Below are 115343 nucleotides of genomic sequence, written 5' to 3' on the forward strand. Positions count from 1 at the left end.
CGCTCCCGATCGACAGCTCCGCCGACAGGTCGCTCCGGTCGGCCATCACCAAGAGCGACGAGTACATCGAGCTGCAGATCGCGCACGCCAAGGCGCTGAACAAGCCGATCGTCGTCGAGGAGTTCGGCCTCGCGCGGGACGACAAGTCCGAGCCGGTCGGGTCGCCCGTCGCCAAGAGGAACGAGTACTACTCGTCCGTCTTCGACGCCGTCGTCGACAACGCGGAGCTCGCCGGCGTCAACTTCTGGGCCTGGGCCGGGACCGGAAGGCCGTCGGACGACGACAACGAGTACTGGCTCCTCGGAAACGATTACATCGGAGATCCGCCCCACGAGCTCCAGGGGTGGTACTCGGTGTACGACAACGACACGGAAACGCTGAACATCATCATGGGCTACGCCGATAACATCAGTACGATCGAGTAGCTCCGGCCCCAACACAGCCCCACATTTCTCATCATCTGACTCGGAGGTCACCTTGATTCGTCGCTCCACCTTTCTCATGGCGCTGCTCTCTCTCTCGTTCTCGGCCGGCTGCTCGAAGCCGGCCTCCGAAGGCGAGGCGGGCGCGGCCAAGACCGAGGACAAGACCGCGAAGACCGCGGACGCCAAGGGTACGAAGAAGCTCACCATCGGCTTCTCGATGGATACCCTCAAGGAAGAGCGGTGGCAGCGCGACCGCGACCTGTTCAAGGCGAAGGCCGAGCAGCTCGGGGCGCAGGTGCTCGTGCAGTCCGCGAACAGCGACGACGCCCTGCAGAACTCGCAGGCAGAGAACCTGCTCACGCAGGGCGTCGACGTGCTCGTGGTCGTGCCCCACAACGCCAAGACGACGGCCACCATCGTCGCGTCGGCGCACAAGCAGGGCGTGCCCGTCATCGCCTACGACCGGCTCATCCTCGACTCGGACCTCGATCTCTACGTGTCCTTCGACAACGTCCGCGTCGGCGAGCTCCAGGCCGACTACCTCGTGAAGAAGCAGCCGAAGGGGAGCTACGTCCTCATCGGCGGCTCCCCCACCGACAACAACGCGAAGCTCTTCCGCGATGGGCAGATGAACATCCTGAAGCCGCTCATCGACAAGGGGGACATCAAGGTCGTGGCGGACCAGTGGGCCAAGGACTGGCAGCCGGTCGAGGGGCTCAAGATCACCGAGAACGCCCTCACAAAGAACAACAACAACGTCACGGCGGTCGTCGCCTCGAACGACGGGCTCGCGGGCGCGGCCGTCCAGGCCCTCGGCGAGCAGAAGCTCGCCGGCAAGGTCGTCGTCTCGGGGCAGGACGCCGAGCTCGCCGCCTGCCAGCGCATCGCGGCCGGCACCCAGAGCATGACCGTCTACAAGCCGCTCAAGGCGCTCGCCGAGAAGGCCGCCGAGCTCGCCGTCAAGCTGGCGAAGAAGGAGCCCCTCGGCGAGAAGTCGCAGACGATCAACAACGGGAAGAAGGACGTCCCGAGCGTGCTCATCACGCCGGTCGCCGTGGACAAGGACAACCTCGCCTCCACGGTGATCGCGGACGGGTTCCACAAGGTCGAGGACGTCTACAAGGACCTCCCCAAGGACCAGTGGCCCGCCGGCAAGTAGTCGCCCTCAGGCCGGGCCGCGCGGGCCCGGCGAGCACCCCGGCCGCCGCGAGGCGGCCTGTCGGGTCGGGTCCGCCCCTCCTGCCCCACCTGCACCTGTCTTGATCGCCGCCATCGTCCTGGGGCTCTCCGCCCGGGGGGCGGTCGGCACGCCACGCGCCATCTCGACCACGACCCGCGCGCGGCGCATCGTCCGAGGCAATCCCGATCCGCGCGGCTGAACGCCGCGCATCGCCAGGCACCTGACGATCGCGGGATCGTCCGTGATCCCAGAGCTCCCCGAATCCGGAGCTTCCTGGGTGGACCGGACCCGTGCGCTGATCATGATACTGCGCCATCGCAGCGCGCTGCGGAGGCAAGGAGATGCGATGTCCTCCATGAAGCGACGACAGCTCCGGAAGCACGGGCCGGCCGCGACGGGCTCGTGGCGCTCCGGCGCGGTGGCGTGGTGAGGGCGGCCGTGGACACATGTCCGACCGTCCCGGGCTCGGCCCGGACCCTTCCCGGCGCCGCGATCCCCAGGTACACGCGCCCGCTGCTCATCCCGCAAGTCATGCCCAAGGCGATGGGGCTCGACACGGGCAACGCAGGCCTCGATGACTACGAGATCGCCGTACGGCAGCACAAGCAGCAGCTCCTGCCGCCCGAGCTGGGTCTGCCCCCGACGACGGTGTGGAGCTACGGCTCCGTCCATCACCCGGAGACGTTCACCTATCCGGCGTTCACCATCGAGGCCAGGTGGCGGCGGCCGGTGCGCGTGAAGTGGATCAACGATCTCAAGGACCCCGCGACGGGCCGCTTCCTCCCTCATCTGCTCCCCGTCGATCCCACCCTCCACTGGGCCAACCCGCCCGGCGGGACGCAAGGTCGCGACCGGCGGCCCACGTTCACGGGCGACTGCCCGCCGGGGCCGTACCGTGGCCCGGTGCCGTTCGTCACGCACCTGCACGGGACCGCCAGGGTGCAGCAGGAGAGCGACGGCTATCCCGAAGCCTGGTATCTTCCGGCGGCGACCGACATTCCCGAGGGGTACGCGGAGACCGGGACCTTCTACGACTACTACAAGCGCACGTCGCCGCTCGGACAGCTGTGGGAGCCGGGGGCGGCCGTGTTCGAGTATCCGAACGACCAGCGGGCTGCGACGCTCTGGTACCACGATCACGCGCTCGGCATCACCCGCCTCAACGTCTACGCGGGGCCTGCCGGCTTCTACCTGCTGCGCGGCGGGCCGGACGACCTCCCGCACGACGTCCTCCCAGGACCAGCCCCGCGACCAGGAGACCGCCCGGGAGCGAGGGTGTACGAGATCCCGCTCGTGATCCAGGACCGCTCCTTCAACGACGACGGGTCGCTCTTCTATCCGGCCTCGCGCGGGCTCTCCCCGCCGCTCGACGCGCTGTACGTCCCGAAGGGCGATATTCCGCCGATCTGGGTCCCGGAGTTCTTCGGCGACTCCATGCTCGTCAACGGCCAGACATGGCCCTACCTCGAGGTCGAGCAGCGGCGGTATCGATTCCGCATCCTGAACGGCAGCGGCTCGCGGTTCCTGCTCCTGAAGATGGATAACGGTCTCCCGTTCTGGCAGATAGGCTCGGACGGCGGATTCCTCCCCTCCCCCGTGGAGCGCGGGACCCTCCTGCTCGCTCCGGCCGAGCGCGCGGACGTGATCGTGGATTTCAGCGGCGTCCGCGCCGGTACCGAGATCGTCCTCCTCAACCTCGGCCCGGACGCGCCCTTCACCGGCGGCCCGCAGACCCCGGCCGACCCGGCGACGACAGGGCAGGTGATGCAGCTCCGCGTCGTGCCGGCGACCAGCACGGACACGAGCACGCCCCCTCACCAGCTCGAGCTGCCGCGGCTCACACGGATCGGAGACGCGGCGGTCGTGCGGCAGGTGTCCCTGAACGATGTGAGCTCCGCGCTCCAGCCCGCCGCCGGCCTGACGGCGGCCGTGCTGGGCACGCTCGAGCCTCCTCCGGGCTCCGACACGCCCAGGCCGCTCTTCTGGCACGATCCGATCACGGAGAACCCGGCCGTGGGATCGACCGAGGTGTGGGAGATCTACAACTTCACCGTGGACGCGCACCCGATCCACGTCCACGAGCGCCACTTCGAGATCGTCGATCGCCAGCCGTTCGACGGCGCTCCGCGCCCGCCGGATGCCGGAGAGGGGGGCTTCAAGGACACCGTCATCGCGCTGCCGTCCGAGATCACGCGCATCAAGATGACGTTCGAGAGGCCCGGCCGGTTCGTGTGGCACTGCCACATCCTCGAGCACGAGGACAACGAGATGATGCGGCCATACCAGATCGGCCCGATGCCGGACGACATGCCGGGACGGTAGCCGCGCCTCGCGCGCGTCAGGCCGACCCCCCCCATCGAGGAACAAGCAAGGACGTGAGCCGCGCGCGGAGCCCGTCGTGCGCGCACGGCTCGTCGCCCGGGACGGCCCCGATCCGTGCATCTGCGTCCACGCGGCGCCGGAGGTCTGACGACTCCGGGTCATCCTTCATAATCATGCACATCGCCGAATGCGGCGCTTCCTGGATTGCCCGGCTCTCTTCGCTCGTCATGATACCTCGCGCTCACAGCGTGGGCTGTGGCCGAAGGATATTGGGTGTCCTCCATGAAACGACGACAGCTCCTGAAGCATGGTTTGGCCGCGACGGGCGGGCTCTTGGTGCTCCGGCGCGGCGGTCCGGCGAGCGCGATGTTCGACGAGTGTCCGGTCGTCCTGCCACAGGGACCGACCCTCCCCGGCGTCGACATCGCCCCATACCGGTATACCGTCCCGCTGCTCATCCCGCCCATCATGCCCAGGGCGAGCAGGCGCCATGATCACGGTTCGCACTACGATTACTACGAGATCGCCGTCCGGCAGTTCAAACAGCAGGTCCTGCCAGGCCGTATGCCCATGACGACGGTGTGGGGCTACGGGTCGATTCAGCACCCGGAGACGTTCAGCTACCCGGCGTTCACCATCGAGGCGACGTGGCGAAGGCCGGTGCGCGTGAAGTGGATCAACGATCTCAAGGACCCCGTGACCGGCCACTTCCTCCCTCACCTGCTCCCCGTCGACCCCACCCTCCACTGGGCCAACCCGCCCGGCGGAGAGGAAGGTCGCGACAGTCGGCCCATGTTCCCGGTCGGATGCCCGCCGGAGCCCTACGGGGGCCCGGTGCCGATCGTCACGCACCTCCACGGGATGGTCAGGGTGGCGCAGGAGAGCGACGGCTACCCGGAAGCCTGGTACCTCCCCGCGGCGACCGACATCCCCGAGGGATACGCGGAGACCGGGACCTTCTACGACTACTACAAGCGCACGTCGCCGCTCGGGCACCTGTGGGAGCCGGGGGCGGCCGTGTTCGAGTATCCGAACGACCAGCGGGCTGCGACGCTCTGGTATCACGATCACGCGCTCGGCATCACCCGGCTCAACGTCTACGCGGGACCTGCCGGCTTCTACCTGCTCCGCGGCGGCCCAGGCGATCTCCCGCCCGGCGTGCTCCCCGGCTCGGCCCGGACGCGGGACGACTGCCATGGATCCGGGACATACGAGATCCCGCTCGTGATCCAGGACCGCTCCTTCAACGACGACGGGTCGCTCTTCTACCCCGCGACACGCGATCCCGAGTTCGCGGACGTGTACATCCCGAACGGCGACGTCCCGCCGATCTGGGTCCCGGAGTTCTTCGGCGACGTCATGGTCGTCAACGGCCGGCCGTGGCCCTTCCTCAACGTCGAGCAGCGACGTTACCGCTTCCGCATCCTCAACGGCAGCAACTCGCGGTTCCTGCTCCTGAAGATGGATAACGGTCTCCCGTTCTGGCAGATCGGCTCGGACAGTGGATTCCTGCCCTGCCCGGTGGAGCGCGATACCCTGTTGCTCGCGCCGGCCGAGCGTGCGGACGTGATCGTGGATTTCAGCCGTGTCCGCGTCGGCACCCCGATAGTCCTCCGCAACCTCGGTCCGGACGGGCCGTTCAACGGCGGCCCGCAGCCCCCGGCCGACCCGGAGACGACAGGGCAGGTGATGCAGTTCCGCGTCGTGCCGGCGAGGAGCAGGGACACGAGCACGCCCCCTCACCGGCTCAGGCTGCCGCGGCTCAAGCCGCTCGGAGACGTGGACGCTGTGCGGCGGGTGTCCCTGAACGAGGTGACGTCCACGAGCGACCCCGCGGCCGGCCCGATTGCCGCCCTGCTGGGCACGTTCCGGCCGCCGGGCTCCGACACGGCCAAGCCACTCTTCTGGGACGATCCGGTCACGGAGAACCCGGCCACGGGATCCACCGAGATCTGGGAGATCTACAACTTCACCATGGACGCGCACCCGATCCACGTCCACGAGGTCCACTTCGAGATCGTCGATCGCCAGCCGTTCGACGGCGCTCCGCGCCCGCCCGAGGCGGGCGAGGAGGGCTTCAAGGACACGGTGATCGCGCTGCCCGACGAGATCACGCGCATCAAGATGACGTTCGAGAGGCCCGGCCGGTTCGTGTGGCACTGCCACATCCTCGAGCACGAAGACAACGAGATGATGCGGCCCTACCAGATCGGCCCCACGCCCCCCGATATTCCGGATCGCTGACCCAGCCTCGCGCGGCGCGGCGACGCGCACGCCTCGCGCGGGGGCGCAGGTCCTGCGAGCGCGCCCCGCCCGGCCCGGCGCCTTGCTCGCCCTCATCGCCCGCCGCCGACCCCGCTGAAGCCAGGATCCGGCTGCGGCCTGCGGTGCGGCAAGGACAGGCTCGGCAGGCACGCGGCCTGCTTCTTGCCGCAGGGTCACAGAGGGTCGCGTCGGCACGCCGCCACGCCCTCCCCGAGGAGACCATGAACGCCCCGCAGACCCTGCCTGAAGCCGATCCCTCACGCCAGGTCCGCCAGCTCGTGGAGGCGGTGTTGCCGGACGCGCGGGTCGAGGACGTCACCACCCTGGGACCGGACGGCGGCCCGGGCAACGACCTGACCGAGAAGGCCGCCGGCTACGGCGTTCCCCGGCGGATCACGGTGGTGAGGCCCGACGGCTCGACGCAGCGGCTGGTCCTGCACACGTCGACCGCCAACGCGTTCGGGCACGACAGGCGATCGGATCGCGCGGCGGAGATGCTGCTCTCGTTCGACACCTTCGGGTCGATCCCGGCGCACGTGGAGGTCGTGGACGTCGGCTCGCTGACCCGCGACGGGCGCTTCCTGTCCCTGCGGGACGCGGGCGAGTTCTACCTCCTGACCACGTACGCCGAGGGGGACGTCTACGCCGCGGATCTGCGGCGGATCGCGAAGGAGCGCCGCGCGCGCCCGGAGGATCTGGTGCGCTGCGAGACGCTCGCCAGGTACCTCATCGCGCTCCACGGCGCGAAGGGCGCGCAGCCGGGCAGCTACCGCCGCGCGGTGCGCGACCTCGTGGGCCACGGCGAGGGCATCTTCGGCATCATCGACGGCTATCCGGACGACGTGCCCGGCGCGCCGCCCGCCCGGCTCCAGGCCATCGAGCGGCGCTGCGTGAAATGGCGCTGGAAGCTCCGCGGCCGCGACCAGCGGCTCGCGCGCACGCACGGCGATTTCCACCCGTTCAACATCGTGTTCAACGAGGCGTCGCAGCTCACGCTGCTCGACACGAGCCGCGGATCCCAGGGCGACCCCGCGGACGACGTCACCTGCCTCGCCATCAACTACGTCTTCTTCGCGCTGGGCGCGCCCGGCGCATGGCAGGGCGGCCTCCGCGCGCTGTGGCAGCGGCTCTGGGACGTCTACCTCGGCTGGAGCGGCTCCGCGGGCGTGCTCGACGTGGCGGCGCCGTTCCTCGCGTGGCGCGCGCTCGTGCTGGCCAACCCCGGCTGGTATCCCGCGGTCACGGCGAGCGCGAGGGACGCCCTGCTCGGCCTCGTGGAGCGCGCCCTCGACACCCCGCGCTTCGATCCGGCCGACGCCGAGAGGCTCTTCGCGTGAGCGGCGGGGTCGTCTGGATCACGGGGCTCCCCGCGTCGGGCAAATCCACCCTGGCCGCGCGGGCGCACCGCGAGCTCCTCGACGAAGGCCGGGCGAGCTGCCTGCTCGACGGCGACGAGGTGCGCGACGCGCTCGTCCCGCGGCCCGGGTATGCGCCGCGAGAGCGCGACGATTTCTACGAGACCCTCGCGCGGCTCGCGGCGCTGATCGCGCACCAGGGGCCGATCGTGATCGTGGCGGCGACCGCGCACCGCCGCGCCTACCGGGAGCGCGCCCGCGCGCTCGCGCCGCGGCTCGTCGAGGTGCACATGGATGTCCCTCCCCGGGTCTGCCGCGAGCGCGATCCGAAAGGGCTCTACCGGGCCGCCGGCGCCGGCGAGATCGACGCGCTCCCCGGCGCAGGCCCCGACTACGAGGCGCCGCCCGCGCCGGAGATCGTCGCGCGCGGCGGCGAGGATGAAGCGGCGCTCGGGGCGATCCTGGAGCGCGCGAGATCGTGGGCCGCCGCCGCGGAAGCGCGCTCATGGTAGGCTCCCGCGCCGTGCCCGCGCACGAGACGCTCTTCGACGAGATCAAGCGCTACGTTCGCTTCGACGACGAGGACGCGGGCTGGCTGGCCGCCTTTCGCGCGCACGCGGAGCCGCACTTCCCCCGCATCGCGGACGAGTTCTACGATCGCATCCGCGAGCACGAGGGCGCGCACGAGGTCTTCACCGGCGAAGAGCAGGTGGAGCGCCTCAAGCGATCGCTCGTCCGCTGGATGACGCGGATCTGCACCGGGCCCTACGACGACGCGTACTTCGACGAGACCGCGAAGATCGGGCGGATCCACGTCCGGGTCGGCCTGCCCCAGCGGTACATGTTCACGGCGATGACGCTCATCCGGCTCGCGTTCTACGAGATCGCCGAGGGCACGCTCGGCGCGCAGGCGATCCCGGTCCGATCCGCGGTGAGCAAGGTGCTCGATCTCGAGCTCGCCATCATGCTGGAGACGTACCGGGACGACTTCCTCGCGCGCGCGCAGCGCGCCGAGCGCCTGGACCGGGAGGAGGTCGGCCGCACGCTCGCGCGCACGGAGCACCGGTACAAGAGCGCGGTCGAGCTCGCGCGCGTCCTCGTCGTGGGCCTCGACGCGCACGCGGTCGTGCGGCTCTTCAACCGGGAGGCCGAGCGGATCACCGGGCTCGGACGCGAGGACATCCTCGGGATGCCGTTCGTCGAGATGCTCCTCCCCGAGGAGATCCGCGCGGATCACGGCGCGCTCGTGGAGGACGTCGCCGCGGGCCGCCGCGCCGGCGCCGACCTCCTGGAGAGCAGCCTCCGCACGCGCGCCGGCAAGATCCGCGACGTGCGATGGCAGCTCGCGTACGCCCCCTCCGCGGCGGACGACGAGGTGGTGCTGTTCGCCATCGGCCAGGACACGACCGACGAGAACGCGCTCGCCGCGCGCGTGCGTCAGAGCGAGAAGCTCGCCGCGGTGGGGACGCTCGCGGCCGGCCTCGCGCACGAGATCAGGAACCCGCTCAACGGCGCGCAGCTGCACGTGACCTTCCTCGAGCGGGGGCTCGCGCGCGCCGGCATGAACGACCCGGACACCGTGGAGGCCATCCAGGTCGTCCGCGACGAGATCCGCCGCCTGTCGGAGCTGGTGAGCGAGTTCCTGGACTTCGCCCGGCCGAAGCCGCTGGTCCTGAAGCCGACGTCGGTCGTCTCGCTCTGCGAGCGGGTGGCGCGCGTCGCCGTGGCGTCGGACGGCGACGGCGCCGGCACACACGTCGAGGTGAAGGTCGATCTGCCCTCGACCGACATGGTGCTCGACCTCGATCCCGGGAGGATCGAGCAGGTCCTGCTGAACCTGCTCCGCAACGCGATGGAGGCGGCGGGGTCGGCCGGAGGCGGCACCGTCACCCTCCGCGCGCGCCGGAAGCCGCGCCACGCCCTCCTCGAGGTGGAGGACGACGGCCCCGGGGTCGCGAGCCCGGACGCGCCGATCTTCGACCCGTTCTACTCGACGAAGCCGGACGGCACCGGGCTCGGCCTGGCCATCGCACATCGCATCATCACCGATCACGAGGGGACCATCGATTTCCAGAGCCGCCCGGGGAAGACGCTGTTTCGCGTGACGCTGCCGATCCGCCTGTCCGGCTGAGCTCCCCGCCGTCCGCTGGCGCGCGGGCGCCCCCCGGCGCTGGCACGCAAGTTGGTAGATCGCCCAGCGTGGAACCACGCAGCATCATCGAACAGCCGCTGATCCTCCTCGTGGACGACGACATCCGCACCGCTCGCCTGCTCGCGCGCCTGCTCGAGGACGACGGCTTCCGGGTGGAGCTGGCCACCGACGGCGCCCTCGCGATCGCGCGGCTCGCCCGGACGCCGGTCCCCGACGTCCTGGTGACCGACTTCCGCATGCCCCACGCCGACGGCATCGCGGTGGCGCGCTTCGCGCGGTCGCTCCGGCCCGATCTCCCGCTCTTCGTGCTCACCGGCTACCCCGTGCTCGCGGCGCGGCTCGGGCGAGGGCTCGTCCCCGAGGCGGTGGTGCACACAAAGCCGGTGGACTACACCGCCCTGAGCGCCGAGCTGCGCTCCAGCGTGGAGGCGGTGTCCTCCCGCGCCGCGCACGCGCAGCCGAGCGCTGCGGCCCCCGGCCCGCTCCCGTCCCCCATCCCGGCCTGAGCCCCCGACGCGAGCCGGCGATCGCCCTCCCGGGCGAACGGCTTGCGCCCCCGTGCAACCGCTGCGATCCGTCACCCCGCCGCGGCCGGCTGGCAGGCCGCCGCGCGGCCTCCCTCCGCCATGGAGCCCGAGCCTGCGGCGCGCCGTGGACGCGGGCGCGCGACGCAGGGAGCTGGGAGCCGGGCGGGGGCGGCGTGGCGCGCATCGTGCTTTGGATCCGGGCATGTCCCTGTGCCGATTTGAACATGGCGCCGTGTGCGCAGAGCTCACCGAGACCGCGATCGACGTCGCGCGCAGGATGCGCGAGTTCCGCGTGGGCTGCGTCGTCGTCACGCAGGGCGCGCGCGCCATTGGCATCCTCACCGATCGCGATCTCGTGATGCGGGTGATGGCCGACGCGCGCGACCCCGGGAAGACGCTCGTGTCCGAGATCGTGACGTACGATCCCACGACGCTCCAGCAGACCGACAGCATCGAGACGGCGCTCCGCCTGATGCGTGAACGCGGCGTCCGGCGGCTGCCGATCGTCCGTCACGACGGCAACGTGACCGGCATCGTCACGGCCGACGATCTCATCGTGATGCTCGCCTCGGCGCTGGCAGACCTCGGCGCCGGCATCCGCGACAACGTCGACGCGACCGAGAGCCGCTGACGGCTCCTCGTCCTTTCCGGCAGACCGCACGACGCGCCGCTCGCCCCGCGGCCCTTGCGCCACCCTCCGGGCGGTGCTTGCCTGCCGCGCCGTCGCCGACGGAGGCCGCCGCAGCCGGAGGAGCGCCACGACGCGCCTCCTTCGACCACGGCGCGGTATCCTCTGGCGGTCTTCGGAAGGGACGACATGAACGCTGAGAAGAGACAGGGCTCGCGGGTGCTCGTCGTGGACGACGAGGCGAGCGCGCGCTCGGGGCTGGAGAAGCTCCTGCGACAGGAGGGCTACGCTGTCGACGCGGCGGCGGACGGCGTCGAGGCGCTCGAGGTCGCGGCGGAGCGGCCGCCGGACGTCGTGGTCACCGATCTGAAGATGCCGAACATGGATGGCGTGACGCTGCTCGGGAAGCTCCGCGAGCAGGACCCATCGCTGCCGGTGATCGTCGTCACCGCGTTCGGCGATGTGAGCTCGGCGGTGCAGGCGATGCGGGCCGGGGCCGAGGACTACCTGACGAAGCCGGTCGACTTCGACGCGCTCCTCCTCTCCCTCGAGCGCGCCCTCGAGCGGAGCGCGCTCCGGGTCGAGGCGGAGAACCTCCGCCGGCAGCTGCGCGAGCGCGAGGGAGAGGGCGTGGAGGGGCTCATCGGGACGAGCCCGGCGATGCAGAAAGTCTACCGGATGGCCCGGCAGGTGGCGGGCGCGCGGGCGACGGTGCTCATCACCGGCGAGAGCGGCACCGGCAAGGGGGAGCTCGCGCGCGCCATCCACGCGAAGGGCCCGCGCGTCAAGGGCCCGTTCGTGACGCTGCACTGCGCGGCGCTCGCGGAGTCGCTGCTCGAGAGCGAGCTGTTCGGCCACGAGCGCGGCGCGTTCACCGGCGCCGACAAGCGGCGCATCGGGCGGTTCGAGCAGGCGCACGGCGGGACGCTCTTCCTCGACGAGGTCGGCGAGATCGCGCCGTCGACGCAGGTGAAGCTGCTCCGCGTGCTCCAGGAGCGGAAATTCGAGCGCGTCGGCGGGAACGACACCGTGTCGGTCGACGTGCGGCTCATCGCGGCCACGAACCGCGATCTCGCGGCGGCCGTGCAGGAGGGCCACTTCCGGGAGGACCTCTACTACCGGCTCAACGTCGTCCACATCGACATGCCTCCGCTGCGCGTCCGCGACACCGACGTGCTGCTCCTCGCGAATCACTTCCTCCGCCGGTTCGCCGCGGAGAACCACCGCAAGATCGAGGGGTTCGCCGACGAGGCGCGGGCGAAGCTCGTCGCGCACCGGTGGCCGGGGAACGTGCGCGAGCTCGAGAACGCGATCGAGCGGGCCGTCGTGCTCTGCGACGAGACGCGCATCGACGCGGAGCACCTCCCCATCGACGCGGCGCCGGTCGCCAAGGGAGCCCTGCGGATCCCGGGCGCCACCATGGCGGAGATCGAGCGCTATGCGATCCTGTCGACGCTGGAGGCGACGAACGGCTCGACGACGCGCGCGGCCGAGCTCCTCGACATCAGCATACGCACCATCCAGTACCGCCTGCACGAGTACGGCCTGACGGCGAAATCCAAGCGATCGCCGGCCACGGAGTAGGCGCCGCGCGACGCCGGCGCAGGCGCCTCGTCAGACCACGTCGTGCATCCAGCCGTGCCGGTCGGGGGCGAGGCCGTGCTGGATGTTGAGCAGCGCCTCGCGGAAGCGCGCCGCCACCGGCCCCGTCTCGTTGTTGTGGATGGCGAAGCTCTCCTCTCGCGACTTCACGGCGCCGATCGGCGTGATGACCGCGGCCGTGCCGCACGCGAACGCCTCGGTCATGCGGCCCTCGCGCACCGCCGCGCCCCACTCGTCGAAGGTGACCTTGCGCTCCTCCGCGCCATAGCCGAAATCCCGGGCGAGCTGGATGATGCTGTCGCGGGTGATCCCCGGGAGGAGCGTGCCTGTCAGCTCGGGCGTCACGAGCACCGTGCGCCCGCCCTCCTCGTAGACGAAGAAGATGTTCATTCCCCCCATCTCCTCGACGACCTTGCGATGCACCGCATCGAGCCAGACCACCTGCGCGCAGCCCTCCGCCGCGGCGTTCATCTGCGCGAGCAGGCTCGCGGCGTAGTTGCCGGCGAACTTGGCCGCGCCCGTGCCGCCAGGCGCCGCCCTGACGAAATCCTCCGAGATCCAGACCGTCACCGGCTTCACGCCCTGGGGGAAATACGCGGCCGCGGGGGACGCGATCACCAGGAAATCGTACTCGCGTGACGACCTCACCCCGAGCGCCACCTCGGTCGCGAACATCAGCGGTCGGATATACAGGCTCTCGCCCACCGCCGCGGGCACCCACGCGCGATCCTGGCGGATCAGTGCGTCGACGGAGCCCACGAACAGCGGGACCGGCATCTCCGGCATCGCGAGCCGCCGGGCAGAGCTGTTGAAGCGGTGCGCGTTCGCCTCCGGCCGGAACGTCCTGATGCGCCCGTCCGGCTGGCGGTACGCCTTGAACCCCTCGAAGATCGCCTGACCGTAGTGCAGCACCATGGCCGCGGGATCCAGCGTGAGCGGCGCGTACGGCTTGAGCTGCCCCCGGAGCCAGCCCCTGTCCGCCGCGTACGGGATCACGACCATGTGCTCCGTGAACACGCGCCCGAAGCCGGGGTTCTGCATGCGCTGCGCGCGCTCCGCGTCGCCGAGAGGGTGCTGCGTGGGGAGGATCTCGAGTTCGACCTTCGTGGCGGACGCGCTTTCGGTGCTCATCGTGCTCGACTTCCGCGACGGACGGCGATCGATCCGGCTCAAGGGAGCCGGTGCGCGCTCTCGTCGTGCGGCATTTTTCGGAAGAATCCTGGCAAGATGCAAGCACTTTCTCGCAGGAAAGCGGCGCCGGCGCGCGGGCTGTTCAAGGCGGGAAGGCGCGAAGATGCCGGAGCTTTTCTTCCAGCGTTCTCGCTTTACACGTCTTCGCCCCCGGCGACAGCGCGATCGGCCGGCGGCGGATCACGCACGCAAATAAGGGTTTGTGTCGCGCTCCTCACCGATGGTCGTGGAGGGGCCGTGTCCGGTCACCACCCGGGTCGACGGGTCGAGCGTGAGCAGCTTGCTCCGGATGGATGTGAAGATCGCCTGCGCGTCGCCTCCCCAGAGGTCGGTCCTGCCGATGCCGCGCCGGAACAGGGTGTCCCCGGTGAACGCCACCGCGCCCGTCGGCGAGAGGGCCAGGAACGACACGCTGCCCGGCGTGTGCCCCGGCGTGTGGAGCACGTGCAGATCGAGCCCGCCGGCCTTCACGACCGCGCCGTCGTTCAGGTCGCCGTCGAGCTCGCAGCGCTCCGGCAGCGCGATGCCGAGGAGCGCCGCCTGGTCGGGGAGCAGATCATAGAGGAAGCGGTCGGCCTCGTGGATGCGCGCCGCGGCGCCCGACCAGCGCTGGAGAGGCGCGGTGGCGCCGACGTGATCGATATGGGTGTGCGTGTGCACGATGGCCGCGACCGTCGCCCCGGCCTGCTCGAGGCGCGCGCGGATCCTGTCGAAATCGCCCCCGGGGTCGATGACGACCGCGGCCTTGCTGGCCGGGTCGACGACGATCGAGCAGTTGCAACCCAGCGGACCGACGGCAAACGTCTCGAGCAGCACGGGGCGGGCTTGTAGCACGCCGCGCCCCGGCCTCCACGCGCGACCTCTATTTCGGGGCGCTCACGATGGTGCCGCCCATGCCGAGCCCGTTGGTCCAGTAGACGCGGTTCGCGTCGAGGGCGATGCCGAAGGGCGACAGCTCCCTGGCGGCGAAGGCCCCGATGATGCCGTTCGGCAGCATCCGCATGATGTGCGGCGACGTCGGGTCGGTCCAGTAGACGCCCGTCGCGTCGGCGACGATGCCCCTCGGGTTCTCCTGCTCCGCGACGATCGCCGAGGGCTCTCCTCCGGTCTTGGCCACGCGCATGACCGTGCCGGTCCTGCTGGTCGTCCAGTACACGTGCGTCGCGTCGATCGCGATCTCGCGCACCTCGCCTTGCTCGGTCGCCAGCTCGTTGAACGGACCATCGCCCGTGGAGTCCTTCGGCGCGGACATCACCCGGCCGATCTCGTCGCGGACCGTCCAGTAGACATGGGTCGCGTCGACCGCGAGCGCGTGGGTCGTCCCCCCGCGGTTCGAGATGGTGACGAACGGTCCATTGCCGTCCGAGTCCTTTCGCGCGCGGACCACGGAGCCGCCGCGCTCGCGGTTCGTCCAGTAGACGAACTCGTCGTCGAGCGCGACGCCGAACGGGGCGGCCTGCCCTGCGGCGATGGCGATCGGCGCCTCCTCGCCGCCGATGCGCGCCCTCATCACCTGGCCGTCGTTCATGCCGCTCCGACCCTGGTTGGCCCAGAAGACGTGGGTGTCGTCGGCCTTGATGTCGGCCGGCTCCGGCTGATCGGTGGCGAGGTTGATCGCGCTGGTCTCGCCGGGCGACCACTGCCTGACGACGCCCTGCTCCCCGTTGGTCCAGAACACAGTGCCGCGGGAGACCGCGATGTACAGCGGATCCTGCTGGCCGGAGACGTGGGTTGTGGTGCCGGCGCAGACGCCGGCCCGGCAGACGCCATCACACACGACGGGGCACGTGCCGCAGTGGAGGGCGTCGTTCGTCACGTTGATCTCACAGCTGTTCTCCTCGTCCGCGTCGCAGTCGACGTAGACGTCGCCGCACACCGGCGGCTCGTCGACGATGACCGGCCCCGCGCCCGCGCCCCCGGTACCCGCGCCTGCGCCCCCGCCCGCCTCGCCCCCGTCGCCGCCCACGCCCGCCGCGCCCCCGTCGCCCGGGGCGCCGCCCTCGCCTCCGCTCGCGGAGGTCGCGCTCCCCGGTCCAGAGCCGCCGGTAGCGAAGAGGCTCGACGCATCGGGAGCGGAGCAAGCTGCCACGGAAAGCCCGGAGAAGAGCGCGAGGAGAACGGTGCGACGCATTGTGCTCTGCATGGAAACCTCCACGAATACAGGCTACACGAGCCCGTCGAGAAAGCGCATCTGCGAACTTGGCGTGTTGCTCAAACGGCGTTCGTCCACGCACGACGGGCGCCGATGTGGGCTGCTCGTGGCAGAACAGCCGGCGCGCGCCCGCCAGAGCAGGCTCGGCCGTCCGGCCGCGCGCGGGGCCGGAGCTCCGGCGAGGTCGCGGGGTCTGCGGAGAGGTGGTCGCGCTCCGCCGGCGACGGGCAGGCGCCGCCCGGCGCGCAATGGGGTCTCTCTCGACGGGGGTGCGGGCGCGACTCCGCATCTCGTTTCCAGCGTCTCTCCTTGTTCGCGCCGCCGCGGGCCACAGGCCATGAGGGCTCCTGGCACGCTGTCCGGCCGGAGGCACGATGCGCCTGCGCCTTCATCAGAGCAGGAGACGGCGCAGCCGGCGATTCCCCGTCACGGCGGAGCGGTCGAATCCCGGGCGCGTGGCCACACGGGCACGACGATCTGCGGGCAGGCCCTCGCGGCAGCCCCTCGCCGAGGGGGGCGAGCGCTGCCGTTCCCGGGCTCGCTCGGGAGGCGCGGCTCACCCGTGCTCCGCGAGCTCCAGCCTCGGCGCCGCCCGCACCCGCGCGGGCGCGCTTCCCGCCCGCGCGCCGATCCGTGACGATGGCGCTGGGCACGGAGGGGCGCTACCCTCCGAACGCCCGGTGCGTGAGCGTATGATGTCAGCAAGGGTGGAACCGCCGTTCCACCGCGAGACGCCTTGCGGGCGCGGCGCGGCTGTACCCGCCCTGCGCGGCGGCGCGGCCTGCGCGCGAGGGGTTCGGCCTGGAGGCGCCGACGCATGAACGGGCCCATGGTCATCGCGGGTGGTCAGGCGAGCTCCGCGGCGCACGAGCGGGCCATGACGCTCATCGGGCGCACGCTCCTCCACCGGTACCGTATCGAGGAGCTCGTCGCGATGGGCGGCATCGCCGCCGTCTTCAGGGCCACGAAGCTCGCGACCGGCGAGGACGTGGCCGTCAAGGTGCTCCACCCGGACGCCGAGGAGCTGCCGGAGCTCATCGAGCGCTTCGAGCGCGAGGCCATCGCCGGCCGCCACATCTTCCACCCCAACGTCGCGGCGGTCTACGAGATCAACCAGCTCGACGATGGCGCGTGGTTCATGGTGATGGAGTTCATCCGCGGCATCACGCTGCGCAAGCTCCTCGACCAGGGCCCCATCCCCTCGCCGCGCGCGGCGAACATCGCGCGCCAGATCGCGACGGCGCTGAACGCAGCGCACGATTTCGGGATCGTGCACAGGGACGTGAAGCCGCTCAATATCATGGTCCTCGACGGGCCGGAGGAGCGCGTCCAGCTCATCGATTTCGGCCTCGCCAAGGTCCCGATCGAGCAGTTCTCGTTCACGGACGAGGGCTCGCGCCGCTCGCTCACGAACGCGGGGGTGCTGCTCGGCACGATGGCGTACATGGCGCCCGAGGCGGCGCTCGGCATGCGCTCGATCGACCGGCGGGCCGATCTCTACGCGCTCGGCATCATCCTCTACGAGATGCTCGCGGGCCAGCACCCCTTCACGGCGGTCGAGCCCTCGGCGCTGTTCGCGCAGCACCGATCGACCGAGCCGCCGCCGATCGCCGAGCGCTCCCCCGGCATCGTCGTCCCGCCCGCGCTCGAGGCGGTCGTGATGCGCCTGCTCGCCAAGGATCCGGATCACCGCTTCCCCCACGCGCGCGCCGTGCTCGTGGCGCTCGACGCCGCCATGCAGAAGATGGGCGCGCGGGACAGCAGCCTCGGCATCGCCGCCCCGGCCAGCCTCCGGGCGGCCGCCAGCTTCATCGAGCGGCGGACCTCGCGCGCCGTGCTCGCCGGCGCCGGCATCCTGTTCTTCACGCTGGGGGGCATGATCGCCTGGCTGCTCGTGTCGCGCTGAGCGCGCTCGATGGCTCCACGCGGGCCCCGCGGGGCTTCCCGGCCTACTCGCAGACGCCCACGGAGAGGCCCGCGATCGCCGCGAGGTCGACGCATCGCTTGCCGCCCGGGCACGGCTCGCCGCGCTCGCCGCGCGGATCGCAGAGATCGACGCACGCGCGCGCGGCCCCGTCGCACACGCTGCCGGGCGCGCAGGCGAAGGACGCCTCGCACGGCTGCCCGTCCGAGCCCGCGCCGGCGAACCAGCAGGACGTCGAGCCGTTGCCCCAGAACACGCAGGCGGCGCCGTTCTCGCAATCCTGCGCGAAGAGGTCGCAGCCGTCGCCCGGCGCGCAGGAGCCCCCGGTGGCGGAGGCGCCGTCGAAGAGGCACGCGCTCCCCGGCGCGCAGCCCGCGGCGTCGCTGCATGTCGCCGCGCAAACCTGGGCCGGGCTGCACGACTGCGCGGGCGCGCACTCCGAGGCGGCGAGGCACGTCTCGCCGGGGCCGGAGCCCGTCCTGGGCTCGCGCGCGAGGCTCGCCCTGCGGGGCAGCGCGAGCGCGTCGCGATCGAGGAGGACGCCCGATTTGTAGACGCGCGACACCCGCTCGAGCGCGCGGATGTCGGCGAGCGGATCGCCGTCGACCACGAGCACGTCCGCGAGCGCCCCCTCCTCGAGGCGACCGAGATCGGGCCGCCCGAGCACGTCCGCGGCCGCGCGCGTGGCGGCGGCGAGCGCCTCGATCGGCGGCATCCCGGCCTCGACGAGGAGCGCGACCTCGCGGCGCAGGGCGGGCCCGTGGAAGACGCCCGGGTTGCCGGCGTCGGAGCCGGCGGCGATGGCGACCCCGGCCTGATAGCAGGTGAGGAGGTTCGCGGCCGCGTGATCGCGCCACGCCCTCGAGAGCTCCTGGAAGCGCGCAGTCCTGAGCTCCGCGAGCAGGGACGGGTCGCGCAGGGCGGCGATCACGCCGGCCGGCACGTCGTCGGCGAGGGCGGGGTCGTCGAGCTCGGTGAGCGTGGCGTGGGCCGTGCGATACAGGCCGTCCGTCATCGAGAGGGTGGGGACGACGACCGCATGGGCAGCGGCCATCCTCCGCGCGAGCTCGGGCGAGATCCGCTCCTGGTCCGGGACGTGCGCGAAGAGCGTCACGCCGGCATCGAGCGCGGCCTCGATGTCGACGGCCTGTGTCGCGTGGGCGATGACCGGGACGCCGGCGGCCGCGGCGGCCTCGGCGATGGCCGCCACGGACAGGCGCGACAGGCGCGGGAGCGACCGGGATCCGCCCGACTCGAGCACGATCTTGATGACATCGGGGGCCCTCGGGACGAGCGCCTCGAAGGCCGCGGCGACGTCGGCGGGAGCGTCGATGAAGAGGCAGAAATCGCCGGGCGGGCTGCCGTGATAGCAGGGGTGTCCTCCGGTCGGAGTGAGCAGCGGCCCCGCGGCGAAGAGCTGCGGCGCGAGGAGCTCGCCGGCGTCGATGCGCGCTCGCTGCTCGAAGATGACGTGCTGGGACGAGCCGAGATCGAGGTAAGAGGTCACGCCCGCCCGGAGCATCGCCTTCGTGTGGTCCTCGAGGTGGAGCTCATCGTCGTAATAAGCATAGGGCCCGGCGACGCTCAGCGAGTGAACGTGGAGATCGATCAGCCCGGGGAGGACCGTCTTTCCGGCGACGTCCACGACCTCGCCGCCCCCGGCCTCGACGCCGGCGAGCGCGACGTCGCCGAAGACGACCTGCCGCACCCTGTCGCCCTCGATCACCACCGCTCCTCGGCCCGAGCGCGCGCCGTCGAACACCGTACCTCCCTTCAGCACGGTGCAGCCCGAACACGTTATCTCGGCCGCGGCGAGCGCCGAGGAGCCCTCCGCGGCGCCGCAGCCCGCGAGCGATGTTGACGCAACAAGGATACAAAAAGAGAGACGGCTCATCGCCGGCCCAAGCGAGGTACGATGCATGACACTCCTTTGCTGACGGGCGCCGAGCGCCCACGAGGGAGGCGGGCCGGGTACCGGAGGCGGCGCAGAAAGGCAATTGAATGAGGCGTCGCTCACGGCGCGATGAGTGCGCACGCGCAAACTGCCGGGTTATCCAGGATTGTTTGCGGCGAGCAGGACGACGCGAAGAAAGCGCTCCGTCCCGGTCGCCCCTCTCGGCTTTCCGGCCCGAGCGCGTGGCCGCTCCGGATCACAGGCGAGCTTGCCGACGTCTGGCACAGCGATCCGGACGAGAGATCCGCCAAGACGCCAAGGACGCCGGGAGGGCCGAGGAATTTCTCTTTATGGCGTCCTTGGCGCCTTGGCGGTTCAACTGCGTCTCGCCTTCTTCTCGCGTGAACGCCGCGACGGAGCGCAGCTTTATCGCGCTGTCCGCGGCCTCGGTCGCCCTGGATGACCGGGAGTCCGCTGGAGCCTCCGCTGCCCAACAAGGAGTCGTCGGATTGACGAAGACCCTTTGCGTGCCTCACCTACTCGTGGGAGGCTCTGCGATGAGTGATTCGAACAACGGAAATGATGCGCCGAAGGATCTGGATGTCTCGATAAAGGAGCTCCACAACGCCATCGACGATTTGTCGAGCAAGCTGGAGGCGATGGAAGTAGCGACTCCAGCCAGCTACAGATGCGGCTGTGGCGGCAGATGCGGCTGTGGCGGCAGATGCGGCTGTGGCGGCAGATGCGGCTGTGGCGGCGGATGCGGCTGTGGCGGCGGATGCGGCTGTGGCGGCGGATGCGGCTGTGGCGGCGGATGCGGCTGTGGCGGCAGGTGCGGTTGCGGTGGCAGGTGCCACTGTAGGTAGTCCTGAGACCAGCGTGGCCGAGGGATAGAGCTCCGGAGGAAGACGAGGAGCGCGAAGTACGCAGAATGGCATCGTCAATGGCATCGTCCCGTCTTCCCCGGCTCGCCACGACCGCGCGCGATCGCGCGCCGGCCGCCGGCGAGGCTCTCCTCCTCTTTGCTTGTCGGGGCACCGATCCCTGAGCGCCGGAATCGAACCTCTTTACCGAAGGTGCAGGGCGACGCCGGTCGAGGCGCCGCCGCGCTGCCCTTTCCTGGAGATCTCGCGTGGCCATTCAACTGCCCAGCTCCACGACCACCGCTCCCTCGCTCGACGGGACCGCCCCGCCCGAGCCGACGGAGGCGCACGAGAAGCTCGCGCGGGCGCGCGTCCTCGTGGTCGGGCTCGAGCCGTGGGGCGCCGTCGCGGCCATCGAGCTCGTGTCCGCGGGCGTCGGAGCGCTCCACGTCCTCGACGACATGGAGGTCACGGCGGACGATCTCGGCCCCTTCGCCGAGGCGGATCTCGGGAAGGATCGCGCGGTATCGCTCTCCCTCGCCCTGTCGCGGCTCGCTCCCGGCTGCGCGGTCACGGCCGGGACGCTGCTCGCCGAGGCGGATCGCCCGCTCGCCCTGGAGGACACCCGATGGGACCTGATCCTCGCGTGCGTCCCGGGCGATGATCTCCTCGTCTTTCAGAGCGTCGCCCGCTTCGCTCACGCGGCCTCCGTCCTCTCGCTCAGCGCGCACCTCGACGGGCTCGACGCGGTGATCGGCCCAGCCGTCGTGCCGGGCAAGACCGCGTGCTGGAACTGCTGCCGTCTCCGGCGGCTCGCGACCAGCGATCAGCCGGAGGCGGATCACGCGCTCCAGGCGCCGCTCCTCGCCGCGCGCCCCGCGCGCCGCGCGCGCACCTATCCCGCACCGATGTCGGCGTTCCTCGGCGACGCCGTCGCCCTCGCGGCCCTCGATCTGCTCGCGAACCGGGCCGCGTCCCGGCTCGCGGGCCAGCTCATGGTCCAGAACCTGATCGATCCGGAAACGTCGCTCCACGCCGTCCTGCGGATGCCCTGGTGCCCGGTCTGCGGCGGCGCCGCCGAATCCCGGCGCAACGGCAGCGCGCGCCGGCAATCGGGCGTGCGCCTCCGCGACGCGCGCGACCCCGCGGCGCTCCGGCGGATGCTCGCCGGCATCGTCGACGCGCGGACGGGCATCGTCCGGCGCCTCACGCTGGACGCGACGAGCCCGGTGCTCGCCCCCGAGGCGCCCGTCACGGCCACGGCGCTCCTCAGCGACACCAGAGGCGGCTCGGAGCGCGCTCACCGCTGCGATGAGCCGGAGGTCGGCACCGGAAAGGGCATCACGCCCGTCGAGGCCCTGATCCGGGCAACCGGCGAGGCGGTCGAGCGCTACTCCGCCGGGATCGTCGACCGCGACGCGCTGCTCCGCGCCTCGGTCGCCGAGATGAAGGGCGACTTCATCGCTCCGGAGCGGCTCTGTCTCTACGACGAGGAGCAGTACGCCCGGCCCGGGTTCCCCTTCGCGCCGCTCGATCCGGCCACGCCCATCGCGTGGGCCCTCGGGCGCTGGCTGGACACCCGCGCGCCCGTGTATGTGCCGGCGCTCCCGACCTACTACGGCTACTGCGCCGGGCCCGACGCTCACTTCTGCCAGGTGACGTCGAACGGGCTCGCCGCCGGCGCGACGCTCGAGGCCGCGTCGATGGGCGCCACGCTCGAGCTCATCGAGCGCGACGCGTTCATGATCTCGTGGCTCGCGCGCCGGCCGGGGCGGCGGATCTTGCCCGACGACACGGTCGACCGCGAGGTGCACGAGATTGCCCGGCAGCTCGAGGAGCGCGGCGCCCGGATCGAGCTGTACCTCCTCGACGCAGGCGTCGCGGTGCCCGTGGTCATGTGTGTGGGCTTCGGCGACGGCAAGCGCTGGCCCGGCGCGGTGGTCTCGATCTCCGCCCACCTGAGCCCCCTCACCGCGATCAGGAAAGCCATCCTGGAGCAGGGCCAGATAGGCAATTACATCTTCCGCCTGATGACGGGCGAGGAGATCGCCGTCCCCGAGCGGCCGGAGGACGTGCGCTCGCTCGAGGATCACGCGGTCTACTACCTTCCCCCGAGCCGCGCCGCGGCCTTCGCCTTCCTCCGCGACGGAGGCACGGTGACCGCCGCCGAGCTGGAAGAGCCCGAGGAGGTCACGCTCTCAGAGCTCGCCCGACGCGTGGAGGCCGCGGGGCTGCGCGTCGCGATCGTGGACGTGACTTCGCCCGATCTCGCGCCGACCCCCTTCCGCGTCGCCCGGGCCCTCGGGCCCGACTTCCAGCAGATCCACTTCGGCCACGAGCTCGCGCGGCTCGGCAATCCGCGCCTCCGCGCGATGGCCCCCCGCGGGATCAACCCTGACCCTCACCCGATGGCCTGAGAGAGGACACCATGGCAAGGAGCAAAGAGGCGGACGTCGCGCGGCTCTATCACCTCCAGTCCTCCCACGTGAGGTCGCGGGCGCTCGAGCCGCCGTTCGACGAGGATCTCCAGCCGCTCCGCTTCCGCACGTACGCCGGCTCCACGCGCACGCCGCTGCCCGGGCGCGATTTCTCGATCGACGCCCCGCTCGGCGCGGTGCTGGAGCGGCGGCGATCGGTCCGCGATTTCGCCCTCGGGCCGATGCCGGCGGCGACGCTCGGGCGGCTCCTCCACGCGAGCTACGGCGTCAGTGGCATGCGAAAAATCGAGGGTGAGTGGAACCATGATCGCCCGGCGCCCTCGGCCGGCGCCCGGTACCCGCTCGAGATCTACGTGGCGACGCAGGCCGTCGAGGGGGTCCCGGACGGCCTGCACCACTACGACGCGCGCGCGCACGAGCTCGAGCTCCGCCGGGAAGGCGTCGCCCACGCGGCGCTCGCGGAGCTGGCCGTGGACCAGGACATGGTCCTGAACGCCAACGTCGTGGTCGTCATCACGGCGATCCCGTTCCGCACGATGTGGAAGTACGGCCAGCGCGGCTATCGCTTCCTGTGGCTCGACGCGGGGCACCTCGGCCAGAACCTCTATCTCGTCGCGACGGCCCTGGGCCTCGGCCCGGTGGCGATCGGCGGCTTCTACGACGAGGAGCTCAAGCGCTTCCTGGCGCTCCCGCCCGAGGAGGACGCCATGTACCTCGTCTGCATCGGTCAGCCCGCGCCGGCAGAGGGCCGGACCGGGGCCCAGCAGGCCTGAACAGGGATCGTCGGAGAGCACCATGCCCAGCATTCGACTCAGCCGCTCGGCCAGCATCACGCCCACCGACGTGGGCGTCATCCTCCGCTCCGATCTCGGCACCTTCCAGCTCACCGGCGCGGACGTGGGCGCGTTCCTCGAGCGGATGGTGCCGCTGCTCGACGGGTCGCGCGGCCGCGAGGCGCTCGTCGAGGCGCTCGCCGACTACTCGCCGCAGAGCGTGACCGCGTTCCTCGACCTGCTCGAGGCGCGCGGGCTGGTCGAGCCGGCGCCCGACGCGCCGCCGTCCGTCGATCGCGAGCGCCTCCGCGGGCAAGGCGAGTTCCTGCGCAGGTGGTCGTCGGCCCCGGAGCAGGCGGCCGAGCGGATCGCGCGCGCGCGCGTGCTCGTCGTGGGCCCAGAGCCCTGGGGCGCCGCGGCCGCCCTCGCGCTCGCGGCGGCGGGGATCTCGGCGCTGCGCCTGATCGACGGGCGCGGCGGCGCGGTCGACCCGCGCGACGTCGCGGGCGTCCAGGCGCGGGGCCAGGCGGCGCTCGGCGCGCCCCGCCGCGGCGCCGTGGCGGCGCTGATCCGCGAACGCGCGCCGCTGTGCCGGGTGGACGAGAGCCCCGCCGCCGCGCTCCTTTCGGACGACCTCCTCGCGCCGGACGAGCGCCCCCACCTCCTCGTCGCGGCGGTGCGCGGCGACGACGCGGAGCTCCTTTCGCGCGTCGCGCGGTTCGGCCACCGCGCGCGGATCGCCTCCCTCTTCGCGCACCTCGCGGGGGCGACGGCCGTCCTCGGCCCCCTCGTGTTCCCGGGCGAGACGGCGTGCCGGGTCTGCGCGATGGCCGAGGCGCTGAGCCCCCTGCCCGCGGCCGCCCTCCGGGCCGAGCCCGCGCCCCACGCCGGCACGATGGGGCAGCTGCTCGGCCACCTCGTGGCCATGGAGGCCCTCAAGGTGCTCTCGGCGTACACGCCCTCGAGGCTCGGGGGCCGGCTCCTGATCCAGGACCTCTCGACCTTCGAGACGTCGCACCACACGCTCGTGAGGCTGCCGTGGTGCAGGTGCTGCGGCGAGGGATGACGCGGGGGCGGAGGTGCTCTAGCCTGCAGCCGTGAAGAGGGCTCGCCCCCAAGCCGCCGCCTCACGCCTCGCCGACGCGCTCGCCAAGGCGGCCGTCGCCGGCGTTCCGGGCCTCCCGTCATGATCGGTCGAGTCCTCGACGACCGCTACGCGATGCTCCGGCTGCTCGGCCAGGGCGGCATGGGCGCCGTCTACGAGGCGCGGCACACCGGCACCGGCCGCCGCGTCGCGGTGAAGGTCATCCTCGGCCAGGCCGCCGACGACGAGCTCCTCCGCCGCTTCCAGCGCGAGGCGCGCGCGGTCGGCGCGGTCGAGTCGGAGCACATCGCGCAGGTGTTCGACACCGGGCGCGACCGCGAGACGGGCTCGCCGTACATCGCGATGGAGTTCCTCGACGGCGAGGACGTGCAGGCGCTCATCGAGCGGCTCGGCCCGCTGCCGGTCGATCTCGCGCTGCGCATCGGCCTGCAGGCGTGCCTCGGGCTCGAGCGCGCGCACGAGGCCGGCGTCGTCCACCGCGACATCAAGCCGGCGAACCTGTTCCTCGCGCGGAAGCAGGGCGGCCAGCGCGTCGTCAAGCTGCTCGACTTCGGCGTCGCCAAGATGACCGACCAGAGCCTCGGCAACGGCGGGATGACGAAGAGCGGCGCGCTGCTCGGCTCGCCCCTCTACATGTCGCCCGAGCAGGCGCGCGGCAGCGGCGCCATCGACGCGCGCTCGGACATCTGGTCGCTCGGGATCAGCCTGTACCACGCCCTGGCGGGGCAGCGCCCCAACCAGCACCTGACCGGCCTCGGCGAGCTCGTCCTCGCCATCTGCACGACCCCGGTGCGCTGGATCCAGGAGATCGCGCCGTGGGTGCCGCCGGAGGTCGCCCACGTTGTGCACCGGACGCTGATCATCGATCCGGCCGGCCGCACGGCGAGCGCCGGCGAGCTGGCGGCGGCGCTGCGCGCGTTCTTGCCGCACGGCGAGGCGATCGTCGAGGCGATGCTCGTGCCGCTCGACGCCGCCGTGCGCGCGTCGCGGGCGCCGTTCGGGTCCGCCGCGCCGTTCGGGGCCGCCGCGCCGTTCGGGGCCTCCTCGGGGCCGCCGCGCCAGTCGGGCGCGCCGTTCGACGCCGCCTCGACCCCGCAGCGCCTGTCGGGCGCGCCGTTCGGGCCGCACGCGCTGTCGGGCACGGCGCCCGCCACGAGCGTGGGGCTGTCGAGCCGCAGCGAGCGCCCGGCGTCGCGCGCGCCCATCGCCCTTGTCGCCGGCGGCGTGCTGGCCGCCGCGATCGCGGGCGGGGCCGGCGTCTACCTCGCGGTGCGCGGCGGGTCGCCCCCGGCCGCCCCCTCGGCCGCCCCTGAGCCCCCACGCGCCGAGGCCGAGCCGCCGCCGCCGTCCGCGGGCGCCGAGACGAGGCCGGCGCCTCGCGCCGACACGCCGGCGCCGGGGGACGCACCGGCGCCGGGGGACGCGCCGCCGCCGGGGGACGCGCCGGCCGCGGCTTCATCGACGCCCGAGGCGCCGCCCTCGGCGACCGCGCGCGTCGCGGCGTCGGCGAGCGCTGGCGCCGTCGCGCGCCCGCCCGCGCCGCGCCCGCCCGCGGCCAGGCCGCCGTCGCCTCCCAGGCCCCCGAGGAATGATGATGACGAGACATCGAGGAAATAGCCGCGTCGCGTGGTGTGTCGCCGCGCTCCTGTCGCTCTCCGCGGGCGTCGCCCGCGCGGAGCCCTCGGCGGATCAGGCCGCCGCGGCCGAGGCGCTCTTCCGCCAGGGGCGCGATCTCGTCGCGCAGGGCAAGCTCGCCGAGGCGTGCCCCAAGTTCGCGGCGAGCCAGCGGCTCGACCCGGGGTACGGCACCCAGTGGAACCTGGCGGACTGCCTCGATCGGCTCGGCCGGACCGCGAGCGCCTGGGCCGCGTTCCGCGAGGCCGCGGACATGGCGAGCCGGGCTGGCCAGGCCGACCGCGAGGCGAAGGCGGCGCGCCGCGCGGCCGATCTGGAGAAGCGGCTCGAGCGCCTCGCCATCGCGGTGAGCGCGCCGGCCGACGGGCTCGTCGTGCGACGCAACGGCGCGGTCCTCGACGCCGGCGCGTGGAGCGCGCCGCTCCCGGTCGACCCGGGCACGCACCGCATCGAGGCGACCGCGCCCGGCAAGAAGCCGTTCTCGGTGGAGGCGCAGACCGCCGGCCCCGGCAAGGTCGTCACGGTGGCGGTCCCGCCGCTCGAGGACGACCCCGGAGCGACCGCGGCGGCCCCGCCGCAGCCCGGAGGGCCTTCCGCGCCGGCGCCCGGGGCGCCGCTCCGGCCGGGCGCGGACGACGACGGCGCGAGCACCCGCCGCACCCTCGCCTTCGTGGCCGGCGGCGTCGGCGTCGCGGGCGTCGTGACCGGCTCGATCTTCGGGCTCATCGCCAGCGCGCGGTGGGGCCGGGCCCAGGACGATCACTGCCGGACCGCGACGCTCTGCGACGATCGGGGCGTGGCGCTGGTCGACGACGCCAGGAGCGCGGCGACGCTGTCCAACGTCGGCTTCGTGGTCGGCGGGGTCGGGCTCGCGGCCGGCGTCGCGCTGTTCGTGACGTCGCTCGGCGACGCGGAGCCCGCGGCGGCGCGGATCGTGGTCACGCCCGCCGTCGGGACCACCGGAGGCGGCCTGGGGATCCAGGGCCGCTTCTGACGGGCGGCAGCGGTCACCTCTGACGCGCGGCGGCGCGGCGCGCTCGCGGAGGAGCGCGCCTCAGTTGGAGGAGCGCGCCTCAGTTGGAGGAGCGCGCCTCAGTTGTCGACCACGAACTCCACGCGGCGGTTCTTCGCCCGGCTCGCGTCGTCGTCGCCCTCTGCGAGCGGCTTGTCCGGGCCGAAGCCCTCCGCCGTGAGCCGGCCAGGGCTGACGCCCTTCTGGATAAGGTACTTCCGGACCGTGTCCGCGCGCTCCTGGCTCAGCCGGAGGTTCAGCTCGCGCGTGCCGGTCTCGTCGGTGTGCCCCTCGATCCGCAACCGCTCGACCTCCGGGTTCGCCTTCATGACGAGCGCCACCTGGTCGAGGGTCTTGTACGACTCCGGCTCGAGCTCGGCCGACCCGGACCGGAAGCGGACGGTGTCCCGCATCACGATCTGGCCCTGCTCGTACGAGACCCGCGGTTCGCCCTTGTCCGGGCAGCCGTCGTCGTCCTCGACGCCGTTGATCGTCTCCTTCTCGTCCGGGCACTCGTCATCCACGTTCGCCACGCCGTCCTGATCGTCGTCGGCGTCCTCCTCGGGGCAGCCGTCGCTGTCGTAGTCGGCGTCGCGATCCTCGGGCACGTCGGGGCACTGGTCGCGCTCGTCGTCGACCCCGTCGCTGTCGCGGTCGTGCGACGTCGGCGTGTACTTCACCCCCGCGAACACGCGGAAGATCGGCACGCCGTAGCCGGCCAGCGCGCCGATGCCCGGGCCCGCGACGATCTCCCACTCCTTGCTCGGGTTGATCTTCACGTAGCCGAGCGCCTCGAGCGGCGTCTCCTCCTCCTTCAGGTCGTCCGCGGTGAAGCCGATGCCGCCGTTCGCCTCGGCGCCGATCTCGACCTTGCCGTCGATGCCGCCGAAGCGGTAGCCGAGCGCCGCCGCGTAGGTCAGCTCGCTCCCCGCCTCGACGTTCGCGTACGTCGTCCCCTCGCGGATCGCGACGCCCGCGTTGACGCCGAACCGCAGGCCGGGCGCGAACCGGTGATCGAGGATGATGCGCGGCCAGAACACAACGTTGCGCGCGCCGCCCGAGAAATCGCCGGTGTGCGTGGGCACGCGCAGCTCGGCCACGAGGCCGAGGCCGATGGAGTCGCGGTCGTCGAGGATGCGCAGCTTCGGCACGAGCCGGATGTCGCCGATGCCCCCGAACGACGGCGAGCCCTCCCCCGACTGGAAGAGGAAGAACGGGATGTCGAGGCCGAGCGCGAACGGCTCGGCGATGGTGACCGAGGCCATGAGATCGCCGCCCAGGCGGCCGCTCACGATCTGGGTCCGCAGGTCCCCGTCGCCCGTCGCGACGATGAGCGGGTTGCGCGCGTAGTTCAGCAGCAGCCCGAACTCCCAGGGATCCTCGGGCTCCCGGACGCCGGAGCCCTCGGTGACCACGAAGGCGTCGTGCGTGACGGCGGGCTTGAAGCGCTCGATGTCGATGTCGGTCTCCTGCGCCGACGCGCTCGTCGCGGCGGCGAGGATCGTGAAGATCGTGCAGGCGGTGGCGGCGGTGATCCGTGCGCGCATGGGTCTCCTCTTCATCGGCCGGCCTCCGCTCCGCGGCGGGGGCGTCTGCGCCAGGCGAGCGCGAGCCCGCCGGCGGCGAGCAGCGAGAGGGCGCCGCCGCCGAGGGGCGCGGGCCCCGTCGCGCAGGCGCAGGCGCCGCCCTGGACCGCATCGCCCTCAAGCAAATCCGGCTCGCCGGGCCCGCCCGCGCCGCTCGACGCCTCGCCGTCGACGCAGCGCCCGGTCGGCGCGCAGCGCGCGCCCGGGCCGCAGCTGTCGCCGCCGAGCGAGCACGGGCTGCACTGCCCGCCCACGCACACGAGGTCGCCGCAGCCGGCGTCCGACGTGCAGCTGCCCGACGGCGCGGGGATGCACCGGTGATCCGGCGAGCAGTCCTCGTCCCCGGCGCAGTCGGTGTCGTCGACGCACGACACCGGCAGCACGCAGTCGCGCTCGACGCACACGCCCGCGCCGGCGCAGTCCGCGTCGCGGGTGCAGCCGGACGACGGGACGATCACGTCGGGCACGCGGTCGCCGTCCCCGTCGTCGGCCACGCACGAGGCGGAGAGGCCGATGTCGAGATCGCCCGGACCGATTTCCGCGGCGTCGTTCACCGACCGGAAGTACAGGTTCGCCGCGCACGCGACGCTGACGCCCACGATGTCGAGATCGATGGATCCCTGCACGTATCCCCGCGTCGCCTCGCCGATCAGCAGGGGATCGACGTCCGTCCTTGCCTCGGTGGCGACCTGCATGTCGGTGACCGTGACGCGCTCGTAGCTCCCCGGCGGCGCCACGAACCTCCAGACGTCCGAGAGCGTGCCGTCGCCCTTCACGCCGAGCACGTACTCGTAGCCGCCCATCGACGCGTCGGCCGTGAACCGCGGGTCGATCTCGGGCGCCCTCGCCGTGCCGCCGGTCGCCCGGTTCTTGTCGGCGTCGATGAACACGAAGAGCGTCGTCTGGGCGCCGATCGCGGTCGTCCCCGACACGTAGGCGCGCACCCAGAGCCGCCCGGCGTCGGCGACCGCGTAGGCGGTGCGGAAATCGATCGACCGCTCCGGCTCCGCGAAGGTCGCCGCGCCGTCCTTCGCGACGTCCTCGTCGCCGTAGGGCCAGCGCGGCTCCCCGGTCCTGTCGATCGCGACGATCTCGTCGAGCACCGGCGTCGTCCGTCCGCCGGTCCACGTCTGCGCGGACGAGCTCTTCGGAACGAGCGCGACGGCGAGCGCCGCGCCCACAGCCAGGGGCGCGGCCAGCCAACGCCCCCTCCTCCACCCCTCTCGATGATGTGCCATGGCGGGCAGCATCCTCGCATAGGTCGCTGTAACCCTTGCAAATGAACGGCGAAACGACAGACGAGCTGCGCCCGGGGTACGCAAGGGTGCGCGCGCCGCGTGCCCGTGGCGCACCCAACCGAGCGCCCTGCTTTTTCAACGCCGAGCCTCCCCGCCGCGATCTCCGGCGCGTCACCTCCGCTTGGCCACGGGCGCGGGTTCTGTAACTGTCCATAGGTCAGTTACGCGTCGCTGCGCCTGTCTGGGCTCGGGTTACCGGGCTGCAGCCTCCGGCCGGCGAGATGAATCGCCTCTTCCGATCGAAGGAGACCGGATGCACTGCACTGTCCAGAAACACCGCCCCGGAGCGTTCCGGGTGGCCTGCCTGCTGCTTGGATCGCTCGTCGCGGCGTGCTCGGGGGAAGGCCCGGCGCCGCTCGAGGGGAGCGCGTTCGACATCGAGCGATACGATCTCCGGGGCGAGTTCGACTGGGAGCGGGGCCGCCTCGTCGCGACGCTGGGCCTCACGCTGTCGGTCACCGGCGACGGCCCGCGCGTCGTCGTGCTCGACAGCGCCGTCGCCGAGGTGAAGGAGGTCCGGCAGAAGGATGGCGGCGCCCTCCCGCACCAGCTCGATCCGACGCGCGCGGCGCTCGCGGTCGATCTCTCGAGCGTGCCCGAGGCGACGCGCGGCGAGCCGATCGCGATCGAGATCGACTACGAGGCGCTCTCCGGCGACGCGCTCCGCGCGGTGCCGGCGCGCATGGGCGATCCCGTCCCCGTGCGCGCCGTCTACACGGTGTCGGAGCCGCTCGGGGCGTCGCGGTGGATGCCGTGCCACAACGCGCCCTCGGACCGGGCCTTGTTCTCGGTCGCGATGCGGGTCGACGGCGGCGAGTCGCTGATCGCGAACGGCGATCTCGTGGGCGACGAGGACCTCGGGGCCTCCGGCCGCCTCGTCCGTTACGAGACCGCCTATCCGCTGCCGCCTTACCTCATGGCGTTCGCGATCGGCGATTTCGAGGTCGAGCGCGGGGCGAAGGGGGATCTCCCCATCGCGATCTGGCGCCGCCGCGGGCTGCCCGGCGATCACGGCAAGATGCTGGACGAGATCGCGCGCGCCATCGGCCGCTTCGAGGAGCTGCTCGTGCCGTACCCGTTCGAGAAGTACGCGCTCGTGCTCCTGCCGGACTTCTCGGTGGGCGGGATCGAGCACGCGAGCATCAGCTTCCAGCGCGAGGAGCGGAGCACGGAGCCTGCGCTCGCCTCGGATCTCCTGCTCACGACGCACGAGCTCGCGCACCAGTGGTTCGGCGACCTGGTGACGGTGGAGACCTGGGACGATCTCTGGATCAAGGAGGGCATGGCGACGCTGCTCGAGCAGGAGGGCGTCCGCGCCTACACGGACGAGAGCGGCGCGGGGACGCTGAACGGCGACGAGCTCGGCCCCCACGCGGGCGATGCCGTCCGCGATCCATCGCTCGCGCCGGGCGAGAAGTACACGAGCGGCCCCTACGGCCGCGCCGCCTGGCTGCTCACCCAGATCCGCAGCCTCACCGGCGAGGACGCCTTCTGGTCGGCGCTCCGCGGCGTGCTCGAGGAGCACCGCTTCGGGACGATCGGCACGGACGAGTTCCTCGACGCCTTCGCGCCGGCGCTCGGCCCGAAGGCGTTGGCCCGCGCGCGGCGCGCGGTCGCGGCCAGGGCGCTCCCCTGGCTCACGGTCGAGCCCGCGGCCTCCGGCGGGGCGTTCGTGACGCTGCACGACCCGGACGGGGCGCTCGTCGCCCCGCTGGAGCTCGCCTGGGTGGCCGGAGACGGCCTCACCCGCGTGCAGACGCTCGCGCCCGCCGAGCGCGTCGAGGTCGCGCCCGGGGCGCCTTCCGAGCTCCTCGTCGTCGATCCGCTGGATCGCCACCCCGAGTGGGCCTTCCTGAGCACCGAGCGCGATCTCGACGCCTACGCCGCGACGCTCGCCCCGCGCCGCGTGCCGTCGGATCCCGACGCGGTCTCGCGCTTCCTCGACGTCGGCGGCGCGCACCAGCTCGCCGCGCTCCAGGGCGGCCTGCCCCCGGGGCTCGCGCCCGAGCAGCTCGAGGCGTTCGTGGCCGGCCTCGACGCCGAGGCGGCCCGGGCCGTCGCGCTCGCCGCGGCGTGCGACGCCGCGAGCGCGCCGGGCCTCGACGTCGAGATCCGCGGCGCGTGGTCGAGCGTGCTCACCGACATCTTCGCCGGGGCTCCCTACAGCTACGGGCTCGACTACGTCGACAGCTACGCGGCGTGCAGCAGCGTCGTCTCGCCCGAGGATCTGTTCGCCGAGGACTGGTCCGCGCTGCGGACCGGGCTCGCGACCGGCGGCGTCTCGGACGCGCGGCTCCAGTACCTGTCCAAGTTCAGGTTGCCGCCCGACGCGGCGCTCCGCACGTGGGGCCAGGTCGCGCTGGCGTCGAGCTCTGTGCGCGCGCGCGTGCTCGCGCTCCGGCACCTCGCGGCGTACCTGGAGGGGCTCGACCCTGCCGCCCTCCCCGCGTGGCGCGCCTTCTTCGCCGGCGTGCTCCGCGTGACCGACGTCTCCGATGTCCTCACCGCGGATCTCCGCGCCGTGGTGGCCTCTGCCGCGCCCACGGCGGCAGGCAACGAGGAGGCGCTGGAGGGCCTGACTCGGGTGCTCCGCGCGCCCGCGGCCCGCTCGGTCCATCCCCGCGCCGTCTGTGCGGCCCACGCGTTGACGGGCGGTGACGAGCAGGCGTTCCGCCGCTTCGCCGCGGGTCTCGACGGCGCCGACTTGACGGATCTCGCCGCGGCCTTGCTGCGTTCTCCCTCCGACTGCGGCTGAGGCGTCGCTCGCCGCGACATGGCGCCTCGCCCGGCCGGCCTCGTTTCAAGGCGAGGCTGGCCGCCTGCGCCGAAGCGGAACGCTGCTAGGCTCCTCTGCCCATGTCGGAGCTCATCCAACTTCTTCGCCAGAACGCCCCGGTAGCTCGCCTCGCCGAGCACCTTGATGGCCTGACGCACGACGAGCGCCTCCACGCCCTGTCGACCACGACCCGCGCGGATCAGCGGTCGCTCTACGCCGCCGCGCTCCACGCCCCCCCGCTCACGCTCGACTTCTTCGTCCCGGACGGCACCCCGCGTCGTGTTGCAGTTCATCACAAGGGCAGGAACAGTCTTCCTCTCCCGTCCCCGCTCCGCTCCTTCGAGAAGCGCTTTGCCTCGCCCGAGGACGGCAGCGCGCGGCTCTTCGGTTACAACGAGGGGCTCACGCGCTCCTGGATTGGCCCTGGCTTCTTCGTCGCGCTCCCGACGGCGGGCAATCTAGCGTGGCAGGAGCGCGGCGCGGTCGTGATCGATTACTTCCAGGTCCCGGACGGCCCCGTGCCCGACGGCTGGCCCTCGGTCGTCCCCAACGACAGAGGCCTCCAGTTCTTCGTCTACAACGGAACGCGCGACTTCATGCGCCGAGTGTCAAAGGACGTCTCCATCGGCGCCGCGTTCAAGGGTGAGAAGTCGCTCGATCATTATTTCACGCTCTGTCGGTCCCCGTCGTCCTAGCCCCCCCTCACTTCCCAGAGGCGTATCCGCCGCCCCTAGTTCGGCCCCGTCCCCCCCGTCCCCGACAGCCGCGCGATCATCCCCTTTCTCAGGAGCCCCACCTTGTTCCGCATCGCGGTCACCTGCTGCCGCATCCCGTCCGCCTGCTCCGCGAGATCCACGATCCCCGCCTCCGTCGCCGCCTGAGCCAGCTCGCGCGCCTCGTCCGCGAGGCGCCCCATGCGCCCTTCGACCTCGTCCATGGCGGCCACCACCTCCCCGATCTGCTCGGGGCTCGTCGCCTCGCGCTGGCGCGCCGCGGCCTCCTGGACCAGCTGGTTGATGTTCCGCCCCTCCTCGCCGAGCGCCGCGAAGCGCTGGAACAGCTCCCCGAGCTGCTCTGCCCGCCGCTTGATCTCCTCGCCGCGCCCCGCGAGCGCCGTCGCCGTCGCCTCGTGGCGATCCCGCGCCGCGGCGATCGCCGCGATGAGCGACCCGAGCGCCACGCTCACGCGCTGCTGCGCCTCCGCGGCCTCGGTCGTCGACCTCGCGGCGCGCTCGAGCCCCTTGCGCGTGTCGAGGGGCAGCCTCCGCGCCGACTCCGCGAGCTCCTCGAAGCGGATGAGCTCGCGCTCGAGCGCGCGCGCCGCCTCGGCGAGCTCGCCCCCGCCCTTGCCGTGATCGTCCTTCCCGCCCCCGCCGCGGCCCTTCTTCTCGCGCTTGTTCACGTTGTGCACTCTCGACCGCCCCTCGCGTCCGTCCGCGTGAGGCGCCCTCATCCTGCACGATCCTCGGCCCGCGCGGCAGCCCCTGCCCTCGCCCGCCGCGCGATCCGGCCCAGCAGCCGCCACAGGCGTGTCGCGGGCGCGCCGTCGCCTGCGGCCCCCTGCGCCGGCCCGGGCAGCGTGGTACCGGATGGTCCCCTACGCCCGCGTCCGGTATCCTCGCGACCCCGATCCCCTCGCGGTCTGTTGTTGTCCATGAGCACGAAGAACAGCACCCGCGCCAGGCGGCCATCCAGCAGGAAGAAGAAGCCAGCGACTGCGCAGGTCACACCCAGGCTGGATGTTCCTACGTCTGGCCCGGTCGCCGAGCGCGCCGAGGACACCGGAGCGCCGGCCCCACGCGCGCCGCTCGCCCACGCGAGCCCCACCTATGTCGTCGGGATCGGCTCCTCCGCGGGCGGCCTCGCCGCGCTCAGGGTCCTGATAGGCGGCCTGAAGACCGCCGACCGGATGAGCCTCGTCATCGTGCAGCACCTCGCGCCGCAGCATCGGAGTCGGCTCGTCGAGATCATCGGCCACTGCACCGCCCTGAGCGTCAAAGAGGTCTCCGATGGCGAGGTCCTCTGCGCGAACACGGTCTACGTGACCCCGCCCAACGCCGACGTGGTGGCCGACGGCCGCGTCCTCCTCCTGCGGCAGCCCGAGACCCGGGTCGGCCCGAAGCCCTCGGTCGACCTGTTCTTCAAGTCGATCGCCGAGCACCACGGCGAGAACGCCATCGGCGTCGTCCTCTCGGGGACGGGGTCGGACGGCGCGCAGGGCGTCCGCGCCATCAAGGCCGCGGGCGGGGTCACCCTCTGCCAGACCTCCGAGTCGGCCAAGTACGACGGGATGCCGCGCGCCGCGAAGCAGACCGGCGCCGTCGACCTCGAGCTCGGCCTGGAGGAGATGGCCCATCAGCTCAGCAAATTCAACGAGCTCGCCGGCCGCTCCGACCCGCCGGACGCCTCGCTCAGGCAGCTCGGCCTGAGCCAGCAGGATCCTTATCATAGCATCCTCTCCTTCCTGGAGAAGGCGAGCCGGGTCGACTTCGCCCAGTACAAGCAGACCACCGTCCGCCGGCGGATCGAGCGGCGCGTCGTCGCCACGCGCTGCGAGTCCATCGAGGCCTACGCCGACTACCTCCGCGTGCGCCCCGAGGAGGGCAGGCTCCTCTTCCAGGACGTCCTGATCTCGGTGACGTCGTTCTTCCGCGACGAGCCCTCGTTCAGGGCCCTCGCGGCCGCCATCGCGGAGCGGATCGACCGGAAGCGGCCCGGCGACAGCTTCCGCGCCTGGGTCGTCGGATGCGCCACGGGCGAGGAGGCGTACTCGATCGCCATCCTCGTGTTCGAGGCGCTCGCGAAGGCGAACAAGCAGCTCAACGTCCAGATCTTCGCGACGGACATCGACGAGCAGGCGATGTCCGTCGCGCGCAAGGGGCTCTATCAGAAGGCCTCCGTCGCCGACATCCCCTCCCGGCTGCGGTCCAGATACTTCGACGAGCAGGACCCGTCGTTCAGGATCAAGGACTACATCCGCGACGCCATCGTCTTCGCGCGCCACGACGTCGCCCGGGATCCGCCCTTTCTCAAGCTGGATCTCGTCTCGTGCCGCAACGTCCTCATCTATTTCAACCCCCACCTGCAGGAGCACACGCTCAAGACGTTCCACTTCGCGATGGACGACCAGGGCGCGCTGTTTCTCGGCAAATCCGAGTCGGCGACGACCGTGGGCGATCGGTTCGAGCTCACGGACAGGAACGCGAAGATCTTCGTCCGGTCCGCCAGGAAGGGCGACCTCCCGCGGTCGTACTCGAGGCAGGAGTTCAACCGCGAGAGCGCGCTCATCACGAAGGATCGCCAGTCCACCACGGCCATCGATCTCTTCAACGCCATGGTGAACGGCTTCGCCCCGGACTCGGTCCTTGTCGACGACGACCACCGGGTGCGGCACGTGTTCGGGAACGCCAACCGGTACCTGAACTTCCCCAAGGGCGAGCCCACCGTCTCGATCCAGAAGCTGCTCCCGCCCGACGTGGCGATCGAGCTCACCGCGCTGCTCCACCGGGCCGAGCGGTCGGGTCACGCTGCGAAGGGGGACCAGCGGCACGCGTTCGTCGTCGACCGCGAGGAGAGGCGGCTCCAGCTCACCGTCGTGCCGCTCCCGTCCGACGGCCGGACCGAGTTCATCATCCGCTTCAGCCACGCGCCGCACGCCCCGCCCCGCCCGGTCAAGGCGCCCGCGAGCGCCTCCCGCCTCGCGCCGGGGGAGCAGATCCGGCGGCTCGAGCAGGAGCTCGCGGCGACGCGGGAGCACCTCCAGACCCTCGTCGAGGAGCACGACACCGCGAGCGAGGAGCTCCAGGCCCTCAACGAGGAGCTCCAGTCGTCCAACGAGGAGCTCCAGTCCACCAACGAGGAGCTGGAGACCACGAACGAGGAGCTCCAGTCGGCGAACGAGGAGCTGACGACGCTGAACCAGGAGATCAACGTCAAGTCGTCCGAGCTCACGACGCTCAACCAGCGGCTCGTCGCGATCCAGAACGCGATCGCCTATCCCCTCCTCGTCATCGACAAGAACCTCCGCCTGACCGACTACAACCCCGCCTCCCGCCACCTGTTCCGCATCTCGGAGGTGGATCGCGGCCAGCACGTCCGCGCCGCCCTCGCGCACCTCAACGTCGATCCCGTCCTCGAGATGATCATCGAGAGCGCGCGCGAGCGGCGGCCGATGAAGCTCCAGCTGGAGGTCGTCGACCGGCACTTCGAGGCGCGCATCCAGCTCATCCCGGGGCCGGAGGGCGAGGTGGACGGGGCCGTCGTGGGCTTCGTCGACAACACCGAGCTCGTGCACGCGCTGACCCAGAGCAGGCTCGGCAGGGAGCGGCTCTCCGCCATCCTCGACAACACGCCGGCGCTCGTGACCATGAAGGACGCGATCGGCGCCTACGTCTACGTCAACCAGCGCTTCTGCGACGTCCTCGGGCGCGCCGAGAAGGACGTGCTGGGGAGGACGGACGAGGAGCTGTTCGGCCAGAGGGCCGGCAGCGCGCTGCGGGAGCGCGATTTCGAGGTGCTGAAGAGCCGGTCGCCCACGTGGCAGGAGGAGAGCCTGCATGTGGGCGGCAGGCTCCGTTACTGGCTGTCGTCGAAGTTCCCCCTGCTCGACGACAGGCGCAACGCCCAGTCCGTCTGCACGATCGCGCTCGACATCACGGAGCGGGTGCTCCACGAGCAGCACCTCGAGGTCTTCAAGAAGGTCGTCTCCGCGTCCAACGCGGGCCTCGCGATCCTCGAGTCGGACGAGGGGCTTTACCGGGTGACCTTCGCCTCGAACGAGTTCGCCGACAAGGTCGGCAGGGGCGAGGCCGAGCTCCACGGTCTCGCGCTCGACGAGCTGCTCGGCATCGTCCTGCGCGGCGCGGAGTCGCCGCGCATCGCCGATGTCTCGGAGGCGGCCCGCCAGAGGCCGCTCGCGTCGTTCACCATCAACCTGGCAGAGCGGACGGGCGGCGAGCTCTGGATCGAGCTCCGGACCGCCACCGTCAACTTCGGCGCCGAGGAGCCGAGCTACCTCATCCTCCTGATCTTCGACATCACGCAGCGGGTCCAGGCGCAGCGGATCATCCTCTCCCAGCAGGAGGAGCTCTCGAAGTTCAGCAAGCTCGCGTCGCTCGGCGAGGTCGCGGCCGGGATCTCCCACGAGATCAACACGCCGCTCAACGTGATCACCACGAAGACCGATCTCCTGAAGAGGCTCGCGGAGCGGGGGCAGCTGGAGAAGGAGCGCCTCGCCCGCGTCGCGACCGAGATCGACCGCATGGTCGAGAACATCACCAACGTGATCTCCGGCCTCAAGTCCATCACCCGGATGGAGTCCGAGACGCTCCGCCCTCACGACGTCCAGGAGCTGATCCGGGAAGCCGTCCGCGTCAGCGGCTTCCGGCTCCAGCCGGCGAGCGTCCAGCTGAGCTTCGATCTACCGCGGGAGGAGCTCGTCATCGACTGCTACCCCGTCCAGATCGTGCAGATCCTCATCAACCTGATCAACAACGCGGTCGACGCCATCTCGGCGCTCCGGGAGCGATGGATCCGGATCGAGGCGCGCGCCTCGGATGACAAGGTCTACGTGCGCTTGATCGACAGCGGCAAGGGGATCGATCCCGGGCTCGCGGAGAAGATCATGACCCCGTTCTTCACGACGAAGAAGGAAGAGCACGGCACCGGGCTCGGCCTCAGCCTCTCGCGGAACATCGCGCAGCACCACGGAGGCGATCTGAGGCTCGTCACGGAGCACGAGAATACCTGCTTCGAGCTGGAGCTACCCCGGAAGCAAGCATGAGGCCCCCCGCGCACTTTGTGCGCACCTGGGCTCGCCGCAGGCGTGGACGGGCTCGTCCGAGCGGCGCCCCCGGGCTTCGTTCCCCGGGCCGGCCCCCTTGAATCGGCGGTGAGTTTGCGTAGAGTACACGACTTCATGTAAGGTCGAACCTTACGCCTGCCTCACGCCTCCTTGGAGCGCTGGAGACGGCCCGCGCCTCGAGCAAGGCGCGCCCCTGGGACTGGAAACCTCGACGTCCGTCGCACGAGCTGCTAGTCCGTCGTGAATGCCCTGCGTGCGTGTTGGCACGCAGGCCCATGTGGTGGTGGGAGCATGCTCCTGAACATCATCATCGTCGAGGACAGCGAGGAGCTGTGCGAAGGGTGGCAGGACATCCTCACGCTCGACGGCCATCGCGTGCACTGCTTTCTCCACGGCAGGGATGCCCTCGAGAATCGGGCGCTCATCATGCAGGCCGACGTCCTGGTCACGGATTATTACTTACCCGATATCAATGGATTGACGCTGGTCTCCATGGTCCGGAAGGTCCGCGCGGACCTCCCGATCATCCTGCTCACCGGCACGCGCGACCCGGCCATCCGAGAGGGCCTCCGCCAGGTGGAGAACGCGATGTTCCTGAGCAAGCCGATCAGGATAGAGCAGCTGGAGCGCAGCATCCGCGAGCTCATCGCCGCCTCGTCGAAGGCCTCGTCCGCCGAGCCGGACAAGGTGGACAACGAGGGGGACCGCACGCGCTCCTCGCCGTACTGAGCCGCGCGCTCCGGGGCGGGCCTCGCGAGGTGAGGGGGTGTGGGGAGGGGGTGTGTGAGAGGGGGTGTGTGAGAGGGGCGCGCTGCCCCGCCTGTCGCACTTCCGGGAGGGCGCCGCCGTTTCGCGTGCAGCTTTCGCGTGCAGCGGTTGTTCGGACCGGTGTACTGTATCAAAACGGCGGACCGTACGTCGGACGCACCTCGGAGGAACCGATGCGAAGCGCGCTGCTCGTCCTCGTCGGAGTTCATGCCCTGCTGGGCTGCGGGGCGGCGTCGCGGAGAGAGCCGGCAGCCGACGCTGGTCCCGCGCACGTCCTGAGCGCCGCCCAGCACGGCTCGCTCGGAGAGACGCACGCCCCCCCGCCCTCGCCCGAGGAGGCCCCCCTGCCCTCGCCCGAGGAGGCCCCCCTGCGCGCGCCCGTGGAGAAGGAGCGCGCCGCCCTGCGCTTGCCTGGAAGCGAGCGCGCCCGCGACAGCGCGCCTGACGCCCCGAAGGAGCGTGCCCCGATCCCCCTGTCCGACAAGGGGCGAACGCCCGTCCACTCGGCCGGCAAGGAACGCGCCCCCGTCCGCCCGGCCGACAAGGGACGCGCCGCCCGCTCGCTCGAGGCCGACTGCAAGGCGCTCGGGCCGGAGGTGCAGAAGGCCTCACGGATGATCGAGGTGCTCCGGCAATCCGATCTGAGCACGCCGCCCGACGTGCTCCGGCGGATCGCGGACCGGCTCGAGCTCTGGGCCCGCACGGCCGCGGTTCCGGCCTCGGATCCGAAGCTCGCCCAGGCGGCCACCGAGCTCCGGGAGAGCTTCGCCCGGACCGGCGCCGCGGTCCGCAAATTCCGGGCGTCCCTCGTCGCGCCCGACCGCAAGAAGGCCGGCGCCAGCCGCGCCGGGCTGGAGCGGGACCTCGATCAGGACGCCAAGGTCGTCCGGAGCATCGTCGGCCATTGCAAGAGCAACCCCTATGATCCGATCAAGGGCAAAGCGCACATTCCACCCCAGGTCGTGCGGCGCGTCGTCCAGGAGAACTTCGGCGCAATGCGCGCTTGCTACGAAAAGGGCCTTCGCCAGAACCCGAAGCTCCAGGGGCGCATTCCCGTGCACCTCGCCGTCGATGGCGAGGGGAAGGTGACGTACGCGGGGGACGCCGATCACCCGCCCGCGGACGCGCCCCTCCTCATCGCGCTCCCCTCGCCCGGCGCATCGGCGCCGTCGTCGACCGCTCCGCCGCTCCGCGATCCAAAGGTCGTTGGCTGCGTGCTCGACGTCTTCCGCGGCCTCCGGTTCCCCTCCCCCACGGACCGCAAGAGCGTCGCCACGGTGGTCTATCCCGTCGTCTTCGGTGTGGACGACAACCGCTCTTCGGCCACGTCCGCCAGGTGACGCAGAGCGCAATCGCCGGGGCGAGGCGGTGAACATCTACCGTCCGAGCGGGGCCGGCGCCAAGCATGCTCGCGGCCTGATGTGCAAAGTTATTTCCTTCTCAGGGGCCAGAGGGTAAGCATTTCCCCGATGAAGCTCTCGCTCACCGAGCTCCAGGACATCCGCCGCACGCTCGCGGCCCGCATCGTCTTCGGCCTCTCCACGCCCGGCACCGAGATCGCCGCGCTCCCTGCGTACCTCGCGCCGCCGCCGGACGGGATGACGGGCCGCGCCGTGGTGGTCGACGCCGGCGGCACGAACCTGCGCGCCGCGGTCGTGGAGCTCCTGCCGGGCGGCGTGTCGCGCATCGTCGCGGGGCCCGAGCCGGCGAAGTTCCCGGGCGGGCCGGAGGTCGCGGGCGACGCCTTCTTCGATGTGCAGGCGGAGCTTGTCGAGCGCCTCGGCGCCGTGCACGGGCTGCCGGTGGGGTACTGCTTCTCGTATCCTTCGGAGACGCTGCCGTCGCTCGATGCGCGGCTGCTCCGCTGGACCAAGGGCGTCCAGGTCGCGGGGGTCGAGGGCACCTGCGTGGGCGAGCGGCTCGGCCGGGCGCTCGGCGCGCGGAGGCTCCGGCCGGGCCCGGTCCGGGTGCTGAACGACACGGTGGCGAGCCTGCTCGGGGGCGCCTTCGCGCACGGCGGGTCGCAGGCTGCGGCGTTCGTCGGGCTCATCGTGGGGACGGGGACCAACATGGCCACGTTCCTCCCCGCCGGCCGCATCCCGAAGCTCAAGACGGGGCACTTCGTCGCGCCGATGGCGGTCAACCTCGAGAACGGCAACTTCAACCCTCCGCACCTCCAGCCCTTCGACGCGGAGGTCGACGCGAGCTCGGAGAACCCGGGGGCCCAGCGCTTCGAGAAGGCGGTGTCCGGGGCCTACCTGCCGCGGCTCTTCGCGCGGCTGTGCCCGGACCACGCCCCCCTGACGAGCTCCGCCGATCTCGTGCGGCTCCGCGACGAGGGCGCGGGGGACGCGCGGCGGGTCGCCGGCGACCTGCTCGAGCGCTCGGCCGACCTCGTGGCGTCGGCGCTCGCGGCGGTCGCCGACGTGCTCGAGAGCCCCCCGGGGATCGGCATCCTCGCGGAGGGCAGCCTGTTCTGGGGCGACCCCCGCTACGCGCCGCGGGTGCAGGAGACGCTGCGCTCGCTCGTCGGCTCGCGCGTCGAGCCGCGGATCGCCCGGCTCGACCACGTCAACCTGATCGGGTCGGCCTGCGCCGCGCTGTTCGCCTGATCGGCCGCGCGCGTCGCCTTCGCTCGCCGCTCGGCGCGCGGCGAGGAGCGCGCCGGGACCGGAAGCGCGAAGCCTGAACAGGTTGCCAGGAGCGCGAAAGGACACAATTTTCCAGGATTTACGCTTATCTATCCAGAGCGACCGCGGCGTCCGGCCTGGCGGCGCGACCCTGCCGCGGGCATCCTGTGGCGGCAGGATCGCACATTTCTGGCCGTATCCGCCGTTTGGGACCACCATGGCGCAGCGTTGACCCCGTGGGAGGAGTTCGGTCGGTGATGTGTGGAACAGCAGCATGCTTCGGCGTTGCCGGACCGGATGGGCCGGCGGGGCGCCTCCGGTCGTCGCGGGCCGGCCCCGGCAGCCGGAATGGCTATCGTCGTTAGAGACATGCTCCCGTCGAACCGCAGACTCGCGTTCCGAAGGCAGCCGCACCTGCTCGACGACAGCGGGAGCGTCGGGGTGTGGATCACGCAGCCGTCGGGCATGGTCGTGCAGCTCCTGCGGGAGACGGCGGCGACAGGCGACCTGGCGCGGTTCATCTCGGTCGACGCGTACCAGAAGCTCGTGGGCGTCATGCGCCCGGGAGAGCGGGCGTACTTCATCTACGACATGGCGCTCATGGTGCGGTACGAGACCGAGGCGCGCGTGGTCTTGACGCAGTGGGGGCTCAGCGTGCGCGACAGGATCGAGCACATCGTGGTCCGTCCGCCGCCCGAGATGAACAAGCTCGGGCGCATGGGGATCCAGACGATCGCGGCCGCGATGAGCCTGGCGGGGGTGCAGCTCGACATCATGGACGACCTCGAGCCGTTCCTGCGCGAGCGGAACCTGCGGCCGCGGATCAGCCTCACCTGAGGGGGTGCTCCTGGGAGAGGGCCCTGAGGCCCTCCTGGAGACCCGGCCCCAGGAGGGAGGTCCGGCGGGCCTGGCTGGACCTGCTCAGCCCTGCGCTATCACGATGGGCGTGCGGAGCCGGCGAAGGTCAGTGCCCGCCGCCGGTCCCCTTGATCTCGAGCTGAGGACGGGAGGGATGCGGCCAGTCGAGGTGGAAGGACTTGCCGCGCGGCTGGTCGGTGCGCTCGTAGGTGTGGGCGCCGAAGTAGTCGCGCTGCGCCTGCAGGAGGTTCGCGGGCAGGTGGGCCGCGCGGTAACCGTCGTAGTACGACAGGGCCGACATGAACGCGGGCGCCCAGACGCCGTTCTGCGCGGCGATCGAGACCACCTTGCGCCAGTTGGACTGACCCAGCTTGATCTGATCGTTGAAGTACGGGTCGAGCAGGAGATTCGTCAGGCCAGGATTGCGCGTGTACGCCTCCGTGATCTTCTGGAGGAACCGGGCGCGGATGATGCAGCCGCCGCGCCAGATGCTCGCGATCGTGCCGAAATCAAGCTTCCACTTGTACTCCGCCTGGGCCGCCGCCATGAGCTGGAAACCCTGGGCGTAGGCGCAGATCTTCGAGCAATACAGCGCGTCGCGGATCGCCGTGATCGTCCCCTGCCGGTCCTTGACCGGGGTCGGGGTCGGTCCCGCGAGCTGCTTCGAGGCCTCGACGCGCTCGTCCTTCAGCGCCGAGAGGCAACGGGCAAACACCGCCTCGGCGATGGCGTTCGCGGGAATGCCCATATCGAGCGCATTGCTGCTCGTCCACTTGCCCGTGCCCTTCTGCCCCGCCGTGTCGAGGACGAAATCGACGAACGGCTTGTCCTGGTGGACAGGATCCTTCTGCTGGAGGATATCCGCGGTGATCTGGATGAGGTACGAGTCGAGATCGCCGCTGTTCCACTCGGCGAAGACCTGAGACATCTCGTCCTTCGACATCCCGAGCAGCCCGTCGAGGAGCGTGTACGCCTCGCAGATGAGCTGCATGTCGATGTACTCGATGCCGTTGTGGACCATCTTCACGTAATGGCCCGCGCCGTTCGGCCCGATGTACGCCGTGCAAGGCACGCCGCCCTCCACCGGCTTGCCAGGGGACGCGTCCTCGAGCGGCTTGCCGGTCGCAGGATCCACCTTGGCGGCGATCGCGCGCCAGATCGGCTCCAGGTGCTTCCAGGACTCGGGGTCGCCGCCGGGCATCAGCGAGGGGCCGAAGCGCGCCCCCACCTCGCCGCCGGAGACGCCCGAGCCGAAGAACTTGCACTGCTTCGCGTACTCCTGCTCGCGACGGATGGTGTCGGTCCAGAGCGAGTTGCCCAGGTCGACGACGATGTCGTCCGGCTCGACGCCCGCCTCGAGGAGCTGCTTGACCACCATGTCCACCGGCGGACCGGCCTTGACCAGGATCACCGCCTTGCGCGGCTTCTTCAGGGCGCGGACGAAGTCCTTCAGCGTCTCGCAGTAGACCAGGCCGCCGGGGGTGCTCGGGTTTCTCGCGACGAAGTCCTTCGCGACCTGCACCGTGCGGTTGTACACGGCCACCTTGAACCCGTGGTCGGCCATGTTGAGCGCGACGTTCTCGCCCATGACGGCCAGGCCGATCATGCCGATGTCGCAGCTGGATGTGGCATCATTCATCCCGGTTCTTCTCCTTCACACGTTGCTCATGCTCCGTCAGCGACCGGTTGTCTTGCGCGCATCGGAGGGCTCAGCAAGGCCCCGGCCCGCGCGCCGTCAATCTCGTTCGGTCGGCTGGCAGCCACGGCCGCGCATTCTGAGCAGGCCGGCGGCGCGGCGTCCAGTGCGCTCGCGACCGGCCGCCGTATGCGGTCGCTGGACGCCGCGCCGCCGGCGTGGAGCCGCGCTCGCGCGCCGTGGTAGGCTCGCGCCGGTGCGACCGGGCCCGGCGCTCGCAGGCCTCCTCCTTGCCGCTGCCGCAGCCTCGGCCTGCGGCCCCGCCACGTACAACGTCCGCGCGGCGCGCGCCTTCGCCAACGAGGACGCCCGCCGCGCGATCATCGACGACCGCGCGGCCGATCTGGAGCGCGCGGCCTGGCTGGCCGACGAGGTCCTCGCGAACACGCCCTACTCCCCGGGAGACCCGTGGGTCGCGGCGCTCCGCCTCGACGACGACGAGGGCGAACGGCTCCGCGAGCGCCTCGAGGAGGCGGCGCCGTACGACGGGGAGCACGAGGTCCCGCTCGCCAAGCTCTACCGCGTGAAGCTCGACGAGGCGCTCGCCCGCGCGGCGGCGCCCCGGCCGGCGCCGCCCGCGTTCGCGCGGCTCTTCGACGCGCTCGCGGCGCTCGCGGCGCCCGCGTCAGCGTCCGGGGAGAGCGCCGCGAGCCGCCTGCCGGCCGCGTGGCAGGCGCTCGTGGAGCACGCGCGGGCGCTCGCCGCCGAGGAGCGGAACGTCGAGCGGCTCTCGGCCGGAAGGCCCCTCGGCGCCCTCGACACGCCCGAGATCGGCGCCGCGAAGGGGAGGGTCGCCACGCAGCGGCGGGCGCTCGCCGGAGCGCAGCGGGACATCGCGGGCGCCGCCGCCACGCTCCGCGCGGCGGGCGCGGGGCAGGAGCCCGCCGCGACCCTCGCGCGCGACGCCCTCCGCGTCACGTCGTTCCTCCTGCGGATGCACACCGAGGCGCTCGCCGTGGCGCCCTACGTGGTGAAGCAGGCCCGGCGCGTCGCGCGGGGCGAGCCCGGCTACGGGGCCACCGTGGCGCGCGCGGAGGCGCTCTCCAGGGTCCTCGAGGAGCAGCGCGAGGCGCTCTCCGCCTGCGCCGAGGCGCTCTCCGTGCCGGCGCGGACGCCGCTCGAGGACACGGCGGGCTTCGAGATGCAGGAGAGCCTGCTCGATCAGGGCAGGGCGATCAGCCTCGACGCCGTCCACCTGCAGCTGAAGAGCGACGTCGAGCTCCTCTTCTTCCACCAGCTCGCGAGCCCGAGCTCCTCCGGGGGCATCAACGATTACCGGGGCCGGACGCGGCGGCTCGCCTACGACGTCGATCCCGTGTTCATGGTCGGCGGCCGGGCGCTGCTCACGTACGACTTCGAGCACGTGCGCAACGCCGCGCGCCTCAACGCCGGGTTCAAGACGGACCGGCTGTTCTCGTCGGGGGGCGACATCGCGTACGACAGCTCGCTCGGGAGGCTGATCGGCCTGAACGGGTTCGCGAGCGACGTCTTCGACATCGGCGCCGACCTCGCCGGCATCAGCACGAGCCTCAAGATCGCGCGGTTCACCGCCGGGACCGTGACCGAGCTCGCCGTCGATCCGGTGACCGGGCGGGACGCCGGCGCCCTGGCGAGCGCGCCGTTCCAGCTCCTGGTCCGCCAGGTGGACGTCGGCTTCGACGTGACGAAGCTCTTCCCGGAGGCCGCGGACGATCTCTATCTCGAGGAGCTGCTCGTCGGCTTCCGGTACATGGATTACAAGCTCCCGCGCATCTTCTATGCGCTCCGCGAGCGGGATCCGGGCACGGGCGACGTCTACGTCTTCGAGCGGCAGAGCCCTGCCCAGAGCGTGACGTCGCGCTTCTACCAGGGCGGCTTCAGCGTGCGGATGGGCAACGGCGAGTGGCCGCGGCTCGCGCCGTTCGGCGACCTCGGCCTCTACGGCGGCGCCGGACCGGTGCGCTACGCCTTCCCGGCGGATCCCGCGGTCCCGGGCGGCGCGCGCGAGGCCGACGAGGCGACGATGATCGCGCTCTCCGGCAACCTGTCCCTGGGGCTCCGGCTCCGGCTGACCTCGAACCTCAGCCGGCTCCGCCTGCTGACCGAGCTGTCCTACAACGTCGAGGCGATCGGCCAGGGCATCGTGTCCAGCATCCACGCGACGAGGCGCGGAGACGAGACGACCTACACGGTCGGCCGCAAGCTCGATATCGGCGGCTTCGACCTGTTCCACGGGCCCCGGCTGCTCGCGGTGCTCGTGCTCTGAGCCGGATCTGCCGCCGCCCCGAGCCTGTCTGTCGAGGCATGGCACGCTGTCACGGCCGGCGCCGACAACAGACCTCGACAACACATCGCGAAAGGCGCAAATTGCGTCAATCGCAGACAGCGCAGACAGCGTAGGTCGAGCGCGCAGCCCCCACACCTCGTCCTTGTTGTAGGGAGGCGTACGACGTCCAGTTCCTGAGTGCAGCCGTCCGGCCTCAGGTGTAAGCTCGTTCGACGCGGTGGACCCATGTCGCTGAACTTCAACGAGGGGAGGCTGTTCGCAGGCAGGTACCGCATCGTGCGCAGCATCGCGACCGGCGCGATGGGCGCGGTCTACGAGGTCGTGCACGTCGAGACGGAGCGGCGGCGGGCGCTCAAGGTGATGCACCCCCACCTCGCCGACAACCCCGAATTCCACGCCCGGTTCAAGCTCGAGGCGCGCATCGCCGCCCGCATCGCGACCGAGCACATCGTCGAGGTGTTCGACGCCGGGATCGACGAGGAGACCGGCATGCCGTTCCTCGTCATGGAGCTGCTCCGCGGCGAGGAGCTCAACAAGCGCCTCCGCCGCGCCGGGCGCCTGTCGCCGGCGGAGGTCATCGCCTACCTGCGCCAGACGGCGATCGCCCTCGACAAGACGCACGCCGCCGGGGTCGTCCACCGCGATCTCAAGCCGGCGAACCTCTTCCTGGCGGCGAGCGACGACGACGACGAGCTCCGCATCAAGGTGCTCGATTTCGGCATTGCCAAGCTCGTCGCCGAGACGTCGCTCGACTCGGCGACGACCGCGGCCCTCGGGACGCCGCTCTACATGGCGCCAGAGCAGTTCAGCGGCGCGTCGCTCTCGAAGGCCGCCGACCTCTTCGCCCTCGGCATGATCGCGTACACGCTCCTCGTCGGCAAGGCCTACTGGGTGAACGACATGCGGGAGTTCAGCAACACGCTCGCGTTCGCGGTCATCGCAATGTACGGCCCGCAGGAGCCCGCGTGTGCGCGCGCGGAGGCCGACGGGGTGACGCTGCCCCCGGCCTTTGACCCGTGGTTCGCGAAGGCGACGGCGCGCGACCCGGCGGCGCGCTTTTCGACCGCATCGGCCGCCGTGGAGGCGCTCGCCAAGATCTTCGACATCGTGCCCGTGTCGATGAGGTCGTCGCTCCTGTCCAGGGTGGACACGCCGGACCCGCGTGGGGGCCAGGGGCCCGCGTCGTCGGTGCCTGCGGCCGCCCAGTCCTCCAGCACGGGCCTGGAGACCCGGATCGTCGTCGCCGCGAGGCCGCGGAGCCGGTCCGCGATCGCTGCCGCAGCCCTCGTCCTGGCCGGCGGAGGCGCCATCGCGCTGGCCTCGCTGCGCGGGGGTGTGCCCCCTGCCCCCGGCGCTGCGGAGGACGTGCCGGCGGCCGTGGCTGCAGCCGCCTCGCCGACCCCCGCGCCGACGTGGACCGGGCCGGCTCCCGCCCTCCCCGAGGCCTCCGGGGCGCCTGGAGCGGCCGGCCTCCTGATGCCTGCGACGAAATCCTCCGCGTCGCGCGAGGACGGCGACCGAACGCCCGCCCCCGCAGCAGCGCCTGCGAGCGCGAGGGCCTCGATGCCGCCGCCCGCCGCGGCGCCCTCGCCCGCCGCAGCGCATTCGCCGGGCGCGGCGCCCTCGCCCGCCGCAGCGCATTCGCCTGGCGCGGCGCCTTCGCCCGGCGCGGCGCCTTCGCCCGACGCGGGGAACGGGCCCACGCCGGCCGCGGAGCCGTCCGCTTCCTCCTCGGCCAGGCCCCGGGAGGCGCTCTACTCGGCGGACTGACGTCGCGGCCTCTTCGGCGGCCGGATGCAGCGGCAGCGGAGCGGTGCTTTTCTCGCCTGGGGCGAACCCGGGGATGATATCTCCTGCTCCACCGATGCGATTCGTCTGGCCTGCGCCCGTGTTGAGCGGATTGCTGAGCATGGCCCTCATCGCTCCGGCCAGCGCGCAGCCCGACGCCGTCGCCGTGGCCGAGTCGCTCTTCAACCGCGGCCTCGCGGACATGCTGGCGGGCCGGTATCCGGCGGGCTGCCCTGCCCTCGCCGAGAGCCATCGGCTCGATCCTCGCGCAGGGCGGCTGTTCACGCTCGCCGAGTGCGAGGCCCTGTGGGGGCGCATCGCCACCGCCGTTGCGCGCTACAACGATTTTCTGGCGCTGTACTCCCGCATGTCGGAAGCCGAGAAGCTCCAGCAGCACGAGCGCTACAAGGTCGCGCTCGAGCAGCGCAACGCGCTCGCGCCGCTCGTGCCGCAACTCACGCTGGCGCTGCCGGGCGGCGCGCCCGCGGGCACGGTCGTGCAGCGCGACGGCATCACCCTGGAGCGGCCTTCCCTCGGCATCGCGCTCCCCGTCAACCCGGGAGAGCACGTCGTGACGACGAGGGCGCCAGGGGGGCCCGTGCACGAGGTGCGGTTCACGATCGACAAGTCCGCGTCGACGACGATCGAGCTCGAGGTGAAGCTCCCCGTCGAGGAGCCGTCGCGCGCGGGACCGATGGATTGGCCGCCCAGCCAGGTCGTCGGGCCGCCCGTGAAGCCCATCGAGGGTCTTGCCCCGTCCACGCAGGCGTCCGGGACCAGCGGCCGCCGCATCGTGACCTACGTGGCGGGCGGGCTCGCCGTGAGCGGGCTGGTCCTCGGGTCGGTGACCGGATGGATGGCGCTCGACGAGAGCAGCCGCGCGGCCGAGGCGTGCGAGGACGACAGCCCCGGCGCGGCGATATGCACCCCCGAAGGAAAGGCCGCCGGCGACCGCGCGAAGGCCCTCGGGAGGGTGAGCACGATCGGCTTCAGCGCCGGGGCGGTGCTGGCGGGCGCGGCGGTGCTGCTCTTCCTGACGGAGCCGTCCCCGCCCGGCCCGCGGGCGGCCGCAGCAGCCCGCTCGCTGGCCAGCGCCGCACCCCGCCCGAAGGCCGGCGCGGTGAGCTGGTCGCTGCTCGCCGGACCGAACGGCGGCGGCGTCGCGGTGCACAGCCGGTGGTGAGCCAGCCCGCACCCGGGCCGGCGCGCCCGGGTGGTAGTTGGCGATGAGGAAAGGACAACTCATGATCACGAAGACCACGATGACCATGTTCGGGCTCGCCGCCTCCGGGTTGCTCGCGGGCTGCACGGAGACACTCGACTCGAAGCAGATCCGCACCGGAGGGATCTCGGCGACCCTGGAGGCGACCGCCGAGAGCGCGTCGTCGACGAGCCTGAAGGCCATCCTCAAGGCAGGCGGCGACGAGAGCAACACGTACGTCATCCTGAGCGCGGGAGACCGGATCTTGGCGACCGCGGACGACGAGGAGGTCGAGATGCGCTCCGAGAGCGCCGGGGTCTATGTGGCTCACTTCGACGTCGGGGAGGGAGGCACCGAGCTCACGGTGCGGCTCGACCGCGAGGACGACGACGACGCGCCGAACAACGCCGGGACGCTCCCCGACCCGTTCGAGCTCGAGGCGCTGCCCAAGGAGCCGGTCTCGCGCGCCGAGGACATCACGATCGCGTGGTCGCCGAGCGGCTCGGGGGACGACATGGTGATCCGGGTGGACGGCGACTGCATCTTCTCCAAGACGTTCGATGTGGGGGGCGACACGGGGACGTACACCATCGCCGCGGGCGTGCTGGACCCGACGAGCTCACAGGAGCCCGAGAGCTGCGATGTGGACATCGTGATCAGCCGCACGCGCGGCGGCACGACGGACAAAACCCTGGACCCGGAGAGCTCGTTCGAGCTGAGCTAGGTCCGGGAAGGCCGCTTCACCTCGGCGCCCTGACGCGTCCCCGGCCCTCTCCCCCCTCGCGCGGCGCCTCCCCGGCGTCAGCGCGGGGCGGCGGGCTCAGCCGGACAGCGCGGCGCGGTCGTCCTCGCGAGGGCCCACCAGCATCCGGTCCCCTTCACCAGCACGGGTCAGCCTGCCGAGACCTGCGCCTACCGGTAGAAGGCGAGATCGTCGATCCAGATATCGAACTCCTGCCTCGGATCGAAGCTGAAATAGAAGCCCCAGAGCCGGTCCATGGCGGGCGCGTCGAACTGCTGACCGAACCCTCCCTGTTTGAGGCACTCCACTGGAATCTTGAATTGCTTCCAGTCGCCCGCCAGCACGACGTGCTTGTGGAAATGGTCGTTGCATCGGTCGTTCGCGTTGTCGCAGATGCCCCCCGTATGGCGGGTCTGCTGTTCGACGAACATCACCTTCAGCCTCCTGGAGGAGCCCTCCTCGGCGCGGGCCCAGAAGGTGATGCCACGGTACTCGGAGGCATCGCCGTAGTCATCGTAGTACACATAGACGGCGACACCGGCTCCCCAGACACGGAAGCCGTCATTCGCGCTCGTGCGCAGGGCCACGAGGCTATCGCCGCGCGGAGGGTCGAGGGGGGTCATCAGGTCAGGCTCGTTGACAGGCTCGTGGATCCCGTCCACGGACTCGTCGTGGTCCATGAACCAGTCCCCTCCTCGAGGGATTGCGCTGTCCCCCTCGGGGATCGCGAGGTCCTCGTCTTCCATATCGTCGATGATCGACAGGTCCAGGCTCTCCCCCGGCATCACCTCGAGGACCGCGCACGCCGGCTCCGCACCGCCGCCCCCAGCGCCCCCTCCCCCGGCGCCGCTGCTCGCGGTCGTGCCCCCGGCGCCGCTGCTCGCGGTCGCGCCCCCGGCGCCGCTGCTCGCGGTCGCGCCCCCGCCGTCACCGCCTCCTGCGCCGCCGCGCCCGTCGGCCCCGCCCTCGGTGTCGTAGCTCTTGTCGAAGCCGAAGATCTGCGCGCATCCGAGCCCGAGCATCGCGAGGGCACATGCGCCGGCGCACCCAACGAAAAACAGCCCTGTCTTCCTTCTCATGGCAGTCTTCCAGACATCTTCTATCCACGAGGGTAGGACGGTGACCGCCCAAATGAAATGGGGACATGGCCGAGGCGCCTCGCTGCCGCCTGCCGCCCTGCCCCCGAGGAGCCGGTCGCCGCACATTCCCCGGCGCGGCGCGCTGCCGCGCATCCGGGGCTCGCAGGGGAGCGGCGCCGGCTCAGCCGAGCAGCGCGGCGTAGTCGTCCTCGCGAAAGCCCACCAGCACCCGGTTGCCCTTCACCAGCACGGGCCGCTTGACGAGCTTCCCATCCTCGGTGAGCCACCGCGCGACCTCCGCGTCGCTCGCGGCGTCCACCCGCGCCTTGCCGAGCGCGCGGTAGCTCTGCCCGCTCGTGTTGAGCCACCGGCGCACCGGGAGCCCGCTGGCCGGGACCCACCGGGCGAGCTCCTCGGCCGTCGGCGGCTCGTCGACAATGGGCCGGACGGCGACGTCCACGCCGCGCTCGCCGAGCCACTTCAGCGCCTTCTTGCAGGTGCTGCAGCCGGCATAGGAGAGGATCTGAACCTTGCTCATGCCCGCCTTCTGCCCTCGCCCGCAGGAGAGAGCAAGCGCGACGAAAATGCAGGAGAAGCGCAGCCGCTGCCACAGCCGAGGGCCGTCGCTGGAAAGATTCCCCATAGCAAGAGAGAAACCCGAGCTCGCATAAGCAAAGACCTCGGTCCGGAAGCGAGCAAAGCGCAGAGTCACCACGGCTCAGCAGCGCGCCCAGGCCGCCGCGCAGGGTGCAAGAATTGCTACATCGCGCGACGGGCCGTCTGGTATACGTGCGCGGAAAGGAGCCGCCTCCAGCGGCAGCGACCCTCGTGATCCGCCTCGATTCCATCAGCAAGCAGCACGGTAAGCAGATCCTCTTCCTCGAGGCCTCCGCGGCGGTGAACCGCGGCGAGAAGATCGGCCTGGTCGGGCCGAACGGCTCCGGCAAGACGACGATCTTCCGGATGATCACCAAGGAGGAGGCGCCCGACGGCGGCCAGGTCGCGATCGACCGCGGCGTCACCATCGGCTACTTCAGCCAGGATGTCGGCGAGATGAAGGGCAGGAGCGCCGTCGCCGAGACCATGGACGGCGCCGGCCCGGTCTCCACCGTCGCCGCGGAGCTCCGCGAGCTCGAGGCCGCGCTCGCCGACCCCGAGCGCATGGACGAGATGGAAAGCCTGATCGAGCGCTTCGGGCAGGCGCAGGCCCGCTACGAGGAGCTCGGCGGCTACGCGCTCGACGCCAAGGCGCGCGAGATCCTCGCCGGCCTCGGCTTCAGCCAGGCCACGATGGACGGCGACGTCGGCGCCCTCTCGGGCGGCTGGAAGATGCGCGTCGCGCTCGCGCGCATCCTCCTCATGCGGCCTGACGCGCTCCTGCTCGACGAGCCGACAAACCACCTCGACATCGAGTCGATCATCTGGCTCGAAGGGTACCTGAAGCAGTATCCAGGCGCGCTCGTCATGACCTCGCACGACCGCGAGTTCATGAACCGCATCGTCACCAAGATCATCGAGATCGACGGCGGCGAGCTCACCAGCTACTCGGGCAATTACGAGTTCTACGAGCAGCAGCGCGCCATCAACGAGCAGCAGGCCGAGGCCCAGTACGAGCGCCAGCAGGCGATGCTCGCGAAGGAGATGCGCTTCATCGAGCGCTTCAAGGCGCAGGCCGCCAAGGCGGCGCAGGTCCAGTCGCGCGTGAAGAAGCTCGAGAAGATCGACAAGGTCGAGCCGCCGAAGCGCCGGAGGACCATCCGCTTCGAGTTCAAGCCCGCGCCGCGCTCGGGCGACGACGTGGCGCGCCTCGACGGGGTCACGAAATCGTTCGGAGGCCGCCCCATCTACGACGGGCTCGATCTCCTGATCCGCCGCCGCGAGCGCTGGTGCGTCATGGGCGTGAACGGCGCCGGCAAGTCCACCCTCCTCAAGCTCATCGCGGGGGCCTCCGCGCCGGACGCCGGCGAGGTGAGCGTCGGCGCGAGCGTCAAGATGGGGTACTTCGCGCAGCACGCGATGGAGCTCCTCGACCCGACCCGCTCGGTCTGGGAGTCCATCGTCGCGAGCTTCCCCCAGGCCTCCATCGGCTCGCTCCGCACGCTCGCCGGCGCATTCGGCTTCTCCGGCGACGACATCGACAAGCCCTGTCGCATCCTGTCCGGCGGCGAGAAGGCCCGCCTCGTGCTCGCGATCATGCTCTACGATCCGCCGAATTTCCTCGTCCTCGACGAGCCGACAAACCACCTCGATATGGCGACCAAGGAGATGCTCGTCGGGGCGCTCGCCTCGTTCGAGGGCACCATGCTGTTCGTCTCGCACGATCGCCGCTTCCTCGCCTCGCTGTCGAACCGCGTCCTCGAGCTCGTGCCCGAGGGACCGCGCGTCTACGGCGGCGGATACCTGGAGTATGTCGCCCAGAGCGGACACGAGGCGCCAGGCATCCGGAGCTGACGGGGACCTCGCGCATGGCCGCGCGGGCCGCGCCCGGCCATGCGGGCTGTACCTGAGCTCGACTCCCGCTCGTCGGCTCCGCTCACCACGCGGCGCGAGGTGAACACACGCTCAAGCTTTCGCGCTATCGTAAGGGCCCAGATGGATCAGCTCGGTAGACCGAGCCCAAAGCGGCTCTCCGGCTTCGTCCAGCGCCACCACGGCGCGATCCTGGAGGCTTGGAAGCAGCGAGTCCAGGCGCTGAGCCCGGCGCGGCGGCTGTCGGATCCGATGCTGACCGACCATATCCCGAACGTCCTCGACTACATCGCCGAGGTCACGGGCAGCGCGAGCACGCGGGCCGCGATCGACCAGAAGCTCCAGGCCATGCCCGGGTATCACGCGCTGAGCCGGCTCGCCCACGGGTACGACCTCGCCGACGTGGTGATGGAATACGCGGCGCTCCGCGCCGTGATCCTGGAGCTCTGGGAGCGGGACGGCGACGGAGACGGCGGGCGCGAGCTGATCCAGCTGAACGCGGCGCTCGACGAGGCGATCGCGGACGCCGTGTCGCGCTACCAGGAGGCGCGCGTGCGCGTGCTCCAGGCGCTCGACGCGATCTCGGCGGCCGCCCTCGGCAGCAGCGACCTGGACACCTTCCTGGAGGCGCTCATCCGGGCCACGCGGGAGGCGGCGGCCGCCGTGGACGTGGCGATCGTCCTGCTCGGGGACGGGGACCACCTCGAGGTGCACGCGACGGCCGGCCTCGGCGACGGGCCGCTGCTCGGCCCGCCGCTCGAGGCGACGCGGGAGCTCGCCCGGGCGGTCCTCGCGCTGCGCGGTCCCACCTCGCTCGACGCCGCGCTCCCGACCTTGCCCGTGACGGCGCGCGAGATCCGGTCGAGGGGGCTGCGCGCCGTCTACGGCGTGCCGCTGCTCCACGAGGGGCACCCGATCGGCGTCGCGATCCTCGGCTCCCGCAGCGCCGCGGAGTTCTCCGAGGAGGACCTGCTGATGCTCCGCACGATGACCAGCCGGGCGACCGGGATCATCGTGCAGGCGCAGCTCGTCGCGAAGGAGCGCGCGTCGCGGCACCAGGCGGACGACGCCCGCGCGCTGCTCGCGACCGTGATCGAGCAGATGCCGGCGGGGCTCATCATCGGCGAGCGGGAGACGGGGCGCGTCCTGCTCACGAACCAGCAGGCCACGGCGCTCTTCCGGGGGTCGCTCGCCGGCGTCCGGAGCATCGAGGGCTACAACCTCTACCGGGGGTTCCACCCGCGGTCGGGCAAGCCGTATGAGACGTGGGAGTGGCCGCTCGCGCGCACCGTCACGACCGGCGAGGTCGTGAACGACGAGGAGATCGACGTGCTCCGCGGGGACGGCACGTGGGGGCGGATCCTCGTGCGCTCGTCGCCGGTCCGGGACCCGGTCGGGCGCGTCTCGGCGGGCGTCGTGACCTTCTTCGACATCACCGAGCGCACGCGCGCCGAGCAGGGGCAGCGCTTCCTGGCCGCCGCGAGCGCCGCCCTGAGCGACAGCCTCGATCTCCAGAGCACGCTCGACCGGCTCGGCCGCCTCACGGTCCCCGAGCTCGCGGACTGGTGCGTCATCCAGACGCTCCCGGAGCTCGAGGCGGCGCGGCGGGTCACGGTGACGCACGCGGATCCGGAGGCGGTCCGGAGGGCGCACGCGATCTTCCGCGAGGTGGATCCGCCTCCGGGGCTCGCGGCGCTGATGGAGAAGGTCCCCTGCATCGAGCGCCCGGAGCTCGTCCGGGACCTGTCGCACCCGCTGCTCGCCTCGTTCGGCGAGCACGCCGCCTTCCGCCGGCTCGTCGGCGAGCTCGGGATCACGTCGGCCATGGTGGTCCCGATGGTCGCGCGGGGCCGCACGTTCGGCTGCATCACCCTGGCGACCGCGGAGTCCGGCCGGATCTACGATGAGGCGGACCTCGCGGTCGCGCACGATCTGGCGCAGCGGGCGGCGCTCGCCGCGGACAACGCCCGGGTGTACGAGGCCGCGCAGCGCGCCATCGAGCTCCGGGACAACGTGCTCGCCACGGTGTCCCACGACCTCAGGAACCCCCTGAGCGCGATCATCACGGCGGCCGCCGTGATGACCAAGCGCGCGGCGGTGCGCGGGGAAACGGGCGAATCGAAGGCGATCCAGGCGATCCAGCGCTCGGCGCACCGGATGGATCGGCTGCTCCACGACCTGCTCGACTTCGCGAGCCTCCGCGCCGGCCGGCTGGCGCTGCGCCGGCAGCCGCAGGACCCGCGGGAGATCGGCCGGGAGGCGGTCGAGACGTTCGAGCCGCAGGCCCAGGAGAAGGGGATCCACCTGGGCGTCGTGTCGTCGACCGAGGACGTCCCGCTCGTCGTGTGCGATCGCGATCGCGTGCTCCAGGTGCTCTCGAACCTGCTGAGCAACGCGGTCAAGGTGACGGGCGCCCAGGGGTCGATCACGGTGCGGTGCGAGCACCGGCAGGAGCACGTCCTCTTCTCGGTGGCGGACACGGGGCCGGGGATCCCGGAGGACGAGCTGCCCTACCTCTTCGAGCGGTTCTGGCGCGGCCAGCGGAACGGCTACAAGGGCACCGGGCTCGGGCTGGCCATCGCCCGCGAGCTCGTCGTCGCGCACGGGGGGACCATCCACGTGGAGAGCCGCGTGGGCGTGGGGACCACCTTCCGGTTCACGATCCCGGTGGGGAACGCCGAGGGCTGAGCCGGCGGCGGGTCCGCGCGGCCGCGGGATGAGCCTGCGGCGAGCGCGCCGGCACGGCCTCCGCGGAGGAGTGGACGATCGAGCGCGCCGGCCCCAGACGCCTCCGGAAGGAGGATACATGGGAGACGAGACAACGCACGACCAGCTGGGCGCGCCGCGCGCCGCGCGCGAGGTCAGCGAGGAGAAGCGGCCTCACCCGCAGGCGGACGTCCCCGGCGTCCGCGGGCCGATCACGTCGTCCGGCGAGCGAGAGGACGCTCCCCCCGGCGAGGTCGAGACCTGGGGCAGCGAGGGCGGCGCCGGCGTGTACGAGGGAGGGCCGATCGTCTCGGACACGAAGCTCCCCGCGGGGAGCTCTGGTCGCAAGACTTCGTAATTACTATGTTTTAGCGATGCCGCGGTCCGCGACGGGCCGCCGGCTCACGGCTGCTGCTGCTGCTGCGTCGGCCTGGGCGCGCATCGCTGCATGTAGGCGGGCTCGGGGCAGCCCTCGTGGGTCAGGATCTCGTTTTCCTGGCACTTCACGAGCGCCGCCCGGATGTCGAGGCACTTCCCCGGCCCTGCCTCCACGCATCGGTGCACCGTGGTGGTCCCGTTGGCGCAGCCATCGAGCTGTCCCTTGGGGCACGTAAGAAGCGGCCCGACCGAGCAGTCGCTCTCCGGTGTCGGGCCGGTCGCTGTCGTCGACGTCCCCTGGGTCGCCTGCGGCCGGGGCGTGCAGGCGGCGCTCCCGGCGAGCGCGAGCCCCGTGAAGAGGAAGAGCAGGCCCCGGCGGGGCGAGCTGCTGCGCGTGTTCATGCGGTCGTTCTCCGTGGGTGAGGTCGTGCCGGGAACCCGAAAGGCAGGTCGCCGCCCGGCGCGCCCGGCAGACTACTCCACGGAACGACGTCGCCCGGGCGCTTTTGCCGGCTGCCAGAGAGGCAGTCCCGCGCAACCTCAACCCCGGTCGGAACGAGCCACCCGCCTCAACCCCGGTCGGAACGAGCCGCCCGCCTCAACCCCGGTCAGAACGCGCCGCCGCCGTGCGCGATCAGGGCCCAGCTGTCTCCGCCCGTCTGGGTCGCCGAGCCGCGGACGGTCAGGTCGTCGAAGAAGGCAGGGCGGAAGTTGAGCCGGACGCCCAGCTTGACGTTGCGTGTGACCAGCCGCTCCACCCCCGCGGTGAGCGGCACCGACACCGCGAACGCGTCGCCGCCCTCGCCCGCCCAGCCCGTGTAGCCGACCCCCGCGACAACGAACGGCTGCACGATCGCCTCGTCGGCGCGCAGGACGTTGTAGCGCAGCCCCGCGTCGAGCGAGGTCATCACGAGCGACTTCCCCAGCGTCGCTCGCTGGTTCACCGAGCCGATGTAGTTCCCCTCGACGGCCACGCGCGGCGACATGGTCCCGGTCACGCGCACGTTCCAGGTGGGCCCGACGCCCGCGGCGCCACCCAGGTAGCCCAGCATGCCGAAGCCGCCCTCGACCGCGATCGAGGGCTCGGGGATGCGCCGGATGAGCGGCTGATCCGCCGGAGGGACGTTGCCCGCCGGCCGATCGCGCTGTTCCGCTCGCGCCGCCCCCTGCGCTTCCGCCGCGCCGGCAAACGCCATCATGGCGGCGGCGGCCAAGGCCGGCGCCGCGAATCGTTGCGTGCTCATTGCTGTTCTCCCCCCGTGGACCGGTTCCGTCGTCGACGCCGCCTCGTGCACACCGCAGGCCACACGCGGCTGTGCAGCGCGGGTCCGGCGGCCCCACCCCGCGCCACCCGTCCGCCCCCGCGCGGCCGCGTCCGCCGGCGAAACCGCGCCGCCGCTCGCACGTAATCCGTACGTGGAAGTGAAGCGAAGCGCACCGAGCGATCGCTCGCTCGCTCGGACGCCGCTCGCGGCCGCGAGCCAGCTCGGATCGACAGCGACATCGAGCGAGCGGGTGGGGGGACGGGCAGCCCCGATCTTCCTTCCCGTCCTCCTGCCATCCTGTTCAAGTGGAGCTCGTCACGCGACCGGGGCGGCTGCGCATCAACTCATTGAATCCAGGAGACGAGCATGAAAACGAGGCGAACAAGGCCCCTGCTCTTCCTCGTGCTCGCTGCCGCCGGGCCGGGCGCGGCCGCATGCCAGGGCGAGCCGCCGCCCCCCCTCGCGCCCGCCGCGACCGAGCTCAAGGCGCCGGAGGCGAAGGCGCCCGCCGCGGCGGCCTTCGCGATCGACAGGGCGGGCAGCAGGGTCGAGCTCGCGATGGACGCGCCGCGGGAGAAGATCCGCGGGCGGATCGAGGGCGCCGCCGGCGGAACGTTGCAGGTCGATCCCGCCGACATCACGAGGACGACAGGCCTCATCACGGTCGACCTCTCCACGCTCGAGCTCTTCCAGACCGCCGTGGGCGACGACGGCAAGCCCGGCGAGGAGAAGAAGAGCGACCTGCAGAACGAGCACGCGCGCACCTGGCTCGAGATCTCGAAGGACACGCCCGGCGACGTCCGAGCGAAGAACGAGAAGGCCCAGTTCGCGATCCGGTCGATCTCGACCGCCGGCGAGAAGGACCTCTCGAAGCTGTCCGGCGCGGAGCGGACGGTGACCGTCACCGCGTCGGGCGATCTCCTGCTGCACCAGCGGCAGACCCCGAGGACCGTGGAGCTCATCGCCACGTTCAGGTACGAGGGCGACAGGCCCGCCGCCGTCACCGTGAAGACGGCGAAGCCGTTCTCGGTCGGGCTGGCCGAGCACGACGTCCGCCCGCGCGAGGCGTTCGGCAAGCTCGCCCAGAAGACGCTCGAGGTGCTGTCGCCCAAGGTCGCCAAAGAGGCGATGGTGTCGCTGGAGCTCACCGCGACCGCGGGCGCTGCGGCCACGGCGCCCGCGGGCAGCGCCGCGCGGTGAGCGCCGCGCGCCGCCGGTGGAGCCCCCGGTGAGCCGTTGCGGCACCCTGGCGGGTCTGAGAGACATGGCGCTCCGGACGCCGCCGGGAAACCGGATCACGCCTCGCCCGTAGGGGGTGCAGGCCCGTCGATGACGAGAACCAGAGGAGCCACACGATGCTGTCGAAGAAGAGCATTTACGAGACGCTCGCCGCGCTGAGCGCCGGTGCCATGCTGATGAGCGGCTGTGGCGGCGCGCAGGCGCCGGTCAACGCGACCGAGGTCCCCGCCGAGCAGGAGGCGACCCCGGTCGCGCCGGCCGAGCCCGCGCCGGCCGAGACCACCTCCGGCGACGCCGCCGCGGGCGCGAACGTCCCCGCGGCCCCGGCCGCGCCCGAAGCCCCGGCGCCGGCGCCGGCGAGCGACGTGCAGTCCGCCGCGACGGCGCCGCTGGTCGCCCCCACGGCCACCCCGGCGCCCGTCCCGCCCACCCCGACCTCCGCCCCGGTCAAGCCCGCCGCGAAGAAGGTGGGCGCCAAGAAGGCCGGCCACGCGGGCTGCGGTCAGGGCACCTGCGGCTGATCCCGATCGGCCCTGCCCGCCCCGCACCCCCATGACCGGCAGCGCGCTCACCGGCGTCGGCCTCGGGCTCCGATGGGAGTTCCTCGACGAGGTGCTCGCGGCGCTCGATGCGCCCGGCGAAGGCGCGCGCGGCGCGGCGCTGGCCGTCCCCTTCTTCGAGCTCTCCCCCGAGAACTACATGCGCCGCGGCGGCTACTTCCCCGCCGCGCTCGAGCGCGTCCGCGAGCACCGCGCGATCCTGACGCACGGGCTCACCCTGTCGGTCGGCGGGGTCGACCCGCTCGACGATGGCTACCTGCGGGCGCTGCGGGGGTTCGTCGATCGGCTCGACCCCCCCTTCCACAGCGATCACCTGTGCTTCTCCGGCGTGGGCGGCAGGTTCCTCCACGACCTCTTGCCGCTCCCGCTCACCTCCGCGGCCGCCGCCCACGCCGCCGCCCGCATCCGCGAGACGGAGGAGCGGCTCGAGCGCCCGATGGCGATCGAGAACATCACCTACTACCTGGTCCCGGGCCGCGCCTCGCTCGACGAGGCCGACTTCCTCGTCGAGGTGCTCGAGCGCGCCGGCTGCGGGCTCCTGCTCGACGTGAACAACGTCTACGTCAACGCCCGGAACCACGGCTTCGACCCGATCGCGTACCTGGAGAAAATTCCACCTGCGCGCGTTGTCTCGATGCATGTGGCCGGGCATGCGTGGCGCGACGATGCGGAGGTCCTCGTCGACACGCACGGCGCGCCGGTCATCGAGCCCGTGCTCGACCTGCTCGCCCGCGCTGTCGCGCGGACCGGGCCGGTGCCGGTCGTGCTGGAGCGCGACAACGAGGTGCCGCCGCTCGAGGCGCTGCTCGCCGAGCTCGCCGAGGTCGACGCGGCGTACCGGCGCGGGCTCGCGGCGCGCGAGGCGCGGGCGTGAGCGCGGCGCGCGGGGCGCTGAACGAACCGCCGCCGGAGCTCGCGGCGCTGCAGCGAGCGCTCCAGCTGAGCGTGAGCGCACCGGACGGCGAGGCGATCGCGGCCGATCCGCGCGCGTGGCTCGCCCGCGCCGGGCTCGAGGGGCCCGACCTCGAGGCGATGGCCGCGCTCCCGCCGAAGCGGCTGCTGCTCTACCGGAGCCTCATCCGCCGCGGGCTGACAGGCGCGATCCGCGCCGGGATCCCGCGGACCGCGGCGCGCCTCGGCGCCCGGTTCGAGGCGGACGCGGCGCGCTTCCTCGACGTGGAGCTGCCCCGGTCGCGCTACCTCCGCGACGTCGCCTTCGAGTTCGTGGGCTTCGCGGCGCCGCGCTGGGCCGAGGACCCGGAGGTGCCCGCCTACCTCGCGGATCTCGCGCGCCATGAGCTGGCCGCCTTCGCGGCGTCGTTCGCCGAGCCGGACGAGGAGGAGGCCGGCGCGCCGGACGCAGCGGACGCGCGGGGCGCGCCGGCCTCCCGCGAGGAGCTCTCGCTCGACCGCGGCGCGCGCTTCCAGCGGGCCGCGGCGCTCGTGCGCCACGAGCACGCGGTCCACAGGCTGGAAGGCGGCGAGTCGGCGCGCGACGTGCCGGCGCGCGAGCCGACGCGCCTGCTCGTGTACCGCGACGCCGGGCACGAGGTCCGCTTCCTGGAGCTCACGCCCCTCGCGGCCGAGATCCTCGGCCGCCTCCTCGCGGGCGCCGCGCTCCGGGACGCTGTGGTCGAGGGCTGCGCTGCGCTGGGCCGCCCTGTCGACGGCCCGGTGCTGGAGAGCACCGCCGCCCTCCTGAGCGACCTCGCCGAGCGCGGGGCGCTCCTCGGCACCGCCGCGCCGTGACGCTTGCCCCGCGGCGCTGGCCGGGGGTAACGCATGCTCGGAGGACGTCGATCGGTCGATGCAGCGCACACTCTTCTCGCTCGTCGCTGCGGCGCTCATCGCGGCGGCGCGCCCCGCGCGCGCGTCCTCCGGGGAGCAGACGGCATCGCTGAGCTGGGTCCGGCTCGCCGGCGCCGAGGCGTGCGTCGGGGCGCGCGCGCTCGCGCAGGCGGTGGAGGCGCGCCTCGGGCGCGCGGCGCTCGTCTCGGCCGCCCGGGCCGACCTCACGATCGAGGGGCGCATCGAGCCGGGCGGCTCCGGCGGGTGGCGCGCGGTGATCGCGGTCGCCGACGCGGAAGGCGCGCTGCTCGGGACGCGCGAGATCGCCACGGCGTCGCCGCGCTGCAGGGCGATCGACGACGAGCTCGCCCTGGCCATCGCGCTCATGATCGACCCCAGCGCGAAGCTGTCCCCGAGCGCGCCGCCTCCTCTGGCCACGCCGGCGCCGCCTCCGACGCCCTCGCCCGCGCCCTCGCCGCCGCCGCCGCAGGTCATCGTGCAGCGCATCCTGATCCCGGTCCCCCCGCCGGCGCCTCCGCCGCCGGCGCCGTGGCGCGTCGAGGTCGGCGCCGGTCCGCTCTTCGGGCTCGGCCTCCTGCCCTCGCCCGGCGTCGCCGCCGTGATCCGCGCGCGCCTCACGCCGCCCCGGTCCTGGTCGTTCGAGGTCGGGGGGGCGATCTGGGCCCCGAACGAAACGACAGCCGGCGCCTTCACGACGCGCTTCTCCTGGAGCGAGGGGTTCGTGTCCGTGTGCCCCGTCTCGATCGGGAGCGCCACGCGGCTCTCCGCGTGTGCGGGCGCCCGCCTCGGCGCGCTCCGCGTCAACGGCATCGGGTTCGGCGTCGACCGGACCGACGAGCGCCTGACCGCGGGCGGCACGCTCGACGTTCGTCTCTCCCGGCGGCTCATCGGCCCGCTCACCGCCGGCGGCGGCCTCGGGCTGATCGTGCCGCTCGTGCGAGACACCTTCTACTACATCGATGGGCAGGGCCGGGGCCGCGAGGTCTTCCAGATGGCGCCGCTCGCCGGGACGGCGGACGTCCTGCTCGGCGTCGATTTCCCCTGACCGACGCTCGGCATCGCTTTTCTTTCATAAAAACTCGTCCTTGCGGCCATGAAGGGCTGGAGCCGGCCTTCCTCGGGCCCCGGCCTCGCGCGATGACCCTGGAGGAGATCTTCGAAGAGAACGCGGCGTACGTGTGGCGCGTGCTGCGAAGGCTCGGCGTCGGCGAGGCCGACGTCGAGGACGTCTGCCAGGAAGTCTTCCTCATGGTCCATCGGAAGCTCGACACCTTCGACGGCAGCTCGGCGCTGCGCACGTGGCTCTACGGCATCTGCCTGCGGCTCGCGTCGGAGTACCGGCGGCGCCCGCACCGGAGGCGCGAAGAGGTGGCCGACACCCTCCCCGAGCAGGTCATGGCGGCGCCGCAGGACGAGACCCTCGATCGCCGCCGCGCGCTCGACCGGCTCGACGCGGCGCTCGATCAGCTCGACGACGACAAGCGCGCGGTGTTCGTCCTGCACGAGATCGAGCAGCTGCCGATGGCGGAGATCGCGAAGGCGGCGGGGTGCCCGCTGCAGACGGCGTACTCGCGGCTGCGCGCGGCGCGGGCGCAGATCGAGGCGGCGATGCGCCGGCACGAGCTCGGCGCGCCGCGGGCCGGGGCCGCGCGGATGACCGAGGGGAGCAGCGTATGAGCGGCGATCCTCGCAAGATGAGCGGCTCGGGCGGCGGCCCGGACGCGCTCGGCGTGGCCCTCGAAGCGGCCCGGCGCGACGTGCCGGACAAGGCGCAGCTCGCGCGGCTCGCGGCGCGGTTGCCGCTCCGCCTGCCGGGCGGACCGGGCGGCGGCAAGGACCCCGGCGGCCCGGCGGATGGCGGCGGACCGGCGACCGGCGGTGGCGCGGGCGCGCCGGCGACCGGCGGTGGCGCGGGCGCGCCGGCGACGCTCGCTCCGGCAGGGATCGCCGCGGCGGGGGCTGGCGCACCGCCGTCGGTGCTCTCCGGCCTGGCGGTCGGCGCTGCGCTGGGCGTCGTCCTCGTCGGGGCGGTGTGGCTCATGCCGTCGCGCTCGCAGCCTCCGCCCGCGCCGCTCGCGCCGACAGGGGCCGCGGTGGTCGCGACCGCAACGCCGAGGGGGGCCGCGGCAGCGCCTGCCGCGGAAGCGCCGGAGATGCCCGCGGAAGCGCCCCCTGCGACGGCGCCGCGCGCGCCTGCTCCGGAGCCAGCGAGCGCGCCGCTGCCCGCGCGCGCGTCCGCCTCGACGACCGGCGCGCCGGCGGCGGGCGGCTCGGCGCGGGCGGTGCTGCCCGACGCGGAGACGGAGCTCGGCCTGCTGCAGCGCGCGCAGGAGGCGCTCGCGGCGCGCCCTGCGGAGGCGCTCGCGCTCGCCGACGCCCACCTCCGGCGCTTCCCGGGCGGCGCGCTCGCCCAGGAGCGCGAAGTGATCGCGGTCGGCGCCCTGAAGGCGCTCGGCCGCGGCGGCGAGGCGCTCGCTCGCGCGCACCGTTTCATCGCGGAGCACCCGAGCTCTGCCTACCGCCGCAGGCTCGAGATCCTCGTTCCGGAGCTGAGAGGCGAGCAGCGCTGACAGGAGGCAGCGGGCCGCCATGGCCGCAGCGAGGTCGGGGCGAAAGGCGGTGGATCTCTCGAGATCTCGATCCACGAGCGTTGCCGCCCCCGGACGTCGGTGGAGGCGACTGCTCTCCTGGCGGCGGAGGCAGCTTCATCCGAGGCACGATCGAGATCGTGAGCATCGATGCAGTGGAGTTCGTGTTCAGGCTCGAGGGGACATGCACCTTCGAGATCGACGTCAGCGGCGTCCACACCGCGCTCCGCTGCCCGCGGCAGCGCCGCCCGCCGCTTCGCGCGGCGCTGCGGCTCGTCCTTCTCGCTGCTGCTGCTGCCTCGCGCGGATCCACCGCCTCCGCCTCGAGCAAAGCCACCGTCGCGCCAGGACGAGAAATCGATCATGAAATCATAAAAAAATACGATTGACGCCATTTATGGAGTGACGACGGGCTGCGCTTACAAGCCCGGGGAGATATGAATGCGACGTCTCGTGAACACATCCATTTCCTTGTTCTTCGGGCTCATGATGTTCCAGACCTTCGGCGCCGGATGCACCGCCCGGGTGCAGGTCGGCGACAGCAGCGGCGATCAAGAGGTCGGGCCCGATGGCGCCGCCGGAGGGGTCGAGTCGTCCGTCGGCAGCGGCGGCGCCGGCGGCGGCGGCGGCTTCAGCTCCACCTCGGTGAGCAGCGTTGCGGTCGGCTCCGGCGGCTTCAGCTCCACCTCGGTGAGCAGCGTTGCGGTCGGGGCCGGCGGGGGCGACTCTGCGCCGACAGCCGGCGCGATCGCGCTCTTCAGATGTGAGAGCCCCGGCGAACCGTCGAACTGCGGGAGCAGTTCCTCCGCCGGGCCAGGCACCGATCCGTACGATCTCTTCATCGTCTTCGGCGCCCCGGTGAGCTCCTGCGCGGATCCATCCAATGCCATCGGCTGCGACAACTGGCAGCTGATCATCACCATTCCCCCTGCGCTGCAGGTGCCCGGCATCATCGATCTGAGCGAGCTGGAGCTGTGGTCGGGCTACGTTATGAGCAGCCGCGACAGGGGCGGCAACTGCTTGTGGAGCGAGGGCTCCTTCGCGTCCGGCACGATGGAGATCGTGAGCATCGACGCCGCGGAGGTCGTGGTCCGGCTGAGCGGCACCGACACCCACGATTTCGACGCCAACGGCGAATACACCGCAGCTCGATGCCCCTGAGCCGCGCGCGGAATGCGCGCCGGCCCGCTAGCGCGAGAGAAGCCTGAGCGGCCAGGCCCGAACGGCCATGGCGACCCAGAACGCCAGGGCGCACGTCGAGGCAGGCATGTCGCCGTCGCGAGGCGCTCATGGATCCGGACGACCTGCGCGCGGTCGATGACGGACCGAGCGCGACGGCTCTCCTGGCCTCTCGCGCGCCGCGCCGCGCTGCGCGCCGCCGCGCGGACGGTGTATACCGTCGGAGCCGCCATGGACGAGCTCGCCCTGAACGCAGCGATGGACCGGTACGCGTGCGGCGACGCGCGCGCGTTCCCGGAGCTGCACCGCGCGCTCTCGTCACGCCTCCTCGCGTACCTCACCCGCATGTGCGGCTCCGAGACGCTCGCCGGCGACCTGACCCAGGAGACGTTCTTGCGGATACACCGCGCCCGATCGACCTTCGCCCAGGGCGGCGCCGTCACCCCGTGGGCGTACGCCATCGCGCGGAACGTGTACGTCGACCACGCGCGCGCCCAGAAGCACCGCAATACCGAGCGCCTCCCGAGCGATCCGGGCGCGGAGCCGCCGGACGCGCACGGCGCCGACGGCGAGGCGGTCGCGATCGCCTCCGAGACGGCGCGGGCGGTCGAGCGCGTGCTCTCGTGTCTCCCGGCGTCGCAGCGCGAGGCGTTCATCCTGCTCCGGTACGAGGGGCTGAGCGTGCAGGACGCCGCGGCGGTCCTGGGGACGACCGCGACCGCGGTGAAGCTCCGCGCGTTCCGCGCCTACGAGGCGCTGCGCGCCGCGCTCGAGGAGCTCAAGCGGCGGCCCGAGGCGGAACGAGGCGCCAGCAGGAGCGTAGAGAACAGGAGCGTAGAGAAGGGCATGGAGAAGGGCGACAGGCCCGCGGCCACGGGGCCTGAGCGGAGCGGCCGCCGTGGCAAGGGGCAAGCGGGCGTCCGGGGAGGTGCCGATGGCGAATGAGCCCGATTTGTTGAGTAAAATCGATGACATCCCCGATCCCGCGGCCCACCTCGCCGCGCGCCCGCCGCCCGCCCTGGCCGAGGCGCTGGCCGAACCGTCGCTGACGCGCCCGGCGCGCGAGCGCCTCGCCCTTGGCGCGACCCTGGCCGGGCTCGCCTGGGTCCTGCTCTTCAGCTGGGGCGAGGGCCTCCGCGACGACCTCGGGTCTCCCCGGGTGCTCGTCCCGCTCGCCGTCGTGGCGGTGCTCTCCGGCCTCGGCCTGCTGCTCGCGCTGAGGCCGCGCGCCCGGGGGCTGCCGGCGAGCGTGAGGGCGATCCAGGCGCTCGCCGTCGCGGTGCCGGTCGGGTTCCTGGCCGCGGCCGTCGTGAGGTCGCGCGTGGCCGATCCGCCGGTGCCGCTCGATCTGCACCTCCGGTGCATCGCGAGCGCCCTCTGCACGGCGCTCGTGCCGTTCGCGCTGGCGGCGCTCGTGCTGCGCCGCTCGTTCCTCTCGGCGCCGGCGTGGCGCGGCGCCGCGATCGGGTCCCTGTGCGGCCTCGGGGTGGTGGTCGGCCTCGAGGCGCACTGCGCGCTCGACGATCTCCTCCACGTCGCCTTCGCCCACGGCCTCCCGATCGCGGCCGGCGCGCTCCTCGGCGCCTCCGCCGGGGCGCTGCGCGGGCGCGCCTGAAGCGCCGCGCCGCGTCGTGCGCCCTCCCCGGACAGGGCCGCGCGGGGCGCGCCGGCCGCGCCCGCCTCGCCCTGCATCGCGACGGGGAGCGCCGTGGCGCTTGCCCCGCGGCGCAGTCCGGGGATAACCCAGGCCCAGGTGAACGTGGATCGATCGATGCAGCGCACCCTCCTCTGCCTGGCGGCCGGACTGTGGCTCGGATGCGGCAGATCCGGCGCCGGGACCGCGAACAACGGCGCGACGACAAGCATCTCCGGGAGCGGCGGTGACAGCATGAGCCAAGGCAACAGCGCGACCAGCAACGGCACCGGCGGCAACGGCAACACCGCGAGCAGCACCGGCACCGGCGCCGGCGTCGGCGGCGGCGCGCAGCCCACCGGCGCACCCCTGATTTACGTCGGGGGCCACGAGGGTATCTTCGTCTTTCGCCTGAGCGAGGCCGACGGCGCGCTTTCGGCCGTGCAGGGCCCGCTCGACGCCGAGATGAACCCGACCTTCCTCGCCGTCGACCCTGCGCACCAGCGCCTCTTCGCGGCGAACGAGCTGAGCGAGGTGGACGGGCAGCCATCAGGCGCGGTCAGCGCGTTCCGGATCGATCCCCAGGGCGGGACGCTCGAGCTCATCAACAGGGCGTCCTCGAAGGGCGCGGGCCCCGCCCACCTGTCCACGGATCGCTCCGGGCGCTTCGTCCTCGTCGCCAACTATGGCGGCGGGACGGCGGCGGTGCTCCCCGTCGGCCAGGAGGGCGCGCTCGGCCAGGCGTCCTCCGAGGTCTCCTTCGGGCGCCGGACGCGGTCGCACCACGCCGTGACCGATCCGGCCAACAGGTTCGCCTTCGTCACAAACCTCGGGAGCAACGCGATAGCCCAGCTCACCTTCGACGCGGAGACGGGCCGGATGGAGCCGAACGACCCGCCGGCGCTCTCGTTCCCCGCGGGCACGGGGCCCCGGCACCTCGAATTCCACCCGAACGGCCGGTTCGCCTACGTGATCAACGAGTCCGCCGACTCGATTACCACCCTGAGCTACGATCCGTCGCGCGGGACGCTGTCCGCCCTCGACACCGTCTCGACGCTCCCCGACGGCGTGAGCGGCGAGGAGAACACGTGCGCCGAGATCCAGGTGTCCCCGTCGGGCAAGTTCGTTTACGGGTCGAACCGGGGCCACGACAGCATCGCCATCTTCGCTGTCGATCCCGAGCGGGGCACGCTCACGCCCGCCGGCCACGCGTCGACGCGGGGCAAGACGCCGCGCCATTTCCAGATCGCGAAGACAGGCAAGCTGCTGCTCGTCGCGAACCAGGATTCGGGGAACATCGTCGCGTTTCGCGTGGACGAGGCGACGGGCGCCCTCGAGCCGACAGGCCGTGTCACCGAGGTCCCCGAGCCCACCTATGTCGGGATCGTGGCCCTGCCTGACCGCTGAGCGGGGCGAACCGAACACCGCCGGGGATCACCGCCCGGGATGGCGCTTCGGCTCCTCCCCCGACTTCCGCAGCATCACGATCTTCCCCGTCGGCGTCGCCACGGTCTTCACGAAGGCGGCCCGCTGTCGCCCGAGGACCCAGCTCGCCTCGGCGAGCTCCTCCTCGGCGCGCTGGCCCTTCACCAGCAGCACGATCCCGTTGGGCCGCACGAAGGGCACGGTCAGCGGGATCAGCATGACCAGGCGCCCCACCGCGCGCGCCGTCACCGCGTCGAACGCGCCGCGGAGATCGCCCTTGCCGAGCTGCTCGGCGCGCTCGGCGCGCACCGACACGTTGGTGAGCCCGAGGCCCGCGGCCACCGCGACGAGGAACGAAGCCTTCTTCTGCGTCGCCTCCACCAGCGTCACCCTCAGATCGGGCCGAGCGATCGCGAGCGGAAGGCCGGGGAGGCCCCCGCCCGAGCCGATGTCGGCGAGGCGCGCCCCCGCGCTCAGCTCCTCCAGGAGGGGCAGGAGCGTGAGCGAGTCGAGGACGTGTTTCTCCCAGACCTCGACCGGATCCGTGATCGAGGTGAGGTTCATCAGCTCGTTCATCGCGAGCAGGCGCGCGAGGTAATCGCCGAGCTTGGCGATCACCGCGGCGTCGAGGGTGATACCGATCGCCGCGAGGCGCTCCGCGAAGCCCTCCAGAGGCGTGAGCGGAGCGGGAGCCGGCAGCGGGAGAGGAGCGCGTTCGTCAGGGAGCATGGACGTCCGCACACCCTAGCAAGCTCCCCCTCGTGAAGCGCCGCAATTCTCGCGCTCGCCCTCCCCGCCCGCTCCGGGCCGCCCTTGTGACGGCTCGCTACATCGCCGAGAGGCGCCTCTGCAGCTCCTCGGGAGAGACGTCCTCGATCCGGCTCGCGAAGGACCAGCGATGGCCGTACGGATCGCGGAGCCAGGCCGTCCGGTCTCCGAACGGCTTGTCCTGCGGCGGGCGATCGATGGTCGCGCCTGCCGCCGCGGCCTGCGCGACGAGCGCGTCCACGTCCTCCACGTAGACGACGACGGCCGGGCTGCTGCCTCCCAGCGTCTCGGGGCTGACGGCGCCGAGCTCGGGATACTCGTCCGACAGGAAGAACCGGGCGGGGCCGATCGACAGCTCGGCGTGCCCGATCCGCCCGTCGGGCATCGGGATGCGCGAGTCCTCGCGCGCGCCGAACGCGCGCTTGTAGAACTCGATGGCTTCCGCGGCGCTCCGCGCGCTCAGGTAGGGGAAGCACGTCTGGCCTTCCGGGACGGGGTGGACCTTGCTCTTCGTCATCGTCGCGCTCCTTCGTGCTCGTATCGAGTCGTGACCTTTCCCGGGGGAACGGCGGGAATTGCCTTGACGGTCGTGCAGCGCGCCTCGCGCGCCCGGGCGAAGGCGAGCCTCTCCCGGCGCCCGCCGCCTCGGCGATCCGGGTCGGTGCTCATCCTGGACCATCGCGCCGACCGCGTATTGGACGAAATTTACCTGCGCGCTCGGCCGTGCGGCTTGACGAACGCGTAACACATCGGTTACACATCACGCCGATGGACGCTGTTGCCCAGGCGCTGGCGGATCCGATCCGGCGGGAGATCCTGCGGATGCTGCGCGATCGCACCGCCACGGCGGGCGCCATCGCCGGCGCGTTTCCGGTCAGCCGCCCGGCGGTCAGCCGGCACCTGCGCGTGCTGCGCGAGGCGGGCCTGGTGCGCGACGTCCAGTGCGGTCGCGAGCGCGAGTACCGCCTCGACCTCGGTGCGCTCGCCGAGCTCGAGGCGTTCCTGCGAGAGCTGCACGCGGAGGGCCCGTGGCATCGCCGGTTCGACGCCCTCGAGACCGAGGTGCACCGCGTCGGCCGGCAGCGGCGCATGGCGACCGCCCCGCCCTCCCACGACGAAGCGAAACGAAGAAAGGAGACCGCATGAGCCCCCGACCCACAGGCCGCGTCCGGAGCACGGCGACAGGCGCCGATCTCGTCATCACGCGCAGCTTTCGCGCCCCCATCGAGGATGTCTGGCAGAGCGTCACCGCGTCCGAGAGCACGGCGCGCTGGATCGGCCCGTGGGAGGGCGAAGCGGGGCCCGGCAAGACGGTGCGCCTCCAGATGGCGTTCGAGCAGGGGGCACCGCGGTGCGATATGTCGATCGATACATGCGAGCCGCCGCATCGCCTCGCGCTCACGGCCAAGGACGATCACGGCGGGTGGCGGCTCGAGCTGTCGCTCGCGGCGAAGGGTGAGATCACCGAGCTCACCTTCATCCAGCGCCTCGCCGATCCAGCGCTCGCCGGCGATGTCGGGCCGGGCTGGGAGTACTACCTCGACATGCTCGTCGCCTCCAGGCTCGGCGATCCGCTGCCCAGCTTCGCCGACTACTATCCGGCGCAGCGCGACTATTACCTCGGCGACGCGCGCACGCCCTGCTGAGGTCGCCGATCGATGGGCTCGCCGGCAGTGATCCTCTTCGTTGGCCTGCCGGCCTCGGGCAAGACCACGTTCTTCCGGGCCCACTTCTCGGCGACGCACGTGCATGTCAGCTCCGCCGCCGCCAGCCTCTCGCTCTCGCTCAGCGCGCCGGTGGAGTTCGACGCGCGCCTGTGGCTCGGCGCCCGGCGCGGAGACGTGGTCGACTGCTTCCGCTGGCGGCAGACGGACGCGACGCGCTCCGCGCTCAACAACTGGTGCTATTGGACCCTTCGAAAGGAGGGCAAGAGCGTCAAGGAAGCCACCCATGCGATGCTCGGCCTCTCCGTCGCTGGAAAGAACGAGCTGCTCTTCTCCCGCGGGATCAACTTCAACGACGTGCCCGCGTGGCAGCGCCGGGGATCGGGCGTTTATTGGGAGACGATAGCCAAGGTAGGAAAGAACCCCAGGACCGGAGAGAGCGTCCCGACCACCCGTCGCAGGCTTCACGTCGACGACGATCTGCCCATGAAGGAGGCTTACGGGAAGTTCGTGCGTCAATTCCTCAAGGAGCAGGCCGAAGCATGACGAGCGCCCGCCCGCGCGCCGCCGCCTGAGGGGCTGGGCGAACAGGCCACCATGCGCTCCGGGGCGCGGGCGCGCTGGCGGCGCGCCGCCAGCGCGCCCGCGATGGGCAAGCTCTCGCCCGGCGCCGGCGCGGCGTGATCGCGTGATCGCGTGGTCGCGCCGGACTGTGCATTAGCGGCTGCCCGAGGTAGGCTCGCGGCATGAAGATCGTCCTCCCGGGCGGGAGCGGACAGGTGGGTCAGATCCTTGCGCGCGCCTTCGCGGCCGACGGGCACGAGGTGATCGTCCTGTGCCGCAGCGCGAGCGTGCCCGCAGGGCGGGTCGTGCCGTGGGATGGACGCACGCTCGGCCCCTGGGCGCGCGAGCTCGACGGCGCCGACGTGGTGTTCAACCTCGCTGGCCGCAGCGTGAACTGCCGTTACACGGACGAGAACCTCCGCGCGATGAGGAGCTCTCGTGTCGACTCGACGCGCGCCGCCGGCGAGGCGATCGCCGCCGCCTCGCAGCCGCCGCGCGTATGGCTGCAAATGAGCACGGCCACGATCTACGCGCACCGCCACGACGCGCCCAACGACGAGGCGACCGGGCTCCTCGGCGGCGACGAGCCGGACGTCCCCTCGTATTGGCGCAACAGCGTCGAGATCGCCCGAGCGTGGGAGCAGGCGCTGGACGAGGCCAGGACGCCACGCACGCGCAAGATCGCGATCCGCGCCTCCATGGTGATGAGCCCTGATCGCGGCGGCATCTTCGACGTGCTGCTCGGGCTCACCCGGCGGGGCCTCGGCGGTCCGGCCGGCGGAGGGCAGCAGTTCGTGTCGTGGATCCACGATCGCGACTTCGTGCGAGCGACGAGGTTCTTGATCGAGCGGGACGACCTCTCCGGGCCGGTCAACCTCGCCTCGCCGGGGCCGCTCCCCTACCGCGATTTCATGCGCGCGCTGCGCGAGGCCTGGGGCATCGGCTTCGGGTTGCCCGCGATGAAATGGATGCTGGAGGTCGGCGCGCTCGTGATGCGCACGGACACCGAGCTCGTGCTGAAGAGCCGGCGCGTCGTCCCCGGGCGCCTGCGCGAAGCCGGGTTCACGTTCGCCTTCGCCGAGTGGTCGGCGGCGGCGCGCGACCTCGTGGCGCGATGGCGCGCCGAGAGCTGAGGAGGTGAACAGCTCGACGCCCGTGAGGCGTCAGCATTCCATCGTCGCCTAGAGGAGGCCTTCCTCCATCGCGAGGGGTCTTTCGTCCACAGATTATCTCAGCTCGTAGACGTCGACCGTGTCCGCCATCACATGGGGCACGAGGACGCGTCCACGCTTCGTGTCGTAACCGATGTCCGCGGGCGTCTTCTGCTCGGGAATCGCGACCTCGAAGGTTCCGCCGAGCTTCCCGCGAAGCACCGCCGACGCTTCGTGGCTGGTCACGAGGAGCGAGTCCCCGAGGGAGATCAGGCCGTCGAGGCGGCCGCCGGGCGCCGTGGTGGTCGCGTCCTGCTTGGCGCCCTTCTCGTCGAGGCGGAAGACCTCGGGAGCGCCGCTCGAGCAGACCACGAGCCCCTTGTCGGACCATGCGATGCCGTTCGGCATGTGCAGGTCGGTGGTCTTCACCAGCGCCTTGGCCTTGCCCTTCTCGATGACGTACATGGCATCGCTCGACGTCGCCTCCAGGTTTCCGATCGCGCCGATCTTGAAGCCGGAGTCGGACACGTAGACCTTGCCGTCCGGAGCCGCCGCGACGTCGTTCAGCAACGTCGTACCGGGGATGGCGATCTCCCCCTTCGGCGCCCCGGTCTTGAGGTCGAACATCCGGACGGTCGTGAGGTCGGCGACGTAGAGCACGCCCTTCGCGATCGCCGATCCTGTCGGCGCGTCGAGCTTGACCTTGGCCTTGCCGCCCTCGATCCACTTCAGGTTCGTCACCTGACCGTCGGGCGAGAGCACGGAGATGAAGCCGTTGTTGTCCTTGTCGTCCGGATTGCCGTTGATGTTCGAAACGAGGTATCGGTCGTTGTCCGCGTCGTAGAGCACGCTCTCCGGCTTGGCGAAGCCGGTGTACCTGGCGACTGGGCTCGGCGCGGGGAGCCTGGGCAGCTCGGGCGCCGCCGTGGACGCCGCGGGGGCAGCCGGAGCCGCAGGCGGGGGCTCGACGCTGTTCGTCGCGATGGGCGCGGCGGAAGCCGAAGCCGCCGGTGCCAGCGCGGGCGGCGGGGTCTCCCCTCCGCAGGAAACCATCGCGGCCGCAGCGGCGATGGACGTGAAACGGCCACGGGTTCGTGCCACGAAAAGACCTCCGGGCCGCGAATCTACCACAACGCCGAGCGCTTGCGGCGCAGCGTCAATCCATGAGACTCTCCGTGGGGAAGTTCATAAAAGGCGACGATCTGGACAGACCTGGTCCGCCGGCTTCAGTTGACCAATCGGCTGATGGTTAGGCCTTATGGGTACCACGAGAGAAAAGGCGCGGCTGTATGCGGTCGCTGCGCACGGGGACCAGCGGTATGGCGACCGTCCGTACTCCTGTCACCTGGATGCGGTCGCGGCGCTGGCGGAGCCGTATGGAGAAGAGGCGGTGGTCGTCGCCTACCTGCACGACGTGGCGGAGGACACCGACGTTACGCTCGCAACCATCGAAGCGGAGTTCGGATCGCGCGTGGCCACCTGCGTCGGCCTGCTCACCGACGAACCCGGTGCGAATCGCAAGGAGCGGAAAGCAAGAACCTACGCCAAGCTGGCGCAGACCAAGGGCGAGCTCGCGCTCGCGCTCGTCGTGAAAGCGGCGGACCGCCTCGCCAACGTTCGCGCGTGCATTGCGGACCGCAAGGCGAGCTTGTGGCGGCTTTATCAGAGCGAACAGCAGGCGTTCAAGCAAGCGGCCTTCCGCAGCGGACAATGCGATCCGCTGTGGTCGGAGCTTGACCGATTGCTCGCAGATGGAGCCTTCGATGGCCAGGCGTGACCCGTCCCTCGAGCGAACAAGGTCCCGGCAAGCCGGGCCCTGCCGCTCCTGTCGAACGTTGGACAGATCCGGGAGCGGATGAAGAGCGCATGAGCGGAGAGAGCAAGGTGCTGGAGCCGGAGGTCGAACACAAGCTGGCCGCCGCGTGGCCTTCCGGGGAAGACCGTGCGGCGGCGCGCGCCGAGCTCAGCCGGTACGGCGTCGAATCGTACGAGCGCGAGACCGAGCGCGTCCGCCTGGCGATCCTCAAACTCAGCGAAGGTGCCCTCGGGGAGCTTCGCCGGATGACCGACGCCGCGAAAGGCGACTACCGCGATGTCTTGATGTGGGCCGAGTCCCCGGAGGAGGCAAAGGCACTCTGGGCAGTGAATCCGGACCTCACCGACGAACAACGCCATGAGCTCAAGGCCATCAGGAGTCGCGACCGAGCGCAGATGGACGCCTGGCGACGGAAATCTGAGAAGTGATCATGATTTCCCCATGGCCGCGCGTCGCCTTCAGAACGAGGCATCCAGCTGGAGCCGACCGACGTGGCGGGCGTCGGCGCCTTCCTTGCCGAAGATGTAGAAATAATCGCCCTGGATCTTCAGCGCATAGCCGTTCACATAATAATTGAGCCCGCCGCCGACCTGCTTGCCCTGCGCGTCGACGAGACCGACGAGCTTCGGATCGGTGCCGCGCTCCGCGAAGATCTGGTCCCAGCGCGCGGCGACCTCGACCCGGTCGGTCAGCAGGTAGCCCGCCTGGGCGAAGTAGCCGTAACCCGACCGGGTCCACTCCCGCACGGCCGCGCCGTCGACCTCGCCCTCGAAGGAATCCCGCTTGGCGTGGCGCACGACGGCCTCGGCCGAGAGCGAGAAGCCGGCGTACTTGAAGATGAGATCGGCCGCGCCGTGCAGGTAGTCCGCCGCCCCGAGCGTGAGCGTCGTGCCAAAGGTGCTGTTCTGGCGGTTGGTCTGGTGGTTGTAGGCGCCCGTGACGCCCACCGCGAGCCGGGGCTTCGCCTCGCGCTTGAGGTCGCCGTCCTGGTCGTCGTCGAACGCGCCGAACGGGCGGACGGCGAGCCGCGCTACCGCGAGCGGACCGTGCTTCTGGCCGCCGAAGCGATTGCGCCCCTCGCCGCCGCCGACGAAGAGGTTGTACGACAGCTTGCCTCCGAAGCCGAAGAGATCGGGCGACGAGAACATCAGGCCGACGTCGCGATCGAGGTTGAACTCGCGGACGGCGATCGGGCGATCGGTCTGCTGGAGGGAGGGCTCGCGCAGCGTCCGCGCCCGGTTGAACGGGGTGAGGAACTGGCCAACACGCACGTTGAGATCGCGGATCCCGGTGTACTCGACGAAGGCGTCGAGGATGGGAGATGGGCTGTCCTTCTCGAAATCGTTGCCGCCGAAGGCGAGCTGCACGTTGTACTTCAGGTCGGGCGAGAGGATATGGCCGCTCGTCGTGAGGCGCACCGTCTTGACGTTGATCTCGTTTGTGTCGTCCTCCGCCGTGTGCGTGATCGTCTCGCGGATCTGCAGGCGGGCCCGGATCGTGGACGAGAAGCTGTCATCCGCCGTCCTGACGGTGAAGCCCTTTCCGGGGGCCGCCGTCACCTTGACGCCGCCGCCCTTGTCCTTCGCCTCCTGCTTCTGCCCGGCGCCGGCCTCTTTCTCGGCGGCCGCCCGGCGCTCCGCGGCGAGGCGCTCCTGCAGCGCGCGCTGCTGCTCCTCGAGCTCCGCGACCCGGCGACTCAGCTGCTCGACGGCGGCCTCCTGCGGGGCCAGCGTCGGGGGCGGCGCAGGCGCCTGTGCCGGAGGCGGCGCCGCGGGCTCCTGCGCCGACGCCTGGAAGGGGAGCGCGGCGGCGAAGAGCGAGAGCGCTGCCGCCGCGCGGACCGTGTGCGACTTGGTTCGATTGATCGATTTCAAGCGTCTTTATCCTCGGATCAGACCCTCTGCTGCGCGCCCAGCCGGCACAGGCCGCCGGCGCGAAGGCGCACAACGCCCTCGCAGGCGGCGGACCAGCGCTCCCAGGCCTGCGCTTCGCGCCACACGCGCAGACGCCGGACAGCAGTCACGAGCGCCCAGCTGGGATCAGCGACGCCAGCAGGGAACCACCGTGTCCTTGTCCAATATAACGGACGCCAGAGACTGTCAAGACATCCTGAAGATGGTGGCAGCAGCGTGAAAACACAGAAGTGTGCGCGCCACTACCTGCCTCGAAAATCCGTCATGTCGGACACCGAGGACCGTCTCCGGCAGCGCTCGCCGACGCTCGCCGGGCGCGGCGGCGAGCGCCGGCGCCGGGGCGGCGCGGACGCCCGAGCGCGCGAAAGAGTTCCAACCGACCGCGGGGCCACTAAGATGGCCCGGACCACGCACGAGGCGCTCCGATCGGCGCCCCGTCGCGGCGCGTAGAGATCTCATGAGCCAGAACCCGGACCGCAGCGATCCGCTCAACATCGCCGGCAGCCTGATCGCCGACAAGTACAGGATCGAGCAAGCCGTCGGCGAGGGCGGCTTCAGCGTCGTCTACAGGGCCGAGCACATCATCTGGAAGCAGCCCGTCGCCCTCAAGTGCTTCACGCTCCTCGCGGACGCGCCGGCCGAACAGCGCGAGCAGCTGCTCCAGGCGTTCATCCAGGAGGGCAAGCTCATGGCGGAGCTCTCCAGCCGCTCGGCCGCCATCGTCCAGGCGCGCGACATCGGCACGTTCAACGCGCCCGACGGGCAATGGCTGCCCTACATGGTCCTCGAGTGGCTCGACGGCAAGCCGCTCGACAGGGTCCTCCACGAGGAGACGACCCAGAACGCGCCGCCGCGCGATCTGTACGCAACGGTCGCGCTGCTCGAGTCGGCGGCGATCGCGCTCGAGCTCGTGCACTCGCGGAGCATCGCGCACCGCGACATCAAGCCGGCGAACCTGTTCGTCATCGGCCCGCCGCGCGACGCCTCCACCTTCGTGAAGGTGCTCGATTTCGGCATCGCCAAGGTGATGGCCGAGCACGCGGCGGCGGCGACGGCGCTCGCCCACACCGGCAAGGACATCACCGCGTTCACCCCGAGCTACGGCGCCCCCGAGCAGTTCAGCCGCACCCACGGCGCGACCGGGCCCTGGACCGACGTGTTCGCGATGGCGCTCATCATGATCGAGGTGATGCTGGGCGGAGCGCCGGCGCTGCAAGGCGACGACTACCTCCAGCTCGCCGTCGCGAGCCGCGACCCGTCGCGCCGGCCGACCCCGCGGACCCTGGGGCTCACGGTCAGCGACGAGGTCGAGGCGGTCTTCGCCAAGGCGCTCGCCGTCGCGCCGGCGGATCGCTTCCCCACCATGGGCCGCTTCTGGGCGGCGCTGCACCGGGCCGTCTTCCCCGACGATCCGGGCTGGGCGCTCGCCACGGGCGGCGGCTCGCTCGCGCCCCCCTCCGGGGCGACGGCGACCCGCGGCTCCGCCCCGCGGATGTCCTGGCCGCAGATCGCGCCGACGATGGCGGCGCCCCCCACGGCGCCGGGGTCCCTGCGCGCGGCCACGTCGCCGACGGTCGCCGCGGTCGGCCCGAGCACCACGGGCGGCACCGCGAACGACGCGTCGACGCAGCGGTCGGCGGCGGCGGCGCCGAGGTCGAGGGGCGCGCTGGCGCTCGGCGGCGTCGCGGTCGCGCTCGCGGCCGGCGGCGCGATCGCCTGGAGCCTGCTCCGCTCCGAGCCGCCCGCGCCGGAGGCGTCGCACATCGATCCGGTCGCCACCGCGTCCGCCACGGCGGCCCCGACGGCGAGCGCCGCGGCCGCGCCGGCCGCGCTCCCCGCGCGGCGGACCGAGTGCCCTTCCGGCATGGTGCTCGTCCCGGGCGGCAAGTTCTTCATGGGCTCCGACGAGCCGGCCTTCAAGCTGTGGCAGCCGGCGCACAAGGTGACGCTCGACACGTTCTGCATCGACATCCACGAGGTGACCGCGGGCGACTACAAGGCGTGCTCGGACAAGGGGGAGTGCAAGCGGCCGCCGTCCACGCCCGACTTCCCGAAGGCGGACGGGGTGTCCGCCGCCGAGCACGAGAAGACGCTCACGGCCCTGGCCGAGCTCTGTACCTTCGGCAAGCCCGAGCTCGCGCAGCACCCGATCAACTGCGTGCCGTGGAGCCTCGCGGACGCCTACTGCGACGTCCACGGCAAGCGCCTGCCGACCGAGGCCGAGTGGGAGTACGCGGCGCGCGGCTCCGACGGGCGCAAGTTCCCCTGGGGCGACGCGCCCGGCGATCAGACCTTCATGAACGCGTGCGGCACCGAGTGCACGGCGTGGGAGAAGGCGCGCGGGCTCACGCCGAGCGCGCGCATGTACGAGGCCGACGACGGCTTCTTCGGCACGGCGCCGGTCGGCTCGTTCCCGAAGGGCAAGACGAGGTTCGGCGCCGACGACGTCGTCGGCAACGTCTGGGAGTGGACCGCGGACTGGTTCGAGACCTACAAGGACGAGGAGCAGGTGAACCCGAAGGGGGCGCCGGCCGGCGATCGCAAGGCGATCCGGGGCGGCGGCTACAACGGCGGCGTCTCGCTCTGGCTCAACCCGGCGTTCCGCTACCACCAGCTCGCGACGGCGAGCGCGCCGGGCATCGGCCTCCGCTGCGTGACGAACCTGTAGGCGACCTCTGGCCGTGCCGGTCCCCGCCTCGCAGCTCGCGAACCCCTCGATCGCCGGCCCCCTCGGCACGCTCGCGTTCTCGCAGGTCCGGCCCCTGAGCTCGTCGCTCGCGCTGCGCGCGATCCGCTGGCACCAGAGCCTCGAGCGGCTCGGGGTGGTGCTGCCGTTCGCGCTGGTGCACGACGCGGGCCTGCTCTTCTCGACGCCGCGCGAGCAGATCGAGATCGGCCCGCGCTGCGACGCGAGGGAGCTCGCGGGCCGGCTCCGCGACGCGGAGCGCATCCTGGACGGGTACCGGGCGATGCTCCAGGAGCTCGCCGAGAGCGAGGCCGCGCGCTGCGCGGCGCAGCTCCGGATGAGCGACGACCTTGTGACGGTGGTGCTCTCGCGGCTCTTCGGCGCGGTCGCGGCGCGCACCCACGCGGCGCCGGCCTACCGGGCGATGCTCCCCGCGGACGCGGCGCTGTTCGAGGGGATCGAGCCGCAGCTCCGCGGCCTGTTCCTGTCGGCGCGGCGCGAGTTCGAGCAGCGGGCGCTGGAGGCGCTCGACGTCTCGCGGCTCTACGTGCTCACGATGTCGGACGCGCTCGACATCGAGACGCTGCGCCTGTTCGGCATGCTGGGCTCGGAGGCGTCGGCCGGGGCGCTCGCCCAGGTCGACCTGCTCGCGGCGCTCTCGTCGCCCGAGGCGAACGACATCGTGAACTTCTCGCTGGAGATCTTGCCGAGCGTGCTCGAGACGAAGACGCGCCCGGCGGCGGGCACGACGGCGGCGCACGGCTACTCGGGGCTCGGGACGCGCGGCTCGATCGACAGCATGGTCCTGACGGAGCTCGCCTGGGACGACGTGGAGCTCGCGCGCCGGATCGCGGACAACGAGGTGCTCTATTTCGCCCGGGAGCAGAGCCGGGACGAGCAGCGGCGCATCCACTATCTCCTCATCGACGCGTCGGCCTCGATGCGCGGCGATCGCCAGACGTTCGCCCGCGGGATGGCGATCGCCACGGGCAAGCGGCTCCTGCTCGAGGGCGAGGACGTGGCGTTCCGCTTCTTCGACGCGCGCCTCTACGAGCTCCACCGCGCGAAGAACGGCCAGCTCCCCACGGCGCACCTGCTGTCGTTCAAGGGGGAGCGCGGCAGGAACCCGGCGCGCGTGTTCGCCGAGCTCGCGACGGACCTCGATCTGACGCGGCACCACGACCCGCGCACGCCGGTTGTGCACCTCTTCACGCACGCGGCGCTCTACATCCCGCGGGAGATGGTGCAGGCGGTGCTCAATCACGCGCACATCTCGGCGGTGTTCATGCTGCCTTCCGGGGGGCAGCTCGACCTCGAGTACCTGGATCTCCTGGACGCGCACTGGGTGGTCGACCACGCGACGGTGGCGAGCGGGGCGGCGAGGACGAGCGCGGCCAAGGCGATCCTCGGGGAGAAAGACCGGCAGGACCGGCCCGAGGAGGGAGGCCCCGCCGCGCGGCGCCCGGGGGCCCCGCCGAGCTAGTACAGCGTTCCCGAAGTTCGTCCCTGGATCGGCGGGGGGCGGGGTGCCATCCGGCTACGGTCCTGGCTGGCCGGCCGGGCTTGTGAATGAAGCGAAGTCGTCGCGGGACGCGGACGGAACGCCCCGACGACGCACCACCATCGCGGCGGGGGTTATTCGATCGGCGCGAGAGTCCAGGGGAAGTCCGTCATCAACAGCTTGAGCAAGTCCTGCCACAGGCCGCGGAAGCCGGTCTTCTCCCACCTGCCGGTGTGAGTCGCGATCTCGAGCATCCAGAGGTGGACGGTGTCGCGGCGCAGCCTGGCGTGGGCGATCGGGTCGGCTTCAGGACCCGACTCGATGATCACCATCTGGCCGTACTTGCGGGCCCGCAGGTGGGAGAGTCCCTGGGCTGCGAGGTAGGAGCGGACCGCGGCGGCGTGCTCAGGGGCGGCATGCGGCTTCGTCATGAGCCCGCACCGAAGCCCAGGCTGCGTACGACGGCAAGGTCGCCCTCCACTGGCCCCGAAATTTCCACCGAAAAGGTCGCGCGTCGTGCTCGTTCCAGTGCCGCACGAAGTCGAGCACGCAACGGCTCAACTCCTCGGCGGAGCCGAAGGAGGCGTTCTTGAGCACCCGACGGCTCAGGATGCTGAACCACAGCTCGATCTGATTGACCCACGACGCATGCAGAGGCGTGTAGACGAAGTGAAAGCGCCCGCCGTGCCGCGCGCTGAACTCGTTCCACCTGGCGCCGTGGTGAATGTTGAGGTTGTCCCAGACGATGTAGACGTCGCCCGTGGGGTAGCGCTCCGCCACCTTGTCCATGAACGCGAGCAGATCGGCGGCGGTGCGCGTCGGTCCGCAGCGCGCCACCACCTCGCCCGTCTTGACGTTGAAGGCACCGATCAGCGTGCGCGTACCGTGGCGCTTGTACTCGAACTCCTTGCGCGCGGCTTGGCGGCTACGACACGGCTGCATGACGAACCGATGCTCCAGCGCCTGCATGCCGGTCTTCTCGTCGACGCAGAGCACGGTGGCGCCTGCGGGGGGCTCCAGGTACAACTTGCAGATCGCCTCGACCTTGGGGCGGAAGTCCGGATCCGGGCTGTGCAGCCACAGCCGGACGCGATGCGGTCGAAGGCTGGCTCCCTGCAGCACGCGCCAGATCTCGGTGCGGCTCAGCTCCACCTGGGTCTCGAACTTCAGGGCCTTCGCCAACTGCTCCAGGGTCCAGACCTGCTCGAACGGGACCTTGTGTTCGTCGGGACGGCTGCAGGCCAGCTTGATGAGCTCGTAATGCACTGCGGTCGCCACGCGCGGCGGTCGGCCTGAGCGCGCTCTGTCCTGCAGCATCGCGTCGTCAGCAACCTCCGCGATCCGGTTGCGCCACTTGCGCACCGTCTTGATGTCGCAGTCCAGCTCGCGCTGGATTTGCTCGTTGCTCCATCCCTCATCGGCCAAGAGCGCGATCCTGGCGCGCTGCGCATCGCGCTGCGAGGCCTTGGGCGAGCGCGTCGTGTGCTCCAGCTTCTGGCGCAGCGGCGCAGGCAACAGGACCGATTTGGCGCGAGCGCGGGCCACCTACGCGCGTGGGACTTGCCCGGCCCTGAGGGCTTCAAAAGCGCAAGCGATCCTGCATGGGCTGGGAAAACTGCCTCGCGCTCCGGAATCTACCGTGCGTACGCTCGCCGCGCTCGGGCCACGAGCTACCGCGAGCGCCTGGACTGGCGCACCGTAGATCCAGGGACGAACTTCGGGAACGCTGTACTAGCGCACAGCCGCGCCTTCAGTGGTGCGCGATCAGGCCCAGCATGTCGAACGGGCTCGACTCGTACTCCTCCTGGGTCAGGAAGTCCTCGAGGTCGAGCCACGCCGCGAGCGACCGGCACGCATGCACCTTCCATGGCTTCATGAGCGCCGCCATCTCCTCGGGCGTGCGGGGGTAGACCTTGATCCCGGCGAGGGCCCCTGCGCTGTTCAGGTGGTGCGCCGCGGAGGCGCTGCGTGGCACCAGGAAGCTGAGGGCCAGCACGCTGCCAGGGGCGCAGAACGCGTGCATCTTCCGCAGGAGGTCGCGCGAGCTCTCATCGTCCATCATGTACAGGATACCGATGCATCCCAGCGCGACGCGGCGGTCTGCGCCGAAGAACTGCGCCGCGGCCGCGAGGAGCGGCGACGTATCTCGCAGATCGGCCTGGAGGTAGCGCATGTTCGGCTTGTCCGCCAGGATCTCCTCGCCGTAGATCACGCTCACCGGGTCGATGTCCGAAAACAGGATGCGCGCCTCGGGCAGATAGTCGTTGAGGTGGCCCTGCGTCGGTAGCCCCGAGCCGAGATCGAGCACGTTCGTGATACCCGACTCGGACCATTGCTGTCCCACGAGCTGGATGAACCAGCGGTTGAGCCTCGCCCACTTGGGATAGGTCGGCACGAGTTTCATTATCTCCGTGGCAGCGCGGCGATCGACCTCGTAGTTGTGGTGTCCTCCGAGGACGTAGTCGTAAACCCGACCGATGTGCGGCTTGCTGGTGTCAATCTCCATGGTCCCCTCCTAGAGCAAGGTCGCGGTGCGCTCGTCAGCGGCCGCGGTACAGGCGAGCAGCCCCGCGCTGCGGGAGCGGACTGGCACACACCTCGAGCCCCTCGCGCCGCAGCGCATGGACGATACCGCTTTGAAGGTTGGCCAGGACCACGATGCCCGCGAGGTGGGCGCCCTGATCGCTCAGCGCGCGGGCTGCCTCGGGGCGGATACCGACCAGCACCGGGTGAGCGCCGAGGAGGTCGACCGCGCGCGCGGTGCGCACGAGCGCGTCGACGGCCTCCGCGTCCATCACCGGCACGCCGGTCACGTCGATGATCGCGGTGCGCGCTTGCCGGTCCACCACGTCACGCAACAGGCACTCGGTGATCCTGCTCGCTCGCTCTCTATCGAGCTTTCCGATGAGCGGCAGCACCAGGATGTGGTCGTACACCGGCATGATCGGCGTCGAGAGCTCCAGGATCACGCCGCGCAGCTCGCGCTCGCGGTTCTGCACCGCGCGCGCGAGCGCGAGCTGCATCTCGTCGCGCTGGACGCCGATCTCGCGCCTCTCCTGCTCCGCGAGCGCGTCAACGAGCAGCGTGAGGTAGTCGTTCACGCGCGCCGCCTCCTCCAGCGCTTGGGGCGCATTTCCGGGCAGGCGCGCCAGCACCTGGCGCAGAAGAGCGCGGCTCAGCCCGAGGAGGGCGCGCAGCCCGAGCCCCTGATGCCCGAGCTTGTGCCCGAGCGACAGGACGGGCGCCGTGTCGCCGGCGGACATGAAATGGAACAGCTCGTCCAGGAGCTGCTGCGCGACCTGCGGCAACCGGAACGGTGGGAGACCGCTGCGGTTGTGCACGACGTTGTCCTTGAGCACCTTCGCGGCGCTCTTCGCCAGCGCCTGGCGCTCCGGATCGATCCAGCTCTGCATAGGAGGTCCGCTTCCTTGGGCTCGGCCTTGGCCTGGGCCATGTCATGTCGTATGGGCGCTCATGAAGTAGGAGAACAGATCACTGTTGGACCGCGCAAGCTTGTGTGTGCGCCAGACTGGAGTGGATCTCGTCGCCATGCCGCAATCCGCTCGTCATGCAGACGAATGTCGTGACTTCGCAAGGTGCTCCCCCACCGAGATGCGACCGAACGCCCCCGCGCCGTCTCTCTACATACCAGTATCCTGGCCGTCTGTGCTCCATGACAAACGCGGCGTGCAGCGGCGCAACCACAGCGCCCGGTGGGCCCGCGCCGCGGCTCGTAGGGACGGATCTGGCATGATCGATGGCCGAAACCTCCTCCTTGTCGTCCCGCCAGCGGGCGGCGATCGAGCGGTGCGGCAGGCGGGTAGCGGCCCGCCGATGTGACGCGCGCTGGCATGCGCCTCGCAACGCAATTCCGCGCGCGACGGATCGCGTCGCCTGGAGGTGGCCCATGCACACGACAGGAGCGGCCTGCCCCTGGCCGCGCTCGTCGGAGCGTCGGCCTGTGGAGCAGACGAACCGAGCAGAGCGGCAGAAGGCGCCGGAGAGAGGAGAGCGCCGACCCCGCGCCGCGCAGCTTCGTGGTGGCGCTCGACCCGGCCACGACGACCGAGAGCGCCATCCCTCAGATCGTCCAGGCCGGGCGGCCAGTGCTCGCAACCGCCTGCGCCGACAGCCCCGAAGCGCTGATCCGCATCTTCAACCCGCTCGACCCCGGCGCCTACGCGGACGTCCCCTGCGCCTCGATGTTCTGCGACGGCGAGACGAGCGATCGGTCTGCCCCTGAGGAGGGAGCCGAGCCGATCGCGGTGGCTCAGCAGCCGTGGAGCCCCCCTCGGCCTCGGTTGCAGCATCTTCATGCTCGCAGCGGGCGCCGTCGCAACCGAGGCGCTGTGCCCACGGGCCAGGGATCCGCGGGACGCGAAGCGCTGCGACCACCTGTCCACCTATGGCCTGGGAACCCTCGGGGTCCTCTGCGGCTTCATCTGAGCCATGGACAGGACCCTGAGAACCATCGGCATCCTGGCTTCCGGCATGGCGATCGTCGCCGCGACGGTGCTGGACAGACCGGACCCGCTGACTCCCCTCTCGCCCGTCGGCTGGCTCCACATCGGCCTACCGCTCTACCTGTACGTGTTCTCACAATGCTGGATGGACGAGGGTCGTGCCCGCGCGCGCGGCGCTCGCGGGTTCGGGAACGACCAGCCGCCCGGACGTTCTCCGGAGCACGACCCGACGAGCTCGCCTCCCGACGAGCCGACGGACGGCACCCGCCCGGGGTAGCGCCCGCACGCCCCAGATCCGCACGCGGCACCGGTGCGACCGGATGCATCGTGGGTGTCCGGAGACGGATCCCGAGGAATAGATTCGAGTTGAAGCTCACCGGCCCTGCCGTCTGGCTGCTGGCCAGCGGAGCCGCGGCCCTACTCTACGAGCTCGCGGAGAGGCTGGGCGCCGGGTAGCCGGGCGTGCGCCGGAGGCGCCCGGCGACGCAGCGCCTCCGGCTCGCCGCACTATCACCCCAGGCCGAGCTGCCGCGGCTCGCTTCCCCGGCGCGCCGTGCTCGCCGGCGAGGGGGCAGCGGCGCCCGTATCGCCTTCCCCTCCAGGCCGAGCCGCCGCTCGGCTCGCTGCGCCAGGCAGAAGCCGTCCCGTCAATGCTCGCCTGCGAGGCTGCTTCCTTGCCGCTACGGGACGTCGACAACCTCCCACACCGCCCAGCTGGTTCCGTCCACGTCCTTCCCGACGCCCATCGGCGCGAACACGAAGTCGCCGATGCTGCAGCGCGAGAGCTGCGTGAGCGTGGCCTTCCACGGATCACGGGGCGGCTCGACCGACAGCGTGACGGCGTCGCCTCCGTCGCGGAGCACATAGGCCTACCCGATAGCCGGATCGAACCTCTGCGGCATCCTTGCGCAACGCACGTCCGGCACGGTGATCGCGACGTGGCCGGACGGCATCAGCGCAGCCACGATCTCCGGCTTACCGAGGAGCTCCTTCGCCTGCGCCTCCACGCCGGGCGCGATGGCGGGCAACGAGGCCCTCAGCCGCCTCGCGATGACGGCGGCGGCCTTGCGGCTTCCGCGCTGGAGCTCGAGCTCGAACGCAGCACGCACCCCCTCCTTGGGCTGCTCGTCCAAGGGCTTCTGATCCGAGACCTTGGCTTCGAGCCCGATCTCCGCATGGAGCTGCATGAGCGCCGCGTGCGTTGGGTCGTCCATCGACCGGAATGGGAGGCCCTTTCGAGCCCAGTAGTCTTCAATCCAGTCTCCCACGCGGGCCATCGCCTCGACGGCCGCCAGCTGAACCTCTCGGCGCGCCTCTTCGTGGCCCTTGGCGAGCCGCATGAGCTCGCCGAGCAGGGCCACCGCATCGTCAACGCCCATCTCGTTCACCTCCCTCAGGGCGGGCATACCACATGCGTCGGCGCGGATCGCGCCATCAATCGCATGGGCAGATGCCTCCGTGATGGGAGCAGCACCCACGGCGCCTAGTCGTGCACGTGGGCGACAGGGTGCCGTCGCAGCAGCAGACCCGGCGAGCGCGACGACGCGCCTCCTCCTCCGCCTCTTCCCGCGCCTCCTTGGCGCGCTCCCGCGCCTCTCTCGTCTTGCGCCTGCCGTCGGCCACCGCGTCTAGGGCAGCGAGCATGCGCTGCAGCTTTGCTCCTTCCGCTGGCGTCGCCGACGCCTCGATGAGCAGCTTCGCCGGCTCCGCCTGGCATACCTCGCCGGCGCACGCGGCGCGTAGCGCGCTCTCTCGCTCCGCCGGTTTCATGGCGCGGTATCGCTGGCGCTCAGCGTCGACTCGGGCGGCCTCCGCTCGCAACATCGCCTCGGTCGTCGCCTTGATCTCCGCGTGAATTCGTGCCTTGCGCTCCGCCTCGCTTTCCTGTGGCAAGGCCTCAGCGCTCACGGGAGGCCGCTGCGACGTCGTGGTTCCCCTGGCCTTGTCAGCGATGCATGTGCCTAGGCCGACGCAGCACGGCACGACGATCGCCGCGATGAAGGCCACGAAACACCCCAACCCGTCCGCCTTTGAGCGCCGCCCCATCAAGGCAGGATATCCGAGTCATGAGCCCGGCGGTCTAGCCACGTTGTGAGCGCTTGCCCGCTACCGCGGGACGCCGACCTCGCGGTTCGCTTGGCGAAGGAACTCGCGACCAGCGGCAGCCCAGCGCTACACTAGGTGCACCCACCAGATCATGAGCACGTGTTCCCGAACGTCACGCGTCATCCGCACGCGGTACGACCCGACGCGCAGGCGCAACGTCACGGCGGCGTCCTCCGGCAACCGATAGAAGTCGCCCTCGCCCGTTTCCGCGAAGTGCTGGACGGCCTCAGCAATCCTCGCGGCGTCCTGCCAGTGGAGACGACTCAGCGCGACGCGGCCCGGCGGGGTCCAGTCGACGACCCACGTCATCGAGGACGGGAGGGCGTGCGCCCGCGGGCCTTCATGAGCTCGTCGAACTCGGCACCCGCGCCTTCGGCCTCCGCCATCTTTCGGATCTCGGCGACGACCTCGTCGTGTGGGATCCAGGGGCCGTCAGCAGCGGCCGCGACCGCCTCGCGCTCCTCATCCGAGATCTGCTCGTCGTAGACCACCGGCGCCAGCCGGAACGCCCGCAGTACCGGGTCCTCGTCGTCGAGGCCTGGGGAGATCGCGGGCGCGGCGCTGTCTCGTCGGGGGCTCATGCCCGAGAGGCTACTACGGCCCCCTCGCCGAATCGACGGTGCAGGATGTGGAAAATGTAGACCGCGGACGGGAATGCACGGCGTCAGCGGAGCCGCGCCCGCTCCCAGCGCTCCTGCTCCGCGATCGCCATGTCGGCAGCGCGGACGCCCTCGACGAAGAGCTCCGCGTCCGCGGGGTCGTTCAAGTCCAAGCCGAGCCGGAGCAGCACCGCGCGATCGCGCGGCGGAACCGAGCGGAGGATCTCGACGGTGTGGCGGAGAAGCACGGGTGCGAGCCTATCACGCAGAACGGACCTCGGGCGGCCGGCTCCCTCCGCACGGACACCTCGCGCCGGCGAGGGTGCGATCGGCCATGGCGCTGGCGGTCCTGGCCGCCTCGTCCAGCAGGGCGCTCACGGCGCGCAGCTCATCGAGCACCGCGACCGCCACCTCGGCCGGGAGTTCCGGCGGCACCGCGTCTTTCGCGTCGTCCTGAACCATGATCCCTCCTCTCCCCGTCACGCGGGGAAGCTCCTGTAGAGCGACGTCATGCTCGTCGCGTAGGGCTCGGGGTGGGCCGTATAGAACCCCTTCGAGCCGAGCGCGATCGCAGCCTCGTAGGGCCGTCCGGCGTCGAAGAGCACCAGTGCCGCGGCGTAGTTCCGGGCCATAACGCCCCAGTAGTCAGAGCTCCCTGTCTCCGGCGTCGCGTGGGACCGGAAGCGCATCTCGTGGGCTACGTGGGCCCAGGCGCAGGCGATCCGCTCCGGCGACGGCGCACGCCCGAAGCGGAGCTCGTGCCCGCGGGCGAGGACGTCCCGCAACGCGGTCTCGGCGAGCGGGGTCGTGGCCTTCATGACGAGCCCCGGCGGGACGGCCGGCACAGCCGCCGCGGCGGCCGCCCTCGTCTTGGGGCCCACGATGCCGTCGACCACCAGCAAGCGCGAGCGCTGGAAGCTCCGCGTCGCGGCGTCCGTCCGCGGCCCGAAGTCGCCATCGACGATGAGGCGATAGCCGAGCGCGACCAGCTGGCGCTGCCACTCCGCGACATCATCGCCCTCGACACCGATCCACAAGAGTCGAGGATCGGTCATCGCGCCGCCGGCCCTTCCTGCAGCTGCTGTGCTTGCGCCCGCAGGCTCGCGACCTCCAACCGCAGCCCTTCGATCTCGTGCAGGAAGCCCGCGAGTCGGGGTGGTCGCCACTTGGCCGAGCGTCAGGTTATTCTGATTAATCCAGGCGCTGACCAGGTGCAGCGGCGAGCGCTCGGCAGCACGGTCGAACGATCGGCAGGCCGTCCTGCCATCGATCGCCACCAGCTTGCCGTCGGGCGAGCCGACCAGCGCTTGCATCCAGGCCACGAAGCAAGCGCCGAACGCCTCGGGGTCAAGCGCGTTCAGCACCCGACGGAACGTATCAGCGCTCGGGATGCCAGCCGGCAGGTCCAGGAACGTCTTCAGCCAGCCGTGCTTGCATTCACCGAAGACGGCGAAGTCGTCCAGCCCTCCGCTCCGCAGATCGTGCCGAGGATTGCGATGGCGATGATGTCCAGCAGCTTGTGATCGGAGCGACCCACCACGCGTGGGTCGGGCAGCGACGCGAAATGCTCGATGAACGGTGCCATGCTCCGAGTTCTGCCACACGCCGCCTTGATGTGGTTGGTCGCCAGGATCGATTCAGACGGCCAAGAGTGGAGCCAACTCATTGTAATTCCATGGGTTTTGATGCGCCCGCCCTGCGCTGCCCGCCGAGCTATTTCTGCCCGGAATTCTGCCCGACAGGGGTAGGCCTCGGCTCCAGCATCCCGTGATGCCTAGGGCTGTTGACCGTAATACTCCGGCTCATGGCCGGGCTTCCACTTGATGTTGCAACCGATGCTCGGGCGCTGATCCGAGGGGACCGGCGCCGACGCGAGCACCGCGTCGATGGCGGCGCGGAGGTCGCGGCCAGTCACCGGGACGTCGTTGCCAGGACGGCTGTCGTCGAGCTGACCGCGATAGACCAGCCGGCGATCGGGGCCGAAGAGGTAGAAGTCCGGCGTGCAGGCCGCCCGATAGGCCTTGGCCACCTGCTGCGACTCGTCGAGGAGGTACGGGAACGTATAGCCGACCTCGCGCGCCTCCCTCGCCATCGCCTCGGCGTTGTCCGCCGGATAGGCAGCGATGTCGTTCGGGTTGATGGCCACGATGGCCACATCCTCGGGGCGATAATCGCGGCGCAGCCTGGCGAGCTCGTGGCGGACGTGTTTGACGAACGGACAATGATTGCAGATGAACATCACGAGGAGCGCCCGCTCCCTGGTGAAATCCGACAGCGCAACCTGCTTTCCGTTGAAGTCCGGCAGCCTGAAATCGGGCGCCGGGGTGCCCAGCTCAAGCATCGTGGACGGAGTGCGTGCCATGACAGAATTCTCCTCTCGCTGTAACGGGGCGCACCATACCACGCGGGAGGGCAGGAACGCCCGCGCCGCGCGCACGGGCGTCGCAGCGCCGCCGCCCCCTGCCCCGGCCGCCTGCGGCTCAGCGCGGCCGCCGGGCTGCGCGACGTCGATCCGCGCCGGCGCCCCCGCCTGGAGACGCGAGGACGGGCCGCCGGCGACCAGGCCCAGGCGGCGCGCCGCCATGAACACCCGGACAACAAGGGCACGCCAGACAGCCACGGACGAACGCACACCACGGCAAGATCGCTGACGGACAACGCACGACAAACAGACGATCTCGTGGCTCGTCAGTCCACGCAAACTACATTCATCGCATGCGACTCCAATCGCTGGACATCTTCCGCGGGATGACGATCGTCGCGATGATCCTCGTCAATTTCCAGGACAAATTCCCGGCCATCTATCCGCCCCTGGCCCACTCGCACTGGGACGGCTGCACCCTCGCAGACACGATATTTCCATGCTTCCTCTTCATCATCGGCGTGACCCTGCACATCTCCATGTCGGCCCGCCGCGCGCGCGGCGCGACCGACGGTGAGCTCGCCCTCCAGATCGTCAAGCGCGGCGCCATCTTCGTCCTCCTCGGGCTCTTCCTCTCGGCGTTCCCGTTCTTCCTCGCAGAGCACCCCACGGCGCTGCGCATCCCGGGCGTCCTCCAGCGCATCGGCCTCGCGTACGTGCTCGCGGCGCTCATCTGCCTCAAGACCACGGCCCGGCAGCAGGCGGGCATCATCGCCGGCGCCCTGATCGGCTACTGGCTCCTCTTGCGGCTCTATCCGCTCGACGACCCGCACCGGACGCTGGCGGCCCAGGTGGATCGGGTTCTCCTCGGAGAGCACATCGCGCGCAAGGGCTGGGACGCGATGGGCATCCTCCCCACCCTCCCCGCGGCGATGACGGTGATGCTGGGGAGCCTCGGCGGCCGCTGGCTCACCGCGACCGCCGGGCTCCGCACGCGCGTCGCCGGGCTCCTCGGAGCCGGCGCCGCGGCGATCGCGCTGGGCCTGCTCTGGGGCCAGTGGTTCGCGTGGAACCGCAGCCTGTACTCGAGCTCGTTCGCGCTGTTCACCGCCGGCGTGGCCGCGGTCGCCCTCGCCGCCTGCATGTGGATCGTGGACGTGAAGCGATGGCGGCGGTGGGGCGCTCCGTTCCTGATCTTCGGCGCAAACCCCATCGCGGCCTACGTGGGCTCGACCATGATGGAGTACCTGCTCCATCACTCGATCAGGACCGGAGACGACGGCGCGAGGACGAGCGCGCTCCAGCTCCTTTATACGCGCCTCTTCGCGCCGTGGCTCTCGCCGCTGAACGCCGCCCTCGCCTTCGCGCTCGCGGCGGTCGCCCTCTGGCTCGTGCTCCTCTACCCCCTCCACCGCCGGGGCATCTTCCTCAAGGTCTGAGCGCGCGCGGGTAGGATAACGCCGGGGTCACCTCGAGGAGCGGCGGTCCGCGCTCCTCCTTCCCGCGCGCGGCCGCCCCCTCCGGCGGCCGCTGCCGTTGTGTACTACGCTCGCTCCCCGCATGACCCAAGGCGTCCGCCCCCTGCACGAGCTCCGCGACGAGGCCCGCTCCGCGCTGGCCAGGGGCGATCTCCCGCGCGCGCGCGACGCGCTCTTCAGCGCCCTCCAGCACACAATCGCCCGCGAGGACGACTACGTCGCCATGACGGACGAGCTCCGCGACGTGCTGGTCCGGCTGGGCGACCCGAGGAGCGCCCTCACCGTGGCCTGGTACGCGGGCAGCGAGCACAGCCAGCGCCCCCTCATCGCGCACGTCCCGCCCATCGACCGCGCGCGCACGATGCTCGCCTGGGCCGAGCGCGAGCAGGACCCCGAGCGGCAGAAGCGGCTCCACGCCCGCGCCGCCGACGAGTACGAGGCCGCCGGCCTCGTCGCGCAGGCCGCCATCGCCCGCGAGCGCGGCCAGGACTTCGCCCGCGCCCGCGCCCTCTGGTCGCGCCTCGCCCAGCTGCTCTCCTCGTCGGGCAGCGACCTCTACGCCGCCGGCCTCGCCCGCTTCAACCTCGCCCGCACCTCGCTCCGCACCGGCGACGCCGCGGCCGCGCGCGAGGCCGTCTTCGCCTCCGTCCACCTGCTCGAGGAGGCCGCCGACCGGTACGAGACCATCGGCCAGCGCGAGCGCGCCTTCGACTGCTACCAGGTCCTCATCGCCGTCGGCCGCGAGAGCCGCGCCTTCGAGCACGTGCTCGAGGGCTACGTGAACGTCATCCGCATCCTGCGCGAGGACCACCTGCGCTACTACGCGCTCCAGTCCTACGAGGAGGCGGTCGCCGCGGCCGAGAAGCAGGGCGAGATCTCCGCCGCCGCCACGCTCGCCCGCGAGATGGCCGCGTACGCCCGGAAAGAGGGCCTCACCGCCGTCGCCAACTTCGCCGTGCTCACGCAGGCCCGCCTCTGGCAAGAGGTGTCCGCCGTCTCGCAGAAGCGCGCCGCCCCCCCCGAGATCGCCGAGAACGCGCTGCTCGCCGCCGTGATCGCGCTCGGCGAGGCGGGGCAGTACAGCAAGGTCGGCACGATCTATCGCGCCCTCACGCAGCTGCCGCTCGAGGAGACCCGGAAGAAGCACTACGCCCGCGCCGGCGGCCGCTACGTGAGCGCGCAGGACCTGCCGATCGACGCGTCGCCGCTGCCGGCGCACCTCCGCCACGAGCTCGGCTTCCCCGACGTCTGGCACATCGATCTCGTCGAGTGGGAGCAGGCCGGCAGCGCCAGCCAGGCGTGCGGCGACATCGTCCTCGACCCGGCGCAGTGGTCCGAGGTCACCCGCCGCCGCGCCATGCTCGCCCGGCTGACCGCGCTCGCCGTGGAGGGCGCGACGCCCGAGGCCGCCCCCGCGCAGCGGTCGCCCGCGCAGCAGCTCATCAGCCTCGCCGAGCAGCTCGCGACGGTCGAGCTCTACACGATCCTCTCGCCGCTCGAGCACCTGTTCCGCCGCCCCGAGCCGAAGATCCGGGTGGCCGTGGTCCGCGCCCTCTCCCGCTTCCTCTACAAGCGCACGTTCATCACGCTCCGCGACGCGCTCGTGGATCCCGACCCCACCGTGCTCCACGAGGCCGCGCGCGCGCTCGAGGAGCTCCGCTTCGCCCACGCCTTCGAGCCGCTCGCCCGCATCTACCGCGAGTCGCAGGCGCCCGCCGTCCGCGCCAGCGCCGTGCGCGCGATCGCGAAGATAGACACCCTCGAGGCCGGCGAGATGCTCCTCGGCATCCTCCAGCACGAGGGCGCCGAGGAGCGCGCCGCGGCCGTCGAGGCGCTGAAGCGCGCGCGCGGCATGAAGTTCGTGGAGCTCGCCCGCGCCTCGCTCGCCGAGCTGCCAGGCTCCGCGCAAACGGTGGTGCGCGAGATCCTCCAGAGTCGCGGCATCAACCCGTGAGCGCACCAGCGCGCCTGCGCGCCCACCGGTCGCGCAGGCTCCCCGCGCCGGGGTGGTTGCCTGTCAGGACGTCAACAGCAGACTGCCCCCGGTCCCCACCTCCGCTCATGCGCTGGAAAGCCGGATCAGACGAGCAACCCCGCGATTGTGCGCCGCGGCAAGGGGATTTCCCTAACGACTTTGTGTCTGGCGTCGCGGTGGGGGGGTGCACGGCACCTTCCAGTCGGGATGCCCTGCACGCGCCAATCCAACTCATCCCGAAAGCCTCTCGGCGCGTAATGTCGTAAGCATTGAAGCGGACGGAGCGCTTGGGGGAGCGCTGGGAAACCGCCGTCCGGGCTCCCGGTGGTGCGCTGCTCGACAACGGTCGACTTCTCAGCGCGCCACCGGCGGCTCTTCTTGCGTGGGCAGCAGCTGGGCGCCGTGCGGCGGCGCCCAGCTGCCCTGGCAGACACGTCGCGGCCGGGGCGACGCGCGCCGGCTCCTCGGCGGACGCTCGGCGGCCAAGGCCAGGCGCTCGGCGGCTGAAGAGCGGCTCGAGCGCGGCGCTCGCGGGCGACGGCTGCGAGCGGGGCTCAGCGGCTGAAGATCGACTCGAGCGCGGGCACCAGGCGGGCGTGGCGGAACGTGTAGCCGAGCTCCTCCGCCCGCCTGGGATGGACGCGCTGCCCGGTGGTGACGATCTCGGCCGCGTCGCCCATCCCGAGCTTCACCACCGCCTCGGGCACACGGAGCCACGACGGCCGGCGGAGCACGGCGCCGATCGCCTGCGCGACCTCCTCGCCGGTCGCCGCGTGCGGCGCGGTCATGTTGAAGGGGCCCCGCACCGCGTCGTTGTCGAGGGCGAGCAGGGTCATCCCCACCACGTCGTCGCGGTGGATCCACGAGATCACCTGCTTGCCGTCGCCGATCGGCCCGCCCAAGAAGAACCTGAAGGGGGCGATCATCTTCTCGAGCGCGCCGCCGCCCTCGCCGATCACCACGCCGATCCGCAGCTGCACCGAGCGGACGCCGTGCTGCTCCTCGACGGCGCGGGCCGACTCTTCCCAGCGGACCACGACGTCGGCGAGGAAGCCCTCCCCGGGCGGGGCGCCCTCGTCGAGCACCTTCTCGCCCGGCTGCGGGCCGTAGTAGCCGACCGCGGAGGCGCAGAGGAACGCGCCCGGCTTGCGCTTGGCCTTGCCGATCGCCTCGCCCATGAGGCGGGTCGTGTCGACGCGGCTGTTCACGATCTCGCGCCGCGCGTCCTCGGTCCAGCGCTTGGTGATCGACTCGCCCGCGAGGTGGATCACCCCGTCCACCCCGTCGAGCTCCTCGAACCACGGCCCCGCGCTGTAGGGGCTCCACGACACGACACGCGCCCCGGGCAGCGCCGCCTGCGTCCGCCCCACGTCGCGCGTCAGCACCGTCACCCGATCCCCCCGCGCGAGCAGCTCCTTCACGAGACCACGCCCGATAAACCCGCTGCCGCCGGTGACAAGAACCGTCTTCACGAGCTCGTTCTATCACGGCTCGGACGGAGGCGGGCTTCCCTTCGGGCGCCTCGGGCGCCCGGGCGCCTCGGGCGCCACGACGGAGGCGCGCCGGACGGGCGGCAGCTGTCCAGTCGTGACGCGGAGCGCGGGAGACGGTAAGACGCGGGACGTGATGGATGACCTAGAGACCTTCAAGAAGCTTCCTCTCGGCGGCCTGGATCGCCGCTCGCTCGTCGGGGCGCTGGCCGAGCACGGCGCGCGCGTGGCGACCGAGCAGCTCGCGGCGCACCGCGCCCGCATCCGCCCGGCCGGCGCGAAGATCGCCCCGGACGCGGCGGTGCTGATCCTGGGCGGCTCGAACGGCATGACCCGGGCGCTCGCGCTGCAGCTGCTCTTCGGGGAGCGGGCCGCCGTCTTCGCGGTGCACTTCGACAGCGAGAAGATGCAGATCGGCCCGCACCACGTGAAGGCGATCTCGGACGCGGCGGAGGCCGAGGGGCTCACGGCGCGCTTCTGGAACAGCGACGCCACGAAGCCGCAGGTGATCGACGAGGTGGTCGCCGCGCTGAAGGAGCGGTATCGGGCGGTGCACCTCGTGAACGGCATCGCGGCCGGCGCGATGAAGCGGTACGCGGAGCACGGGCCGACGAAGGTGAAGGACCTCGACGTCGCGTTCGATCCGGTGCTCCAGGTGCCTGATTTCTCGCGCCCCGAGAACGTCCGCAAGCTCGGGCTCGTCGAGGTGGACGTCGCGAACGAGGCGGACATCGAGCGGACGAACAAGTTCATGGGCACCTCGTCGCTCCTGTGGGCCGAGCCGCTCGCCGCGGCGGGGCTGCTCGCGAAGGGCGAGAGCGTGGTGTCGTTCTGCGACTACGACTACCCGAGCGACGATCCTGTCTACGCGATGGGCCCGCTCGCCGGCGCGAAGCAGCTGCAGCGCAAGACGATGGCGGAGATCCAGGAGCGGTTCGGGGTGCGGACGGCGCGCATCTGCTATCCGGCGCTGGCGACGACGGCGCTCGGGGCGATCCCGGGAGGGCTGCTGATGTACGGGCTCAGCACGCAGATCCTGAAGGAGCGCGGGCAGTTCAAGGACGTCATCGATCTCGCGGGCGAGACGATGGAGATCTGGCGCCCGGGCTGGGATGGGAGCGATCTGCGGGTGGACGCGGCCTATCAGGCCTGTCTTCCGGAGTTCAACGAGCGCAAGGAGCAGCTCGGGCCGAAGGACGTCCCCGGCGCGTTCCGGCTGCTGTTCGCGTAGCGTCGAGGGGAGCCGCGCGCGGGGCCGGCGCGGCCGGCCCCCTACCCTTCGGGCCGCGCGGCCGGCGCCCCTACCCTTCGGCCCGCGCGGTCTCGGGCTCCAGCCGGGCGATCTGGCGCTTGTCGGACATCTGGAGGATGCCCACCCAGCCGAGCAACCGGATGACCTGATAGGCCGGGTCGATCTCGAACCACCGCACCGCGAAGTTCGGGCTCATCGCGTACTTGTGGTGGTTGTTCTGGAAGAGCTCGCCGAGCGTCACGACGTCGAGGATCAGCGTGTTGCGCGAGTCGTCGTCGCTGTTGAAGTTGCGGTAGCCGTAGCGGTGGCCGCACCAGTTGACGATCGCCCCGTGCAGCGGGCCCATGGTCCAGTGGAGCGGGAGGAACAGGAACTGCCACCAGTGCGAGGCGAAGGCCACGTAGAGGAGCGTGTACCCCGTGCCCCACGCGAGGCGGCCGATCCACGAGTTGCCGATGCGATCGAGCGTCGGCCACTCCGGGTAGCCGCCGAGGAAGCGCGGCTCCACGTCGGCCTTGCCCTCGTAGATCGCGTCGTAGCGCTTCGCGGTGTCCAGCATCATCGAGACGACCCCCGAGTAGTACCGCGGCGAGTGCGGATCCTTCGGCGTGTCGCTGTACGCGTGGTGCATGCGGTGCAAGATCGCGTAAACCCACGGAACCAGGTACGAAGAGCCCTGCGTGAGGTAGGTCAGGAAGTGAAAAATCCGCTCCCATCGCTTCGACATCGTGAACATCCGATGCGAGGCGTACCGGTGCAGGAAGAAGGTCTGGAAAAAGACCGAAAGCGTAGAGTGGGCGATGAGAACGATCGCGATCTCCATGCTCCGCTCGTAGCCCGGCGGTCGGCGGCAGGGGGTCAGGGCACCGTCACGTTTCCGTAACGGGGGCCTGGATCCTGCGTGTTTTCCGGCTGCCTCCTACGTCCCTGGGCTCTCCCGAGTCCGTCCGTGGTACGGCGGCGTCGTGAAGGCCGTGATCATCGGTGCGGGCCGGGGCAGCCGGCTGCGTCACCTGACCGAAGAGCTGCCGAAGACGCTGGTTCCGATCCTTGGCCGCCCGATGCTCGACAGCATCCTCGACGCGCTCGCGGCGGGCGGCTTCAAGCGGTCGGATGTCGTGTTCGTCTGCGGCTACAAGGCCGACGTGATCCGGGCCGCCTACCCGGATCTGACGTACGTCGAGAACCGCGACTGGGAGCAGAACAACATCCTGCTGTCGCTCCTCTGCGCGCGCGAGCACCTCGAGGGCGGCTTCGTCTCGACGTACGCGGACATCGTCTACCGGCCCGAGATCGTGGCGGATCTCGTGCGCTCTCCGCACGACATCGCGCTCGCCTGCGACACCGACTGGCGGCGCCGCTACGTGGGCCGCTCGCAGCACCCGGAGACCGACGCCGAGAAGCTCCGCGCCGACGCGGCCAGCGCGGATCGCGTCGTGGAGCTCTCGCGCCGCATCCCGCCGGAGGCCGCGGCGGGCGAGTTCATCGGGGTGATGAAGCTCTCCGCGCGGGGCGCCGCGCAGTTCCTGGCCGCCTTCGACGCCGCGCGCGCCGCCTTCTCGGAGCGGCCGGAGTTCCGCGAGGGCCGCTCGTTCCGGCGCGCCTACCTCATCGATCTGCTCCAGCACATGCTCGAGTCCGGCGCGGCCCTCCACAAGATCGACACGCACGGCGGCTACATGGAGATCGACACCCTGGAAGACGCGTCGCTGGCCGACGCGTGGTGGCGCGGCGCGACCTGAAGCGGCCGGCGCGCGCGCGGCGGCTCGCGCCGCCCTAGAAGACGTCGGCGAAGTCGGCGCCTTGCGCGAGGAGGCCGGGCAGGCCGCCGGTGTGCAGGAACAGCACCCGCTTGCCCGAGAGCTCGCCCCGCTCGGCCATGTCCCAGAGCCCGGAGAACGCCTTGCCCGTGTACACCGGGTCGAGGATGAGCCCCGACAGCCGCGCCACCTTCAGGATCCGCGCCCGTTGCTCCGGCGTGGAGACCGCGTAGGCCGGCCCCCTCGCGGAGTCGTCGATCACGAGGTGGACGGGCGCGCCGAGGCGCGGATCGAGCGCGCGCGCGTCGTCCATGATCTGGACCGCGATGCGCGCGAACGTCGCCCTGTCCTCGCACACCGCCATCGCGCGCACCTCGCCGGCCACCTCGTAGCGGGCCGCGCCGAGCGCCGTGCCCGCCGCCGTCCCGCCCGAGGCGCACGCGTGCACGATGACGTCGAACGGCTTGCCCCCCGCGAGGCCGAGGTCGAGCTGCTTGCGGATCTCCTCCATCGCGCGCACGTAGCCGAGCGCGCCGAGGCCGTTCGAGCCGCCCTCGGGGATCACGTACGGCCGGCCGCCCGCCGCGCGGAGCTCGGCGGCCGCCTCGGCCATCACGGCGTCGCGGCTCCGGTACGCCTCGGGCGAGATCAGCCGGATCTCGGCGCCGACGAGCCGGTCGAGCAGCGTGTTGCCCTGGAGCGGCGCCCCGGCCGACGGATCGGCGGTGCGCAGGAACAGCACCGAGCGCAGGCCGAGCGAGGCGCAGAGCAGCGCGGTCGCGCGCGCGTGGTTCGACTGCAGGCCGCCGCAGGTGAGCACGCAGTCGGCGCCCTCTTCGCGCGCGGCGGCGAGCAGGTACTCGAGCTTGCGGATCTTGTTGCCGGCCTCCGCGCCCGCCGTCATGTCGTCGCGCTTCACGTGGAGGTCGACGCCGAGCGCCTCGGCGAGCCGCCGCGGGCGCTGGATCGGGGTCGGAAGGTGGCTCAGCGCGAGTCGTTTGCGCATCGTTTCTCTCCCATGCGGTCAATGGATCACGCCCAGCTTGAGCGTGAGCAGGTACTGGTCGGCGAGCTCCGTGCCGGAGGCGTCGTCGAACGCGCCGCCGGGGAAGAGGACGCCGGCCTCGGTGCCGAGCTGGATTGTGACGAGCCTGCCCATCGCGATGCGCGCGTCGACGCCGAGGTCGAGCTCGACGCCGAGATCGCGGCGGCGCGAGGGCCCGCCGTCGTAGTTGGCGAGGCTGCCGCCCGCCCGGGGGGTGCTGTGCGGGTCGACCACATCGGTCGTCGCCTCGGCGATGATCGCCCCTGCCTTCAGGTCGAGCCAGCGCGCCGGCCGCACGACGACCCGCGGGTTCACGTAGGCGGCGCCGAACACGCCTCCCTTGGAGGGCAGCGACCGGATCCCGGGCTCGGGGGACGCGGCGAAGAGCTCCCGCTCGGCGATCGTGGCCGAGCGCGCGGTCTTCCAGGCGAGCACCTGGTCGAACAGGAGGAGCCCGACGTTGTGGCTCGGGTCGAAGGTGAACCGTCGCGAGACGCCGTCCCTGGGGTCGTCGTCGCCCGACGCGTAGCCGGCCTCGAGCTCCGTGACGACGCGCCCCCACTGCTCGGCCGGCCGCCGCCCGCGGCCCGCGACGTGCACGGCCCCGAGCGTGGCCGCGCCGCCGACCGAGCGCACCGCCACGGGCGCGCGCCCTGCCGCCGCGCCCGAGGGCGGCGCGGGCCCGCGCGGGATGAACGACGTCGAGCCCAGGATCACCGCGGCCTCGATCTCGCCGTAGACGTGGGCGCCGCCCCCCGGCACCGGCGCGTCGAACTTGCCGGTCACGTCGATCACGGCCGAGGCGAGCGTCTCGGTGGACCGGGCCGGGCTCGTCTTCGCGCGGCGCTCGCGGGCCTGCCGCCGCAGGGCGCCGTAGATCCCGACCTCGCCGCGCCGCTCGCGCCAGAGCGCCGACACGACCGCCTGGAGCGCGCGATCGCCCTCCCCTTCGTCCTGCCCCTCGACGTCGTTTCCGAGCAGGTCGGCCGCGCTGTCCTCGAACACGAGGTCGCCCGCGATCGTCACGAGGAGCGGTCCGGTCCGGCCCATCGGCGTCGCCGCGAAGAGGACGCGCTGGACGAGCGATCCGCGCTCGTAGTCTCCGAAGAGGGTCGCGCGCTCGCCGTCGTTGGCGACGAGCCCCATGCCCCAGTGCGCGCCCTGCTGGCCCAGCCGGAAGACGCCGACGGACGACGGCAGCTCCAGGTAGAGGTAGCGCGGGTGCACCTCGTACCAGGCCAGGGCGGCGCGCGCGTCGCGCACCTGCTCGACGTGCCGCGTGACATCGCCGGCGATGAGCCCGCGGACGACGTCGATCTGCGCGACGATGGACGCCTTGTCCTTGTAGTGGAAGCGCGGCGAGAGGCGCAGCCAGTGAGCGATGTACTGGTTCTGCCCGAGCGTCGTCGCGCCCGGAGCCGAGAGGCGCGGCGCCCGGAGCCGGAGATCGCTCATGGCGCGGTAGCGGAGCTGGTACTCGCCCTGCAGCGAGAACGTCGACCGGGTCGGGTCCGGCGGGGGCGGCGGCGAGCGGCCGGTGTCCAGGACGAGCCGCTGCTCGAAGCGGTCGACGGCCGGCGCGGCCGGCGCGGACGGCGGCGCGCCCAGCCCCGCGCTGCTGGCGCCGTCCGCGTCCTCCGCGCTCGCGTCCTCCGCGCTGGCGGCGTCTGCGCTCGCGTCCTCCTCGTTCCCACGCTCCGCGCTCGCGTCATCGACGGGCTGGGCGGCGCTCGGCGAGGCGACCGCGACAGCAAACGCAAGGGGGGCGAGGAGGGCCAGGGTGAAGCGCATCGGAAGCAAGCGACCGCGCGCCGGCGCGCGGCCGGGAACGCGCCGGCGAGGATAGGCGGATCGATCCCCGCGGGGCACTGGATTCTGCGTTTTCCAGCCGGGGGCGCTGCCGGGGCCCCGCGGGCCGCCGGCGAGCGATCGAGCGGCGCCGCGGATCGCCGCTCGGGCGGCTTTTCTCGCGGCATCCGCCGCTCTAGCGTGCGCCCCCGTGACCCCCTCCACGCCGCGCGCCGCCGCTGTCTCTCCCTCTCCGTTGCTCCTTGGCCGCCCCCTCTCCCTCGCGGATCTCGAGGACGTCGCGCGACGCGGCCGTCCGGTGGCGATCTGCGCCGAGGCGCGCGAGCGCGCCGAGGCCTCGCGCCGCGCGATCGACGCGATCGTGGCGGCGGGCGACGCCGCGCCTGCGGTGTACGGGATCAACACCGGCTTCGGCGCGCTCGCGGAGACGCGCATCGCCGATCACGACATCCGGGCGCTCCAGCGGAACCTCGTGCGGAGCCACGCCTGCGGGGTGGGGCCCGATCTCGGCGAGGCCGAGGTGCGCGCGATGATCGTCCTGCGCGCGCAGGTGATCGCGCTGGGGCACTCGGGGGTGCGCACGGAGGTGCTCGACCTGCTCGCCGCCCTGATCGAGCGCGGCGTGTGCCCGCGCATCCCGGCCCAGGGCTCGGTCGGCGCGTCGGGCGATCTCGCGCCGCTGGCGCACCTCGCGCTCTCGCTCATCGGCGAGGGGGAGGCGCGCTTCGAGGGGCAGCTCATGCCGAGCGCGGTGGCGCTGGCGAAGGCCGGCATCGCGCCGCTCGCGCTCGCGGCGAAGGAGGGGCTCGCCCTGATCAACGGGACCCAGTACATGACCGCGCTCGGCGCGCTCGCCCTGCGGGACGCGGCCGCGCTCTGCAAGGTCGCGGACATCGCTGGCGCGGTGAGCCTCGAGGCGCTGATGGGCTCGAAGCGCCCGTTCGACGAGCGGCTCATGCGCGTGCGCCCGCACCCGGGCCAGGCCGGCACGGCCGGCAACCTGCGCGCGCTGCTCGGGGGCAGCGAGATCATGCAGAGCCACGCGGACTGCCCGAGGGTGCAGGACGCCTACTCGCTCCGCTGCATGCCCCAGGTGCACGGCGCGACGCGCGACGCGCTCGCCTGGGCCGCCGAGGTGCTGACCCGGGAGGTGAACAGCGTCACGGACAACCCGACGGTGTTCCTCGGCGAGGGGGGCGCCGAGCTGATCTCGGGCGGCAACTTCCACGGGCAGCCGGTCGCGCTGGCCCTGGATCTCGCCGCGATGGCGGCGGCCGAGCTCGCGAACATCAGCGAGCGGCGGGTCGAGCAGCTGGTCAATCCTGCGCTCTCGACCGGCCTCACGCCGTTCCTCGCGCCGAGCAGCGGGCTGCACTCGGGGTTCATGATCGCCCAGGTGGCGAGCGCCTCGCTGGTCAGCGAGAACAAGGTGCTCTGCCACCCGGCGAGCGTCGACTCGATCCCCTCGAGCGCCGGCCGCGAGGACCACGTGAGCATGGGCAGCATCAGCGCCCGGAAGCTCTCCCAGGTGATCGAGAACGTCCGCAGCTCGCTGGCGATCGAGCTCATCACGGCGGCGCAGGGGGTGGACCAGCGGCGCCCGCTCCGCCCGAGCGCGGGGGTGGCCGCCGCCCACGCCGCCATCCGCCGCGTGGTGCCGGAGCTCGTCGAGGACCGCCCCCTCTACCTGGACATCGCGGCGGCCACCGAGCTCATCCGGAGCGGCGCGCTCATCGCCGCGGTGGAGGAGGTGGTGGGTTCGCTCAACTGATTTTTTCTGTTGTCACAATTACATCTGAGACGATTTTTTGGAAATCGCATGCGACTCACCGGAATGCAACTGCTCCATCGAAGGGGGAGTTGCTGTACATTGGCTCAGTGCCCATTCCGGTCAGCACCCCGCCGTTTCCATTCGATGCCGTTCGAGATCTGCTCGGCGTGGTGCGGGCGATCTACGCGGCGGCGAAGGACGGGGGGGCGTCGCGGGAGCAGCTGGCGCGCATCGAGCGGGTGGGCCGGGAGCTGAGCCGAGCGCTGGACCTGGCGGGGTCGCCCCAGCAGGGGGTGTCGGGTCACTCGACGGCGTGGAAGGTGACGGACAAGGCGATGCTCCAGGTGAACGACCTTGTCGATCCGCTCACGCCGGCGGCGCCGCTCCTGCTGGCGGCGCGGAGCCGCGTCACGGGGAGCCGGCTGGCCGTGCGGAGCAAGCCTCAGGGACGGTAGGGGGCTGGGGGCGAGGGCGAGACGTCCGGGCGGGGGTGCCGGGAGCGGGGGCGGCAGGAGCGGGGCCGCGGGGAGCGGCGAGCGGAGGCGGGCAGGAACGGGCTGCCGGCCGGCGCGCTTCGAGGAACGTACCGCAGGGGTGAAATCGTCAGCTGCGGCCGAAAAATCTGCGACCGCGGGAGCGCTCGGCGTCGCGCCGGATGCCCTGCATCACCATGCGGATGAGCTCGCGGTTGTAAGCGCGCCTGTCATGGCGCTTGTGCTCGGGCAGCTTGACCCCCAGCGCGTGTGCAAGACGTTCGACGTTCTCTACTTTCGCCTCGCGCAGACAATCGATATCCAGATCCATGTAGTGGCGCTCCCATTACTAGAGTCGACTTGGTTTGTCGAGCCCAGAGGAGACAGGACACGGCTGCGCGCCGGAGTGGCATCAGACCGTGACAGGCGCCATCAGCCCGTGACGGGGGCGCGGCGCCTCGGGCACGTCAGCGCCACGAGGGACACAGAGCGACCTGGTCCCGTTCGAGGCGGGCATCGAGGCGGGCAAGCAGCTCAGGTCAGCTGCTGCCGCGGGAGGTCGATCCGCCGCTGCCGCTCGGTTCCCGGCCCATCGTTCCCGCCCGTCGTTCCCGCCCGTCGTGACGCACGATGTCAGGCCAAGGTCACGAGCTCACCGCAGAGAGGGTGAGGGGGGAAGCGCTCCACAGCAGCGGAGGGCGTGAGGTGCCGTGAGCGGCAGCAGAGGGCGTGTCCGGTGGGGTCCCGGCCGAGCGCCCAGGCAGGGAAGCAGAGGAGAGAGGAGAGAAGGGATTACGACGAAGCTGCAAGATGGCCATGAGCCTGGCGGACGCGCGGCGCGGAGCCGAGCTCGACAGCCTCCAGGTCGAAGCGCGGTCCCCCCTGGCTGCGCTCGACAGCCCCCAGGTGGAAGCTCGATGCGCCCGGCGGCTCTCGCCGGCCGGACGCACCGAGGGCCCCCATCACGTCGGCGGGGGTCAGATCGCCACGTCACCCCACGTAGTAGCCCCGGCCGGACTCGAACCGGCACGCCCAAGAGGGCCGCGGATTTTAAATCCACCGCGTCTGCCATTTCGCCACGGGGCCAAGTAGTTGATTTTGCTTAGATTTATGGCTTTGATCTGCTCCGCATCATCCCCGCCGCTGGCCATTCCGCTGACTTTTCCCCCAGCTCGGGGCTCGCATCGGCGAGGGAAGCTAGCTCGCCAAGGCCCAGCTCTGCAAACGTCCTGGAGGCTCGGCGGTACCTCTGGATCATGATGGAGCTCCGGTGCCCGGTCCGGTCGGCGACCCAGGCCTCGCTGCGGCCGTTCGCCAGCGCGACAGTGATGAAGGTCGAGCGCGTGTCGTGGGCGCGCACCTGCTGGCGCTCGTCGGAGTCCTCGAAGAGCTCCGGGCGATCGATGCCGGCGAGCTGCGCGGGCCCTCGCGGTTCAGGAAGCCCCACAGGACGCGCCAGCACAGCGGGATCGCGGTGCAGGCCAGCAGGCGAGCGTCCTCGTCAGCGTAGAGGCAGGCCTTCGCCTTCGCAGGGCCGAGCTTCGGGAGGAAGCCGCGGGGGAGCGGGTTCGCCGCGAGAAGACGGCACGGGAAGACGGCCATCGCCATGAGCCGGTGCAGGAGCTGCGCGATGTGACGGCGAGACGCGGGCGACATCGAAGGAAGCGCGCGCATGACGCGCTCCGCGTCGTCGAGTGTGAAGGCCGCGACGGGGATGCGACCGGCGATCGGATACACGTGGCGGTCAAGCCGGTAGACGTCTTGTTCCACGCTCCGCTTCGTCTTGACATGGTCGGGGACCATGCGCGCGAGCTCGCCCGAGGTCCAGAGCTCGCCGAACTGCTGGAGGGTGACCTGCTTCGGCACCGAGCTGCCGCCGGGGACGACCTTCGCTTGAGCGCCACCTTTGCAGACGACCTCGATCGCCGCGATGACGTCGCGGAGCGCCCTGCCCTCGCGTACTGCAGCACGCTCCAGCAGCGCGACGATCGCGTCGCGCGTGACGTTGCGCGAGGCACGCAGCCGCGCCGCCAGGTCAGCGACGAGCTCCTTGCGCTGCTCGGCTTGCTCCTTGGTCAGCTTGGGGTCGAGAGGGAAGCTCTCGCGGTCGCGCTCACGCCTGCGGCGGCCCGCCGGCAGGGGCCAGCACGAGGCCGACCTCATGGAGCACCGTCGCACCGAGCCGCCGCCGTGCTCGGCACCGTTCGCCGCGCGCTCTGTCTGCGCGTGCTCATCGGTCCGAAATCCTCCAGCCGACGTCGTCGAGAATCTCGGATTTCAACGCATGCGCCACAGGTCCAGCGGAGGAGCCATATTGTCTACGCCGCGCTGAGAGCTCAGGTCGGGAGCGACGTCAATTGCGCGACCATCGAGGAGATCACGTGAGGCCGCCCCGAGCTCTCACAGCGGCTCGATGCTCAGAAGATCGCCCACCAGGTGATACACGCGGTAGTGGGCGCCGTGCGTCGTCAGCTCCCACGCTTTCTGCGAGACGACGAAGGCGACTCCGCCGATCACGTAGCGCCATTGGCTCGGCATGCCGCCGCGGCCGTCGATGTGCACCTTTTGGAGCGGACCCTGGGCGACCAGCGCGGGGCTCTGGGCGTACGCCTTGCGCCTCGCGCCGACCTTCCTGAACGTCAACAGCGCGCCGATACCGAGCAACCCGCCCAGCACGACGCCGCCCCCGCCGAGCGCGTAGAGCCCGTTCATGTCGATGTCGGAGATCGGCTTCGAGTAGTCGTCGTAGAGGTAGAGCGCACCTCCGACACCCCCGGCGGCGACGAGTAACCCGAGCAGGAGCAAGAACACCCCGCCGCCGATGCCGGAGCTCTTGCCGCGCTTGGCCTGCGCCGGATGAAGGCGCCCCTGCCGGTTCATTTCGAGCTCTTCGAGCGTGAAGCCGTGGGCCGCTCCGAGGTCTCGGAGGTACGCCTGCCGCGGGTCGGAGGGTGAGGCCATCATGCGAGCCTCGAGTGACCCAGGGCGACCAGGGCGTGGATGGGGGCTTCGAGCTCGGCGGGCTTCAGCGGCTGACCGCCGTAGGAGAGACAGAGCTCGCCGTTGTCGTAAGAGAGCCCGACCTGATTCATGGGCAGCTTGAGCAGCGCTGCCTGCACCGCCGAGTTCATGAGCGCGCGAGAGAGGGCGGGCGAGTCGCTCCTGAGCGAAATCATGCGATCGAAGTTCGGGTCGCCCGTCGGCACCAGGTGGTACTGCGGGCCCCCCGCGCCGCGCGTGATCTGGAGCGAGAAGCGATGCGGCGCCGGATACAACGAGCGCGCATAGAAGGCCGTGGAGGTCGTTCTGGTGTTGCCCACCATGCTCCAGGTGGAGATGACGCGGAGCGGCACGTTCTGCACGGCGCCGGTGAGGGACTTGACGCGGCGCTGTGACGTGAGCGCGTTGCCCTCGTTCTGCTGATCGAAGGTCAGCCCGTACCTCGTCGCACAGTTCGGCCAGACCGCGTCCGTTGCGCGCGAGAGCTTGATCGCGCCCGCCACGATCGCGACCAGGACGAGGGCGCCCGCCCCGAGCCCCAACCATTGGAAAAGTTCGTACGTGCTCATGTCGTGTTCGCTATCCCAGAAAGAGATTACTCACCTTTGGAGAGGCGCGACAACGGGAATACTGCCGCGGATTTTCTGGTACCCGCCCGGGTGCCCCGCTTGAGGTCTGCCCGCAGGTCCCGCTGCTTCAGCAATTTCCCCGTATTTTAGAGCAAGGCGCATGCCGGTACTGGACCGGGCCTCCAAGGTCTGGCAGATGTCGTTTCGAGACCCCCTTGCCCCTTCCGCGGAGGCGCTCGCGGGGATGGTTCGAAGGATGCGCGATCGCGCAGCTCCCTGGCTGAGGAAGCGAAGAATGCATTCCGCAGCAAGGGCATCACCTGCTACGGATTCATGCCGCTCCACCTCACGATGGCCGGCGCCGAGCGAGTCCACGGCCGGGACGAGCGCATCTCCGCAGAGGTGCTGGAGCACGGCGCGACCGCGATGTTCGCGCTCGTCCGGGCCGTGGCAGGCCGGTAGGCGGTGGCGAAGCGCTGGCGTGCCCGGAGGAGACCTGCCGCGCCAGCGATGCGTCCGCGAAGGGGGCCCGCCGGGCGGCCGGGGTTGACGCGAGCGACGCTCGCGCATAGCGTCGGCATGTCTCGTGCCCCTGTCACTGCCGCCAGGGCTCGCCGGTGCCATAGCGCAAGGTGATCTCCGATGCCGGGTGGAAGCCCCAAGCAACCCGAGCCCACTTCCGACGGCTGGTCGCCTCGCACCGAGGCCTCGTTGTGGCTCGGGCTCGGGCTGCTCGGCGTCGGGGTCGTGTGGTTCACGGTGCGCGCCATCGAGATCGACAGGTCGCTCGACGCCGCGAGCCGGCAGCTCGCGAGCGCCGGGCCTCCGGACGCGCCGCCGGCGCCGGCTCCCGACGCGGGCGCAGAACCGCACCTCGCGCTGGCCTGGACCGTGGGAGCCCCGGGCGAGCCGGCGGAGCCGCTGGCGAGCGTGCGGCGGGCAGCCGAGGAGCTGCTCGCGCGGCGCCTCCCTCACGGGCTCCGTCGCGGGGCGGTGATCCGCACCGTGGCCGAGGCCGCCACGGCGCCGAAGGAGCCTTGTGTTCTGGCGCTCGACGTGCGGGCGGCCGGGCAGCCGGAGGCCCGCTTCTACCGGTTCGACGGCAACGCCACGGGGCGGCTGGTCGACGAAGACGGACGCGAGCCGATGCCGAACCCGTGGCAGGCGCCGCTCGCCACGCTGCGTCGGACGTCGCCGTTCAACCCCAAGCGGATGCACCCCATCTTGCACCGCGTGAGGCCGCACGAGGGCACGGACTACGGCGCGCCGTCGGGAACCCCGGTCTATGCCGCGCTCGAGGGCAGCGTCTCCTGGGTGGGGCCGCATGGTGGTCACGGCAAGTGGGTCGCGATCCAGCACGACAACGGCGTCGAGACAGGCTACGCGCACCTCTCGAGGTTCGCGGCGGGCCTGAAGCGCGGGGACCACGTGGCGACCCATCAGCTCGTCGGCTACGTGGGGTCGACCGGGCGGTCGACGGGGCCGCACCTGCACTTCAGCGCGAGCCGCAACGGCGTCTACTTCGACGCGGAGACGCTGCTCGCGACGCGCCTGCGGGAGCTCCCCGCCGATCGGCGCGACGCGTTCCGCGCCGAGAAGGGTGAGCTCGACCGCGAGCTCGACGACATCGGGGCTCCCCTCCCCGCCGCGCCGCGGCCCGGACGCGGGGACGAGCCGGCGTCGCCGGCGAACGATTCGGAGTCGCAGCCGCACGCGGCCGCGTCGGGCGCCCGGCGCCAGCGGCGGTGACCGCCGGCGAGGCCGCCCGGCGGCCTTGTCTCCCCCTGCGGGTCGGCGAGCCCTATGTACGGGGACGCGCCGCTGCGCGTCCGGCGAGGACGCGCGCGGGCGCAAGCGCGCCGCAAGCCTCGGCCACCCTCGGGAGGTGCAAGCACAGATGGACACCATGCACGTCGACCTGTTGATCCGGATCGTCGCGGGCGCGGCGCTCGGCGGCATCATCGGATACGAGCGCGATCGCCACGGCCGCCAGGTCGGGCTCCGGACCCACCTGCTCGTCGCGATGGCCGCGGCGACGTTCATGGTCATCTCGGTGAAGTTCGTCTACTTCCAGCATTACGGAAAGGAGGATCTGGTCGCCGTCGACTCCTCGCGCATCGCCGCGTCGATCGTCGCCGGCATCGGCTTCCTCGCCGGCGGCTCCATCCTGCGCACCGGGACCACGGTCCAGGGCATCACGACCGCGGCGGGCCTGTGGCTCGTGACGGCGATCGGCATGTGCTCGGGCGCGGCGATGTACGTCGAGGCTGTCGTCGTCACGCTCCTCGGCGTGCTCGCGCTCACGACGCTCCGCCGCTTCGAGGACAAGGACGACCGCAGCACCCGGCGACGGATCGCCCTCGTCCTGGGCGAGGAGTCGGCCGGCGTGGCTGACATCATGAAGGCGCTCGAAGCGCTCGGGGCCGTCGTCTCGGACATGGATTACGAGCGCCGCCTCGACGACAAGCGGCGCGTCAACGTGACGCTCGACGCGAGGATCCCGAACACGATCGGCGTGGAGAGGCTGATTGACCAGCTCGCAAAGCAGCCCGGGGTCCGGCGGGTCCACGTCCAGGCGCTCACGTGATGGAAGCCGCGCTGCGCACGGTCGCGCCGTACGGTGGGACCGGTGATGCCGAGAGCCCTTCACCGCGGGCGACGCGGCGGCGCAGCGCCCACGCGCGGGGGTCTCCTCAGGACGCCTGCGCGAGGCCGAGCTCGCCCTCCGGCTCGACAGGCAGCTCGACGAGGAACGTCGTTCCCGAGCCCAGCTGACTGTGCAGATCCACGCGCCCTCCATGCGCTCGCACGATCTCCCGAACAAGGTACAGCCCGAGCCCGAGGCTCTGCGCTTGATGAAGCCCCGTCGCGCGCTCGAACGCCTCGAACACGCGCCGCTGGTCGGCCTCGGCGATCCCGATGCCCTGATCGGAGACCGAGAGGCGAGCGACGGCCCCGTCCGCGTCGGCCACGATCCGAACCGGCTTCCCGGCTCCGTACTTCATGGCGTTCGTCAAGAGGTTCGTCGCGACCTGCTCGAGCCGCAGCCGATCCCACTGGCCCCAGACGGCGCGCTCCCCCTGCACGTGGAGCGCACATCCAGCCAGATCGGCCTGCTCGCTCAGCCTCCCGACGACGTCCCGCACGAGGGCCGTCAGGTCCACCGGCTCACGCGTCAGGGCGAGCCGCCCCACCTGGACGCGCGAGAGGTCGAGCAGGCTGTCGATCAGCAGGCTGAGCCGACCGAGCTGACGCTTGAACGACGTGAGGGACGACGACAACCAGGATGAGGATACCGTCTCTTGCTGCTTGATCGATCGCGTGAGCGTGTCGAGCTTCAGATGGAGACCTGTCAGCGGTGTCTTCAGCTCGTGGGCGAGGAACGCCGTGCGCCTCTCCGCGGCCTCTGCCGCCGCCCGCGCCTCTCGCTCCCTGGCGAGCAAGAGCGCGTTCTCGAGGGAGATGGCCGCTTGCGTGGCGAGCAGCTCGAGGGCGAGGAGCCGCTCGGGCGTGAACGCGTGCGTGGTGAGGTTGTTCTCGAGGTAAAGCAGGCCGATCACCTCGGCCTGCCGCGAGATCGGAACGCAGAGGACCGACCTCGGATTGTGCCGGACGATGTACTCGTCCCCCGAGAACCTGCCCGCCTTCGCGGCGGCATCATCGAGGAGCACGCGCTCCTTGGTGAGCCGCACGTAGTGGAGGATCGAGGCAGGGATGAGCTGGGAGGAGGACACCGGCAACGACTGTAGAACCTTGGTCACGGTCCCTTGTCGCTCCTCGATCGCGGCTTCCGCCTCGATCGTCAGGTCGCCGTTCCGCACGAGGAGGAGGCAGCCCTTCTGGGCACCTCCCTGCTCGAGGACGAACTCGAGCAGGGTTCGCAAGAGCTTCTCGAAGAGGATCTCGCCCGAGATCGTCTGCGACGCCTTGACGACCGAGAGCACGTCGAGCAGGTCCGTGCGCGCGGCGAAGGTGGCGGTGGGCGCGAGCGGCCGTCGCTCGAGGAGCTGCGGATAGAGCTGTTCGAGCTGCCTCACCTTGCCGTCGGCCCCCCAGCGCACGTAGCACGAGCGGGCTTCGCGCAGGTACGTATCGGAGAAGCACTCGAACCCTCGCGCTCGATAGAACCGAGACGCGAGCTCGTAGGCAAGCGCTTCATCGTGGACGAAGCCGCTCTCGCGCGCCGAGCGGATGGCCTCTTCATAGAGGCGCATCGCGTCGAGATCCCGGCCCTCGATGCGGGCGGCCTCGGCGGAGACCAGGGCGTAGCGGCTCCGGAAGTTCTCGGGGCAGCTGTCGGCCCAGTGCCTCAGCTTCTGCAGCTGCTCCTCGAGCGTCCGAGCCAATTGCTGCCGCTGCTCGGCCGGCGCCTGCGCGTGGAGCGCCGTCACCGTGAGCGCGTAGTAGAAGCGGTGCGCCGCCCCCATGGCCAGGGACGCCAGCTGGTCCTGCATCAGCGCGGCGCGGGCTGCGGACTCCAGCGCTTCAGCGTGACGTCCATGCATGAACGCCGCGATCTGCTTCATGATATGATACGCGGCGATCCCGAGGCCGAAGCCCGCCTTCTCGAGGATCGCGAAGCTGCTGTCCTCGTCGAAGCCGCCGCTGTTGAAGCTCGTGGATGCCCGCGTCGCTCCCTTCAGGCTCGCCGCGAGCTGCTCTTCGAGCCGGACCACGTGGTACACGACGTCGTTGTGGGTCTGCCGGGCGAAGGCGGCGCACTTCCGCGCGACGTCAATCACGTGATCGAGCGGGTCGCCGTTCTCCAGAACAATCCACACCATGTTGTACGTCAAGTAACCGGCAAATATGAAGTCTCCTACATCGAGGCAATCGGAAAACGCCTTATCCAGGAGCGGGAGGCTCGTCGCGTAGTGCCTGTACCAGATGCTGATGACGCCCGCGTGGTGGAAGAGCAGCCTCCCCTTCAGCATGGCCGTGACGCTCTTGAACTTCTCGTTCAGCCTGAGCGCCATCTCGGAGAACTGGAACGCGCACGGGATGTCCCCGAGGATGGACACCATGACGCCGGCGTAACAACTGTAGACGAAAGAGGACTCCTCGGCGTGTCCGCGCAGCAGGGAGACGTTCACCCCCTTGGCGGTGAGCAGCGGCCAGAGCGCCGGTCGCACGGAGAATACGAGGGGGCACGACTCGGCGATCAGGCCGATGAACCCCCGCACGTCTTCGTCGGTCGCCACGGGCGCATCGACGAGATCGGCGATGCGACGCCCGCGCAGGGCGTCCGGGACCTGCCGGATCTCGGCCTCCACGGCCGCCTGGATCTCCTCGTCGGCCTCCGGGAGCTCCACCCCGTAGAGCCGCAGGGCCTCGATCATGACCGTCATGGCATCGCGGTGCCGTCCGGCGATCTGGTAGAGCCGCATGCGCAGCCGGTGGGCCCTGGCCCGGTCGGACCTGGAGCGGGCGTCCTGGAGGATCCGATCGAACAGGGCGTCGGCCGGCTGGAAGTTGCCGGCGAGGGACTCGCATTCGGCGAGCTCCAGGTAGAGCGTGAGCGTGTCCTCGTACCGAGCGCTCCAGGCGTCCGGTGGCAAGAGAGACGCCGCCTGCGCCAGATAGATGCGCGCCGAAGCGTAGGCGACCGAAGCCTTTGCCTTGATCCCTGCCGCGAGGTTGAGCCGGCAGAGCGCCTCCCTCTCGCGTGGATCGGTGATGAGGTGGGCGCCGTGATTGAGCTGGTTCGCGACGTCGAAAGCCCGCTCCTCGATGGCCCCGGCGGGCAGATGAGACACGAGGCGCCGGCCGATCTTGAGGTGCGCTGCGGCCCGCAGATCCTCCGGGATGAGCGAATAGGCCGCCTCCTGGACGCGGTCGTGGAGGAACCTGTACGTGCCTTCGTGGCAGAGGACGAGCCCCGCGCGGACGGCCTGCCAGACCTCCGCGTGCAGCTCCTCCTCCGAGCGGCCGCACGCCATCGTCAAGACGCCGACCTCCGTGGCGTTCCCGAGGCAGGCGAGCTGCTTCAGCGCCTCCTGGGTGCCAGCAGGGAGCCGCGCGAGCTTGTCGACCATCAGGTCGACCACGTTGTCGGTGAAGCCCTTGGCGCGGATCTTCGCCATGTCCCACCGGAACGCGCCCGCGCGGGGGTCGAGCTCGATCAGCCGCTCTTCGTAGAGGGCGATGAGAAACTGGATCGCGAAGAAGGGGTTGCCGGCCGTCTTCTCGTGGACCAGGGCCGAGAGCGGCGCGGCGTCCGCAGGGCGGCATTGAAGCAGCTCACTGACGAGCATGGACAGGTGCTCGCGGGAGAGCGGGCCGAGCACGATATCCCGGACGCGCGCGCCCTCCCCCCTCACCTTGTCCAGCGCCGTCATGAGCGGGTGCGAGGGCGTCACCTCGTTGTCGCGATACGCGCCGATGACGAGGAGATGACCCGTGTCGAGGTGCGTCACCAGATCCTGCAGGAGCCCGAGGCTCGCCGAATCGGCCCACTGGAGATCGTCGAGGAAGAGCACGAGGGGGTGCTCCTTCCGGGCAAACACCCCGATGAAGTGCCGGAAGACGATGCGAAACCGGTTCTGCGCCTCGACCGGCGGCAGCTCGGGAGCCGGCGGTTGCGGGCCGATGACCAGCTCGAGCTGCGGGATCAGGTCCACGATGAGCTGCCCGTTGACCGTGAGGACCTCGAGCAACCGCTGCTTCCAGGCCGCGATCCTCTCGCTGTCGGCGAGGAGCTCGAGCACGATCTCCTGAACGGCCTGGACGATGGTGGAGTAAGGGATATCGCGCTTGTGCTGATCGAATTTTCCCGAGGCGAAGAACCCCCGCTCGCGGGCGACGGGCTTGTGCAGCTCGTGGACCAGCGTCGACTTGCCGATGCCGGAGTAGCCGGCTATCAGCGCGAGCTGCGGCGATCCGGTGTCGACAACGCGCTCGAAGGCGCGCAGCAGCGCCGCGATCGCCTCGTCGCGCCCGTAGAGCTTCTGCGGGATCTGCAGGCGGCCCGACGCGTCCTGCTCGCCCAGCGGGAAGGGCTCGATGCTGCCACCGCAGCGCCATGATTCGAAGCACCGTTCCAGGTCATGGCGAAGGCCGCGGGCCGTCTGGTAGCGGTCCTCGGGCATCTTCGCGAGGAGCTTGATCACGATGCGCTCGACCGCCTCGGGCACCTCGGAGACCACCTCGGAGGGAGCCGCGAACGCGCGGGCGATGTGACAATGGATCCATTCCAGCGGATCGCGGGCATCGAATGGAAGCTTCCCCGTGAGCATCTGATAGAACGTGCCCCCCAGGGAATACAGATCGCTGCGGCTGTCGATCCCACGGTTCATCCGCCCCGTCTGCTCGGGCGACATGTAAGGTAGGGACCCCTCGATGAGGCGTGCTGGCTCCGCGGCCTGCTGTTCGCGGGGGAGCCGCAAGGCGAGCGCGAGATCGGCGATCTTCACCGCGCCGGTGGCAGAAATGACCAGGATATTCGCGGGCTTGAGGTCTCTGTGAACGACGCCTCGCTGGTGGATGTCGGAGACGGCCCCCGCAATGCGGATAGCGAGCTCGAGGAACGCGCCGATCGCCATCGGCGCGCCGAGCAATCGATCGAGCGGCTCAGCGCCGGAGTCTTCCATGACGAGGGCGAGCGCCCCATCGTACGTCTCGAGGGCGAGGGGCCTGACGATGGCTCCCACGTCGAGCATCTTGCCCGTCTCGTACTCCCTCTTGAGCCGGTCGAGGTCCTTCGGCCGGCAGCTCCTCGGGTCGAGCACCTTGAGGACCACCGGATGGCCGTCGGCGTTTCGAATGGCGCGGTACACGGCGGTGCCGCGGCCCTCGTAAACAGTTTCGCAGATCGTGTAGGAAAAGGGAGGAGACGGGCTCGTCATGCAGGCGCTGGGAGAGGCAGCCTCGGCAGTGGCAGCAGGAGCCCGCCTCCCCCGATGAGGTATAACATTCTCCGCCCCCGTCATGGCCGGCGTTGCTTC

The 115343-nt window shown here is 71.4% G+C and carries 97 protein-coding genes, 1 tRNA gene and 1 pseudogene (2 of these 99 only partly in view); 60 read left to right on the plus strand and 39 right to left on the minus strand.

Annotated features, from left to right (window positions below):
* From WMF28_RS29900 to WMF28_RS29945, 10 genes are all read left to right on the plus strand, one after another.
* Positions 1–425, plus strand: the 3' end of a protein-coding gene (locus tag WMF28_RS29900) for a glycoside hydrolase 5 family protein (RefSeq protein ID WP_437596742.1). 1219 nt of this gene lie to the left of the window's left edge; 425 of the gene's 1644 nt are visible here — the last part of the coding sequence; its start codon lies off the left edge, out of view; it ends in the stop codon at positions 423–425.
* Positions 426–501: 76 nt separating this feature from the next.
* Positions 502–1584 (plus strand): D-xylose ABC transporter substrate-binding protein, encoded by a 1083-nt coding sequence (gene xylF / locus WMF28_RS29905; RefSeq protein WP_437596743.1) that lies wholly within the window; start codon positions 502–504, stop codon positions 1582–1584.
* Between the two features lie 459 nt (positions 1585–2043).
* Positions 2044–3927 carry a multicopper oxidase family protein gene (locus WMF28_RS29910; protein WP_437596744.1) on the plus strand — a complete coding sequence of 628 codons (1884 nt, stop codon included), beginning with the start codon at positions 2044–2046 and terminating at the stop codon, positions 3925–3927.
* Between the two features lie 282 nt (positions 3928–4209).
* Complete coding sequence (locus tag WMF28_RS29915) at positions 4210–6171, plus strand: multicopper oxidase family protein (protein ID WP_437596745.1); 1962 nt, start codon at positions 4210–4212, stop codon at positions 6169–6171.
* Between the two features lie 242 nt (positions 6172–6413).
* On the plus strand, positions 6414–7529 hold the full coding sequence (locus tag WMF28_RS29920) for a phosphotransferase (RefSeq protein ID WP_437596747.1): 1116 nt from the start codon (positions 6414–6416) through the stop codon (positions 7527–7529).
* Entirely contained in the window at positions 7526–8059 is a 534-nt protein-coding gene (locus WMF28_RS29925; RefSeq protein WP_437596749.1) for an adenylyl-sulfate kinase, read from the plus strand. The genes WMF28_RS29920 and WMF28_RS29925 overlap by 4 nt, the downstream gene beginning before the upstream one ends.
* 11 nt (positions 8060–8070) lie before the next feature.
* Positions 8071–9678: a protoglobin domain-containing protein gene (locus WMF28_RS29930; RefSeq protein WP_437596750.1), complete on the plus strand. Its 1608-nt coding sequence runs from the start codon at positions 8071–8073 to the stop codon at positions 9676–9678.
* Between the two features lie 68 nt (positions 9679–9746).
* A complete protein-coding gene (locus WMF28_RS29935) occupies positions 9747–10205 on the plus strand; it encodes a response regulator (RefSeq protein ID WP_437596752.1) in 459 nt (152 codons plus the stop codon).
* Between the two features lie 253 nt (positions 10206–10458).
* Entirely contained in the window at positions 10459–10857 is a 399-nt protein-coding gene (locus WMF28_RS29940) for a CBS domain-containing protein (protein WP_437596753.1), read from the plus strand.
* A gap of 186 nt (positions 10858–11043) precedes the next feature.
* Positions 11044–12438, plus strand: coding sequence for a sigma-54-dependent transcriptional regulator (locus WMF28_RS29945; RefSeq protein WP_437596754.1), 1395 nt, complete (start codon positions 11044–11046; stop codon positions 12436–12438).
* Between the two features lie 30 nt (positions 12439–12468).
* Here the strand turns inward: WMF28_RS29945 and WMF28_RS29950 are convergent, their stop codons facing one another.
* The 3 genes from WMF28_RS29950 to WMF28_RS29960 all read right to left on the minus strand — a co-directional run bounded on the left by WMF28_RS29950 (position 12469) and on the right by WMF28_RS29960 (position 15790).
* On the minus strand, positions 12469–13587 hold the full coding sequence (locus tag WMF28_RS29950; protein WP_437596756.1) for a branched-chain amino acid aminotransferase: 1119 nt from the start codon (positions 13585–13587) through the stop codon (positions 12469–12471).
* 240 nt (positions 13588–13827) lie between these two features.
* Entirely contained in the window at positions 13828–14463 is a 636-nt protein-coding gene (locus WMF28_RS29955; protein WP_437596757.1) for an MBL fold metallo-hydrolase, read from the minus strand.
* Positions 14464–14509: 46 nt separating this feature from the next.
* A complete protein-coding gene (locus WMF28_RS29960; RefSeq protein WP_437596758.1) occupies positions 14510–15790 on the minus strand; it encodes a hypothetical protein in 1281 nt (426 codons plus the stop codon).
* Between the two features lie 826 nt (positions 15791–16616).
* Here WMF28_RS29960 and WMF28_RS29965 point away from each other — a divergent pair.
* Positions 16617–17705, plus strand: a complete 1089-nt coding sequence (locus WMF28_RS29965; protein WP_437596760.1) for a serine/threonine-protein kinase — start codon at positions 16617–16619, stop codon at positions 17703–17705.
* 43 nt (positions 17706–17748) lie between these two features.
* Here the strand turns inward: WMF28_RS29965 and WMF28_RS29970 are convergent, their stop codons facing one another.
* Entirely contained in the window at positions 17749–19503 is a 1755-nt protein-coding gene (locus WMF28_RS29970) for an amidohydrolase family protein (RefSeq protein WP_437596761.1), read from the minus strand.
* 1246 nt (positions 19504–20749) lie between these two features.
* Here WMF28_RS29970 and WMF28_RS29975 point away from each other — a divergent pair.
* From WMF28_RS29975 to WMF28_RS29995, 5 genes are all read left to right on the plus strand, one after another.
* Positions 20750–22897, plus strand: a complete 2148-nt coding sequence (locus WMF28_RS29975) for a TOMM precursor leader peptide-binding protein (protein WP_437596762.1) — start codon at positions 20750–20752, stop codon at positions 22895–22897.
* Positions 22898–22908: 11 nt separating this feature from the next.
* The gene (locus WMF28_RS29980; RefSeq protein ID WP_437596763.1) at positions 22909–23691 is read left to right on the plus strand and encodes a SagB/ThcOx family dehydrogenase; all 783 of its coding nucleotides are present in this window, start codon (positions 22909–22911) and stop codon (positions 23689–23691) included.
* Between the two features lie 22 nt (positions 23692–23713).
* Positions 23714–24757, plus strand: a complete 1044-nt coding sequence (locus tag WMF28_RS29985; protein ID WP_437596765.1) for a TOMM precursor leader peptide-binding protein — start codon at positions 23714–23716, stop codon at positions 24755–24757.
* 120 nt (positions 24758–24877) lie between these two features.
* On the plus strand, positions 24878–26413 hold the full coding sequence (locus tag WMF28_RS29990) for a serine/threonine-protein kinase (protein ID WP_437596766.1): 1536 nt from the start codon (positions 24878–24880) through the stop codon (positions 26411–26413).
* Positions 26391–27425 (plus strand): hypothetical protein, encoded by a 1035-nt coding sequence (locus WMF28_RS29995; RefSeq protein ID WP_437596767.1) that lies wholly within the window; start codon positions 26391–26393, stop codon positions 27423–27425. The genes WMF28_RS29990 and WMF28_RS29995 overlap by 23 nt, the downstream gene beginning before the upstream one ends.
* Positions 27426–27523: 98 nt before the next feature.
* Here WMF28_RS29995 and WMF28_RS30000 read toward each other — a convergent pair whose 3' ends face one another.
* Together WMF28_RS30000 and WMF28_RS30005 are read right to left on the minus strand one after the other, a co-directional pair.
* The gene (locus WMF28_RS30000) at positions 27524–28990 is read right to left on the minus strand and encodes an OmpA family protein (protein ID WP_437596768.1); all 1467 of its coding nucleotides are present in this window, start codon (positions 28988–28990) and stop codon (positions 27524–27526) included.
* 11 nt (positions 28991–29001) lie between these two features.
* A complete protein-coding gene (locus WMF28_RS30005; RefSeq protein ID WP_437596769.1) occupies positions 29002–30267 on the minus strand; it encodes a hypothetical protein in 1266 nt (421 codons plus the stop codon).
* A gap of 313 nt (positions 30268–30580) precedes the next feature.
* On the opposite strand from WMF28_RS30005, the gene WMF28_RS30010 reads away from it, so the two are divergent.
* Together WMF28_RS30010 and WMF28_RS30015 are read left to right on the plus strand one after the other, a co-directional pair.
* The gene (locus WMF28_RS30010) at positions 30581–33082 is read left to right on the plus strand and encodes a M1 family aminopeptidase (RefSeq protein ID WP_437596771.1); all 2502 of its coding nucleotides are present in this window, start codon (positions 30581–30583) and stop codon (positions 33080–33082) included.
* Positions 33083–33183: 101 nt separating this feature from the next.
* Positions 33184–33798: a hypothetical protein gene (locus WMF28_RS30015; protein ID WP_437596772.1), complete on the plus strand. Its 615-nt coding sequence runs from the start codon at positions 33184–33186 to the stop codon at positions 33796–33798.
* Positions 33799–33833: 35 nt separating this feature from the next.
* Here the strand turns inward: WMF28_RS30015 and WMF28_RS30020 are convergent, their stop codons facing one another.
* On the minus strand, positions 33834–34505 hold the full coding sequence (locus WMF28_RS30020) for a hypothetical protein (protein WP_437596774.1): 672 nt from the start codon (positions 34503–34505) through the stop codon (positions 33834–33836).
* Positions 34506–34757: 252 nt separating this feature from the next.
* On the opposite strand from WMF28_RS30020, the gene WMF28_RS30025 reads away from it, so the two are divergent.
* The 5 genes from WMF28_RS30025 (at position 34758) to WMF28_RS30045 (ending at position 43141) form a co-directional block, all read left to right on the plus strand.
* Positions 34758–38885 (plus strand): chemotaxis protein CheB, encoded by a 4128-nt coding sequence (locus WMF28_RS30025; RefSeq protein ID WP_437596775.1) that lies wholly within the window; start codon positions 34758–34760, stop codon positions 38883–38885.
* Between the two features lie 312 nt (positions 38886–39197).
* Positions 39198–39635 carry a response regulator gene (locus WMF28_RS30030; RefSeq protein ID WP_437596776.1) on the plus strand — a complete coding sequence of 146 codons (438 nt, stop codon included), beginning with the start codon at positions 39198–39200 and terminating at the stop codon, positions 39633–39635.
* Positions 39636–39847: 212 nt separating this feature from the next.
* Positions 39848–41014 carry an AgmX/PglI C-terminal domain-containing protein gene (locus WMF28_RS30035; RefSeq protein WP_437596777.1) on the plus strand — a complete coding sequence of 389 codons (1167 nt, stop codon included), beginning with the start codon at positions 39848–39850 and terminating at the stop codon, positions 41012–41014.
* Between the two features lie 129 nt (positions 41015–41143).
* Positions 41144–42286, plus strand: a complete 1143-nt coding sequence (locus WMF28_RS30040; RefSeq protein ID WP_437596778.1) for a hexokinase family protein — start codon at positions 41144–41146, stop codon at positions 42284–42286.
* 387 nt (positions 42287–42673) lie between these two features.
* On the plus strand, positions 42674–43141 hold the full coding sequence (locus tag WMF28_RS30045; protein WP_437596779.1) for a hypothetical protein: 468 nt from the start codon (positions 42674–42676) through the stop codon (positions 43139–43141).
* Between the two features lie 127 nt (positions 43142–43268).
* Here WMF28_RS30045 and gndA read toward each other — a convergent pair whose 3' ends face one another.
* Complete coding sequence (gndA, locus tag WMF28_RS30050; protein WP_437596780.1) at positions 43269–44801, minus strand: NADP-dependent phosphogluconate dehydrogenase; 1533 nt, start codon at positions 44799–44801, stop codon at positions 43269–43271.
* A 253-nt stretch (positions 44802–45054) separates the two neighbouring features.
* Between gndA and WMF28_RS30055 the strand changes: the two genes are divergently transcribed.
* The 4 genes from WMF28_RS30055 (at position 45055) to WMF28_RS30070 (ending at position 50837) form a co-directional block, all read left to right on the plus strand.
* Positions 45055–47103 carry a hypothetical protein gene (locus WMF28_RS30055; protein ID WP_437596781.1) on the plus strand — a complete coding sequence of 683 codons (2049 nt, stop codon included), beginning with the start codon at positions 45055–45057 and terminating at the stop codon, positions 47101–47103.
* A gap of 246 nt (positions 47104–47349) precedes the next feature.
* Entirely contained in the window at positions 47350–48894 is a 1545-nt protein-coding gene (locus WMF28_RS30060) for a serine/threonine-protein kinase (RefSeq protein WP_437596782.1), read from the plus strand.
* Between the two features lie 139 nt (positions 48895–49033).
* Entirely contained in the window at positions 49034–50095 is a 1062-nt protein-coding gene (locus tag WMF28_RS30065) for a hypothetical protein (RefSeq protein WP_437596783.1), read from the plus strand.
* A 61-nt stretch (positions 50096–50156) separates the two neighbouring features.
* Positions 50157–50837, plus strand: coding sequence for a hypothetical protein (locus WMF28_RS30070; protein ID WP_437596784.1), 681 nt, complete (start codon positions 50157–50159; stop codon positions 50835–50837).
* Between the two features lie 188 nt (positions 50838–51025).
* Here WMF28_RS30070 and WMF28_RS30075 read toward each other — a convergent pair whose 3' ends face one another.
* Both WMF28_RS30075 and WMF28_RS30080 read right to left on the minus strand, forming a co-directional pair.
* Positions 51026–51877: a hypothetical protein gene (locus WMF28_RS30075; protein ID WP_437596785.1), complete on the minus strand. Its 852-nt coding sequence runs from the start codon at positions 51875–51877 to the stop codon at positions 51026–51028.
* A 238-nt stretch (positions 51878–52115) separates the two neighbouring features.
* On the minus strand, positions 52116–52472 hold the full coding sequence (locus tag WMF28_RS30080) for an arsenate reductase family protein (RefSeq protein ID WP_437596786.1): 357 nt from the start codon (positions 52470–52472) through the stop codon (positions 52116–52118).
* Positions 52473–52762: 290 nt separating this feature from the next.
* Between WMF28_RS30080 and WMF28_RS30085 the strand changes: the two genes are divergently transcribed.
* The 3 genes from WMF28_RS30085 to WMF28_RS30095 all read left to right on the plus strand — a co-directional run bounded on the left by WMF28_RS30085 (position 52763) and on the right by WMF28_RS30095 (position 57467).
* Entirely contained in the window at positions 52763–54385 is a 1623-nt protein-coding gene (locus WMF28_RS30085) for an ABC-F family ATP-binding cassette domain-containing protein (protein ID WP_437596787.1), read from the plus strand.
* A gap of 141 nt (positions 54386–54526) precedes the next feature.
* Positions 54527–57091, plus strand: coding sequence for an ATP-binding protein (locus WMF28_RS30090; RefSeq protein WP_437596788.1), 2565 nt, complete (start codon positions 54527–54529; stop codon positions 57089–57091).
* A 118-nt stretch (positions 57092–57209) separates the two neighbouring features.
* Entirely contained in the window at positions 57210–57467 is a 258-nt protein-coding gene (locus WMF28_RS30095) for a hypothetical protein (protein ID WP_437596789.1), read from the plus strand.
* Positions 57468–57511: 44 nt separating this feature from the next.
* On the opposite strand, the gene WMF28_RS30100 is transcribed toward WMF28_RS30095, so the two are convergent.
* Positions 57512–57889 (minus strand): hypothetical protein, encoded by a 378-nt coding sequence (locus WMF28_RS30100; RefSeq protein WP_437596790.1) that lies wholly within the window; start codon positions 57887–57889, stop codon positions 57512–57514.
* A 206-nt stretch (positions 57890–58095) separates the two neighbouring features.
* Positions 58096–58731 carry a hypothetical protein gene (locus WMF28_RS30105; RefSeq protein WP_437596792.1) on the minus strand — a complete coding sequence of 212 codons (636 nt, stop codon included), beginning with the start codon at positions 58729–58731 and terminating at the stop codon, positions 58096–58098.
* 387 nt (positions 58732–59118) lie between these two features.
* On the opposite strand from WMF28_RS30105, the gene WMF28_RS30110 reads away from it, so the two are divergent.
* The 12 genes from WMF28_RS30110 (at position 59119) to WMF28_RS30165 (ending at position 69167) form a co-directional block, all read left to right on the plus strand.
* On the plus strand, positions 59119–59952 hold the full coding sequence (locus WMF28_RS30110) for a hypothetical protein (protein ID WP_437596793.1): 834 nt from the start codon (positions 59119–59121) through the stop codon (positions 59950–59952).
* A 155-nt stretch (positions 59953–60107) separates the two neighbouring features.
* Entirely contained in the window at positions 60108–60512 is a 405-nt protein-coding gene (locus WMF28_RS30115; protein WP_437596794.1) for a hypothetical protein, read from the plus strand.
* A gap of 31 nt (positions 60513–60543) precedes the next feature.
* Complete coding sequence (locus WMF28_RS30120; protein ID WP_437596796.1) at positions 60544–61425, plus strand: DUF692 domain-containing protein; 882 nt, start codon at positions 60544–60546, stop codon at positions 61423–61425.
* Positions 61422–62300, plus strand: a complete 879-nt coding sequence (locus WMF28_RS30125) for an HvfC/BufC N-terminal domain-containing protein (protein WP_437596797.1) — start codon at positions 61422–61424, stop codon at positions 62298–62300. The genes WMF28_RS30120 and WMF28_RS30125 overlap by 4 nt, the downstream gene beginning before the upstream one ends.
* A 58-nt stretch (positions 62301–62358) precedes the next feature.
* Positions 62359–63405: a hypothetical protein gene (locus WMF28_RS30130; protein ID WP_437596798.1), complete on the plus strand. Its 1047-nt coding sequence runs from the start codon at positions 62359–62361 to the stop codon at positions 63403–63405.
* 92 nt (positions 63406–63497) lie between these two features.
* Positions 63498–64037 carry an RNA polymerase sigma factor gene (locus WMF28_RS30135; protein ID WP_437596799.1) on the plus strand — a complete coding sequence of 180 codons (540 nt, stop codon included), beginning with the start codon at positions 63498–63500 and terminating at the stop codon, positions 64035–64037.
* On the plus strand, positions 64034–64930 hold the full coding sequence (locus WMF28_RS30140; protein ID WP_437596800.1) for a hypothetical protein: 897 nt from the start codon (positions 64034–64036) through the stop codon (positions 64928–64930). Before WMF28_RS30135 ends, WMF28_RS30140 begins: the two co-directional genes overlap by 4 nt.
* 158 nt (positions 64931–65088) lie before the next feature.
* On the plus strand, positions 65089–65337 hold the full coding sequence (locus WMF28_RS30145; protein ID WP_437596801.1) for a hypothetical protein: 249 nt from the start codon (positions 65089–65091) through the stop codon (positions 65335–65337).
* 64 nt (positions 65338–65401) lie between these two features.
* The gene (locus WMF28_RS30150) at positions 65402–66109 is read left to right on the plus strand and encodes a hypothetical protein (RefSeq protein WP_437596802.1); all 708 of its coding nucleotides are present in this window, start codon (positions 65402–65404) and stop codon (positions 66107–66109) included.
* 249 nt (positions 66110–66358) lie between these two features.
* Positions 66359–67072 (plus strand): RNA polymerase sigma factor, encoded by a 714-nt coding sequence (locus WMF28_RS30155; RefSeq protein ID WP_437596803.1) that lies wholly within the window; start codon positions 66359–66361, stop codon positions 67070–67072.
* A gap of 10 nt (positions 67073–67082) precedes the next feature.
* On the plus strand, positions 67083–67742 hold the full coding sequence (locus WMF28_RS30160; protein WP_437596805.1) for an NrsF family protein: 660 nt from the start codon (positions 67083–67085) through the stop codon (positions 67740–67742).
* Between the two features lie 156 nt (positions 67743–67898).
* Positions 67899–69167 (plus strand): lactonase family protein, encoded by a 1269-nt coding sequence (locus WMF28_RS30165; protein ID WP_437596806.1) that lies wholly within the window; start codon positions 67899–67901, stop codon positions 69165–69167.
* 27 nt (positions 69168–69194) lie between these two features.
* Here WMF28_RS30165 and rsmG read toward each other — a convergent pair whose 3' ends face one another.
* The gene (rsmG, locus tag WMF28_RS30170; RefSeq protein ID WP_437596807.1) at positions 69195–69914 is read right to left on the minus strand and encodes a 16S rRNA (guanine(527)-N(7))-methyltransferase RsmG; all 720 of its coding nucleotides are present in this window, start codon (positions 69912–69914) and stop codon (positions 69195–69197) included.
* 97 nt (positions 69915–70011) lie between these two features.
* Complete coding sequence (locus WMF28_RS30175; protein WP_272095017.1) at positions 70012–70470, minus strand: VOC family protein; 459 nt, start codon at positions 70468–70470, stop codon at positions 70012–70014.
* Between the two features lie 251 nt (positions 70471–70721).
* Here WMF28_RS30175 and WMF28_RS30180 point away from each other — a divergent pair, with 251 nt between their 5' ends.
* The 4 genes from WMF28_RS30180 (at position 70722) to WMF28_RS30195 (ending at position 73314) form a co-directional block, all read left to right on the plus strand.
* Positions 70722–71099 (plus strand): ArsR/SmtB family transcription factor, encoded by a 378-nt coding sequence (locus WMF28_RS30180; protein ID WP_437596809.1) that lies wholly within the window; start codon positions 70722–70724, stop codon positions 71097–71099.
* A complete protein-coding gene (locus WMF28_RS30185) occupies positions 71096–71599 on the plus strand; it encodes an SRPBCC family protein (RefSeq protein WP_437596810.1) in 504 nt (167 codons plus the stop codon). The genes WMF28_RS30180 and WMF28_RS30185 overlap by 4 nt, the downstream gene beginning before the upstream one ends.
* A gap of 12 nt (positions 71600–71611) precedes the next feature.
* Positions 71612–72163, plus strand: coding sequence for a hypothetical protein (locus tag WMF28_RS30190; RefSeq protein ID WP_437596812.1), 552 nt, complete (start codon positions 71612–71614; stop codon positions 72161–72163).
* 200 nt (positions 72164–72363) lie between these two features.
* Positions 72364–73314 (plus strand): epimerase, encoded by a 951-nt coding sequence (locus WMF28_RS30195; RefSeq protein WP_437596813.1) that lies wholly within the window; start codon positions 72364–72366, stop codon positions 73312–73314.
* A 93-nt stretch (positions 73315–73407) separates the two neighbouring features.
* On the opposite strand, the gene WMF28_RS30200 is transcribed toward WMF28_RS30195, so the two are convergent.
* A complete protein-coding gene (locus tag WMF28_RS30200; RefSeq protein WP_437596814.1) occupies positions 73408–74433 on the minus strand; it encodes an SMP-30/gluconolactonase/LRE family protein in 1026 nt (341 codons plus the stop codon).
* A gap of 157 nt (positions 74434–74590) precedes the next feature.
* Between WMF28_RS30200 and WMF28_RS30205 the strand changes: the two genes are divergently transcribed.
* The gene (locus WMF28_RS30205) at positions 74591–75109 is read left to right on the plus strand and encodes an HD domain-containing protein (RefSeq protein ID WP_437596815.1); all 519 of its coding nucleotides are present in this window, start codon (positions 74591–74593) and stop codon (positions 75107–75109) included.
* Positions 75110–75198: 89 nt separating this feature from the next.
* Positions 75199–75576 carry a hypothetical protein gene (locus WMF28_RS30210; protein ID WP_437596816.1) on the plus strand — a complete coding sequence of 126 codons (378 nt, stop codon included), beginning with the start codon at positions 75199–75201 and terminating at the stop codon, positions 75574–75576.
* 30 nt (positions 75577–75606) lie between these two features.
* Here the strand turns inward: WMF28_RS30210 and WMF28_RS30215 are convergent, their stop codons facing one another.
* The gene (locus WMF28_RS30215; protein ID WP_437596817.1) at positions 75607–77022 is read right to left on the minus strand and encodes a porin; all 1416 of its coding nucleotides are present in this window, start codon (positions 77020–77022) and stop codon (positions 75607–75609) included.
* 496 nt (positions 77023–77518) lie between these two features.
* Between WMF28_RS30215 and WMF28_RS30220 the strand changes: the two genes are divergently transcribed.
* The gene (locus WMF28_RS30220; protein ID WP_437596819.1) at positions 77519–79729 is read left to right on the plus strand and encodes an SUMF1/EgtB/PvdO family nonheme iron enzyme; all 2211 of its coding nucleotides are present in this window, start codon (positions 77519–77521) and stop codon (positions 79727–79729) included.
* A gap of 13 nt (positions 79730–79742) precedes the next feature.
* On the plus strand, positions 79743–81230 hold the full coding sequence (locus WMF28_RS30225; protein WP_437596821.1) for a hypothetical protein: 1488 nt from the start codon (positions 79743–79745) through the stop codon (positions 81228–81230).
* 152 nt (positions 81231–81382) lie between these two features.
* Here WMF28_RS30225 and WMF28_RS30230 read toward each other — a convergent pair whose 3' ends face one another.
* The 4 genes from WMF28_RS30230 to WMF28_RS30245 all read right to left on the minus strand — a co-directional run bounded on the left by WMF28_RS30230 (position 81383) and on the right by WMF28_RS30245 (position 84661).
* Complete coding sequence (locus WMF28_RS30230) at positions 81383–81679, minus strand: hypothetical protein (protein WP_437596822.1); 297 nt, start codon at positions 81677–81679, stop codon at positions 81383–81385.
* Positions 81654–82793, minus strand: a complete 1140-nt coding sequence (locus tag WMF28_RS30235; RefSeq protein WP_437596823.1) for an IS630 family transposase — start codon at positions 82791–82793, stop codon at positions 81654–81656. The genes WMF28_RS30230 and WMF28_RS30235 overlap by 26 nt, the downstream gene beginning before the upstream one ends.
* A gap of 205 nt (positions 82794–82998) precedes the next feature.
* On the minus strand, positions 82999–83754 hold the full coding sequence (locus WMF28_RS30240) for an SAM-dependent methyltransferase (RefSeq protein WP_437596824.1): 756 nt from the start codon (positions 83752–83754) through the stop codon (positions 82999–83001).
* A gap of 34 nt (positions 83755–83788) precedes the next feature.
* Positions 83789–84661, minus strand: coding sequence for an STAS domain-containing protein (locus WMF28_RS30245; protein ID WP_437596825.1), 873 nt, complete (start codon positions 84659–84661; stop codon positions 83789–83791).
* A 1036-nt stretch (positions 84662–85697) separates the two neighbouring features.
* On the opposite strand from WMF28_RS30245, the gene WMF28_RS30250 reads away from it, so the two are divergent.
* Complete coding sequence (locus tag WMF28_RS30250) at positions 85698–85988, plus strand: hypothetical protein (protein ID WP_437596826.1); 291 nt, start codon at positions 85698–85700, stop codon at positions 85986–85988.
* A 403-nt stretch (positions 85989–86391) separates the two neighbouring features.
* On the opposite strand, the gene WMF28_RS30255 is transcribed toward WMF28_RS30250, so the two are convergent.
* The 9 genes and pseudogenes from WMF28_RS30255 to WMF28_RS30295 form a co-directional block, all read right to left on the minus strand.
* Positions 86392–86574 carry a hypothetical protein gene (locus WMF28_RS30255; protein WP_437596827.1) on the minus strand — a complete coding sequence of 61 codons (183 nt, stop codon included), beginning with the start codon at positions 86572–86574 and terminating at the stop codon, positions 86392–86394.
* Between the two features lie 6 nt (positions 86575–86580).
* Positions 86581–87090 carry a hypothetical protein gene (locus tag WMF28_RS30260; RefSeq protein WP_437596828.1) on the minus strand — a complete coding sequence of 170 codons (510 nt, stop codon included), beginning with the start codon at positions 87088–87090 and terminating at the stop codon, positions 86581–86583.
* A gap of 793 nt (positions 87091–87883) precedes the next feature.
* A complete protein-coding gene (locus WMF28_RS30265; RefSeq protein WP_437596829.1) occupies positions 87884–88126 on the minus strand; it encodes a type II toxin-antitoxin system RelE family toxin in 243 nt (80 codons plus the stop codon).
* Positions 88123–88398, minus strand: coding sequence for a hypothetical protein (locus tag WMF28_RS30270; protein WP_437596830.1), 276 nt, complete (start codon positions 88396–88398; stop codon positions 88123–88125). Before WMF28_RS30270 ends, WMF28_RS30265 begins: the two co-directional genes overlap by 4 nt.
* 83 nt (positions 88399–88481) lie before the next feature.
* On the minus strand, positions 88482–88664 hold the full coding sequence (locus tag WMF28_RS30275) for a hypothetical protein (protein WP_437596831.1): 183 nt from the start codon (positions 88662–88664) through the stop codon (positions 88482–88484).
* Positions 88665–88677: 13 nt separating this feature from the next.
* Entirely contained in the window at positions 88678–88878 is a 201-nt protein-coding gene (locus WMF28_RS30280) for a hypothetical protein (RefSeq protein WP_437596833.1), read from the minus strand.
* Between the two features lie 17 nt (positions 88879–88895).
* Entirely contained in the window at positions 88896–89471 is a 576-nt protein-coding gene (locus tag WMF28_RS30285) for a peptidoglycan-binding domain-containing protein (protein WP_437604323.1), read from the minus strand.
* 159 nt (positions 89472–89630) lie between these two features.
* Positions 89631–90082: pseudogene (locus WMF28_RS30290) on the minus strand (ISAs1 family transposase); the annotation flags it as partial.
* A gap of 108 nt (positions 90083–90190) precedes the next feature.
* Entirely contained in the window at positions 90191–90778 is a 588-nt protein-coding gene (locus WMF28_RS30295) for a thioredoxin family protein (protein WP_437596834.1), read from the minus strand.
* Positions 90779–91131: 353 nt separating this feature from the next.
* On the opposite strand from WMF28_RS30295, the gene WMF28_RS30300 reads away from it, so the two are divergent.
* Together WMF28_RS30300 and WMF28_RS30305 are read left to right on the plus strand one after the other, a co-directional pair.
* On the plus strand, positions 91132–92217 hold the full coding sequence (locus tag WMF28_RS30300; RefSeq protein ID WP_437596836.1) for an acyltransferase family protein: 1086 nt from the start codon (positions 91132–91134) through the stop codon (positions 92215–92217).
* Between the two features lie 121 nt (positions 92218–92338).
* Complete coding sequence (locus tag WMF28_RS30305) at positions 92339–94210, plus strand: HEAT repeat domain-containing protein (protein ID WP_437596837.1); 1872 nt, start codon at positions 92339–92341, stop codon at positions 94208–94210.
* A gap of 575 nt (positions 94211–94785) precedes the next feature.
* Here WMF28_RS30305 and WMF28_RS30310 read toward each other — a convergent pair.
* Positions 94786–95703, minus strand: a complete 918-nt coding sequence (locus tag WMF28_RS30310) for a TIGR01777 family oxidoreductase (protein ID WP_437596839.1) — start codon at positions 95701–95703, stop codon at positions 94786–94788.
* Here WMF28_RS30310 and WMF28_RS30315 point away from each other — a divergent pair.
* Positions 95684–96952 (plus strand): hypothetical protein, encoded by a 1269-nt coding sequence (locus WMF28_RS30315; protein ID WP_437596840.1) that lies wholly within the window; start codon positions 95684–95686, stop codon positions 96950–96952. The genes WMF28_RS30310 and WMF28_RS30315 overlap by 20 nt on opposite strands.
* A 70-nt stretch (positions 96953–97022) precedes the next feature.
* On the opposite strand, the gene WMF28_RS30320 is transcribed toward WMF28_RS30315, so the two are convergent.
* The gene (locus tag WMF28_RS30320; RefSeq protein ID WP_437596842.1) at positions 97023–97796 is read right to left on the minus strand and encodes an acyl-CoA desaturase; all 774 of its coding nucleotides are present in this window, start codon (positions 97794–97796) and stop codon (positions 97023–97025) included.
* Between the two features lie 142 nt (positions 97797–97938).
* Here WMF28_RS30320 and WMF28_RS30325 point away from each other — a divergent pair, with 142 nt between their 5' ends.
* Positions 97939–98715: an NTP transferase domain-containing protein gene (locus tag WMF28_RS30325; protein ID WP_437596844.1), complete on the plus strand. Its 777-nt coding sequence runs from the start codon at positions 97939–97941 to the stop codon at positions 98713–98715.
* Between the two features lie 34 nt (positions 98716–98749).
* On the opposite strand, the gene WMF28_RS30330 is transcribed toward WMF28_RS30325, so the two are convergent.
* Entirely contained in the window at positions 98750–99739 is a 990-nt protein-coding gene (locus tag WMF28_RS30330) for a D-cysteine desulfhydrase family protein (protein ID WP_437596845.1), read from the minus strand.
* Positions 99740–99757: 18 nt separating this feature from the next.
* A complete protein-coding gene (locus WMF28_RS30335) occupies positions 99758–101569 on the minus strand; it encodes a hypothetical protein (RefSeq protein ID WP_437596847.1) in 1812 nt (603 codons plus the stop codon).
* 208 nt (positions 101570–101777) lie between these two features.
* Between WMF28_RS30335 and hutH the strand changes: the two genes are divergently transcribed.
* On the plus strand, positions 101778–103358 hold the full coding sequence (gene hutH, locus WMF28_RS30340) for a histidine ammonia-lyase (RefSeq protein ID WP_437596848.1): 1581 nt from the start codon (positions 101778–101780) through the stop codon (positions 103356–103358).
* Between the two features lie 107 nt (positions 103359–103465).
* Complete coding sequence (locus WMF28_RS30345) at positions 103466–103813, plus strand: hypothetical protein (RefSeq protein WP_437479007.1); 348 nt, start codon at positions 103466–103468, stop codon at positions 103811–103813.
* Between the two features lie 148 nt (positions 103814–103961).
* Here WMF28_RS30345 and WMF28_RS30350 read toward each other — a convergent pair whose 3' ends face one another.
* From WMF28_RS30350 to WMF28_RS30370, 5 genes are all read right to left on the minus strand, one after another.
* Positions 103962–104162, minus strand: coding sequence for a hypothetical protein (locus WMF28_RS30350; protein WP_437596850.1), 201 nt, complete (start codon positions 104160–104162; stop codon positions 103962–103964).
* A gap of 672 nt (positions 104163–104834) precedes the next feature.
* Positions 104835–104917, minus strand: a tRNA-Leu gene (locus WMF28_RS30355).
* Between the two features lie 168 nt (positions 104918–105085).
* Positions 105086–105994, minus strand: coding sequence for a hypothetical protein (locus tag WMF28_RS30360; RefSeq protein ID WP_437596851.1), 909 nt, complete (start codon positions 105992–105994; stop codon positions 105086–105088).
* A 237-nt stretch (positions 105995–106231) separates the two neighbouring features.
* Entirely contained in the window at positions 106232–106795 is a 564-nt protein-coding gene (locus tag WMF28_RS30365) for a hypothetical protein (protein ID WP_437596852.1), read from the minus strand.
* Complete coding sequence (locus WMF28_RS30370; RefSeq protein ID WP_437596853.1) at positions 106792–107400, minus strand: hypothetical protein; 609 nt, start codon at positions 107398–107400, stop codon at positions 106792–106794. Before WMF28_RS30370 ends, WMF28_RS30365 begins: the two co-directional genes overlap by 4 nt.
* 333 nt (positions 107401–107733) lie before the next feature.
* Here WMF28_RS30370 and WMF28_RS30375 point away from each other — a divergent pair, with 333 nt between their 5' ends.
* The 3 genes from WMF28_RS30375 (at position 107734) to WMF28_RS30385 (ending at position 109987) form a co-directional block, all read left to right on the plus strand.
* The gene (locus WMF28_RS30375; protein WP_437596854.1) at positions 107734–107862 is read left to right on the plus strand and encodes a hypothetical protein; all 129 of its coding nucleotides are present in this window, start codon (positions 107734–107736) and stop codon (positions 107860–107862) included.
* Between the two features lie 180 nt (positions 107863–108042).
* A complete protein-coding gene (locus tag WMF28_RS30380; RefSeq protein ID WP_437596855.1) occupies positions 108043–109149 on the plus strand; it encodes a M23 family metallopeptidase in 1107 nt (368 codons plus the stop codon).
* A 148-nt stretch (positions 109150–109297) separates the two neighbouring features.
* Positions 109298–109987 carry an MgtC/SapB family protein gene (locus tag WMF28_RS30385; protein WP_437596856.1) on the plus strand — a complete coding sequence of 230 codons (690 nt, stop codon included), beginning with the start codon at positions 109298–109300 and terminating at the stop codon, positions 109985–109987.
* 106 nt (positions 109988–110093) lie between these two features.
* Here WMF28_RS30385 and WMF28_RS30390 read toward each other — a convergent pair whose 3' ends face one another.
* On the minus strand, positions 110094–115343 hold the 3' portion of the coding sequence (locus WMF28_RS30390; RefSeq protein WP_437596857.1) for an AAA family ATPase. Its footprint extends 240 nt past the window's final position; the window shows 5250 of its 5490 coding nt (coding positions 241–5490); its start codon lies off the right edge, out of view; it ends in the stop codon at positions 110094–110096.

This window comes from Sorangium sp. So ce590, from assembly GCF_051521365.1.
GTDB lineage: Bacteria > Myxococcota_A > Polyangia > Polyangiales > Polyangiaceae > Sorangium.

Excerpts from the sequence above, each read along its gene's own strand:
- xylF (WP_437596743.1), top strand. The coding sequence starts at position 502 with ATGGCGCTGCTCTCTCTCTCGTTCTCGGCCGGCTGCTCGAAGCCGGCC.
- WMF28_RS29915 (WP_437596745.1), top strand. The coding sequence starts at position 4,210 with ATGAAACGACGACAGCTCCTGAAGCATGGTTTGGCCGCGACGGGCGGG.
- WMF28_RS29920 (WP_437596747.1), top strand. The coding sequence starts at position 6,414 with ATGAACGCCCCGCAGACCCTGCCTGAAGCCGATCCCTCACGCCAGGTC.
- WMF28_RS29945 (WP_437596754.1), top strand. The coding sequence starts at position 11,044 with ATGAACGCTGAGAAGAGACAGGGCTCGCGGGTGCTCGTCGTGGACGAC.
- WMF28_RS29950 (WP_437596756.1), bottom strand. The coding sequence starts at position 13,587 with ATGAGCACCGAAAGCGCGTCCGCCACGAAGGTCGAACTCGAGATCCTC.
- WMF28_RS29960 (WP_437596758.1), bottom strand. The coding sequence starts at position 15,790 with ATGCAGAGCACAATGCGTCGCACCGTTCTCCTCGCGCTCTTCTCCGGG.
- WMF28_RS29965 (WP_437596760.1), top strand. The coding sequence starts at position 16,617 with ATGAACGGGCCCATGGTCATCGCGGGTGGTCAGGCGAGCTCCGCGGCG.
- WMF28_RS29980 (WP_437596763.1), top strand. The coding sequence starts at position 22,909 with ATGGCAAGGAGCAAAGAGGCGGACGTCGCGCGGCTCTATCACCTCCAG.
- WMF28_RS29985 (WP_437596765.1), top strand. The coding sequence starts at position 23,714 with ATGCCCAGCATTCGACTCAGCCGCTCGGCCAGCATCACGCCCACCGAC.
- WMF28_RS29990 (WP_437596766.1), top strand. The coding sequence starts at position 24,878 with ATGATCGGTCGAGTCCTCGACGACCGCTACGCGATGCTCCGGCTGCTC.
- WMF28_RS29995 (WP_437596767.1), top strand. The coding sequence starts at position 26,391 with ATGACGAGACATCGAGGAAATAGCCGCGTCGCGTGGTGTGTCGCCGCG.
- WMF28_RS30000 (WP_437596768.1), bottom strand. The coding sequence starts at position 28,990 with ATGCGCGCACGGATCACCGCCGCCACCGCCTGCACGATCTTCACGATC.
- WMF28_RS30005 (WP_437596769.1), bottom strand. The coding sequence starts at position 30,267 with ATGGCACATCATCGAGAGGGGTGGAGGAGGGGGCGTTGGCTGGCCGCG.
- WMF28_RS30010 (WP_437596771.1), top strand. The coding sequence starts at position 30,581 with ATGCACTGCACTGTCCAGAAACACCGCCCCGGAGCGTTCCGGGTGGCC.
- WMF28_RS30015 (WP_437596772.1), top strand. The coding sequence starts at position 33,184 with ATGTCGGAGCTCATCCAACTTCTTCGCCAGAACGCCCCGGTAGCTCGC.
- WMF28_RS30025 (WP_437596775.1), top strand. The coding sequence starts at position 34,758 with ATGAGCACGAAGAACAGCACCCGCGCCAGGCGGCCATCCAGCAGGAAG.
- WMF28_RS30030 (WP_437596776.1), top strand. The coding sequence starts at position 39,198 with ATGCTCCTGAACATCATCATCGTCGAGGACAGCGAGGAGCTGTGCGAA.
- WMF28_RS30035 (WP_437596777.1), top strand. The coding sequence starts at position 39,848 with ATGCGAAGCGCGCTGCTCGTCCTCGTCGGAGTTCATGCCCTGCTGGGC.
- WMF28_RS30040 (WP_437596778.1), top strand. The coding sequence starts at position 41,144 with ATGAAGCTCTCGCTCACCGAGCTCCAGGACATCCGCCGCACGCTCGCG.
- WMF28_RS30045 (WP_437596779.1), top strand. The coding sequence starts at position 42,674 with ATGCTCCCGTCGAACCGCAGACTCGCGTTCCGAAGGCAGCCGCACCTG.
- gndA (WP_437596780.1), bottom strand. The coding sequence starts at position 44,801 with ATGAATGATGCCACATCCAGCTGCGACATCGGCATGATCGGCCTGGCC.
- WMF28_RS30060 (WP_437596782.1), top strand. The coding sequence starts at position 47,350 with ATGTCGCTGAACTTCAACGAGGGGAGGCTGTTCGCAGGCAGGTACCGC.
- WMF28_RS30065 (WP_437596783.1), top strand. The coding sequence starts at position 49,034 with ATGGCCCTCATCGCTCCGGCCAGCGCGCAGCCCGACGCCGTCGCCGTG.
- WMF28_RS30070 (WP_437596784.1), top strand. The coding sequence starts at position 50,157 with ATGATCACGAAGACCACGATGACCATGTTCGGGCTCGCCGCCTCCGGG.
- WMF28_RS30075 (WP_437596785.1), bottom strand. The coding sequence starts at position 51,877 with ATGCTCGGGCTCGGATGCGCGCAGATCTTCGGCTTCGACAAGAGCTAC.
- WMF28_RS30080 (WP_437596786.1), bottom strand. The coding sequence starts at position 52,472 with ATGAGCAAGGTTCAGATCCTCTCCTATGCCGGCTGCAGCACCTGCAAG.
- WMF28_RS30090 (WP_437596788.1), top strand. The coding sequence starts at position 54,527 with ATGGATCAGCTCGGTAGACCGAGCCCAAAGCGGCTCTCCGGCTTCGTC.
- WMF28_RS30095 (WP_437596789.1), top strand. The coding sequence starts at position 57,210 with ATGGGAGACGAGACAACGCACGACCAGCTGGGCGCGCCGCGCGCCGCG.
- WMF28_RS30100 (WP_437596790.1), bottom strand. The coding sequence starts at position 57,889 with ATGAACACGCGCAGCAGCTCGCCCCGCCGGGGCCTGCTCTTCCTCTTC.
- WMF28_RS30105 (WP_437596792.1), bottom strand. The coding sequence starts at position 58,731 with ATGAGCACGCAACGATTCGCGGCGCCGGCCTTGGCCGCCGCCGCCATG.
- WMF28_RS30110 (WP_437596793.1), top strand. The coding sequence starts at position 59,119 with ATGAAAACGAGGCGAACAAGGCCCCTGCTCTTCCTCGTGCTCGCTGCC.
- WMF28_RS30115 (WP_437596794.1), top strand. The coding sequence starts at position 60,108 with ATGCTGTCGAAGAAGAGCATTTACGAGACGCTCGCCGCGCTGAGCGCC.
- WMF28_RS30120 (WP_437596796.1), top strand. The coding sequence starts at position 60,544 with ATGACCGGCAGCGCGCTCACCGGCGTCGGCCTCGGGCTCCGATGGGAG.
- WMF28_RS30130 (WP_437596798.1), top strand. The coding sequence starts at position 62,359 with ATGCAGCGCACACTCTTCTCGCTCGTCGCTGCGGCGCTCATCGCGGCG.
- WMF28_RS30135 (WP_437596799.1), top strand. The coding sequence starts at position 63,498 with ATGACCCTGGAGGAGATCTTCGAAGAGAACGCGGCGTACGTGTGGCGC.
- WMF28_RS30140 (WP_437596800.1), top strand. The coding sequence starts at position 64,034 with ATGAGCGGCGATCCTCGCAAGATGAGCGGCTCGGGCGGCGGCCCGGAC.
- WMF28_RS30155 (WP_437596803.1), top strand. The coding sequence starts at position 66,359 with ATGGACGAGCTCGCCCTGAACGCAGCGATGGACCGGTACGCGTGCGGC.
- WMF28_RS30165 (WP_437596806.1), top strand. The coding sequence starts at position 67,899 with ATGCAGCGCACCCTCCTCTGCCTGGCGGCCGGACTGTGGCTCGGATGC.
- rsmG (WP_437596807.1), bottom strand. The coding sequence starts at position 69,914 with ATGCTCCCTGACGAACGCGCTCCTCTCCCGCTGCCGGCTCCCGCTCCG.
- WMF28_RS30175 (WP_272095017.1), bottom strand. The coding sequence starts at position 70,470 with ATGACGAAGAGCAAGGTCCACCCCGTCCCGGAAGGCCAGACGTGCTTC.
- WMF28_RS30180 (WP_437596809.1), top strand. The coding sequence starts at position 70,722 with ATGGACGCTGTTGCCCAGGCGCTGGCGGATCCGATCCGGCGGGAGATC.
- WMF28_RS30185 (WP_437596810.1), top strand. The coding sequence starts at position 71,096 with ATGAGCCCCCGACCCACAGGCCGCGTCCGGAGCACGGCGACAGGCGCC.
- WMF28_RS30190 (WP_437596812.1), top strand. The coding sequence starts at position 71,612 with ATGGGCTCGCCGGCAGTGATCCTCTTCGTTGGCCTGCCGGCCTCGGGC.
- WMF28_RS30195 (WP_437596813.1), top strand. The coding sequence starts at position 72,364 with ATGAAGATCGTCCTCCCGGGCGGGAGCGGACAGGTGGGTCAGATCCTT.
- WMF28_RS30205 (WP_437596815.1), top strand. The coding sequence starts at position 74,591 with ATGGGTACCACGAGAGAAAAGGCGCGGCTGTATGCGGTCGCTGCGCAC.
- WMF28_RS30210 (WP_437596816.1), top strand. The coding sequence starts at position 75,199 with ATGAGCGGAGAGAGCAAGGTGCTGGAGCCGGAGGTCGAACACAAGCTG.
- WMF28_RS30220 (WP_437596819.1), top strand. The coding sequence starts at position 77,519 with ATGAGCCAGAACCCGGACCGCAGCGATCCGCTCAACATCGCCGGCAGC.
- WMF28_RS30230 (WP_437596822.1), bottom strand. The coding sequence starts at position 81,679 with ATGACGAAGCCGCATGCCGCCCCTGAGCACGCCGCCGCGGTCCGCTCC.
- WMF28_RS30240 (WP_437596824.1), bottom strand. The coding sequence starts at position 83,754 with ATGGAGATTGACACCAGCAAGCCGCACATCGGTCGGGTTTACGACTAC.
- WMF28_RS30245 (WP_437596825.1), bottom strand. The coding sequence starts at position 84,661 with ATGCAGAGCTGGATCGATCCGGAGCGCCAGGCGCTGGCGAAGAGCGCC.
- WMF28_RS30250 (WP_437596826.1), top strand. The coding sequence starts at position 85,698 with ATGGACAGGACCCTGAGAACCATCGGCATCCTGGCTTCCGGCATGGCG.
- WMF28_RS30260 (WP_437596828.1), bottom strand. The coding sequence starts at position 87,090 with ATGGGCGTTGACGATGCGGTGGCCCTGCTCGGCGAGCTCATGCGGCTC.
- WMF28_RS30265 (WP_437596829.1), bottom strand. The coding sequence starts at position 88,126 with ATGACGTGGGTCGTCGACTGGACCCCGCCGGGCCGCGTCGCGCTGAGT.
- WMF28_RS30270 (WP_437596830.1), bottom strand. The coding sequence starts at position 88,398 with ATGAGCCCCCGACGAGACAGCGCCGCGCCCGCGATCTCCCCAGGCCTC.
- WMF28_RS30280 (WP_437596833.1), bottom strand. The coding sequence starts at position 88,878 with ATGGTTCAGGACGACGCGAAAGACGCGGTGCCGCCGGAACTCCCGGCC.
- WMF28_RS30285 (WP_437604323.1), bottom strand. The coding sequence starts at position 89,471 with ATGACCGATCCTCGACTCTTGTGGATCGGTGTCGAGGGCGATGATGTC.
- WMF28_RS30295 (WP_437596834.1), bottom strand. The coding sequence starts at position 90,778 with ATGGCACGCACTCCGTCCACGATGCTTGAGCTGGGCACCCCGGCGCCC.
- WMF28_RS30300 (WP_437596836.1), top strand. The coding sequence starts at position 91,132 with ATGCGACTCCAATCGCTGGACATCTTCCGCGGGATGACGATCGTCGCG.
- WMF28_RS30305 (WP_437596837.1), top strand. The coding sequence starts at position 92,339 with ATGACCCAAGGCGTCCGCCCCCTGCACGAGCTCCGCGACGAGGCCCGC.
- WMF28_RS30320 (WP_437596842.1), bottom strand. The coding sequence starts at position 97,796 with ATGGAGATCGCGATCGTTCTCATCGCCCACTCTACGCTTTCGGTCTTT.
- WMF28_RS30330 (WP_437596845.1), bottom strand. The coding sequence starts at position 99,739 with ATGCGCAAACGACTCGCGCTGAGCCACCTTCCGACCCCGATCCAGCGC.
- WMF28_RS30335 (WP_437596847.1), bottom strand. The coding sequence starts at position 101,569 with ATGCGCTTCACCCTGGCCCTCCTCGCCCCCCTTGCGTTTGCTGTCGCG.
- WMF28_RS30350 (WP_437596850.1), bottom strand. The coding sequence starts at position 104,162 with ATGGATCTGGATATCGATTGTCTGCGCGAGGCGAAAGTAGAGAACGTC.
- WMF28_RS30360 (WP_437596851.1), bottom strand. The coding sequence starts at position 105,994 with ATGAGGTCGGCCTCGTGCTGGCCCCTGCCGGCGGGCCGCCGCAGGCGT.
- WMF28_RS30365 (WP_437596852.1), bottom strand. The coding sequence starts at position 106,795 with ATGATGGCCTCACCCTCCGACCCGCGGCAGGCGTACCTCCGAGACCTC.
- WMF28_RS30370 (WP_437596853.1), bottom strand. The coding sequence starts at position 107,400 with ATGAGCACGTACGAACTTTTCCAATGGTTGGGGCTCGGGGCGGGCGCC.
- WMF28_RS30375 (WP_437596854.1), top strand. The coding sequence starts at position 107,734 with ATGCCGCTCCACCTCACGATGGCCGGCGCCGAGCGAGTCCACGGCCGG.
- WMF28_RS30380 (WP_437596855.1), top strand. The coding sequence starts at position 108,043 with ATGCCGGGTGGAAGCCCCAAGCAACCCGAGCCCACTTCCGACGGCTGG.
- WMF28_RS30385 (WP_437596856.1), top strand. The coding sequence starts at position 109,298 with ATGGACACCATGCACGTCGACCTGTTGATCCGGATCGTCGCGGGCGCG.